This window comes from Streptomyces qinglanensis, assembly GCF_900111245.1.
In the GTDB taxonomy this organism is placed as follows: domain Bacteria; phylum Actinomycetota; class Actinomycetes; order Streptomycetales; family Streptomycetaceae; genus Streptomyces; species Streptomyces qinglanensis.
Genome location: NZ_FOGO01000020.1, coordinates 1 through 115,343, shown reverse-complemented (window position 1 = coordinate 115,343; position 115,343 = coordinate 1). Strand labels below are relative to the sequence as shown.

Here is a 115,343-nt window from a genome sequence, read left to right as displayed (position 1 = left end):
CTGCCCAGCCGCGCGTTCATCCTGAGCAGTGCCGGTATCAGGGCGTAAGCGGAGACCGGCACGACGATCAGCGTGAGGATCAGCGTCCGCACCGGGAGCGGCAGGTTCGCGGTGGGCGGGCCGAGCACCCCGAGGGCGACGGTGATGGTCGGGTAGACGGCGAGCCAGGTGATCAGTGCGCGGCGGTGCGCGGACGGAGCGGATGCGGGCGGGGGAGTGGTGGACATGCTTCCTCCGGGACGCGAGGGATGGCTGGAGCAGAACGACGGGAGCCGGGTGGACCCGAAAACTCCAACTGCTTGGTTGGAGTTTGGCATCCCGGGTCCCCGGTGTCCAACCATTTGGTTGGAATTCTCGGTTAAGCTGGCCCCATGGCCTGGGACACCGCACGCACCAAGCAACGCCTCCTCGACGCGGCCGTGGAGGAATTCGCCGCATGCGGCCCCGAAGGCGCCCGCATCGCCCGGGTCGCGGCCCGGGCCGAGGTCAACAAGGAGCGCATCTACCAGTACTTCGGCAGCAAGGAGAAGCTGTTCGTCGCCGTGCTGCGGAGCGAGCTGGAGCGGGTGGCGGCCGCCGTGCCGCTCGACCGCGACCAGGCCGCCGACCTGGGCGACTACGCGGGCCGGCTCTTCGACTACCACCGCGCCCACCCGCATCTGGCCCGGCTGCTGGCCTGGGAGGGGCTCCAGTACCAGGACCGGGTGGTCTCCGAGGCCGAACGCACCGGGCGCTACCGGGAGAAGGCCGCAGCACTCGCCGAGGCCCAGCGCGCGGGCGCGCTGACCACCGCCGCCGCCCCGGGCGCCCTGACTCACGCCGTCATCGCGCTGACGGCGTCCTTCTTCACCCTTCCGCAGGTGGCCCGCATGCTCGTCCCCGCGGACGGCGGTGCGGAGGGAGCCGACGGCGTGGCGGGAGACGCCGCCGCCGACACCGCTGCCGTGGCCGCCGACGACGCCGAAGCCGATGCTCCCGACGCCGACGCCGACGCCGACGCCGACGCCGACGCCGACCCCGGCGCCGCGCAGCGCGCCGCGCTGGTCGCGGTGGTGCGGTTGATGGCGGGGCAGGGCTGAACGAGGCCGCGGAGAGCCCGACCGGCCGTCAGGCCCCGGACGGGTAGCGGGCCGCGAGCGCCTGGACGGCGTCGACCATGGCGGCGCGCAGCGCGGGCGGCCCCACCACCTCCGCCTCGGCGCCCAGTCCGAGCAGATCGGAGACGGCGACCGGCTGCGACTCCACAGCCAGCTCGACCTCCGTCCATCCGTCCGCGTCGGGTGGCCCCGCCTGTTCCCGCGCACGCTCACCGGGTGCGCCGAACTTCGCGGGGAGCAGCCGCAGACCGGCGGGGGAGAGCCGGACCCGGGCGGTTTCCCGGCGGAGCAGTTCCTCCAGCCGCCGCGCCGACGCCTCCCAGACGGCGGCCAGGTCGAAGCCCGCGGGCCGCTCGAAGACCTCGTCGCCGAGAGCGGCCTCCAGCAGCCGGGAGATCCGGTAGGTGCGCACCTCCCCTGCGGGCGTACCGCCGCGGGGAGGTGAGTCGGGACGAGTCGGAGCCGTGCGTACGTCTCCCGCGGGCGTACCGCCGCCGTCCGCGGTGCCCCCGGCCGGGCTGCGGCTGCCCGCGGGTTCCGCCCCTGTGGCTGCCTCCGTGCCCGCGGTGGCCGCGTCCCCGCGCTCCCCGTCCGATGCGGCGGTCACCGCCACCGCGTACCAGATGCCGCCCTTGAGGACGATGCCCAGCGGGCGCAGCGCTCGCCGCGCCTCGCCGCGCCAGCGCCGGTAGCGCACCCGCAGCACCCGCTGCTCCCACACCGCGCGGGCGACCGTCGGCAGGAACGGCACCGGGTCCGGGTCCCGGAACCAGGCCGGGGCGTCCAGGTGGAACCGGTCCTGGACCAGCCGGCTGTGCTCGGCGAGCGGTGCGGGGAGCGCCGCGCGCACCTTGAGCTGTGCGGTCGCCAGCACGGCGCCGAGCCCCAGTTCCCGTACCGGGCCCGGCAGTCCGGACAGGAAGAGGGAGTCCGCCTCGGAGCCGGTCAGTCCGGTGAGCCGGGTGCGGTACCCGGCCATGAGGCGGAAGCCGCCCGCCGGGCCGCGGTCGGCGTGCACGGGCACGCCCGAGCCGCTGAGCGCCTCGATGTCCCGGTAGACGGTGCGGACGGAGACGTCCAGTTCGGTGGCGAGTTCGGGCGCCGTCATCCGGCCGCGGTTCTGCAGCAGGAGGAGCAGCGAGAGGAGCCGGTCGGCGCGCATGCGGCACATTCTCCCGCCGTCGCTTCCCGTACCTGACACAAGGTGTCAGGTACGGCCGCCAGGATGACCGGACACCGAGCACCACCGTCCACCGAAAGGCCCCCTCATGGCCGAGCGCACCACCACCGCCGTCTTCACCGGCTCCTCCTGGGACGAGAAGGACGTCACCGACGCCGACCGCAGCCCCCGCCTCACGTACGCCGCTGTCGTCAACGACTACAGCGGGGGCATCCAGGCAGTGGGCACCACGTGCCAGTACGTGCTCACCTACACGGCCGGGGGCCACGGCTCCTTCTGCGGTACGGAGTTGCTGACCGGCACGGTCGACGGGCAGGAGGGCTCCTTCGCCGTCCAGCAGCGCGGCACCTTCGACCGCGAGGGCGTCATCCGCTGCACCTTCGAGGTCGTCCCGGGCTCGGGTACCGAGGCGCTGACCGGCCTGACCGGCACCGGCGACTACGAGGTCCGCGAGGGCGAGAAGGCGGTGGAGGTGGCTTTCAGATACCGGCTCTCCGGGGACTGAACGCGGCCGGCCGCCGCCGCTGACCCTCGTCGGAGAGGGGCAGCGGCGGCGGCCGCAGCGGAGGATCCGTGGTCTGCCGTCCGGGCGGCGGACCCTAGGCGGGGGTGGGGGCCGAGCTCTTGTCCGGAGCGGCGGTGGGAGCCGGGGCCCCCGGGCCGCTCTGCTCCTCCGGCATCTTCAGGAAGAAGGTCAGCACCATGGCGACCAGGTAGAGGGCGAGGAAGACGATCGTCACGCCCCCGGCGCCGACGAGCGGCAGGAACAGCGAGGCGACGGCCGGGCCCACGAAGGCGGCGCCGCCCGCACCGAGGTTGAGGAGCGCCATGGCGCCGCCCTTGTTGTCGGGGGCCATGTTGGGGATCAGCGCCGAGATGGGGACGAAGCCCGCCAGCGTGGCGCCGTAGAACATCCCGGCGAGCACGGCGACCCAGTAGTAGTCGGGGCCGAGCCAGGTCGGCACGAAGTACAGCACCGTCACGCTGATCGCGCAGCCCAGGGCGCCGAAGGTGGCGATGGTCGTGCGCCAGCCGATCTTGTCCGAGACGGCGCCGAAGATCAGGTTGAAGAAGATGTTGGTGCCGTAGATGATCGCCAGCAGTTGGAGCCACTTGTCGGTGCCGAAGCCGACGTCGTCGGAGAAGATCCGCGGCAGGTAGACGAGCATGCCGAACTCGGGCGCGGTGTTGATGATCCGCACCAGGCAGCCGACCAGCACGCGCGGGTGGGTCCAGATGATCGAGACGCTGTTGAACAGGGACTCGCCCGTGGTGACGCCGGGGTCGGCCAGCCGGTCGCCGCCCTCCCGCCGTTTGGCGCCGACCAGGGCGATGGCGCCGCCGAGCAGGATGAGGCCGAGCGCGGTCCACAGGGTGCCCAGCTCGCCGACGGCGGGGATGGTGAAGCTGGACCAGAGGGAGCCGAGGGTGGGCAGGCCGCCGGTGAAGGCGAAGTAGAACCAGCCCACGGCGGTGCCCAGCCGGGCCTTGGGGGCGCTGCCGGTGATCCAGACCAGGAAGCCGAAGGCGAAGAGCGGATAGCCGAAGCCCCGGATGCCGTAGAGGACCAGCATCATCGGGTAGTTCTCGGTGCCGAGCGCGAAGAGCAGGTAGAGCGCGTCGAAGACGGCCCAGATGCCCAGGCCCGCCCACATCACCTTGCGCGGGCCCCACACCTGGGAGAGCGCGCCGGAGAACCAGGAGGCCAGCATCACGGCGACGCCGTACGCGGTGATGACGTAGCCGGCCTTCACGTCGGTGCCCGCGCCGTGGTCGGCCATGTAGGGCGCGATGAAGCCGCTCTCGACGCCGTCGCCGATCATGAACAGCAGTACGCCGACATAGCCGAGGACCAGGGGTTTCGGCAGCCCTATGCGATCGAGTAGCCCTCTCTCGGCGGCTCGGTTCGCTGGATCCGTCATCGGGGGGCCTCCGCTCTGAGGTATCCGGTTGGTGCACCGCAGATCCTCAGCCCGGCTCCGAGAAATATCAAGAGCTATGTTAAAAGTAACGGTCAAGTTCGTTACCCCGTAACAGCGCGGCTCGGCTGCGTAGCCGCGCCCGGGGCCCGAGGCGCCCCCGCCCCTTCCGTCCCCCTTCCGTCCCCTTGCCATCTCCCCCCTCCCGTCGCGCCCGTTACGTCGGCACCACCCGCACGTCCGTCAGCTTGCGCAGCTCCGCCACCAGGTCGTCCTCCACCGGCCCGGAGAGCACCACATGGTCGAACGCCTGCACGGGGTCCAGCCGGTGCAGGGCGCTGCGGCCGACCTTGCTGTGGTCCATCAGCAGCATGCTGACCGAGCCGGACTCCCGCATCGCGCGCTTGAGCGCGACGATCTCCTGTTCCTGGTGGTAGGTCATGGTGCCGGTGATCGCTGAGGTGGAGACGACGGTCAGGTCCACCGAGAAGCTCTTGATCATCTCCAGTGCGGAGAGCCCGATCCAGGAGTCGTGGGTGCGCGAGTACTCGCCGCCGATCGCGATCAGCCGCACGTCCTCCACGTGCCGCAGCTCCTCGGTGATCAGCCGGTAGTTCGTCACCACGGTCAGCGGCCCCACCTGCGGCAGCAGCTTCGCGAAGGCGAGCGCGGTGGTCGAGTCGTCCAGCATCAGCGACATCCCCGGCGCCACGAACTCCAGCGCGGTCCTGGCCAGCGCTTCCTTCTCGCCCGTGTGCGCGTGCAGCCGGAAGTCCGAGCTGGACTCGAAGACGGTGGAGGGCTGGGCCGAGACCCCGCCGTGGTACTTGCGCAGGATGCCGCGGTCGGCCAGTTCGGCGATGTCCCGGTGCACGGTCATCACGCTGACGCCGGTCAGCTCCGTCAGCTCCGCCACCGAGGCGTCGCCCTTGGCCAGCACGTGGTCGACGATCTGCTGCTGACGCTTCTGGCGCGCCGCGCGCGCCGCTGAGTGGGCGGTCATGGGGACCATCCTGCACCCCGTACGGTGCGTTCCGGTCCGCGGACCGCAGGCAGCCTCACACTGCTCCCGGTGCCCGTACCAGTGAGCGAGTGACAGATAACAGAACCAGTGTTAATTTTCTGGGAGCCGAAGGTGAGGAGTTCCGGCCGTGGCCGATGCAGTGGTGTTTGACATGGACGGAGTGCTCGTCGAGAGCGAGCATCTCTGGGAGCGGCTGTGGACCGCGTTCGCCGCCGAGCGCGGCAAGCAGTGGGGACCCGAGCAGACCAAGAGCTGCCAGGGGATGAGCGCCCCGGAGTGGGCCGCCTTCCTCACCGAGTTCGCCGGTGCGGGCGACAGCGCCCCCGACACCGAGCGCACCGTCGTGGACGGCATGATCCAGGCGCTCGAGGACGGCGAGATCGAACTGCTGACCGGCGCCCGCGCGATGATCGCCGACACCGCGGCGCGCGGCCCGATCGCACTCGCCTCGTCCGCGCCGCGCCGCGTGATCGACGCCGTCCTCGCGCACCATGGAGTCGACCACCACTTCAAGGCCACCGTCTCCAGCGCCGAGGTCCCGCGCGGCAAGCCCAGCCCGGACGTCTACCTCGCGGCCGCCGGCAAGCTCGGCGTCCCCGCGGCGGACTGCCTGGCGGTCGAGGACTCCAGCAACGGGCTGCGGGCCGCGGCGGCCGCCGGGATGACGGTCGTCGCCATCCCCAACCCCGGCTACCCGCCGGCCGAGGACGCCCTGGCCGGGGCCGTCCACGCCTCGTCCGACCACGACGACGTACGCCGCTTCCTGCTCTCCCGGCTCCCGGAGGGCTCCCCGCTCCAGGAAGGAGACCCGGCATGACGGACCCGACAGCCGAGCCGACCCGAGTGCTGGCCTCCGGCGACCACTTCATCGCCCCCGGGCTCTTCGTCGACGCGCTGGAGGCAGCGCTGCGGGAGACGGCGCCCGGCGTCCGGCTGGAGTTCCGCACCCAGACCACCCCGTGGCCGCACACTCCCTTCGGCCCGGTCGGCAATGTCAAGGAGGCCAGCGGCACCGAGGACGAGCTGCTCGAAGCGCTCGGCGACGCCCGGGTCGCGCTCGTCCAGATGGCACCGTTCACCGAGCGGGTGATCCGCGAGGCACCGAACCTGGAGCTGATCTCGGTGGCCCGCGGCGGCCCGGTCAACGTCGACGTGGCGGCGGCCACCCGGGCGGGCATCCCGGTCACCTTCGCCCCCGGCCGCAACGCCGCGGCCGCCGCCGAGTTCGCGCTCGGGCTGATGCTCGCCGCGCTGCGCCGCATCCCCGCCTCCGACGCGGAGCTGAAGAAGGGCACCTGGCGCGGCGACTACTACGCCGTCGAGAACGCGGGCATCGAGCTGGACGGCACCACCGTCGGACTCGTCGGCTACGGCGCCATCGGCGCGATCGTCGCCCGCGTGCTGCGCGCCTTCGGCTCCACGGTGCTGGTCGCCGACCCCTACGCCGACCCGGCGAAGGCGCAGGCGGACGGCGTCGAACCGGTGGCGCTGGAGGAACTGCTGCGCCGCAGCTCCGTGGTCAGCCTGCACGCCCGGGTCACCCCCGAGACCCGGCACCTGCTCAACGCCGACAACCTCGAGCTGTTGCCCGAGGGCGCCGTCCTGGTCAACTCGGCGCGCGGCGAACTCATGGACTACGCGCCGCTGCCCGCGCTGCTGGAATCCGGCCGGCTGGGCGCGCTGGCGCTGGACGTGTACGACGTCGAGCCGCCGCCCGCCGACTGGCCGCTGCACCGCGCGCCGAACGTCATCACCACCCCGCACCTGGCGGGCGCCACCCGGCAGACCGCCGACCGCGCCGCGGCCGTCACCGCGGCCCAGGCGGCGGCGTACCTGCGCGGGGAGCGCCCCGAGTTCGTCGTGAACCCGGAGGTGTTCGAGACCACCGGGGCCGCAGGGCGAGGACCGCGGTCATGATCGTCGGGGTCGACGTCGGGACCTCGGTCACCAAGGCGCAGCTCATCGCCCGCGACGGGCGCACCGGCCCCGCGCACGAGGCCCGCAGCACGCTGTACACGCTGCCGGGCAACCGCGTCGAGCAGGACATGGACGAGGTCATCGGCACCGTCGTCACCGTCGTACGGGCGGCCGTGGCCGACGCCGCGCAGTTCTCCCCCGACGAGCCCGTCGAAGCCCTCGCGCTCACCGGCCAGGGGGACGGGCTGTGGCTGCGGGACGCCGACGGCCGCCCCGTGGGCCGCGCGCTGTCCTGGATGGACGGCCGCGCCGCCGACGTGCTGGACGCCTGGGCGGCCGACGGCACAGCCCGCGAGGTCCACCGGCGCACCGGGGCCGGGATGTTCCCCGGCGCCGCCGGTCCGCTCCTCGCGCATCTCGCCGAGCACGAGCCCGAGCGGCTGGCCGCGGCCGACGTGGCCGGGTACTGCGTCGACGCCATCGCGCAGCGCTTCACCGGCGCCCGCACCGTCGACGCCTCCGACGCCTCGGTCCCGTTCCTGGACGCGGCCCGCCGCACCTACGACGACGAGGCCCTGGAACTGTGCGGGCTGAGCCGCTGGCGCGGGCTGCTCGCCGAACCGGCACCGCCCGGCGCGCTGTTCGGGCTGCTGCCCAAGGTCGCCGCGGAGCTCGGACTGCCCTCCGGACTCCCGGTCAGCGCCGGTCCCTTCGACATCCCCGCCTGCGGATTCGGCTCCGGTCTGGAGCAGGTCGGCCAGGGCAATCTCATCATCGGGACCACCCTCGCCTGCCAGGTCCTCAGCTCCGACCCCGCGCCCGGCGCCGGGGACGAGGCCGCGGGCATGGTGCTGGCCACCCCGTACGAGGACCGCTATCTGCGGGTCATGCCCGCCATGATCGGCACCGCGGGGCTGGACTGGCTGCTGGGCATGCTCGGGGTGCGGATCGAGGAACTCGACGCGCTGCTCGCCCGGTCCCCCTACGGCGCGGCCGGGGTCACGGCGCTGCCGTTCCTGTCCACCAGTGGCGAGCGGGCCCCCTTCGTGGACGCCCGCGCCCGCGGCCGGCTCGACGGGCTCTCCCCGCTGACCAGCCGCGCCGATCTGGTACGGGCGCTGTGCGAAGCCGTGGCCTACTCGGCCCGGCACTGCCTGGAGACCCTCGGCGTGGACGGTGCGATCACCGCCTGCGGCGGCGGCGCCCGCTCCGGCGAGTGGGGCCGCATCTTCGCCGGTGTCCTCGGCCGGGACGTGCATGTACGCGAGGACGCCGTGGGCATCCGCGGCGCCGCGCGGGTGGCTTGGCGCGCCCTCGGCGCGGACGCTGCTGCCGGGTCCGGCGGCGATGGTGGCGGGGTCGCCGGGCCGGGCGGGGACGGTTCCCGGGTCGCCCGGGCCGACGCGGAGGCCGTCGCCTTCTACGAGGACGGCTACCGCCGCTACCTCGACACCCTGGAAACCGCCCGCCGGTCCTGGTGAGCCCGGCCCCGCCGGCCCGGCCCGCGGCCCGCGCCTCCCGGCGCCCGCGCCGCCCGGGCCGCCGCGGGGCCACCCCAACCTGCTGGAGTCCCCCATGACACGCGTATTCAACGACCCGGCCCGCTTCGCCGAGGACATGGTCCACGGCTTCACCGCGGCCCACCCCGACCACGTCCGCGCGGTGCCCGGCGGCGTGGTGCGGGCACACCGCCCCGGCACCGCCAAGGTCGCGGTGCTGACCGGCGGCGGCTCCGGCCACTACCCGGCCTTCTGCGGCGTGGTCGGCCCGGGGTTCGCCGACGGCTCCGTGATCGGCAACGTCTTCACCTCACCGTCCGCCGCGCAGGCGTACTCCGTGGCGGCGGAGGCCGAGACCGGCGCGGGTGTGCTGTTCATGTTCGGCAACTACGCGGGCGACGTCATGAACTTCGGCCAGGCGGCCGAGCGGCTGACCGGCGAGGGCATACCGGCCCGCTGCTTCGCCGTCACCGACGACGTCGCCAGCGCCCCCGCCGCCGAGACGGAGCGGCGCCGCGGCATCGCCGGGGGGTTCACCGTCTACAAGACGGCCTCCGCAGCGGCCGAGGAGGGCGCGAGCCTGGAGGAGGTGGTCCGGGTGGCGGAGCGCACCAACGACCGCACCCGCTCGCTCGGCGTCGCCTTCGCCGGGTGCACGCTGCCCGGACAGCGCGAGCCGCTGTTCACCGTCCCGGACGGCCGGCTGGGCCTCGGTCTGGGCATCCACGGCGAGCCCGGGGTGCGCGAGAGCGACCTGACGACGGCCGCCGACCTGGCCCGCACTCTGGTGGAGGGGCTGCTGGCCGAGCGGCCCGCCGCCGCGGGCGACAGCAACCGGGTGGCGGTCCTGCTCAACGGCCTGGGCGCCACCAAGTACGAGGAGCTGTACGTCCTGTGGGCGTCGGTGGTCGAACTGCTGACCGAGGCCGGGCTGGAGCCGGTACGTGCCGAGGTGGGCGAGCTGGTCACCTCGCTGGACATGGCGGGCTGCTCGCTGACCCTCACCTGGCTGGACGACGAGCTGGAGCGGCTGTGGCTCGCACCCGCCGACACCCCCGCCTACCGCCGGGGCCGTCTCGACGCGGCGGCCCCGTCCCGGACCGGCGAGGCGGCGGCCCCGCGCCGGGCCGCGGCCGCCCGCGCGCACGACGAGCCCGCCACCGCGACCGGGGAGGCGGTCGCCGCCGCGACCGCCGCGGTGCAGGCCCTCCGGGCGGCCCGCACCCTGCTGCACGACGAGGAGGAGGCCCTCGGCCGGCTCGACGCCGTCGCCGGGGACGGCGACCACGGGCGCGGCATGAGCAAGGGCGTGGACGCGGCGCTCGCCGCCGCCGAGCAGGCGCGGGACGCGAACGCGGCACCGGCCGCGCTGCTCGGTGCCGCCGGGGACGCCTGGGCCGCGGACGCGGGCGGCACCTCCGGAGCGCTGTGGGGCGCGGGGCTGCGCGCGTTCGGCTCCGCGCTGCCCGCCGACCGCGCCCCCGAGGCCGGAGAGCTCGCGGCGGGCGCGCGCGCCGCGCTGGCGGCCGTCACCTCGCTCGGCAAGGCGGAGCCCGGCGACAAGACGCTGGTCGACGCGCTCGACCCGTTCGTGACGGCCTTCGAGGAGCGGCTGGCGGCGGGCGGCTCCCCCGCCGAGGCGTTCGCCGCCGCCGCGGAGACGGCCCGCGCCGCCGCCGAGGCCACCGCCGGACTGCGCCCGAAGCGGGGCCGCGCCCGGCCGCTGGCCGAGCGCAGCGTCGGCACCCCGGACCCCGGCGCCACCTCGCTGGCGCTGGTCCTGGGCGCGGTCGCCGCCACCGCCGGACCCGCCGCAGAACCCGCCCGCTGAGCGGCGCCGCGCCCGCGGACCGCCCACTCCCGTCAGGAGGAACCACCATGAGCAGCACCCCCGCAGCGCCCCGGCCTCTCCGTGTCGTCGTGGGCTGCGACGACGCGGGCCTCGACTACAAGGAAGCCCTCAAGAAGGACCTGCTGGGCGACGCCCGGGTGGCCGAGGTCACCGACGTCGGGGTCGGCGGCGGCGGTACGGACCGCGGCCGGGCCTATCCGCACGTCGCCGTGGAGGCCGCCCGCCGGGTGGCCGAGGGCGAGGCCGACCGGGCGCTGCTGGTCTGCGGCACCGGGCTGGGCGTCGCCATCAGCGCCAACAAGGTGCCCGGCATCCGGGCCGTCACCGCGCACGACAGCTACTCCGTGCAGCGTTCCGTCCTGAGCAACAATGCGCAGGTGCTCTGCTTCGGCCAGCGGGTCATCGGCCTGGAACTGGCCCGCACCCTGGCCGACGAATGGCTGGACCAGCACTTCGACGAGGGGTCGGCCTCGGCGGCGAAGGTCGCCGCGATAGCCGAGTACGAACAGGGCTGCTGACCGCATCCGGGGGCGCCGCATCCCGCGGGGGGAGGTGCGGCGCCGCCGGGTGCCGCTACCGGAGGCGGGCCGGTATCCGGCCGGCCTCCGGGACGAGACCCCGCGAACGGAGAGACCGGAGCCCGGAGAGTCCGGAGCCCGGAGAGGCCAGGCCCGAGGCCGGAGCCTGGAGAGGCCGGGGCCCGGAGAGTGCGGCGGAGCGGCTGCGATGCGGAGCGGCGCCGGTGCACGGCCGCACGGGGCCGGATGCACGGGGCCGGGCGCGGGGGCCGGCCCCGCGGCGGTCCCGGTTCCGGCCGCACTGGGCCGCATCGTTCCGGAAAGGCACCGGAAAAGGCAGGAGCCCCCGCCGGGGCGGGGGCTCCTTGGATACTGCAGAGTCAGGGACTACTGCGCAGTGACGTTCTCCGCCTGCGGGCCCTTGGGGCCCTGCGTGACATCGAACGAGACCATCTGGTTCTCCTCGAGGGAGCGGAAACCGGATGCGTTGATCGCGGAGTAGTGGACGAAGACATCGGGACCGCCGCCGTCCTGGGCGATGAAACCGAAGCCCTTTTCGGCGTTGAACCACTTAACGGTTCCGGTAGCCATAAGCCCTCCTTGGGCCTATAAGGGTGTCCCTGCTCCCAGAACCCACAAAGAAGCCTGAAAACGACGAGAGCCCGCGGTCACATGCTCCGCAGGCTCTGTACTGCAAGGGAAACCAAACTGCAACTTGGCTCTGAGCCTAGCACGGTGGGGCCCGCGGTGGAAGGGCTGCGGATCATGCGCCACGCCCGCGGAAAATCCCGTACAGCCCGGCGGAGGAATCCGTCCCGCCCCGCCGCGGGACCCCGCGCGAAGGGGTGCGGACCGGGGCGTACTCTCCGGAGAGTGACTGCGAAACCGAGGCATGTGCGCACCCGCCCCCGCGTCGCGCACATCCAGTTCCTCAATTGTCTTCCGCTGTACTGGGGCCTGGTCCACACCCACACGCTGCTGGACCTGGACCTCACCCGGGACACCCCCGAGAAGCTCAGCGAGATGATCATCGACGGCCGGCTCGACATGGGGCCCGTCACCCTCGTGGAGTTCCTGCGCAACGCCGACGACCTGGTCGCCCTCCCAGACATCGCCGTCGGCTGCGACGGCGACGTGATGTCCTGCGAGATCGTCTCGCGGGTCCCGCTCGACCAGTTGGACGGCGCCCGGGTCGCGCTCGGCTCCACGTCGCGCACCTCGGTACGGCTCGCCCAGTTGCTGCTCGCCGAGCGCTACGGCGTCCGGCCCGAGTACTACACGTGCCCGCCCGACCTGGAGCGGATGATGAAGGAGGCGGACGCCGCCGTCGTCATCGGCGACGTGGGCCTGCGCGCGTATCTGCGGCAGCTTCCCGAGCAGGACCTCCAGGTGCACGACCTGGGGCGGCTGTGGAAGGAGTGGACGGGACTGCCGTTCGTCTTCGCGGTCTGGGCCGTGCGCCGCGACTTCCTGGAGCGGGCCCCGGAGACCGTGCGCGAGACGCACCGGGCCTTCCTGGCCTCCCGCGACCTGGCCATGGAGCAGGTCGACCAGGTCGCCGAGCACGCGGCCCGCTACGAGATCTTCGAGCCTGCCACGCTGGAGCGCTACTTCACCACGCTCGACTTCCGGTTCGGCGAGCGCCAGCTCGAAGGCGTCGTCGAGTTCGCCCGCCGCACCGGTGCGACCACCGGGTTTTCGCCCGACGTCCGGGTGGAGACGCTGCGCTCCTGAGCCCTGCCCGGCCACCCGCGGGCTGCTGCTGCGGCAGCAGCCGCGCGGCGAGGGAGGGTCCGGAAGCGGTTCCGACAGCGACGGCTCCGGGGCGCCGGAGGACTGCGTCGGCACCTGGCGGGGCTTCCTCGCCTTCCCGGAAGAGGGTTCCGCCGGGCGCCCGGGGTGGCCGACGCCCGGGGCGCAGCGCCCAGCGCGGAGCTGTGCGCGCGGGGACGACCGGCTGCGCTGCGCGTCGCACGAGGAGAGCAGCCGATACGCGACGGGGACACTCCGGAAAATCGGCTGAGCACCCCTGGCGTAGGCTGGTCCGGCGCCGCTGTGCTGTGGTAAGCGGCGAGATGTGTCGATTGCGCGACCTTTGGAGGGACGCCACGGTGACAGCGCACGTGTCGGAAGCCGACCTGCTCTCCGCCCTCGACCGCGCCGCCACCGGCGGGCGCGTCACCCCCGAGGAGGCACTCGACCTCTACCGCTACGCGCCCCTGCACGCGCTGGGCGCCGCCGCCGACACGGCGCGCCGCCGCCGGTACGCCGGGAGCGAGCACATCGCGACGTACATCATCGAGCGGAACATCAACTACACCAACTCGTGCGTGACGGCCTGCAAGTTCTGCGCCTTCTACGCCTCGCCCAAGAGCGACAAGGTGTGGATCCGCGACCTGGACGACATCCTGCGCCGCTGCGCGGAGACGGTGGAGCTGGGCGGCACCCAGATCATGTTCCAGGGCGGCCACCACCCGGACTTCGGCGTGGAGTACTACGAGGAGCACTTCGCCGCGATCAAGAAGGCGTTCCCGGAGCTGGTCATCCACTCGCTCGGGGCCAGCGAGGTCGAGCACATGGCGCGGATCTCCGGTGTGACGCCGAGGGAGGCGATCGAGCGCATCCACGCTGCGGGCCTCGACTCCTTCGCGGGCGCCGGTGCCGAACTGCTGCCCGCGCGGCCCCGGAAGGCCATCGCCCCGCTCAAGGAGTCGGGCGAGCGCTGGCTGGAGATCATGGAGATCGCCCACGACCTCGGTGTCGAGTCCACCTCCACCATGCTGATGGGCACCGGCGAGACCAACGCCGAGCGGATCGAGCACCTGCGGATGATCCGCGACGTGCAGGACCGCAGCGGCGGCTTCCGGGCCTTCATCCCGTACACCTACCAGCCGGAGAACAACCATCTGAAGGGGCAGACGCAGGCGACCGTCTTCGAGTACCTGCGGATGATCGCCATCGCGCGGATCTTCCTGGACAACGTCGCCCACATCCAGGGCTCCTGGCTGACCACCGGCAAGGACATCGGGCAGCTCTCGCTGCACTACGGCGCCGACGACCTCGGCTCGGTGATGCTGGAGGAGAACGTCGTCTCCTCGGCGGGCGCCAAGCACCGCTCCAACCGGATGGAACTGATCGACCTGATCCGCAAGGCGGGCCGGGTCCCGGCGCAGCGCGCCACCACCTACGAGCACCTGGTGGTGCACGACGACCCGGCGAACGACCCGGTGGACGACCGGGCCGTCTCGCACCTGTCCTCCACGGCCATCGACGGGGGTACGGCCCACCCCGAGCTCGCGCTCATCGACGCGAACTGACCCAGCGGGCCGGGCATGCCGACGGGCGGCGAACGAGTGGACGAGCGGACGGACGAGAAGTGACGCGGGCATCCCTGGAGAAGAAGCCGCACGAGGTCGCGGCCATGTTCGACGACGTGGCGGCCAGGTACGACCTCACCAACGACGTGCTCTCGCTCGGCCAGACCCGGCTGTGGCGGCGGGCGGTCGCCGACGCCGTGGACGCCCGCCCGGGTGAGCGGGTGCTGGACCTGGCGGCCGGCACCGGCACCTCGTCGCTGCCGTTCGTGGAGGCCGGCGCGTTCACCGTGCCGTGCGACTTCTCGCTGGGCATGCTGCGCGAGGGGAAGCGGCGCCACCCCTGGATGCCGTTCACCGCGGGGGACGCGACCCGCCTCCCGTTCGCCGACGCCGTGTTCGACGCCGTGACGATCTCCTTCGGGCTGCGCAACGTCAGCGCGGTGGACACGGCCCTCGCCGAGCTGCTGCGGGTCACCAAGCCCGGCGGCCGGGTGCTGATCTGCGAGTTCAGCCACCCCACCTGGGCGCCGTTCCGCACCGTCTACACCGAGTACCTGATGCGTGCGCTGCCGCCCCTCGCGCGGCGCGTCAGCAGCAGCCCGGACGCGTACGTCTATCTCGCGGAGTCGATCCGCGCGTGGCCCGACCAGCCCGCGCTCGCGGCGCGGCTGCAGGACGCGGGCTGGGGCCGGGTGGCCTGGCGCAACCTGAGCGGCGGCATCGTCGCGCTGCACCGCGGATTCCGCCCCGCCACCTGACACGGCGCGCGGCGCACAGGCGAAGGCGCGCGGCGGGAAGCGTGCGGCGCGCTCGGCGGCTGCCGCGCTCCCCGCAGCCGGTCCCGGGTTGCGCTTGGATAAATCTGCTTCCGTCGACTGGAGTTCGGCGGAACGATGGAGACGCCCCCCGTATCCGTCCGCGCACGCGCGGTGCCCACGGGTGCCGTTTCGTCCCGCCGAACCCACCGGAGCGCGCCAATGCCGTCCCCTCCGCCGTCCCCGCAGCGCTGTCCGCAGTGCGGCACGGCCTCTCCCGCCGAGGCCCGCTTCTGCATGTCGTGCGGCGCCCCCACGGCACCCGCCACCCCGCCCGAGGCCCCGACGGTTCCGCGGGAGGCGGGCCCGCCCGAGGCCGCACCGGGTTCCGGAGGGCAGGGAACACCCGGCGGCGCGACGACTGCTGACGTGCCATCTGCTGATGCGACGACTGCTGACGTGCCGTCTGCCCCCGGCGCGGCGTCGGCAGCCGCGGCCCCGTCTGCCTCCGGCGCTCCGCCGGCCCCTGCGGCTCCGCCTGCGCCGGGCGCTCCGCCGGCTCCCGCAGCTCTGGCTGCGTCCGGCGCTCCGCCCACCCCACCCGACCCGTCGGCCTACGTTCCGACCCGGACCTCCCTGCCGGCCCAGCCCGCGCCCCCCGGCACACCGCCGACCGCCCCACAGGCCGCGCTGCCGACGGCGCCGCCCGGCACGCCGCCCGGCGCGGCGGCCTGGGCGCCGCAGCTCCCACAGCCCCCGCAGCCGCCGACCCCGCCGGGCGCTCCCGCCGGGCCTACGCCGCTCGGGCTGTTCCTGGCGCGGACCGTGAAGGGCGACTGGGCCGCGGCCCTGCGGGTCGCCGCCTGGCCGCTGGGCCTGCTCCTGGCGGCCGCCTGCGCGCTCGGTCTCTGGTCCGACGACGATCTCGACGACCTCGACATCGGCTGGGGCACCCGGATGCGGGTCGCGCTGGCCGCACTGCTGCGGGGCATCGGCGGCGGGTTCGGGGTCTCTTCCGACGGCAGCGCCGACGTCGGGGGCGAACGTGTGGTCGGCAAGGCCGAGGTCACCGGACTGCCGCTGCTGGCCACCGTGCTGTGGATCGGAGCGCTCGCCGTCGCGGCCCGCGTCGCGAGCCGCCGGACCGCTGCGGCCGGGCCGTCGGCCGGGCTGGAGGCGGCGCTGCGGATCGGCGTGCTGTGCGGACTCGGCGGGCTGCTCCTGGGGCTGTACGCGGCGCCGTCGTACGAGGGTCTCGAACTGGACTCCGCGCCGGGGCTCACCCTGTTGTGGGCGTTCCTGCTCTCCACCGTGGTGGCGGCGCTCGTGCTGACCCGCGGCGGATCCGGTGCCGTGGCGGCCGCGAGCCCCGGAGTGCGCGCCGCGGTGGGCGCGTTGCGCACGGCGGGGCTCGCGCTGGTGTGTGTGCTCGCGCTGGCCTCCCTCGTCATGCTCGTCGTCCTGCTCGTCTCCGCGGACGAGATCACCGCGGACGACGTGTGGGGGCTGCTGGCCATGCTGCCCAACGTCGGTGCGCTCGGCCTCGCGCTGGCCTGGGGCGCGCCGCTCGACGTGCGGTGGGACTTCGACCGCTGGAACACCGGCCGGGAGTCGCTCGGATACGGCGAGCTGAGCGACCTCGCCGACGGCTGGGCCGTGGTGGGCGCCCTGGCCGGCGGGCTGGCCTGCGCGCTGCTGCTGGGCACCCTGGTCGCCCGGCGCAGCGCCGAACGCCGCGAACAACTCCTGTCCGCCGGGTTTTTCGTGCTGGGCCTGCTGCTGGTCGTCGCGGTGGCCGGGATGGGCTTCGAGGCCCGCTTCCACCAGGCGTCCGGCACCGCGGGCGGCGGTGGTCTCGGCGACGGCGGCCTCGGTGGCGGCGGCCTCGGCGACGGCTACGGCAGCGACTCCGGCGGCCTCGGCAGCGACTTCGGCACCGGGGAGTCCGTCGCCTCCAGCGCCGAGGTCGGCGCAGGCATCGCCGAACTGCTGCTGTTCGCCCTGCTGTGGTCCTACGGCGGCGCGCTGCTGGTCCCGTTCCTGCACGCCCGCTTCGGCCGCGCGGGCGGCCGGGGCGGCCCGCCGCGGGCGGACGGCTCCGGTCCGGGCGCCTACCCCGCTCCATACCCCGCTCCATACTCCGCTCCGTACGGCGCCCCGGCCGGAGCGCCGGTGCCGCCTCCGTACGCCGCCCCGCAGCAGGGCGCGCCGGGCGGCGGGTACCCCGCGGGCGACACCCTCGCCGGCCCCGTCCCGGGCGGCGGCGGTCCGGTCCCGCCGCCGCAGCGCCGCCGCGGTCTCACCTGGGCGGGCCTGGTCCTGGCGGCGTTCCTCGTCGTGGGCGCCGCGACCGGCGGCATCCTCCATCTGGCGGGCGGCGACGGGAAGGACGGCGACGGCACGGCGGCTGCCGAGAAGTCGGCAGCCGGGGAGAAGGTTTCCCCGTCCACCTCGCCGCGGCCCGACGACGCCGGCAGCCCGGCGCCCGAACCCACCCCCTCGGCAAGCGCGTCCGGCGCCGATGCCGAGGAAGGCGGAGAGGGCGGGGAGGGCGGAACCCCCGGTTCCCCGCAGAGCACCTCGCTGCCCGAGGGGTTCACCAGGGCCGACGATCCGGAGGGGTTCTCCGTCGGGGTGCGGGAGGGCTGGCAGCGTGCGGTGAAGGGCACCCAGGTCGACTACGAGGCACCGGGCAGCGAGGACTACCTGCGCATCGGCGTCATCCGCAACACGGGCCAGACCTCGTACGAGAACTTCCGCACCCTGGAGAAGGGCGCCGCCAAGCGCGACGGCTACCGGCGGCTGGAGCTGACCGCGAACACCTTCCGGGGACGGCCCGGCGCCCGCTGGGAGTTCGTCTACACCTCCGACGACACGGGCCGCACCGTCCACGCCGTCGACCAGGCGTACGTGGCCGAGGACGGCACCGAGTACAGCATCTACGCCGAGAGCGGCTACGACACCTGGGACCCGGGCCGCGAGCAGGTCTTCAGCACCGCGCTGCGCACCTGGGACGAGAACGGCGCCTGAGGTGCGGGCGGGACCGCGCCGAGGTGGTCCCGCCCGCGCCGCATAGACTGGCGCTGTCAGTCAACCAGCCAGCATGCGGGAGTCCTCGTGGCCGACCCCCAACCCCAGGCGCACTCCGAGTCCAAGGCGCGGTCCCGGCCGGAGGCGGCCGCCTCCGAGCGGTCCGCCGATGTGATCGTCGTCGGCGCCGGGCCCGCGGGCGCCACGACCGCCTACCACCTCGCCCGCAGCGGACTGGACGTGCTGCTGCTGGAGAAGACGGCGTTCCCCCGCGAGAAGGTGTGCGGCGACGGGCTCACCCCGCGTGCCACCAAGCAGCTCGTGGCGATGGGCATCGACATCTCCGAGGAGGCGGGCTGGCTGCGCAACAAGGGGCTCCGCATCATCGGCGGCGGCCACCGGTTGCAGCTTCCCTGGCCCGAGCTGGCCAGCTACCCGGACTACGGGCTGGTCCGCAGGCGGGACGACTTCGACGAGCAGCTCGCGCGCCAGGCGGAGAAGGCGGGCGCACGCCTGCACGAGCGCTGCAACGTCACCGAGCCCATCGTGGACGAGCGCACCGGGCACCTCACCGGTGTGCACGCGAAGCTGGGCGAGGAGAAGACGCCCGTCACCTTCCACGCGCCGATCGTGGTGGCGGCGGACGGCAACTCCACCCGGCTGTCGCTGAAGATGGGGCTGCACCGCCGCGAGGACCGGCCCATGGGGGTCGCCGTGCGGACCTACTTCACCTCGCCCCGGCACGACGACGACTATCTGGAGTCCTGGCTGGAGCTGTGGGACCGGCGGGGCGCCGAGGACCGGCTGCTGCCCGGCTACGGCTGGATCTTCGGCATGGGCGACGGCACCTCCAACGTCGGGCTCGGGGTGCTGAACACCTCCGCCGCGTTCAAGGAGCTGGACTGGCGCGAGGTCCTCAAGGCGTGGTGCGCCTCGATGCCCGAGGAGTGGGGCTACACCCCGGAGAACATGACGGGCCCGATCCGCGGCGCCGCGCTTCCCATGGCCTTCAACCGCCAGCCGCACTACACCCGCGGCCTGCTGCTGGTCGGGGACGCCGGCGGGCTGGTGAACCCGTTCAACGGGGAGGGCATCGCCTACGCCATGGAGTCCGGCGCGATCGCCGCCGAGACCATCGTCCAGGCCCACGCGCGGGCGACCCGGGCCCAGCGCGAGCTGGCTCTGCGGCGCTACCCGAAGGTCCTCAAGGACACCTACGGCGGTTATTACACGATGGGCCGCGCCTTCGTGAAGCTCATCGGCAACCCGAAGGTGATGAAGCTGGCCACCGAGCGCGGCCTCTCGCACCCCGTGCTGATGCGCTTCACCCTCAAGATGCTCGCCAACCTCACCGATCCCACCGGTGGCGACGCCATGGACCGCATCATCAACGGCCTGGCGAAGGTGACCCCGCGCGCCTGACCGGACTTTCGACCCCTGCCCGCCCCTCCCGCACCGGGCGCGCCCCGACGAGGACCGCCCGGTGCGGGTGCGTGTGTCGTACCTGAGGCGGAGGCGGCGATATCCGTACCCGGGCGGACGTGCGGATGGGGTCCCGCGCCGTACGGTCCCCGGTGTGACTGAGACGAGGCATAAGACGTTCCAGGGCGGCCTGTACGCCCTGCATCAGGAACTGTTCGCCGGAGCTCTCGCGGCGCGGAGGCTGCCCCCGCTTCCCGTCTCCGGACCCGTCGCGGGCATGCTGTCCGGACGGGTGCGGAGCATGGTGAGCCGGCTGCCGCATCTGGCGATCGGTGCTTCCGCGGCTGTACTGGTCTGGTTGAGCTGGTCACTGTGCTGGGACCCGTACGACTACGCCTACCGGGACACGCTGCGCGGTGTACTGCTGGGTCTGGCGACAGCCGGACCCCTGGTGCTGGCCCTGTTCCGGCCGATCGCGGCCTGGTGGCTGTCGCTCGGGGGAATCGTCGTGGTGACGGTCCCCCGACTGGTCACCGACCCGCTGCCGTTTCCGGAGCCGGTGTTCATCTCGCATCTGACCGTGATGGTGCTGGTCGCCCTGCGCAGCCATCCGGCGGTCGCGGCCGTGCTGTGGCTGTGCACCGTCGTCGTGGGAGCGGCATCGGCGGCGCCTGCCCACGACCTTGAGCGGAGCAACCTCGCCGCGTTCTCGCTCTGGGCGGCTCTCGCGCTGATCGGCGCGGTCTTCGCACGAGCCTGGTACGACCTGCGCGTCCGGGCCGCGGCCAGTCATGACGCCTCCCTCGCCGAGAGATCGAAGCGCACCGTGCTGGAGGAGCGCACCACCATCGCCCGGGAGCTGCACGACGTGGTCGCCCACCACATGTCCGTCGTCGCCATCCAGGCGGAGGCGGCGCCCTACCGTGTGGAGAGCATCCCGCCCGAGCTGGCCGCCTCCCTCGCCACCATCCGCGAGAACGCGGTCGCGGCACTCGCCGAGCTGCGCCGGGTGCTCGGGGTCATCCGTGCGTCGGACTACGGGGCCCCCGGCGCGCCGGAAGCCCCCCAGCCCACCCTGGGGGAGCTCGACGGCCTGCTGGCCAACGTCCGCGACGCCGGGGTGCCGGTCGAGACCGCGGTCACCGGCGCGCGGCGGGAACTGCCGCAGGGGGTCGAACTGTCGGCCTACCGCATCATCCAGGAGGCGCTCAGCAACGTTCTGCGGCATGCGCCGGGAGCCGACACCCGGGTCGAACTCTCCTACGTCCTGGGGGGCCTCGGGGTGCGCATCGTCAATCTGTCGGCCGGGGACACCGTGTCGCCGGCCGCCGCCTCCGGGTCGATCGGGAGTGGCTCCAGACACGGGATTCCCGGCATGCGCGAGCGTGCGGCGATGCTGGGCGGAGAGATGACGGCCGGTCCCACGCCGGACGACGGGTATGAAGTCGTCGCCTTCCTGCCCGTGTCCGCCCCCGCAGGGCGTCCGGTCCCGGCGGAGGCGGCATCGTGACCATCGGGGTACTCGTCGTCGACGATCAGGCCATGGTCCGCGAGGGCTTCTCGGTCCTGCTCGGCGCCCAGTCGGACATCGAGATCGTCGGCGAGGCGGCCGACGGGCGACAGGCCCTCGCACTGGTGGCGGAACGGCGGCCGGACGTCGTGCTGATGGACATCAGGATGCCGGTACTCGACGGGCTGGCGGCCACCCGTCGCATCGTCGCCGCCGACGCGCACGCCAGGGTCCTGATACTGACCACCTTCGACCAGGACGAATATGTCTACCGGGCGCTGCGTGCCGGTGCCAGCGGCTTCCTGCTCAAGGACGCCCCTGCCCGGCAACTCGCCGACGGCATCCGGATCGTCGCCGCCGGCGAGGCCCTGCTCGCCCCCACCGTCACCAAGCGCCTGATCAGGACCTTCACCCGGCCGGCCGGCCACGGCGCCGACGGAGCACTGCCGCCGGTCGCCAGGCTCGGTGAGCTCACCGAGCGCGAGACCGAGGTGCTCGTGCTCATCGCCCGCGGCCTGTCCAACGTCGAGATCGCCGCGAAGCTGGTCGTCGCCGAGTCGACCATCAAGACGCATGTCGGCCGCGTCCTGGAGAAGCTCGGCCTCCGGGATCGCACCCAGGCGGCTGTGTACGCCTACGAGACCCGGCTGGTGACGCCGACGGGCTGATTCCCGCGCCTCGGTCCCGAAGTGCTGGCAGAGCACTCCTCGGGGGGGCGTCCTACACTCCCGACCCCGACCCGGCGGAAGAGCTGGTAACTGCTGCCGCGCAGTTGGCTGTCCAATGTTGCCTTCGAACATCGGAACAGCACATCGAGCCCATTCGCCGCAGCTCACCCGAGACTCAGTAGCGCCGAGAGCGTCGTCGTAGGCGCCCTGCGCCGGCGTACGACCGAGGGCCCCACCGAAACGGTGGGGCCCTCGGTCCGGCGGCTTCGGCGCACCGGGCCGCGCCTGGTGTTACAGCACGCGGACGGCGCCGGTGGGCTGGTCGTAGCTCAGGGGGCGCTCCACGATGCCGGTGGAGGAGTTCTGGGCGCCGATGAACTTGCCGCCGCCCACGTAGACGGCCACGTGGTAGGCGCTGCCGGCGCCGCCCCAGTAGAGCAGGTCGCCCGGCTGGAGGTTGTCCAGGGAGACGGGGGTGCCCGCGGTGGACTGCGGCTGCGAGGTACGCGGCAGGTTGACGCCGACCTGCTTGTAGGCCGCCTGGGTCAGGCCCGAGCAGTCGTACGCGGAGGGGCCGGTGGCGCCCATGACGTAGGACTTGCCGACCTGGGCGCGCAGGAAGCTGAGGAGGGTGGCCACGTTGCCGCCCTGCGGCGCGGCGGCGTTGGTGGTGGTGAGGGAGGAGCGCTCCGTGGAGCGGGAGGCGCGCTCCTTGGCCTCGGCCGCCGCCTTGCGGGCGGCTTCGGCCTTCTTCTTGGCCTCGGCCTTGCGCTTCGCCTCGGCCTCGGCCTTCTTCTTGGTCTCCTTGGCCTCCTGCTTGGCCTCGGCGGCCGCGTCCTGCTGGGCCTGCTGGAGGCTGTACTGCTGTGCGGAGTGGTGGAGGGACTCCGCCGCGAGGGTGTTGGAGTCGGCCGTGGAGAGGGTGGGCATCTCCACCGTGTCGGCCGGTGCGTTCTTGTCGGCCGCCAGGGCCGGTGCCGCCGCCGCGGTCAGGGCGATGGTGCCCATGACGCCACCCGTCATACCCGCACGCAGCGCCGTGTTCATCTTGCTGGAGCGGGGCTTCCGGTGGCTGGGAATCTGAGCTTTCGGGGACATGAGGGAATGCCTAGCAGGCCGCAAACCCTCCCCTCAACAATCGTGCGATGCGCCACAGTCGCCGCTCGAGCGGCGACTTGAGCCCTGCGGACGCCTCCCGGAGGGGATTCCCGGACGTGATCATTGCCCAACTACGGGGCCGTGACCACGTTGTTGTCCGCATTGCCGGAATTCCCGCGGGGTGTACCACGGTGAAAAGGCCCGCGCAAAGAAGTCAGCGGCTGACGGGAGCGCGAGTGGCGCAGTTCACATGCGCCGCCGGAGCGTGAAACCAACTCTTGGTGCAAATGGGATGTTGGGTGCTTATCGCCCATCCCCTTCGGTCACGGGCAGGACTCGGCCGGATCGCGCGCGGGTCTCGCCGCTTGTGCCGGGTTTCACGAGTGCACGATCCCCAGTGGTTCGCGCATAGCAGGTGAAACCGTCCAGCGCGAATTTGCCCGTGCAGTCGAGTGCTTGGTACAGCGATCCGCTTCTGACGGCTCTGAGCACGCTCGAATGTCACCTCAGGTGATCATCCATGGGCTTTGCGTATGAAGATTGACGCCGATCCGATCGGATGATCGGGCGTCAGGTGGTGGAGATCACAAACCAGTTGGCGGCACCCGTGTCGCAGATCACAGAGGGGCGGGCTTAAGATGCCTGCGAACAGGGCTTGTGAACTGCCTCACATAGGAGCGATCTTCGTGGGGGTGCGCAGCGGCCCAGCGGTCTGCCGGCAGTCAGAGTCGACGCCTGGAAGGAGACGGGAGCGGTGAACGTCTACACACCAATCCTCGTACTGGGAGCGATCGCGGCCGCGTTCACGGTGTTCTCCGTGGTCGCGGCCTCGATCGTCGGCCCCAAGCGCTACAACCGGGCAAAGCTGGAGGCGTACGAGTGCGGCATCGAGCCGACGCCGCAGCCGGCCGGAGGCGGCCGCTTCCCGGTGAAGTACTACCTGACGGCGATGCTCTTCATCATCTTCGACATCGAAATCGTCTTCCTCTACCCGTGGGCCGTGCATTTCGACTCACTCGGGATGTTCGGGCTCGTCGAAATGCTGGTCTTCGTCGCCCTCATCGGTATCGCGTACGCCTACGACTGGCGGCGCGGCGGCCTGGAATGGGATTAGGGGCAGGATAGCAATGGGACTTGAAGAGAAACTGCCGAGCGGTTTTCTGCTCACCACGGTCGAGAAGATGGCCGGGGCGGCACGTAAATCATCCATGTTCCCGGCGACGTTCGGGCTCGCCTGCTGCGCCATCGAGATGATGACGACCGGCGCCGGGCGCTACGACCTCGCCCGGTTCGGCATGGAGGTCTTCCGCGGCTCGCCGCGCCAGGCCGACCTGATGATCGTGGCGGGCCGGGTCAGCCAGAAGATGGCTCCGGTGCTGCGCCAGGTCTACGACCAGATGCCGAACCCCAAATGGGTCATCTCCATGGGGGTGTGCGCCTCGTCCGGCGGCATGTTCAACAACTACGCCATCGTCCAGGGCGTCGACCACATCGTGCCCGTCGACATTTATCTTCCCGGATGCCCGCCGCGCCCCGAAATGCTGCTCGATTCCATTCTCAAGCTGCACGAGAAGATCCTGCACTCGAAACTCGGCGTCAACCAGCAGGAAGCGGCCCGCGAGGCCGAGGAAGCGGCGCTGAAGGCGGTACCGACGATCGAGATGAAGGGGCTGCTCCGGTGAGCGACGCACAGGCGGCTGCCGGGCCGCAGGCGGAGACGAGGCGGGACGTGTGCCGCCGGGGCGGAGAAGCGAGCGGGGTGGTGGCGTGAGCGACGCACAGGCGGCTGCCGGGCCGCAGGCGGAGACGAGGCGGGACGTGTGCCGCCGGGGCGGAGAAGCGAGCGGGGTGCGGGGATGAGTGACGAGAAGCGTCCCAAGGCGCCCTTCGAGAACGATCCGGCCCAGCGCGCGGAGGAGTCGCTGCCCGTGCCGCCGGGGGACACCGGCGAGGTCATCGCGGTGCGCCGCGGGATGTTCGGCGCCCGCAACGGCGGGGACACCTCCGGCTACGGCGGACTGGTGCGGACCGTGCGGCTGCCCGGCGGCAGCTCCCGGCCCTACGGCGGCTGGTTCGACGAGGTCGCCGACGAGCTGGAGGGTGCCCTGGAGGAGCAGGGGCTGGACCCCGAGCAGGTCATCGAGCGGACGGTGGTGGACCGCGGCGAGCTGACCTTCCACGTCGCCCGCGGCCACCTGTCGCGTACGGCCCGCATCCTGCGGGACGACCCGGCGCTCCGCTTCGAGCTGTGCACCGGGGTCAGCGGCGTCCACTACCCGGAGGACGCGGGGCGCGAGCTGCACGCCGTCTACCACCTGCGCTCGATCACCCACAACCGGCTGATCCGCATGGAGGTCAGCGCGCCGGACGCGGATCCGCACGTCCCCTCGACCGTCGACATCTATCCGACGAACGACTGGCACGAGCGCGAGACCTACGACTTCTTCGGTCTGATCTTCGACGGCCATCCGGCGCTGACCCGGATCCTGATGCCGGACGACTGGCAGGGCTTCCCGCAGCGCAAGGACTATCCGCTCGGCGGTATCCCCGTCGAGTACAAGGGCGCCCAGATTCCCGCTCCTGACCAGCGGAGGTCGTACAGCTAAATGTCCTCTACAACCCACGCACCCGCAGGCATTCGGGAGACCACCGAAGGCACCGTCTACGACGTCACCGGAGGGGACTGGGACGAGCTGGCCGCGCACGCCGCCAAGAGCGACGACGAGCGCATCATCGTCAACATGGGTCCCCAGCACCCGTCCACGCACGGAGTGCTCCGGCTGATCCTGGAGATCGACGGCGAGACGGTCACCGAGGCCCGCTGCGGCATCGGCTACCTGCACACCGGCATCGAGAAGAACCTCGAGTACCGGACCTGGACCCAGGGCACCACGTTCGTCACGCGCATGGACTATCTGACGCCGTTCTTCAACGAGACGGCGTACTGCCTGGGCGTGGAACGGCTGCTGGGCATCGAGGACGAGGTGCCCGACCGCGCCAACGTCATCCGGGTGCTGCTGATGGAGCTCAACCGGCTCTCCTCGCACCTGGTCGCCATCGCCACCGGCGGCATGGAGCTGGGCGCGACCACGGTCATGATCTTCGGGTTCCGGGACCGGGAGCTGGTCCTGGACCTCTACGAACTGATCACCGGGCTGCGGATGAACCACGCCTACATCCGCCCCGGCGGACTCTCCCAGGACATTCCGCCCGGGACCGTGGACGCGCTGCGCGAGTTCCTCAAGAAGATGCGCAAGAACCTGCCGGAGTACGACGCGCTCGCCACCGGCAACCCGGTCTTCAAGGCCCGGCTGAAGGACATCGGCTACCTCGACCTGGCCGGCTGCATGGCGCTGGGCGCCACCGGCCCGATCCTGCGCTCCGCCGGACTGCCGCACGACCTGCGCAAGGCCCAGCCGTACTGCGGCTACGAGACCTACGACTTCGAGGTCCCGACGGTCGACACCTGCGACTCCTACGGGCGGTTCCTGCTGCGGCTGGAGGAGATGCGCCAGTCGCTGCGGATCATCGAGCAGTGCGTGGACCGGCTGGAGCCGGGCCCGGTGATGGTCGCCGACAAGAAGATCGCCTGGCCCGCGCAGCTCGCCCTCGGCCCCGACGGGCTGGGCAACTCGCTCGACCACATCAAGAACATCATGGGCACCTCGATGGAGGCGCTGATCCACCACTTCAAGCTGGTGACCGAGGGCTTCCGGGTGCCGCCGGGCGAGGTGTACGCGGCCGTCGAGTCGCCCAAGGGCGAGCTGGGCGTGCACGTCGTCAGCGACGGCGGCACCCGCCCCTACCGGGTGCACTTCCGCGACCCCTCCTTCACCAATCTGCAGTCCATGGCGGCGATGTGCGAGGGCGGCCAGGTGGCCGACGTCATCGTCGCCGTCGCGTCCCTCGACCCCGTGATGGGAGGCGTCGACCGGTGACCAGCATCGAGATCGGCATCCCCGAGATGCCCGCGCCCGACTACCCCGCCGAGGTACGCGAGCGGCTGGAGGCGGACGCGCGCGAGATCGTCGCCCGCTACCCGGACAGCCGCTCCGCGCTGCTGCCGCTGCTGCATCTGGTGCAGTCCGAGGAGGGGCATGTCACCCGCACCGGACAGCGCTTCTGCGCCGAGGTGCTGGAGCTGACCACGGCCGAGGTCAACGCGGTCGCCACCTTCTACTCCATGTACCGGCGCAAGGCGTCCGGCGACTACCAGGTCGGGGTGTGCACCAACACGCTGTGCGCGGTCATGGGCGGCGACGCCATCCACGCCGCGCTGCGCGAACACCTGGGAGTGGGCGAGGGGGAGACCACCGAGGACGGCAAGGTCACGCTCGAGCACATCGAGTGCAACGCCGCCTGCGACTTCGCACCGGTCGTGATGGTCAACTGGGAGTTCTTCGACAACCAGACCCCCGACAGCGCCCGCGCCCTCGTCGACGACCTGCGCGCGGGCCGCGAGGTCACCCCCACCCGCGGTGCGCCGCTGTGCACCTTCAAGCAGACCGCGCGGGTGCTGGCCGGCTTCTCCGACGAGCGGCCCGGCGCGGTGGAGGCGTCCGGCAGCGCGGGCCCCGCCTCGCTGGCCGGGCTGCGGCTGGCCAAGGGCGAGAGCACCCCGGGCGTCGTCGCCCCGCGCGAGGCGGCATCCGACGAGGAGGGGAAGTGACGGCAGTGACTCACGACGGCGGACAGGACGGTGCCTCCCCGCAGCCGGCCGGCGGCGCGGCCGATCCGCAGAAGCTGCTCACCCCGGTGCTGTCCGCGCACTGGGACGAGTCGGACTCCTACACGCTGGCCGGCTACCGGCGGCACGGCGGCTACCAGGCGCTGCCCAAGGCGCTGGCCATGGACCCCGACGACCTGATCGCCTACGTCAAGGAAGCGGGCCTGCGCGGCCGCGGCGGCGCCGGCTTCCCGACCGGGATGAAGTGGCAGTTCATCCCGCAGGGCGACGGCAAGCCGCACTACCTCGTCGTCAACGCCGACGAGTCCGAACCGGGCACCTGCAAGGACATCCCGCTGCTGTTCGCCAACCCGCACTCGCTGATCGAGGGCATCGTGATCGCCTGCCACGCGATCCGCTCCCACCACGCCTTCATCTATCTGCGCGGCGAGGTCGTCCCCGTGCTGCGCCGGCTGCACCTGGCCGTGCGGGAGGCGCGCGAGGCGGGCTATCTCGGCCCGGACGCGCTGGGCCCGGGCAAGGACCTGGAACTCACCGTGCACGCGGGAGCCGGCGCCTACATCTGCGGTGAGGAGACCGCGCTCCTCGACTCGCTCGAAGGCCGCCGCGGCCAGCCCCGGCTGCGTCCCCCCTTCCCGGCCGTCGCCGGGCTGTACGCCTGCCCCACCGTGGTGAACAACGTCGAGTCCATCGCCTCGGTTCCCGCCCTCGTGGACCGGGGCAAGGACTGGTTCCGCTCGCTGGGCAGCGAGAAGTCCCCCGGCTTCACCCTCTACTCGCTCAGCGGGCACGTCGCCCGCCCCGGCCAGTACGAGGCGCCGCTGGGCATCACCCTGCGCCAGCTCCTGGACATGAGCGGCGGCATGCGGCCCGGGCACCGGCTGAAGTTCTGGACCCCCGGCGGCTCCTCCACCCCGATGCTCACCGACGAGCACCTGGACGTGCCCCTCGACTACGAGGGCGTCGGCGGCGCCGGTTCCATGCTCGGCACCAAGGCGCTCCAGTGCTTCGACGAGACCACCTGCGTGGTGCGGGCCGTCACTCGCTGGACCGAGTTCTACGCGCACGAGTCCTGCGGCAAGTGCACCCCCTGCCGGGAGGGCACCTACTGGCTCGTCCAACTGCTCCGGGACATCGAGGCGGGCAAGGCGGGCCGGGCCGACCTGGACAAGATCGCCGACATCGCCGACAACATCAACGGCAAGTCCTTCTGCGCCCTGGGCGACGGAGCGGCGTCGCCGATCTTCTCCTCGCTGCAGTACTTCCGCGACGAGTACGAAGCCCACCTCGCGGGCCGCGGCTGCCCCTTCGACCCCGAGAAGTCCACCGTGTGGGGCGACGACCCCAGCTCCGCTCACCTGGAGGTGAACGCGTGACCGTCACCACTCCTGCTGCCTCCGGAGGGGGAGGGGAGGTCGCCCCGCCGCCCGAAGACCTCGTGTCGCTGACCATCGACGGCGCCCAGATCTCCGTCCCCAAGGGCACCTTGGTGATCCGCGCCGCCGAGCAGCTCGGCATCGAGATCCCCCGCTTCTGCGACCACCCGCTGCTCGACCCCGCGGGGGCCTGCCGGCAGTGCATCGTGGAGGTGGAGGGCCAGCGCAAGCCGATGGCCTCCTGCACCATCCAGTGCACCGACGGCATGGTCGTCAGGACGCACCTCACCTCCGAGGTGGCGAGCAAGGCCCAGCACGGGGTGATGGAGCTGCTGCTCATCAACCACCCGCTGGACTGCCCGGTCTGCGACAAGGGCGGCGAGTGCCCGCTGCAGAACCAGGCGATGTCACACGGCCAGGCCGACTCCCGGTTCGAGGGCCGCAAGCGCACCTTCGCCAAGCCCGTCGCCGTCTCCACCCAGGTGCTGCTGGACCGCGAGCGCTGCGTGCTGTGCGCGCGCTGCACCCGCTTCTCCAACCAGGTCGCGGGCGACCCGATGATCGAGCTGCTGGAGCGCGGCGCCCTGCAGCAGGTCGGCACCGGCGAGGACGAGCCCTTCCAGTCGTACTTCTCCGGGAACACCATCCAGATCTGCCCGGTCGGCGCGCTCACCTCGGCCGCCTACCGGTTCCGCTCCCGCCCCTTCGACCTGGTCTCCTCGCCCGGTGTCTGCGAGCACTGCGCGGGGGGCTGCGCCGTCCGGCACGACCACCGGCGCGGCAAGGTCATGCGGCGGCTGGCCGAGAACGACCCGGAGGTCAACGAGGAGTGGCTGTGCGACAAGGGCCGCTTCGGGTTCCGCTACGCGCAGCGCCCCGACCGGCTGCACACCCCGCTGGTCCGCGGCAGCGACGGGGAACTGGCCCCCGCGAGCTGGCCGGAGGCGCTGGAGGCCGCGGCGCTCGGGCTGGCCGGGGCCCGGGGCCGGGCCGGAGTGCTGACCGGCGGCCGGGTCACCGTCGAGGACGCCTACGCGTACGCGAAGTTCGCCCGGGTGGCGCTGCGCACCAACGACATCGACTTCCGCGCCCGGCCGCACTCGGCCGAGGAAGCCGCCTTCCTCGCCGCCCAGGTGGCGGGCCGCGGCCGGGACCTGGACGGCACCGGGGTCAGCTACACGGCGCTGGAGGCCGCGCCCGCGGTCCTGCTGGCCGGACTCGAGGCGGAGGAGGAGGCGCCCGGCGTCTTCCTGCGGCTGCGCAAAGCCTGGCGCAAGCACGGGCAGCGCACCTTCGCGCTGGCGAGCCACGCCACCCGCGGGCTGGAGAAGGCGGGCGGTACCCTGCTGCCCGCCGCACCCGGCACCGAGACCGAGTGGCTGGACGCGCTCGCGGGCGGCGTCGGGCTGGAGGAGCAGGGCGCCGCGGCGGCCGAGGCGCTGCGCGGCGAGGGTTCGCTGATCCTGGTCGGGGAGCGGCTGGCCACCGTGCCGGGCGCTCTCACCGCCGCCGTCCGCACCGCGGCCGCCACCAACGCCACGCTGGTGTGGGTGCCGCGCCGGGCGGGTGAGCGGGGCGCGGTCGAGGCGGGCTGCCTGCCGGGGCTGCTGCCCGGGGCCCGGCCGGTCGCGAGCGAGGAGGCGCGTGCGGAGGTCGCCCGCGCCTGGGGGGTCGCCGAACTGCCCGCGCAGCCGGGCCGCGACACCGGGCAGATCGTCGAGGCCGCCGCCGAGGGCGAGCTGTCCGCGCTGGTCGTCGGCGGGGTCGGGGTCGAGGACCTGCCCGACCCGGTCCGGGCCCGGCAGGCGCTGGAGGCCGTGGACTTCCTGGTCAGCCTGGAGCTGCGGCCCGGCGCCGTGACCGAGCTGGCCGATGTGGTGCTGCCGGTGTCGGCGGCGGCGGAGAAGTCCGGCACCTTCCTCAACTGGGAGGGACGGCTGCGGCTGTTCGACGCCGCGCTCAAGCCCGACCAGATGACCCGCCGGCACGCGCAGCCCGACGCCCGGGTGCTGCACATGCTCGCGGACGCACTCGATGTGCACCTCGGACTGCCGGACGTGCGCACGGTGCGCGGCGAACTCGACCGGCTGGGACACCGCTCCGGCGGTGCGGGCACCGCCGCAGCGGCCCCCGCGACGCGCAGCGTGCCGCAGCCGCGCACCGGCGAGGCGGTGCTCTCCGGGCACCGGCTGCTGCTCGACCAGGGCCGGCTGCAGGAGGGCGACGAGGCGCTGGCCGGTACCCGGCACGCGGCGCTCGCCCGGGTGTCCGCGGCGACCGCCGAGGAGGTCGGCGTCCGGGACGGCGACCTGCTGTCGGTCAGCGGTCCGCGCGGTGCGGTGCGGCTGCCGGTCCAGGTGACCGGGATGCCCGACCGGGTCGTGTGGCTGCCGCTCAACTCGGTCGGCTCCGGTGTCCCGGCCGACACCGGGGCGCTCCCCGGTGACGTGGTGCGGATCGCTCCGGCGGACGCCGCCGAGCGGGAGAACACGCAGGAGGTGGGCGCATGAGCGCCGCGACGCTGAGTCCGCAGGATCCGTTCGCCGGAATGCCGCGGCTGGCCGCCGAGGACCTGTCGATGTTCGGCACGGACCCGTTCTGGCTGGTCGCCCTGAAGGCCGTCTTCTGCTTCGCGTTCCTGATGCTGACGGTGCTGATCTCCATCGTCTTCGAGCGGAAGATCGTCGGCTGGATGCAGCTGCGCGTCGGCCCCAACCGGCACGGCCCCTGGGGCATGCTCCAGTCGCTCGCCGACGGCGTGAAGCTGATGCTCAAGGAAGACATCATCGTCAAGGGCAGCGACAAGCTGGTCTATCTGCTGGCACCGGTGATCGGCGCCGTGCCGGCCTTCATGGCGATCGCGGTCATCCCGTTCGGGCCCGCGGACAACGAGATCTCGATCTTCGGCCACCGTACGCCGATGCAGCTCACCGACATGCCGGTGGCCGTCCTCTTCATCCTGGCCACAGCGTCCATCGCCTCCTACGGCGTGGTGCTGGCCGGCTGGTCGTCCGGTTCGACGTATCCGCTGCTGGGCGGGGTCCGGGCCACGGCCCAGATCATCAGCTACGAGATCGCGATGGGGCTCAGCTTCGCCGCGGTCTTCCTCTACTCCGGTTCGATGTCCACCTCGACGATCGTCGGCGAGCAGGCGGACGGCTGGTTCGCCTATCTGCTGCCGGTCTCCTTCCTGATCTACCTGGTCTCGATGGTGGGCGAAGCGCACCGGGCGCCCTTCGACATGCCGGAGTCCGAGGGCGACCTGGTCGCGGGCTTCCAGACCGAGTACAGCTCGATCAAGTTCGCGATGTTCATGCTGACCGAGTACATCCACGTGGTGACGGTCTCCGCGCTCGCGGTCACCCTCTTCCTGGGCGGCTGGCGCGCCCCGGCGCCGATCTCCACCTGGTGGGCGGGCGCCAACCACGGCTGGTGGCCGATCCTGTGGTTCACCGCCAAGCTCGTCGTGCTGATCTTCGTCTTCATCTGGATCCGCGGCACGCTGCCCCGGGTGCGCTACGACCAGTTCATGAAGCTCGGCTGGAAGGTGCTGATCCCGGTCGCGCTGGTGTGGCTGATGCTCGTGGCCACCGTCCGCGCCATGCGCAACGAGGGCTGGGACTACAGCGAGGTCGTCTACTGGGTCGCGGGGACCGCCCTGGCGCTGCTGCTGATCACCTTCGTCGTGGACTTCTTCCGCGGCGGTGCCGACGAGGAGCAGGACGAGGCGGCCGCCCCCGACAAGCCGTTCGACCCGATGGCGGGCGGCTATCCCGTACCACCGCTGCCGGGGCAGACGCTGCCGCCGGTGCCGCGGCGCCCCTCGCGTGCCGAGCGCGGCCGGGAGCCGGAGCCGGTCGGAGCCCAGGCAGGCGGGACGACCACCGCTACTGACGCAACCACCGAGAGCAAGGGGGCTGACGGTGCCTGAGAACCCCGTGGCCGGCTTCGGCGTGACCTTCACGGACATGTTCAAGAAGCGGCTGACCGAGCAGTACCCCGAGTACAAGAAGCCCACGGCGCCCCGCTTCCACGGCCGCCACCAGCTCAACCGGCATCCGGACGGGCTGGAGAAGTGCGTCGGCTGCGAACTGTGCGCCTGGGCCTGTCCCGCCGACGCGATCTACGTCGAGGGGGCCGACAACACCGACGAGGAGCGCTACTCGCCCGGTGAGCGCTACGGCCGCGTCTACCAGATCAACTATCTGCGCTGCATCCTGTGCGGCCTGTGCGTCGAGGCGTGCCCCACCCGGGCGCTGACCATGACGAACGAGTACGAACTGGCCGACGACAGCCGCGAGTCCCTCATCTACACCAAGGAGGAGCTGCTCGCCGGTCTGGAGGACGGCATGGTCGACTCGCCGCACGCCATCCACCCCGGCACGACGGAGAAGGACTACTACCGCGGACTGGTCACCGAGGCGGCGCCCGGGACCGTGCGGCAGACCGTCACCGACACCGGGGTGCCGCAGGAGTCCGCCGACACCTTCGGGGCCGACGAACCGGCCGCCGCCGGGGACGCCACCTTCGACGCGGCGCCGCTCGGCGAGCAGACCGGCGGCACCGTGACCGCCAGCGGGGAGGGCGAACGATGACCGCGCTCGCCGCCACCGCCGCCACCTCCACCGGCGAGGCCGTCCAGTTCTGGGTGCTGGGCACGGTCGCCGTGCTGGGGGGACTCGGCACCGTGCTGCTGCGCCGGGCCGTGCACAGTGCGCTCTGCCTGGCCGGCACCATGATCATTCTGGCGCTGTTCTACCTCGCCAACGGCGCCTATTTCCTGGGTGTCGTGCAGATCGTCGTCTACACCGGCGCGGTCATGATGCTGTTCCTGTTCGTCCTGATGCTCGTCGGCGTCAGCGCCGCCGACTCCCTCAAGGAGACGCTCAAGGGCCAGCGCTGGATGGCGGCCCTCTGCGGACTGGGGCTCGGCACGCTGCTGATCGTCGGGATCGGGCAGGTCTCGGTCGGCGGCTTCAACGGCCTGGCGGCGGCGAACGCGCAGGGCAACGTCCCGGCGCTGGCCTCGCTGCTGTTCACCAAGTACGTGGTCGCCTTCGAGGTCGTCGGGGCGCTGCTGACCGTCGCCGCGGTCGGTGCCACGCTGCTCACCCACCGGGAGCGCGTGGAGAAGAACAAGTCCCAGCGCGAGCAGGCCATCGAGCGGGTGCGCGGCGGCACCCAACTGCCGCCGCTGCCCGCGCCCGGTGTGTACGCCCGGCACAACGCGGTCGACCGCCCCGCGCTGCTGCCCGACGGCTCGCCCGCCGAGCTCAGCGTCAGCCCCACCCTGCGCAGCCGCGGTCAGATCCGCGAGGTCAGCTCCGAGCAGTTGGCCCGGCTCGCCGCCATCGAGCAGCGCACCGCCGAGTACCAGGGCCGCCCCACCTACCCCGGCCCCAAGGACCCGGGCGAGCGCGCCCTGGAACGGGAGACGGCGGGCGAGGAGGAAGCCGCCCGGAACGGGCAGCCGTCCGAGCCCGAGGACGCGGCCGGGACCGAGCGCGAGGAGGCCGCCAAGTGAGCCCGATCAACTACGTCTATCTCGCGGCGCTGCTGTTCACCATCGGCGCCGCCGGAGTCCTCATCCGGCGCAACGCCATCGTGGTGTTCATGTGCATCGAACTGATGCTGAACGCCGCCAACCTCACGCTGGTCGCCTTCTCCCGGATGCACGGCAACCTCGACGGCCAGATCATGGCGTTCTTCGTCATGGTCGTCGCCGCCGCCGAGGTCGTGGTCGGCCTGGCGATCATCGTCATGCTCTACCGCGCCCGCCACTCGGCCTCGGTCGACGACGCCAGCCTCATGAAGCTGTAAGGGGTACGAACCAGTGGAGTCAATGATCGGACTGCTCGTCGGGGTGCCCCTGCTCGGCGCCGCCGTGCTGCTGTGCGGCGGGCGGCGCCTGGACCGCGGAGGGCACTGGCTGGGCACACTGCTGTCCGCCGCCTCCTTCGCGATCGGCGCGGCGCTGTTCCTCTCCATGCTGGGGAAGGACGCCGAGGACCGGGCCATGCACAGCAAGCTGTTCTCCTGGGTGCCGGTGGAGGGCTTCCAGGCCGATGTGGCCTTCCAGCTCGACCAGTTGTCGATGACGTTCGTCCTGCTGATCACCGGCGTGGGCACGCTCATCCACATCTACTCGGTCGGCTACATGGAGCACGACCCGGGGCGGCGGCGCTTCTTCGGCTACCTCAACCTGTTCCTGGCGGCGATGCTGCTGCTCGTGCTGGCCGACAACTTCCTGCTGCTGTACGTCGGCTGGGAGGGTGTGGGGCTCGCCTCGTATCTGCTGATCGGGTTCTGGCAGCACAAGCCGAGCGCGGCCACCGCGGCGAAGAAGGCGTTCCTGGTCAACCGGGTCGGTGACGCCGGGCTGGCCGTCGCGATCTTCCTGATGTTCACCACCTTCGGCAGCTTCGCCTTCGCGCCGGTCCTCTCCTCCACCGGGGAGGCGGGCGAGGGCACGCTCACCGCGATCGGGCTGATGCTGCTGCTGGCGGCCTGCGGCAAGTCCGCGCAGGTGCCGCTCCAGTCCTGGCTGGGCGACGCGATGGAGGGCCCGACCCCGGTCTCGGCGCTCATCCACGCGGCGACGATGGTGACCGCCGGCGTCTACCTGATCACCCGGTCCGGCGCGATCTTCAACGGCGCCCCGGACGCGCAACTCGTGGTGGTCGTCGTCGGCGGCGTCACGCTGCTCTTCGGTGCGATCGTCGGTTGCGCGAAGGACGACATCAAGAAGGCGCTGGCCGGCTCGACCATGTCGCAGATCGGCTACATGATCCTGGCCGCCGGGCTGGGGCCGATCGGCTACGCGTTCGCCATCATGCACCTGGTCACCCACGGCTTCTTCAAGGCCGGGCTGTTCCTCGGGGCCGGTTCGGTGATGCACGGCATGAACGACGAGGTCGACATGCGGCGCTACGGCGGACTGCGCACGCACATGCCGGTCACCTTCGTGACGTTCGGGCTGGGCTATCTGGCCATCATCGGCTTCCCGGGCCTGTCCGGGTTCTTCTCCAAGGACCAGATCATCGAGGCCGCGTTCGGCAAGGGCGGCACCGAGGGCTGGATCCTGGGCGCGGTCACCCTGCTGGGCGCGGCGCTCACCGCGTACTACATGACGCGCGTGATGCTGATGACCTTCTTCGGCGAGAAGCGCTGGCAGCCGGACGCCGAGGGCCGCGAGCCGCACCCGCACGAGTCCCCGAAGATCATGACGATCCCGATGATCGTGCTGGCCTTCGGCTCCGTCTTCGCGGGCGGTCTCTTCAAGGCGGGCGACACGTTCGTGGACTGGCTGGAGCCGGTGACGGCGTTCGAGCACGGGCACTCCCCGGTCTCGGCCACCGCGGTGACGGCCTCGACGATCGTCTCGCTCGTCCTGGGCGTGGGCGTGGCCTGGTTCCAGTACGGGCGCAAGCCGGTCCCCGCGGTCGCCCCGCGCGGCAGCCTGCTCACCCGTGCGGCCCGCCGGGACCTGCTGCAGGACGACTTCAACCACGTGGTGCTGGTCAGCGGCGGTACGCATCTGACCCGCAGCCTGGTCTACGTCGACAACAAGGTCGTCGACGGCGCCGTCAACGGCACGGCCGCCGGCTTCGGCGGTCTCTCCGGACGGCTGCGGCGGCTCCAGAACGGGTTCGCCCGCTCCTACGCGGTCTCGATGTTCGGCGGCGCGGCTGTGCTGATCGCCGCGACCCTGCTGATGAGGGCGGTCTGAGTTATGTCATTTCCCCTGCTGACGGTCACGGCAGCGCTGCCCGCCGTCGGGGCCGTCGCCACGGCGGCCGTTCCGGCGGCCCGGCGCACCGCCGCCAAGTGGCTGGCGCTGGCCGTCTCGCTGGCCACGCTGGTGCTCTCGGGCGTGGTGCTGGCCCGCTTCGACCCGGGCGGCGCCCGCTACCAACTGACCGAGTCGCACGCCTGGATCTCCGACTTCGGGGTCCGCTACGAACTGGGCGTCGACGGGATCGGCGCCGCGCTGATGGCGCTGACGGCGCTGCTGGTCCCGTTCGTCATCGGCGCCGGCTGGCACGACGCCGACCAGGTCGAGGAGCGGGAGAACAGCCGCTGGCGGCCCACTCAGGGCTTCTTCGCGCTGATCCTCGCCGTCGAGGCGATGGTGCTGGTCTCGTTCGCGGCCACCGACGTCTTCCTCTTCTACATCTTCTTCGAAGCGATGCTCATCCCGATGTACTTCCTCATCGGCGGCTTCGGGGACCGGGCACACGCGGCCGGTGAGGAGGAGGGCGCCAAGCAGCGCTCGTACGCGGCGGTGAAGTTCCTGCTCTACAACCTGGCGGGCGGGCTGGTGATGCTGGCCGCCGTCATCGGGCTGTTCGTCGTCAGCGCGGACAGCCTGGGCGAGGGCACCTTCTCGCTGCCGGAACTGCTGAAGGCGCGGGCCAGCGGCGATCTGACGATCTCGACGACGACCGAGCGGCTGCTGTTCCTCGGCTTCTTCGCGGCGTTCGCCATCAAGGCCCCGCTGTGGCCGCTGCACACCTGGCTGCCGAACGCGATGGGCGAGGCCACGGCCCCGGTCGCGGTGCTCATCACCGCCGTCGTCGACAAGGTCGGCACCTTCGCGATGCTCCGTTTCTGCCTGGGCCTGTTCCCGAACGCCAGCGAGTGGGCCACCCCGGTGGTGCTCGGCCTGGCGCTGGTGAGTGTGCTGTACGGGGCGCTGCTGGCGGTCGGACAGCGGGACATGAAGCGGCTGATCGCCTACGCCTCCATCTCGCACTTCGGCTTCATCATTCTGGGCGTCTTCGCGATGACCAGCCAGGGCCAGGGCGGCGCCACGCTCTACATGGTCTTCCACGGCATCTCGACGGCCGCGCTGATGCTGGTCGCCGGGTTCCTCATCTCGCGCCGCGGCTCGCGCCTGATCGCGGACTACGGCGGAGTGCAGAAGGTCGCTCCGGTGCTGGCCGGCACCTTCCTGGTGGGCGGGCTGGCGACGCTCTCGCTGCCCGGTCTGGCGCCGTTCGTCAGCGAGTTCCTGGTCCTGGTGGGCACCTTCAGCCGCTACCCGGTGGCGGGGATCGTCGCCACCGCGGGCATCGTCCTGGCCGCGCTGTACGTGCTGGTGCTCTACCAGCGCACCATGACCGGCCCGGTGCGCAAACCCGAGATCGAGAAGATGCCGGACCTGAAGGTGCGGGAGCTGGCCGTGGTGGCGCCGCTGGTCGCGCTGCTGCTCTTCCTCGGTGTCTTCCCCAAACCGCTCACCGAGATCGTCAACCCCGCGGTGGAGCACACCCTCTCGGATGTACAGAAGAAGGACCCCGAGCCGCAGCATCCCGTGGCCGACCACACTGATCCCTCGGCGTGGTTCGACTACAAGCCGGCCGGACACGGCGGAGGTGACCACGAGTGATCGGTATGACAGACGCGGCGTCGGCGGGCGGTGCGTCCGCGGCGTCCGGTGTCCCCAGCCTGTGGACGGTCGCGGCGGGCGCGGGCGACACGCTGCAGGCCCCGAGCATCGAGTACGGCAAGCTCTCCCCGGTGCTGATCGTCCTGGGCGCGGCCGCCCTCGGCGTCCTGATCGACGCGTTCGCGCCGCGCCGGGCCCGCTACAGCGCCCAGTTGTTCGTCGCGCTGGCCGGACTGGCCGCCGCGTTCGCCGCCGTCATCGGGCTGGCGGCGAGCGGTGCGGCCACCACGAAGGCGCAGATCGCCGGGATGGGCGCGCTGGCCGTCGACGGCCCTGCGCTCTTCCTGCAGGGCACGCTGCTCCTGGTCGGGATCGTGGGTGTCTTCACCTTCGCCGAGCGCAGGCTGGAGCCGGCCGCGCACGGCAGCCGGGTGGACTCCTTCGCGGCGCAGCCCGCCTCGGTGCCCGGCGGTGAGGGGGAGCAGCAGGCGGTCAAGGCGGGCTGGACGACCACCGAGGTCTTCCCGCTGCTGATGTTCGCGGTCGGCGGCATGCTGCTGTTCCCGGCGGCGAACGATCTGCTGACCCTCTTCATCGCGCTGGAGGTCTTCTCCCTCCCGCTGTACCTGCTGTGCGCGCTGGCCCGCCGCAGGCGGCTGCTGTCCCAGGAGGCGGCGGTCAAGTACTTCCTGCTGGGTGCGTTCTCCTCGGCGTTCCTGCTGTTCGGCACCGCGCTGCTGTACGGGTACGCGGGCACCGTCAACTACTCCTCCATCGCCCGCGTGGTGGCCGGGACCGACGCGGTCACCGACCCGGTGCTGGCCGACACCACGGGCAACGACGCGCTGCTGCTGATCGGCAGTGCGCTGGTGGTGATGGGCCTGCTGTTCAAGGTCGGTGCCGTTCCCTTCCACATGTGGACCCCGGACGTGTACCAGGGCGCGCCGACGCCGGTGACCGGTTTCATGGCGGCGGCCACCAAGGTGGCGGCGTTCGGCGCGCTGCTGCGGCTGCTGTACGTGGTGCTGCCGGGGCTGCGCTGGGACTGGCGGCCGGTGATGTGGGGCGTGGCGATCCTGACCATGCTCGGCGGTGCCGTGGTCGCCATCACCCAGACGGACATCAAGCGGCTGCTGGCCTACTCCTCGATCGCGCACGCGGGCTTCCTGCTGGCCGGCGTCATCGCCACCTCGGAGGACGGCATCTCCTCGGTGCTGTTCTACCTGGCCGCCTACTCCTTCGTGACGCTGGGCGCCTTCGCGGTGGTCACGCTGGTGCGGGACGCGGGTGGCGAGGCGACGCACCTGTCCAAGTGGGCGGGGCTGGGGCGGCGCTCCCCGCTGCTGGCCGCGGTCTTCGCGGTCTTCCTGCTGGCGTTCGCGGGCATTCCGCTCACCTCCGGGTTCGCGGGGAAGTTCGCGGTGTTCAAGGCGGCGGCCGAGGGGGGCGCGGGTGCGCTGGTCGTGGTCGGTGTGATCGCCTCGGCCATCGCGGCCTTCTTCTATCTGCGGGTCATCGTGCTGATGTTCTTCAGCGAGCCGCGGGCCGACGGGCCGAGTGTGGCGGTGCCGAGTGCCATGACGACCTCGGCGATCGCACTCGGTGTCGTGGTCACGGTGGTGCTGGGCGTGGCGCCGCAGTACTTCCTGGATCTGGCGGGGCAGGCGGGGGTGTTCGTGCGGTGACGCGGGGAGCGACCGCGCGGCGGCCCCGTACGGCCCGCTGTTCCACGACGTAGCCGCCGGTCCTAGGAGCCGACCGGGGAGATGCCGCCAGAGACCCGCGACCGGGCCTCTGGCGGCTTCTTGTGGGGTTGTCGGTGACAACAAGCGCGCTGAAACGGTAGGAATTCCAGTCATGGGTTGTGTGATTCTCCGCCGGGAGAACGGCGGTTACGAGGGGAAGCAGGGCGGCGTCTTCACCGAGGGGGTGTCGGCCGAATCGGTGGGGGCCAAGGGACTGTGTCTGCACGTCCTGCACATCCCGGCCAACTCCCGCGGGGAGCCCCATCTGCACGCCGGTCACGAGTCGGCCATATACGTCGTCAGCGGTGCGCACGAGATCTGGCACGGGGAGGACCTCTCGCACCGCGACACCCTCCATCCGGGTGACATGGTCTACGTGCCCGCCAACATGCCGCACATGCCGGTCACGGGCGAGGAGCCGGTGACCGTGGTGGTGGCCCGTACCGATCCCCGCGAGCAGGAGTCGGTGCATCTGCTCTCGCCGCGCGATCCCTGAGGAGACGGTCCCTCGGGGGTGCTCCGCGCGGTCCGGGGCCGCCGGAGCACGGGCGCGGCGCCCGGAGCGCCCGGTGTCCGGGGCGGAGCCGTCGACCTTTTTGCGTGAGCACGACAATCACGCGCAGGGGCTCTCTCCCGGAGTCGGCACCGGATGTCAGCCGTCCGGCTTATCGTGGCGGGCATGCTTCAGGAGAGTGCCGAGAGGCCGGGTGGGACGTCCGAGACGGCAGCGCTGCGGGTGCTGCGCAAGGTCTTCGGCTACGACGCCTTCCGCGGACAGCAGGAAGCCGTCATCGACCACGTCGTCGCGGGTGGCGACGCGGTGGTGCTGATGCCGACCGGCGGCGGCAAGTCCCTGTGCTACCAGATCCCGGCCCTGGTCAGACGGGGTACGGGTGTGGTGATCTCGCCGCTCATCGCCCTGATGCAGGACCAGGTGGACGCGCTGAAGGCGCTGGGCGTCCGCGCCGGGTTCCTCAACTCCACGCTCGACCTCGACCAGCGCCGGGTGGTGGAGGCCGAGTTTCTGGCAGGTGAGCTCGACCTGCTCTACATCGCCCCCGAGCGGCTGCGGCTGGAGACCACGACGGCGCTGCTGGAGCGCGCCGAGGTGTCGGTCTTCGCGATCGACGAAGCGCACTGCGTCGCCCAATGGGGTCACGACTTCCGGCCCGACTATCTGAATCTGTCGATGCTCGGTGAGCGCTGGCCCGACGTGCCGCGCATCGCGCTGACCGCCACCGCCACCCGCGCCACCCACCAGGAGATCGTCCAGCGGCTCGGGCTTCCCGCGGCGCGCGACTTCGTCGCCAGCTTCGACCGGCCCAACATCCAGTACCGCATCGTTCCCAAGCGCGACCCCAGGAAGCAGCTCCTGCGCTTCCTCAAGGAGGAGCACGAAGGCGACGCGGGCATCGTCTACTGCCTGTCGCGGAACGCGGTCGAGCGCACTGCCGAGTTCCTGTGCGCGAACGGCGTCGAGGCGGTTCCCTACCACGCCGGGCTGGACGCGGGCACCCGCGCCGCGCACCAGGCCCGCTTCCTGCGGGAGGACGGACTGGTCGTGGTGGCCACGATCGCCTTCGGCATGGGGATCGACAAGCCCGACGTGCGGTTCGTCGCGCACCTTGATCTGCCCAAGTCGGTCGAGGGCTACTACCAGGAGACGGGCCGGGCCGGGCGCGACGGTCAGCCCTCGCACGCCTGGCTCGCCTACGGCCTCCAGGACGTCGTCCAGCAGCGCAAGCTGATCGAGAGCGGCGAGGGTGATCCGGCCTTCCAGCGCCGGGCGCGGTCGCATCTGGACGCGATGCTCTCGCTGTGCGAGACGGTCCGCTGCCGGCGCGGTCAGCTCCTCGCCTACTTCGGCCAGGAGCCGGCCGAGGGCGCCGCCGAGCTCTCCTGCGGCAACTGCGACACCTGCCTGTCCCCGCCCGAGTCGTGGGACGGCACGGTACCCGCGCAGAAGGTGCTCTCCACCGTCGTCCGGCTCAAGCGGGAGCGCGGCCAGAAGTTCGGCTCCGGCCAGCTCGTGGACATCCTGCTGGGCCGCAGGACGGCCAAGGTCATCCAGTTCGACCACGACGGGCTGTCGGTCTTCGGCATCGGGACCGAACTGGCCGAGGGCGAGTGGCGCAGCGTCATCCGGCAGTTGATCGCCCAGGGCCTGCTGGAGATCGAGGGCGAGCACGGCACGCTGGTGCTCACCGACGCGAGCGCCACCGTGCTGCGCGCCGAGCGGGAGGTGCGGATGCGCAAGGACCCGGCTCCGGCCCGGTCCCGCGCGGCCGGGTCCGCCGGGAGCCGGTCGGGCGGCGGCTCCTCCGGCAGGGCGGCGGTGGCCGCCGAGCTGCCCGAGGAGGCCGTACCGCTGTTCGAGACCCTCCGCGGCTGGCGGGCCGAGCAGGCGCGGGAGCAGGGCGTTCCCGCCTACGTGGTCTTCCACGACGCGACCCTGCGCGAGATCGCGGTGCGGCGTCCCGGAACCCTGGGCGAACTCGGCGAGATCACCGGTGTCGGGGAGAAGAAGCTGGCGACGTACGGGGAAGGGGTGCTGGCGGCACTGGCGGGTGGACCCCCGGAGTGAGGGCCCGGGCGGCCGCCCGCCGCGTCCGGCACGGGTGCCGGACGCGGGTGCCGGGCGCCTCAGGCGGCGCCGGCGGCGGGCTCCACCCGCCCGCGGACCTCGCCCAGGCCGACGCGGGTGCCCTCCGGGCCGGGGGCCCAGGCGGTGAGCACCACCTCGTCGCCGTCCTCCAGGAAGGCCCGCTTCCCGTCGGGCAGCTCCAGCGGCTCGCGCCCGCCCCAGGTGAGCTCCAGCAGGGAGCCGCGCTGCGCGGGCTCCGGGCCGCTCACGGTGCCGGAAGCGTACAGATCGCCGGTCCGCAGCGAGGCCCCGTTCACCGTCATGTGTGCGAGCTGCTGCGCCGCGGTCCAGTACATGGTGGAGAACGGCGGCTCGGCGATCACGTGGCCGTTGAGCCGCACGGTGATCCGCAGATCGAACCCGCCCGGCTCGATGCCGTCGGCCCCGTCGGCCCCGTCGTCAAGGTATGGCAGCAGCGGGGCGTCGCGCCGCGGGGGTGCCACCCGTGCGGCGTCCAGCGCGTCCAGCGGGGTGATCCACGGCGAGACGGAGGTGGCGAACGACTTGCCCAGGAAGGGGCCCAGCGGTACGTACTCCCACGCCTGCAGGTCACGTGCGGACCAGTCGTTCAGCAGCGTCACACCGAACACGTGGTCGCGGAACCCCGCCATCCCCACCGGGGCGCCCAGCGGGCTCGGGGCGCCGACGACGAAGCCGACCTCCGCCTCGATGTCCAGCCGCCGCGAGGGGCCGAAGACGGGCAGCGGCTCGTTCGGGGGCTTGCGCTGGCCCTGCGGGCGCACCACCGGTGTGCCGGAGACGACGACCGTCCCGGCGCGCCCGTGGTAACCGATGGGCAGATGCTTCCAGTTGGGGGTGAGGGCGTCGCCGTCGGGGCGGAAGATCCGGCCGACGTTGGTGGCGTGGTGTTCGCTGGCGTAGAAGTCGACGTAGTCGGCGACCTCGAACGGCAGGTGGAGCCGCACCTCCGCGAGCGGCAGCAGATGGCGGGCCGCGGTCTCGCGGTGCGCGTCGTCGGTCAGCCATGCGCGCAGCCGCGACCGCACCTCCTGCCACCCGGGCCGGCCCAGCGCCAGCAGGGGGTTGAGCGAGGGCGCTCGCAGCACGTCGGCGTGGGGGGAGCCGAACGCGGCGGCCGCGGCGCCCAGGTCGAGCACGTCGTCGCCGAACCGGACGCCGATCCGGCGGTGGCCGGGCCGGTCCGGGGTGCTGAAGAGGCCGTACGGAAGGTTGTCCGGGCCGAAAAGGGCACTGTCACTCATGGGGGTCAGGCTATGTGTCGGGTGCCTGCCCTGGCCCTACCCGTTTCCGCGAAAGACCGGCCCGATCGCGCCGGGGCGTCCCGCGCGGAACGCGCCTGATGCGGGCCGTGCCCCTGATCCGGTATATACCGGCATGGCGCGTCAGGCGTGTTCCGCGGGGCAGGCGCCGACCGTGATCGTTATGTGACCGGCTACGCTGCCACGGGAGGGTCCCCCTGGCCGACAGGGGTATCCGGCCGAGAAGACCTGAAGAACACCGCACACCAGGAAGACCGCAGCACCGGGAACGCCGGGCGGGTGCAGCCACCTGCCGGAGACGGCGCCGACCGGTGCCGCACGATCCGGACCCGTTCGTTCCGCGTACGCAGACAGGAGTACCCCTCGTGACCGTCGTCGGGCCCTTCGGGCTGAGCGTGCGGGACCAGGCTGTCGAAGCAGACGTCCTGGCCGGGTTGGCGGCCGTCGATGAGGGCCTCATGGAGGCCACCAAGAGCGACGTCCCCTTCATAACGGAAGCGGCGCAGCACCTTGTGCGGGCCGGTGGCAAGCGCTTCCGGCCACTGCTGGTCATGCTGGGGGCCCAGTTCGGCGATCCGCATGCGCCCGGGGTGGTGCCCGCCGCCGTCGTCGTCGAGCTGACCCACCTCGCCACGCTCTACCACGACGACGTGATGGACGAGGCCGACGTGCGGCGCGGGGTGCCCAGTGCCAACGCCAACTGGGACAACTCCGTCGCCGTCCTGACCGGTGACTTCCTCTTCTCCCGCGCCTCGCACATACTGGCCGACCTCGGCCCCGAGGCCGTCCGGGTCCAGGCCCAGGCGTTCGAACGGCTCGTCACCGGCCAGATCATGGAGACCGCGGGGCCCGCCGACGGCCACGACGCCATCGACCACTACCTCGAGGTGATCGCGGGCAAGACCGGTTCGCTGATCGCCGTCGCCGGGCGCTTCGGCGCCATGATGTCCGGTGCCGACGAGCGGACCGTCTCGGTGCTCACCCAGTACGGGGAGCGGGTCGGCGTCGCCTTCCAGCTCGCCGACGACGTCCTCGACATCGCCAGCGACGAGCACGAGTCCGGCAAGACCCCCGGCACCGATCTGCGGGAGGGCATCCCCACCCTGCCGGTGCTGTACCTGCGCGCGCGTGCGGCGAGCCCGGACGGGACCCGCGAGGACCGCGAACTGTGCTCGCTGCTCGACGGCGACCTCGGTGACGACGGGCGCCTCGCCGAGGCACTGGCCGCGCTGCGCGTCCACCCCGCGCTGGAGCAGGCCCGCCGGGCGACCGTCCGGTACGCCGACGAGGCCCGCGAGATGCTCGCCCCGCTGCCCGACAACGCCGCCAAGGCCGCCCTGTCCGGGCTGTGCACGGCGGTGGTGGACCGAGCGGGCTGACCTTGCGCGCCGGGCGGCCCGCCCGGGTCACCGGTCTGCTCGGCACCGGAGGACCCCGGTTCGCGGGCCCGTGACCGCGGGATTCCGGGCATCGGCCCGCACGCGACCCCGAGTCGGTCCCGTGCGGTACCAACCCGGAGGCGGAGCACGGTCATCCCGGGGGAGTAGTGGAATGTGCCTCCGACGGCTGACGCGGCAGAGCGCAGGATTTGGTGCCATGGAAGCACCACCCCGCACCGATTCGGGTGAGAATGGCGGCAAGGGGTGGACGAGTGCGACCTACGGAGCCGCCGCCGACACGGAGGTAGGACAGACAGATGGCACAGATCCAACCGAGGAAGCCCCGGCGCAGGGCGGCGCGGTACGCCGTACCGGTCGCCGTCGCCGGGGTCGCCGCCGCGACCGTCGGCCTGGTACCTGCGCTCGCCAGCTCCGGCGATCCCGATCTGCCGGAGATCACGGCGGAGGAACTGGTCGCCAAGGTGGCCGCGTCCGATGTCGACCAGCTCTCCGGCACCGTCCGGGTGAAGACCGATCTCGGCCTGCCCTCGCTGCCCGGTGGCAGCGGCGGCGGGAACGGCGGCTTCGGCGGCGGTGCCGGCGAGGGCGGGGACGGCGTGGAGGGCAAGGCCGCGCAGCCGGACGCCTCACCCGGGAAGAAGCTGTCCGAGCTGGCCTCGGGGGAGCATCTCCTGCGCTTCGCCGCCGACGGCCCCGACAAGCAGCGCGTCTCGATCATGGAGGACGCCGCCGAGTACAGCCTCGTCCACAGCGGACGCGACCTGTGGGCCTACGACAGCGGCAGCAACGCGGCCTGGCACGCCGAGGCACCCGAGGGCGCCGGGCATGCGGGGAAGCACGACGGGCCGGCAGGCCCGGACGCGGTAACCCCGCAGAAGGCCGCGAAGCAGCTCTTGAAGGACCTCGACTCGTCCACGTCCGTGGCCGTCGACGGGACGGCGAAGGTCGCCGGGCGGGACGCCTACCAACTGGTCGTCAAACCCAAGGGAGCGAACGACTCCACGATCGAGTCGGTCCGCATAGCGGTGGACGCGGACAAGGGGCTGCCGCTCAGGTTCACCGTCGACCCGAAGAAGGGCGGCGATCCGGCGATCGACGTGGCCTACACCAAGGTGGACTTCGGGAAGCCGGACGCGAGCAGTTTCACGTTCCGGCCGCCCAAGGACGCCAAGGTCACCGAGGCGAAGCCGGACGGCGACCGGCGGGCCCCCAAGGGCCCCGGCGGACTCTCCGGTCTGGAGCTCCTGGGCGGGTCGGCGGGCGACTGGAGCACGGTCGCCACGTTCGACAGCGGGATGCCCGGTGGGCCGGGTGGCGGGAAGTCGGGCGGTGACAAGCGCGCCGACGAGCTGCTGGACAACTTCACCGACAAGGTGAAGGGCGACTTCGGTACCGGACGGGTCTTCAGCACCCGGCTGGTGAACGCCCTGATGACCGAGGACGGCCAGGTCTACGTCGGTGCCGTCACCAAGGAAGGTCTGGTCAAGGCCGCCGACGAGCACGTGGGCGCCGAGTAGCGGCTCCGAGGTGCCGGTCGCACCGGTGAACCACCGGTGCGACCGGCACCCGCTGAACCACCGGCGGCACGACGAGGAAGGGCAGGGCACGGATGGCCGAGCGGACCGCCGTGGCGGGGGACACCGGTGCGGTGATTGCTACCCAGGGACTCACCAAGCGCTACCGGGGTGGTCAGCTCGCCGTCGACGCGCTCGACCTGTCCGTCCCGCGCGGCAGCGTCTTCGGCTTCCTCGGCCCCAACGGCTCGGGCAAGACCACCACCATCCGGATGCTGCTCGGCCTCATCCAGCCCACCGGCGGTGCCGCGCACCTGCTCGGCGAACCGATGCCCGGCTCCGGACGCCGGGTGCTGCCCCGGGTGGGCGCCCTCATCGAGGGGCCCGCGCTCTACGGCTTCCTCTCCGGACGGGCGAACCTGCTGCGGTACGACGCCGCCGACCCCACCGCCGACCCGCGCACTCGCGCGGCCAGGGTGGACCGGGCCCTGGAACGGGTGGGCCTCTCGGGGGCCGCCGCCAAGAAGGCGCGGGCCTACTCACTGGGCATGAAGCAGCGCCTGGGCCTGGCCGCCGCCCTGCTGCAGCCGCGCGAGCTGCTCGTCCTGGACGAGCCGACCAACGGCCTCGACCCGCAGGGCATGCGGGAGATCCGCTCGCTGGTCCGGGAGTTGGCGGAGGACGGCAGCACGGTCTTCCTCTCCTCCCACCTGCTGGACGAGATCGAACAGGTCTGCACCCACACGGCCGTCATGCACCACGGCCGACTGGTCACCCAGGGGACCGTCGCGGAGATGTCGGCAGGCGCCCGCGGCCGGCTGACCGTCACCACCCCGGACCCGGGTGAGGCCGCCCGGGTGCTGAAGGAGCACGGGGTGTCCGACCTGAGCACCGCGGGCGAGGAGCTGAGCGGCGATCCGCCGCCGGGCGACCCCGCGGAGCTGAACACCGCCCTCGTCCGGGCCGGAGTACGGGTCCGGGCCTTCGGGGTACGGCAGGCGTCGCTGGAGGACGTGTTCGTCTCACTCACCGGGGAGGGCTTCGATGTCGCGGGCTGAACCGGTGTACGACGCACGGTCCGCTCCGCGGGTGTCGCCGCTGTGGCTGCTGGGCCTGTTCCGCAGCGAACTGCTGGTCACCTTCCGGCGCTGGCGCACCCTGGCGCTGCTGGGCGTGCTGGCGGCCGTTCCGGTGCTGGTCGGGGTCGCGGTGAAGGTCGAGACCAGCGACGGCGGCTCGATCGGGTCCGGCGGCGGGGAGGGCCCTGCCTTCATCTCCCAGGTGACCAACAACGGGCTGTTCCTGGTCTTCACCTCGCTCGCCGCCACGCTGCCGTTCTTCCTGCCGATGGCGGTCGGTGTGGTCGCCGGGGACGCGGTGGCCGGAGAGGCGGGCGCGGGCACCTTGCGCTACCTGCTGGTCGCCCCGGCGGGCCGCACCCGGCTGCTGCTGGCGAAGCTGACCACCGTGGTGGCCTTCTGCCTCGCGGCGACACTGACGGTGGCGGTCGCCGCATTGCTGACCGGGGCGCTGCTCTTCCCCACCGGAGAGGTCACCCTGCTGTCCGGTACCGCGGTCTCCTTCGGGGAGGGACTGCTGCGTGCGGGGGCCATCGCCGTGCTGGTCGCCGCCGGCCTGCTCGGCCTGGCGGCCCTCGGCCTGTTCGTGTCGTCCCTCACCAACAGCGGCATCGCCGCGATGGCCACCACGGTCGGGCTGCTGATCACGGTGCAGATCCTCAACGCCATCCCGCAACTGGACGCGTTCCACCCGTATCTGTTCCCGCACTACTGGCTCAGCTTCGCCGATCTGCTGCGGGACCCCGTCTACTGGGACGACATCCTGAAGAACCTGGGCCTCCAGGCCCTCTACACGGCGGTCTTCGGCTCGGCGGCGTGGGCCGCCTTCACCAGCCGCGACGTAACAGCCTGACGGCCCGCTGCGACTCCCTTCGCGGGGGGCGTCTTCGCGGGGTCCGTTCCCCTCCGCGGGGTGCGGTGCTTGTGGGGGGCACGCCCCCTGGCCCCTTCGGCTATCCCCTTCGCGGGTGGCCCGGCTCCGTGGGGGCACGCCCCCGTTGTCCTTCGGCTGCCGCCGAGCGGTCGTGTCGGGGGGCGCTGCCCCCCAACGGCCCCCCGCTAAGGGGGCTCCGCCCCCTTAGAAACCCCCAGGCACCAACACTTCTCCCTCCCCCTCCCGTATCCGGCAACCGCCGGGGGCCTTTCGGCTGCGGGAGCGTTCTTGTGCTGTGAGGGACGGCATCAGGACTTTTCCCGCACCGGACGGACCGAAGGAAAGGTCCGGAGCAAGGTCCGTAAGGGTTTGCGTGGGTGCGGCTGGGGGTCCTAGGGGGCGGAGCCCACTAGCGGGGGGCTGTTGGGGGGCGGAGCCGCCCCAACGCCCGTCCGGCGAGGACAACGGGGGTTCGGGGGCGAAGCCCCCGACAACGGCGCCGCACCGAGGCGAACAACGGACGGGGGCACCCAGCGAAGGGGGGAGGAGGCGGCGCCCCCGCAAGGGGGCGCCGGGCCAGGAGGGGCGAGCGACCGCGGGGTCAGCGCTCGGCAGCCCCCGCGACGGGCGTACCGGCGCCGCTCGGACCGGCGGCAGCCGCCGCCGCAGCGGCGGCGGTCTCCTCACGGGCCCGCAGCGCAGCAGCCCGCAGCTCGGCGCGCCCCCGCCGGGCGTTGCGCAGCGCGTCCCAGGTGAGGATGGTCAGCGCCACCCACACCAGGCCGAAGCCGGCCCACCGCTCGGGGGGCATCTCCTCGCCGAAGACGGTGAGGCCCAGCAGGAACATGAAGGCGGGGGCCAGATACTGCAGCAGCCCGATCGTCGAGAGCGGCAGCCGCACCGCCGCGCTGCCGAAGAAGATCAGCGGCAGCGCGGTCGCCACCCCGGCGAAGGCCAGCAGCACCGTGGTGCCGAGTCCGCCGGTGGCGAAGGACGATTCTCCGCGCGAGCCGAGGTAGAGCAGGAAGCCCAGCGCCGGCAGGAACTGCACGGCGGTCTCCGCGCTGAAGCCGGCCACTCCGTCGAGCTTGACGTGCTTCTTGATCAGCCCGTAGGTGGCGAAGCTGAACGCCAGGCAGAGGGAGAGCCAGGGCAGCTTGCCGTAGGCGACGGTCATCACGACGACGGCCGCGGCACCGACGGCGACGGCGGCCCATTGGGCGAGGCGCAGCCGCTCCCGCAGCAGCAGGACGCCGAAGGCTATGGAGACCAGCGGGTTGATGAAGTAGCCGAGGGAGGATTCGAGCACCTTGTCGGTGCTGACCGCCCAGATGAACAGTCCCCAGTTGAGCGAGATCACCGCGGAGGCCAGCACCACCAGTCCCAGCTTCTTGGGCTGGCGCACCAGCGCGGTCACCCAGGACCAGCGGCGCAGCAGGGCCAGGATCAACAGTGCTGTCGGCAGCGACCAGACCATGCGGTGGGCGAGGACTTCTCCCGCACCGATGTCGGAGAGTGCGTGCCAGTACAGGGGCAGCAGGCCCCACATCCCGTACGCCGCGAAGCCGAACAGCAGCCCCGTGCGCTGTGTACTCGGTGTCTGCATGACCCTCCCTGCCTTCTGCCCGGATGTGTTGTGCAAGCTCTCCGCAAGGTAACGGGAGCCGACCGTCTTGTCATTCCCGTTCCGCGCTTTGGTCCTGTCGCTGGACTCCGCGGAGCCGGCGCCGCGATACGGGCCCGGCGGAAGGGCCGCCGTCCGAACAGTCGGCACGCCACGCAGCGGAAGGCGCGCAGCGAACGCCACGCAGCGAACGCCACGCAGCGAAAGACGCACAGCGGCCCGGCACCCAGGGAGGGTGCCGGGCCGCCGGGGCGCTCGGGGGTCAGCCCACGACCGTCCAGGTGTCGTTGCCGTGCAGCAGCGCGGACAGGTCGCCCTTGCCGTCCTGTTCGACGGCGCGTTCGAGCTGGTCGGCCATCTCCGTGTCGTACACCGGGCGCCGCACGTCGCGCAGCACCCCGATGGGGGTGTGGTGCAGCGTGTCCGGGTCGGCGAGCCGGGAGAGCGCGAACGCCGAGGTCGGCGAGGCGGCGTGGGCGTCGTGCACCAGCACCTCCGCGGTGCCCTCGTCGCGGACGTCCACGATCCGCAGATCGCCGGTCGTCCGGTCGCGGACCACGCCCTGGGAGCCGAGGCCGTCCTCGGCGGGGGCGCCGAAGCGGATCGGCTCGCCGTGTTCCAGCCGGATCACGGCCTCCCTCGCCTGTTCCTGGTCCTTCAGGACCTCGAAGGCGCCGTCGTTGAAGATGTTGCAGTTCTGGTAGATCTCCACCAGTGCCGACCCCGGGTGGTCGGCGGCGGCTCGCAGCACACCGGTGAGGTGCTTGCGGTCCGAGTCGACCGTACGGGCCACGAAGGACGCCTCGGCGCCCAGCGCCAGCGAGACCGGGTTGAACGGAGCGTCCAGCGACCCCATGGGCGTGGACTTGGTGATCTTCCCGGCCTCCGACGTCGGGCTGTACTGCCCCTTCGTCAGTCCGTAGATCCGGTTGTTGAACAGCAGGATCTTCAGGTTCACGTTGCGCCGCAGCGCGTGGATCAGGTGGTTGCCGCCGATGGAGAGCGCGTCCCCGTCACCGGTCACCACCCAGACGCTCAGGTCGCGCCGCGAGGCCGCCAGCCCGGTGGCGATGGCCGGGGCGCGGCCGTGGATGGAGTGCATCCCGTAGGTGTTCATGTAGTACGGGAAGCGGGAGGAGCAGCCGATGCCCGAGACGAAGACGATGTTCTCCTTCGCCACGCCCAGCTCCGGCATGAACCCCTGGACGGCCGCGAGCACCGCGTAGTCGCCGCAGCCGGGGCACCAGCGGACCTCCTGGTCGGACTTGAAGTCCTTCATCGACTGCTTGCCGACCGCCCGCGGTACCAGCGACAGTGCCTCGGACACGGCCGCGGGGGCGCCGTTCTGCTGGGTCCGGGCGGTCTCCGGAGCGGGACCGGGGGACGTCTCAGCCATGTGCGATGGCCTCCTTGAGTGCGGTCGCGAGCTGCTCGGCCTTGAACGGCAGGCCGCGGACCTGCGTGTACGACTGCGCGTCGACCAGGTAGCGGGCGCGGAGCAGGGTGGCGAGCTGGCCCAGGTTCATCTCCGGTACGACGACCTTCTCGTAGCGCCGCAGCACCTCGCCGAGGTTCTCCGGGAACGGGTTGAGGTGGCGCAGATGGGCCTGTGCGATCTCGTCACCGGCGTTGCGGACGCGGCGTACGGCGGCCGTGATCGGGCCGTAGGTCGAGCCCCAGCCCAGCACCAGCAGCGAGGCGTTCCCGCCCGGGTCGCTGACCTCCAGGTCCGGCACCTCGACGCCGTCCACCTTGGCCTGCCGGGTGCGGACCATGAAGTCGTGGTTGGCCGGGTCGTAGGAGATGTTCCCGGTGCCGTCCTGCTTCTCGATGCCGCCGATGCGGTGCTCCAGTCCCGGCGTGCCGGGGACCGCCCACGGGCGGGCGAGGGTGTGCGGGTCGCGCTTGTAGGGCCAGAAGACCTCGGTGCCGTCGTCGAGCTCGTGGTTGGGCCCGGTGGCGAACAGGGTGCGCAGGTCGGGCAGCTCGTCCACCTCGGGGATCCGCCACGGCTCGGAGCCGTTGGCCAGGTAGCCGTCCGAGAGGAGGAACACCGGAGTCCGGTAGGTGAGCGCGATCCGCGCCGCGTCCAGGGCCGCGGTGAAGCAGTCGGCCGGGGTGGCCGGGGCCACGATCGGCACCGGCGCCTCGCCGTTGCGCCCGTACATGGCCTGCAGCAGGTCGGCCTGCTCGGTCTTGGTCGGCAGGCCGGTGGAGGGGCCGCCGCGCTGGATGTCGACGACCAGCAGCGGCAGCTCCAGCGAGACGGCCAGGCCGATGGTCTCCGACTTCAGCGCCACGCCGGGCCCCGAGGTGGTGGTGACGGCCAGCGATCCGCCGAAGGCGGCGCCGAGCGCGGCGCCGATCCCGGCGATCTCGTCCTCGGCCTGGAAGGAGCGCACGCCGAAGTTCTTGTGCTTGCTCAGATCGTGCAGCACGTCGGAGGCCGGGGTGATCGGGTACGAGCCGAGGAAGAGCGGCAGGTCCGCCTGCTGGGACGCGGCGATCAGTCCGTAGGACAGCGCCAGATTGCCGGAGATGTTCCGGTATGTCCCGGCGGGGAAGGCGCCGGAGGCGGGAGCGACCTCGTAGGAGACGGCGAAGTCCTCGGTCGTCTCGCCGAAGTTCCACCCGGACCGGAACGCCGCGATGTTCGCCTCGGCGACCGTCGGCTTCTTGGCGAACTTCGTCCGCAGGAACGCCTCGGTCTGCTCGGTCGGCCGGTTGTACATCCACGACAGCAGGCCCAGCGCGAACATGTTCTTGGACCGCCCGGCCTCCTTGCGGCCCAGCTCGTAGTCCTTGAGCGCCTCGACCGTCAGCGTCGTCAGCGGTACGGGGTGGACGCTGTAGCCGTCCAGCGAGCCGTCCTCCAGCGGGCTGGCGTCGTAGCCGACCTTGGCCATCGCGCGCTTGGTGAACTCGTCCGTGTTCACGATGATCTCGGCGCCGCGGGGCACATCGGCGATGTTCGCCTTCAGCGCCGCCGGGTTCATCGCCACCAGCACGTCCGGGGCGTCGCCCGGCGTCAGGATGTCGTGGTCGGCGAAGTGCAACTGGAAGCTGGAGACGCCCGGCAGGGTGCCCGCGGGGGCGCGGATCTCGGCCGGGAAGTTCGGCAGCGTCGACAGGTCGTTGCCGAACGAGGCCGTCTCGGATGTGAAGCGGTCTCCGGTGAGCTGCATACCGTCGCCGGAGTCTCCCGCGAACCGGATGATCACCCGGTCCAGGCGCCGGACCTCTTTGTCCCGTCCGCTGTCCTGGCCCCCCTCGGGGCCGGACTGTGGCCCGGCTGGGCTGCTGACCTGACTGGTCACGGTGGATCGGACCTCCCTCAAGGCGGCGGCTCGCCTGCCATCGTACGTTGCTAAGGGTTGCCTTCCCGTGGCTGTTCCCATCGTGGACAGATTTTTGAGACATCTGGCGTGCGCTGCTGCCGCCACGGAGTACGCCGTGCCGCCAGACTCCGCCTCCTTGCTGGAGGGCTCCTCGAACGGGCGGCGGGCCGGACCCCGCCCCGGGGTGACGCGGATCACCATCGGAAAGACCGAACGCCTGCGGCGCGGCGCCGGGGGCCGGGCCGGGGACGCCGCCGGACGCGGATGCCGGAGGCGGCGCCGGAGCAACACCGGAGGCGGCGGTTCCGGATCTGGGCCTGCGGGGTCGGGCGGCGTCGGCCGCGGCCCCGCGGGAGAGGCCCGCGAGTGTGACGCGGCCGTCCTCGGCGACCCCCGGAGGGCCTACACTCCGTGCGTACAGATCCTCGAACGTACACACCGACACTCAGGACGGGGCAGGCGTGCCGGACTACTTCCACGGCTACACGGTCGTCGGGCTGGTAGCCGTCGTCGGTGTGCTCTTCGTCTGCGCGGCCTTCGCCGCCGGTCGGCTGCTGCGGCCCGTGGTCCCGACCCCCGAGAAGATGCTGACCTACGAGTGCGGTGTCGACCCCGTCGGCGAGGGCTGGGCGCACACCCAGGTCCGCTACTACGTCTACGCCTTCCTCTACGTCGTCTTCGCCGTCGACTCGGTCTTCCTGTTCCCCTGGTCGACGGTGTTCGCCGCGCCCGGCTACGGCGCCACCACGCTCGCGGAGATGTTCGTCTTCCTCGGCTTCCTGGCCGTCGGCCTGCTCTACGCGTACAAGAAGGGCGTCCTGGAATGGACGTAACGAACACCCCGACCTCCGCCGCGGCACCGGCTCCCGCCGCGGTGCCGCGCGCCGAGGGGCGGTCCCAGCTCGGGCTGCTCTCCCGGCTGGCACCCGAACCGATGAAGGTGGTCCTCAACTGGGGCCGCCGCTACAGCCTCTGGGTCTTCAACTTCGGGCTGGCCTGTTGCGCCATCGAGTTCATCGCCGCCTCCATGGCACGGCACGACTTCATCCGGCTCGGTGTCATCCCCTTCGCTCCCGGCCCCCGGCAGGCCGACCTGATGGTCGTCTCCGGCACGGTCACCGACAAGATGGCACCCGCCGTCAAACGTCTCTACGAGCAGATGCCCGAGCCCAAGTACGTCATCTCCTTCGGCGCCTGCTCCAACTGCGGCGGCCCCTACTGGGACTCCTACGCGGTCACCAAGGGCGTCGACCAGATCATCCCCGTCGACGTCTACGTGCCCGGCTGCCCGCCGCGGCCCGAGGCGCTGCTCCAGGGCGTGCTCAAGCTCCAGGAGAAGATCGCCGCCGAGTCCACCGCCGACCGCTACGCGGGACGCGACGCGCCCGCGCCCTCCGCAGGCGCCCTCACCAGCGGCCTGGTCGCCCCGCCCGCGGCGTCGCCGGAGCCGGACGGTTCAGCGGATCGGTCTGCGCCGTCTGCGTCCGCCGCGCCGCAGTCGGAACCGGACGGCGACACGGAAGGGGACGGACGGTGACCGAGCCGCCCCAGCACCCCGGCTGGCTGCCGCGCTCGGCCGAGGAGCTCTTCGGCGCGGGCGCGACGGCCGAGGACGCCTACGGGCTGCTCACCGCCGACGTACCGGCCGACGCCTGGATCCCCGCGCTGACCGCGGCCCGCGACGAACTCGGCTGCACCTACTTCGACTGGCTCAGCGCCGTCGACGAGCCCGGCACCGGCATCCGGGTGTGCGCGCATCTGGCGGCGCTGCCGGCGGCGGGCCGGGGCGTGCGCCGCCTGGTCCTGCGTACGACGCTGCCCCACCAGGCGCCGGCGCTGCCCACCGCCACCGGGGTCTACGCCGGTGCCGCGTGGCACGAGCGGGAGACCCACGAGATGTTCGGCATCGACTTCCCCGGCCATCCGCACCTCGTCCCGCTGCTGCTGCCCGACTCCTTCGAGGGGCACCCGCTGCGCAAGGACTTCGTCCTCGCGGCCCGCGTCGCCAAGGCGTGGCCCGGCGCGAAGGAGCCCGGCGAGTCCGGGCACGGCGGACCCAAGCGCCGCCAGATGCTCCCGCCGGGCGTCCCGGACCCCAACGAGTGGGGCCCTCTCAAGGGCCAGCTCCCGCCGGCTCCCGCCCGCGAACGCACCCGCCGCACCGCGGGCGACACCCCGCGCCGTACCCGCAGCGCACGCGCCGGCTCGGCCTCCCAGCCGGACGCGGAGGCGGCCCCGGCTCCCTCACGCGGCCCGCGGCGCACCCGCAGCGCGAGTGCCGGCTCGGCGTCGCAGCGCGCGGCGGGACCGGGAAAGTCCGCGCCGGAGGAACCGGGGAAGCCCGCACCGGAGCAGCCGGACCAGTCCGCGGCGGAGCAGTCCGCGGCGAAGCGGGAGCACCCGGCGGAGCGTCCCGGAGCTGCCGACCGCACCGAGAGCACTCCCGCCCCACCGCGCTCCACCGACGCTCCCTGGCACCAGCCCGCCCCGTCCGGCGGCGAGGAGGCGGCGCCCTCCGACGCCCCGGACGCTGCCGCCCGTACCGGCGACGGCGGCGCCCCGTCCGCGGACGGCCGTGCCCGAGGCGCGGACGGTCGTGACCAGTCCGCGGACAGTCGTGACCAGGACAGTCGTGACCAGGACGGCCGTGATCCGGGCGGCCATGACCGGGGCGGGGACGGGCGCTCGGACGCCGATGCCTCGGCGCCGGACACCGCCCAGGACCCGGCGCAGGGCTCCGACCGGGACGGCCGGGAGCGGGATCCCGAGCGGGACCGCCAAGAGGGGGACGGAGCCTGATGGACGCCGTCGACGTCGCGGTGCGGCTGCTGGCCGTGCTGCTCTCCTTCCTCGTGCTGCCGCTGCTGGTCGGGCAGACCGAACACAAGGTCATGGCCCATATGCAGGGGCGGGTCGGCCCGATGCACGCGGGCGGCTTCCACGGCTGGGCCCAGTTGGTCGCCGACGGGGTGAAGTTCGCGCAGAAGGAGGACATCGTCCCCGAGGGCGCCGACCGGCGGGTCTTCCAGCTCGCTCCCGCCCTCGCCCTGATCCCGTATCTGCTCGTCCTGGTCGCGATCCCGGTGGCACCGGGCGGCGGCGTCGTACAGGTGCTGGACGCCGGGATCTTCTTCGTACTGGCCGTGATGGGCGTCGGCATCCTCGGCTCGCTGATGGGCGGCTGGGCGTCGGCCAACAAGTTCTCCCTGCTGGGCGGGTTGCGGACCGCGGCCCAACTGCTGGCCTACGAGCTGCCGATGCTGCTGGCCGCCGCGTCCGTCACCATGGCGGCCGGCACCCTCTCGCTGCCCGGAATCCTCGGGGTGTGGGAGTGGTGGTGGCTGCCGTGGCAGGCGGTGGGGGCGGTGGTCTTCTTCACCGCGGGCCTCGCCGAGCTCCAGCGCCCGCCGTTCGACGCGCCGGTCGCCGACTCGGAGATCATCTTCGGTGCGTACACCGAGTACACCGGGCTGCGGTTCGCGCTCTTCCTGCTCGCCGAGTACGCGGGCATCGTCGTCCTCTCCGCGCTGACCGCCGTGCTCTTCCTCGGCGGCTGGCACGGTCCCTTCGCGGACGGCCTGGGCTGGCTGTGGATGCTGCTCAAGACCGGCGTCCTCGCCTTCGGGGTGATCTGGCTGCGGGTCAGCTACCCCCGGCTGCGCGAGGACCAGATCCAGCGGCTGGCCTGGACGGCCCTCGTCCCGCTCGCCCTCTTCCAGATCGCCCTCACGGGTGTCGTCAAGGTGGTGATGTAGCCGTGTCCCACGCCTCTTCCGCGGGCACGCCCGCCGAGCGGCCCGGCGCGCGGCGCGGAGTGTTCGGCTCCGGGCTGGCCAAGGGCCTGGCCGTCACGCTCCGGACCATGACCCGGCGCTCGGTCACCGAGCACTACCCGGACACGCAGCCCGAGCTGCCGCCCCGCAGCCGCGGGGTCATCGGCCTGTTCGAGGAGAACTGCACCGTCTGCATGCTCTGCGCCCGCGAATGCCCGGACTGGTGCATCTACATCGACTCGCACAAGGAGACGGTGCCCCCCGCCGCGCCGGGCGGGCGCGAGCGCAGCCGCAACGTCCTCGACCGGTTCGCCATCGACTTCGCCCTGTGCATGTACTGCGGTATCTGCATCGAGGTGTGCCCCTTCGACGCGCTGTTCTGGTCGCCGGAGTTCGAGTACGCGGAGACCGACATCCGCGAGCTGACCCACGAACGGGACACCCTCCGTGAGTGGATGTGGACCGTGCCCGAGCCGCCGCCGCTGGACGAGGGCGCGGAGGAGGCCAAGGAGGTGGCCGCCGCCCGCAAGGCCGCCGACAAGGCCGCCCAGGTGGCGGAGGCCGACATGCTCGCCGCGCACCGCGAGCACCCCGCCGAGGAGACCGCCGCACCCGCCGGGCAGCCGCAGCGGAACCCGGACCCGGAGGCGACGGACCAGGGCGCGCGGAGCCCCGGCGACCGCAACGCGCCGCGCCGTCCCGACCGGGACGAGGCGCCGCGGGCGCCGGACCAGGACACGCGGGGCGGTGCCGAATGAACGCTCTCGCGCACAGCGCCGCCACCCACGCGGCCGCCGACCACCACGGCTTTCTGTCCCCCTCCGGGGTGGAGATCGTCTTCGTGCTCGTCGGACTCGTCACCCTCGGCGCCGCCCTGGCCACCGTGACCACCAAGCAGCTCGTGCACGCCGCGCTGTGGCTGGTGGTCGCGCTCGGCGGGGTCGCCGTCGAATACCTTCTGCTGACCGCCGAGTTCATCGCCTGGGTGCAGGTGCTGATCTACGTCGGCTCCGTCGTCGTCCTCATCCTCTTCGGGCTCATGCTGACCAGGGCCCCCATCGGGCGCTCACCCGACGCGGACTCCGGCAACCGCTGGGCGGCGCTCGCCGTCTCCGTCGCGGCGGCGGCCACCCTGGTGACCGTCGTCGTCGACGCCTTCCGCGCCACCTGGATCGACCTGGCGGACCCCGCAGGACCCGGCAGCGGCTCCTCCGAGGTCACCGGTACGGCCCTCTTCCGGCACTGGGTGCTGCCCTTCGAGGCGCTCTCGGTGCTCCTGCTCGCCGCGCTCGTCGGCGCCATCGTCCTCTCCCGCCGCGACGGCGACCGCGACCTCCCTCCCGCGCGCACCAGGGCCGGTGAGCGCTGATGCACCTCGCCTACCCCGCCGTACTCGCCGTCCTGCTCTTCTGCGTCGGCCTCTACGGCGTCCTCGCACGCCGGAACGCCATCCTCGTCCTGATGGCCGTCGAGCTGATGCTCAACGCCGTCAACATCAACCTCGTCGCCTTCGACGTCTGGCTCCGTGACACCCTGCACGCGGGTCAGGCGCTCACCCTCTTCACCATCGCGATCGCCGCGGCCGAGATCGGCATCGGTCTGGCGATCGTCCTGCTCGTCCACCGCAACCGCGGCAGCTCCGACATCGACAGACTCCGGGACCTCCGCGAGAGCGACAGCCCGTCAGGGGGCGACTCCGGCGGCGGTTCACGCGCGGAGAAGAGTCCGGCATCCGCCACCGACAACGACGCCGAGAGCGGCTCCGACCAGCAGGTCCAGGGCCCCGCCGCAGGGAGGCGGCACGCGTGAGCACCACGACACTCGCAGCGCTGGTCCCCGTCCTCCCCGCGCTCGGTGCGCTCACCGGGCTGCTCCTCGGCCGCCGCGCACCCGGCTTCGTCCGCCCGCTCGCGGTCCTGCCCACCCTCGCGGCGGCGGTCCTCGCCGTCGTCGTGGCGGCCCGCCAGGGGGGCGGTCCGGCGCTGCGTGCGGCCACCGAACTCGCACCCACGGGCAACGACGCGCTCCCCCTTCAGCTCGCCCTCAACCTCGACGGCTTCGCGGTCCTGGTCGCCGTCCTCGTCGGAGTCGTCGCCACCTGCGTGCAGGTCTACTCCACCGGCTATCTGCGCGACGACCCGCGCTACGCCTCGTACGCCGCGCTGGTCTCGCTCTTCACGGCCGCGATGTTCCTCGTGGTCTACAGCGACGACCTGATCGTGCTGCTCGTCGGCTGGGAGGTCATGGGCATCTGCTCCTACTTCCTGGTCGGCCACTACTGGGAGACCCCGGCGGCGCGTGCCGCCTCCCTCAAGGCGTTCCTGGTCACCAAGCTGGGCGACGTGCCCTTCCTGATCGGCATCCTGGCGCTGGCCTCGGAGGCCGGCAGCTTCCGCATCAGCACCGTCGTCACCCGCCTGACCTCCAGCCTCTCCGGGCACGAGCTGACCCACCCCACGGTGATCGCGCTGCTGCTGCTCGCCGGGGTCGCGGGGAAGTCGGCGCTGCTGCCGCTGCACTCCTGGCTGCCGGACGCGATGGCCGGCCCCACCCCGGTCTCCGCGCTGATCCACGCCGCCACCATGGTCGCGGCCGGCGTCTACTTCGTGGCCCGGCTGCTGCCCGTCTTCACCGCCTCCGCCGCCGCACTCGTCGTCCTCGCGGTGCTGGCGGCGCTCACCATGACCGGCTCGGCCCTCGCCGCGCTCGCGCAGGACGACATCAAGCGCGTCCTCGCCTACTCGACCATCAGCCAGCTCGCCTACATGGCCGCCGCGCTGGCCGTCGCCGACCGCGGCGCGGCCGTCTTCCACCTGCTGGTGCACGGCGCGTTCAAGGCGCTGCTGTTCCTGGCGGCCGGGGTCGTCATCCACGCGGCCGGCACCAACTCGCTGACGGTGATGGCCCGCACCGGCGGGATCGCCCGGCGCGTCCCCGACGCCTACTGGACGATGACCATCGCCCTGCTGGCCCTCGCCGCGATCCCGCCGTTCTCCGGGTTCTTCTCCAAGGAGGCCGTGCTGGCCGCGGCCGAGCACGCCGCCTTCGGCGACGCGCATCCCCCGTTCGCCGGGGCGCACGCGGTGCCCGCGGGCGCCGGCTGGATCGTGCTGGTCGCCGGGCTGGTCACCGCGCTGCTGACCGCCGCCTACGCGGCCCGGCTGTGGCTGCTCGCCTTCCGGGGCGGCCCCGCCGTCGCGCCGCTCGCCGTCACCGGCGAGAAGGCCGCCGAACACGTCCCCGAACAGGTGCCGCAGCAGGCGCCCGAGACGGAACTCGCCACCCCGGGCCCCGTGCACCGGCACGCCGGCCACGACGAGCACCGCCCCGCCCCGGCCGTCATGAACCTCGTCCTGTGGACGCTCGCACTGCCCTCCCTCGCCCTGGGCATCGCCTTCCCGGTACTGCCCCACTGGTTCGACGGCGCGTCCCTCACCCCCACGCCGGCCACCTCCGTGCTCGCCACCGGCGTCGCCCTGGTCGGCGGCCTGCTCACCTACGCCACCTGGCGGCACAGCAGCGCCCTCGCCGCCCTCCACCCCGAACACGACGCCGACCCCGGTGTGCTGCTGCTCGGGCCGCTGCACCGGCACGCGGCAGCCGGATTCCATCTGGACGCGCTCTACCGCGCCGTGGTCGTACGCCCCGTCCAGGGCGCGGCCGGACTGGTGCGCTTCCTGGACAGCGCGGTCGTCGACACCTACGTGGCAGCCGCCGGCCGCGCCCCGCGCCTGCTGGGCGCCGCAGTGCGGCGCGCCCAGACGGGCAACGTGCAGACCTACCTCGGCGCGCTGCTGACGGGCTCCCTGGCGCTCGCCGTCATCGCCGTGGTGGCCATGACCGGAAACGGAGGGGCGTGACGTGATCCCGCTCGACGACACTGTCCTGCAGGCGCTCCTGATCGCCGTCGTCGCCCTGCCGCTGCTCGGAGCGGCCGCCGCGCTGCTGCCCGCACCGCCCGGCCTGCGCGGCCGCAGCCCCGAGCAGGCCGTGCTGCGGCACGGAGTGACCGTCACCGGCGCCGTGCTCGCCCTCGCGGTCCTGCTGGCCCTCGGCTTCGACCACGACCGCCCCGGCACCATGCAGGCCGAGACGAACGTCGACTGGATCCCCGCACTGGGTGTCCGGCTGCACCTGGGGACCGACGGCGTCTCGCTGCCGCTGCTCGTCCTCACCGCGCTGCTGTCCTTCCTGTGCGCGCTCTACAGCTATGCGAAGCCGCCGCCGGGCCCCGGCCCCAAGGGCCTGGTCGCGCTGCTCCTCCTGCTGGAGTGCGGCACCCTCGCCACCTTCGCGGTGCTCGACCTGGTGCTGTTCTTCCTGGCCTTCGAGACGGTGCTCGTCCCGATGTACTTCCTCATCGCCCGGTGGGGCGGCGCCGGCCGGGGCCCGGCTGCGTGGAAGTTCGTGCTCTACACGCTGCTCGGCTCCGTCGTGCTGCTGCTCGGGCTGCTGGTGCTCGGACTGAACGCCGGAACGTTCGACATGGTGCGGCTCGCCCAGGCGCACGGCTCCGGCCTCGGCCACACCACCCAGGTGATCGCGGCCCTGGCCATCGGCATCGGACTGGCCGTCAAGGCGCCCATGTGGCCGCTGCACAGCTGGCTCCCGGACGCCCACACCGCGGCACCCACGGTGGGCTCCGTACTGCTGGCCGGCGTGTTGCTGAAGATGGGCACCTACGGGTTCGTGCGGATCCTGCTGCCCGGCGTCCCCGACGGCGCGCACACCTTCGCGCCCTACCTGGCCGCGTTCGCCGTCGCGGGCATCCTCTACGGCTCGCTCGCCTGCCTCGCCCTCGCACGCCGGGGCGCCAAGGGCGACCTCAAGCGGCTGATCGCCTACTCCTCGGTGGGCCACATGGGCTTCGTCCTGCTGGGCATCGCCACGCTCACCCGCACCGGCGTCAACGGCGCGCTGTACGCGAACCTCGCCCACGGCCTGATCACCGGGCTGCTGTTCTTCCTCGTCGGCGCGGTCAAGGACCGCACCGGCACCGGCGACCTCGACGCCCTGGCCGGAACCACCGGTGGCGCCCTCTACGGCCGGGCGCCACGGCTCGGCGGACTGCTCGCCTTCGGCGCGGTGGCCTCCCTGGGACTGCCCGGACTGGCCGGATTCTGGGGAGAGCTGCTGGCCCTGCTGGGCGCCTACCATCCGGCGCCCGGACTGAGCCGGCCCGCCTTCCTGGTCTTCCTCGCCCTCGGCGCCCTGGGCACCCTGCTGACCGCCGCGTACCTGCTCCAGGTCGTCCGCCGGGTCTGCATGGGCGACCCGGCCGAGGTCCGGCCCGCAGCGCTCGCCACGGTGCCGGACGTCCGCGCCCACGAGTTCGCCGCCTGGACCCCGCTGGTCGTCCTGACCCTCGTCGCCGGACTGTGGCCCGGAGCCCTCCTGGGCCTGATGGAGCCGGCCGTCCAGAACCTCCTGCCAGGAGTGGCCCGATGACCGCGCTCCCGATGCCAGTGCTCACCGCCGAGCAGGCCGCGCACGGCCTCACCCGGTCGGCGCCGCGCGCCGACCTCGCCCAGGGGGCCGACCTCGTGCAGAGCATCGACTGGGCCGCCGTCGCGCCGCCCGCCGTCGTCGCGGTGGCCGCGCTGTTCGTGCTCGTGGCCGAGCTCTTCCTGGCCGAACGGCACAAGGGGCTGCTCGGTGTGTGCTCCGCCGCCGCGCTCGCCCTCGCCGGGCTGACCCTCGTCCCGCTCGTCGGCGAGGACCGCGCCACCTTCTGCCTCACCTCCGGCACACACGCCTGCAGCTACGTCGCCGACACCTTCACCCTCACCGTGCAGCTCCTCGTCCTGGGCGGCGCCTTCGTCACCGCGCTGCTGTCCATGACCGTCGTCCGCCGGGACCGGCTGCCCGCGGGAGAGTTCTGGTTCCTGCTGCTCTCCTCGGCCGCCGGTGCGGCCCTGCTGCCCGCCGCGCGCGACCTGGCGACGCTCGTCGTCGCCCTGGAGGTCGCCTCGCTCCCGGCCTTCGCGCTGGTCGGCCTGCGGCGCGGCGAGCGGCTCTCGTCCGAGGCGGCGCTGAAGTTCTTCCTCTCGTCCGTGGTCGCCACCGCCGTGATGCTGCTGGGCGTCAGCTTCGTCTACGCCGCCACCGGCAGCATGCATCTGAGCACCGTCGCCGAGGCGCTGCCCGGGACCGACAGCCGGCTGAGCACCCTCGCGGCCACCGGCGTGGCGCTGACCATGGTCGGCTTCGCCTTCAAGACCGCCGCGGCACCCTTCCACTTCTGGGTCCCCGACACCTATGTGGGCGCCCCGGTGCCGGTGGCCGCCTACCTGTCGGTCATCGGCAAGGCCGCGGGCTTCTCCGGGCTGATCCTGGTCGCCGTGCGGGCCTTCCCGTCGTACGCGGACGCCTGGGGACCCGCACTCGCCGTCCTCGCCGCGCTGACCATGAGCGTCGGCAACCTGGGCGCCCTGCGACAGCGCACCGACCGGGCGCACGGAGCCGTCCGGCTGCTCGCCTGGTCCTCGGTCGGACAGGCGGGCTATCTGCTGGTCCCCCTCGCCGCCGCCGGGTACGCGGACGAGCCGGACCGGGCGGTCGGCACCACGCTGGCCTACGCCCTGATGTACGCCGTCGTGAACCTGGGCGCCTTCGCCGTCGTCGCCGCGGTCCGGCCCTCCGGTGCGGACGGCCGCCTCGACGACTTCCGCGGCCTGGCCCGCACCCGCCCGGTCGCCGCCGCGGCCCTCGCGTTCTTCCTGCTGTGCCTGGCCGGACTGCCGCCGGGCGTCGTCGGCCTGTTCGCCAAGGTCGCCGTCTTCCAGTCCGCCGTGGACGCGGGGCTGGGCTGGCTCGCCGTCGTCATGGCGCTCAACGTCGTGGTCGCGCTCGTCTACTACCTGACCTGGACCGCGCTGCTCTTCCGCCCCGCCGCGGACCAGGGGCGGACGGCTGAGCCTCTCCCGGCCCGCCCGCGGCTCTCCGCCCCGCTCACCGCGACCCTCGCGCTGACCGGCGCGCTCGCGCTCGCCACCTCGGGCGCGCCGCAGCTCGTGCTCCGGTTCACCACCGCCGCGCTCTTCTGACCGCGCGCGGCGTGGGGGCGCCGAGACGCCCCGGCCGACGGAACGCCCGGGCGGAACGACGGCAGGCAGACCCGGGGGAACTGAGAACGCCCGCTCTCCGTTGACGCAAAAGGGAGGGTCCACTGGACGGGGTTGCTGAGGGCGGAAGGTCTGCCCGGGTCAGGGCTCCGCAGCACCATCTGGAGGGCGTACCGTGCACCGCCGGCACAACGGGCTGAGGACAGCCCTGCTCCTGGGAGGGCTGTCCGCTCTCATCGTCGTCATCGGGAGCTTCTTCGGCACCACGGGCCTGGTCGTCGCACTGCTGGTGGCGCTGGGCACCAACGCCTACGCGTACTGGAACAGCGACAAGCTCGCGCTCCGCGCCATGCGCGCCCGCCCCGTCAGCGAGTTCGAGGCGCCGCAGCTCTACCGCATGGTCCGGGAGCTGTCCACGGCCGCCCGCCAGCCCATGCCGCGGCTCTACCTCTCACCCACCCAGGCGCCCAACGCCTTCGCCACCGGACGCAACCCGCGCAACGCCGCGGTGTGCTGCACCGACGGCATCCTGCGGCTGCTCGACGAGCGCGAGCTGCGCGGCGTCCTGGGCCACGAGCTGAGCCACGTCCACAACCGGGACATCCTCATCTCCTCCGTCGCGGGCGCCCTCGCCTCGGTGGTGCTCTTCCTCGTCAACTTCGCCTGGCTGATCCCGGTGGGCCGCGCCGACGACGACGAGGGCCCCGGCCTGGTCGGAATGCTGCTGATCATGCTGCTGGGCCCGCTCGCCGCCTCCCTCATCCAACTCGCGGTCTCCCGCTCCCGCGAGTACGAGGCGGACGCCTCCGGGGCGCAGCTCACCGGGGACCCCCTGGCGCTCGCCTCGGCCCTGCGCAAGCTGGAGGCCGGTACGGCCCAGCTCCCGCTGCCGCCCGAGCCGCGGCTGGAGACGGCGAGTCACCTGATGATCGCCAACCCGTTCCGCCGCGGCGAGGGCGGCATGACGAAACTTTTCTCCACCCATCCTCCGATGGCGGAACGTGTCGCCCGGCTGGAGAAGATGGCAGGCTGGCCCGAGTGAAGACCCTCCTCAATCTCATCTGGCTGATCTTCTCCGGCTTGTGGATGGCCCTGGGCTATGTCCTGGCCGGAGTCATCTGCTGCGTGCTCATCATCACGGTCCCCTGGGGGCTGGCCTGCTTCCGCATCGCTGCCTACGCCCTGTGGCCGTTCGGCAGAACGGTCGTACAGCGCCCCGGAGCGGGCGCCGCGTCCGGCGCCGGCAACATCGTCTGGCTCGTCTTCGCGGGCATCTGGCTCACCCTCGGCCACATCACCCTCGGAGTGGGCCTGTGCGCCACCATCATCGGCATCCCCTTCGGGCTGGCGCACTTCAAGATGGTCCCGATCTCGCTGATGCCGCTGGGCCGCGAGATCGTCTCCACCAGCGCCCCGGCGGCCTACCCGGGATACCGCTGGTGAACGCCGTCCCGCCCGCGCCGCGGGCGGGCCCGGCCCCTTCGACACGGCGGCGCCGAGTCCCCGGACTCCGCGGCGGGGACAGCGCTGTTCCGCCGGGAGCCCGAAGGAGCCGGTCCCGGAACACGCGCCGGCCCGCTCGGTCCCGCCGCATGGCGGGACCGAGCGGGCCGGAACGGCACGCCGACGTCAGCGGAAGTTGACGTACTGCAGGGCGAAATCGAAGTCCTTGCCCTTCAGCAGGCCGATGACCTCCTGCAGACTGTCCCGGCTCTTCGAGGTCACCCGCAGCTCGTCGCCCTGCACTTGGGCCTTGACGCCCTTGGGGCCCTCGTCCCGGATCACCTTCGCGACCTTCTTCGCGTTGTCCTGCGAGATGCCTTCCTCGAGCGACGCGGAGATGCGGTACTCCTTGCCCGACGCCTGCGGCTCCCCGGCGTCCAGCGCCTTCAGCGAGATACCGCGCTTGACCAGCTTGGACTGGAAGATGTCGAGCACGGCCTTGACCCGCTCCTCCGAGTTCGCCCGCATCTCGATCCGCTCGCCCGACCACGCGAGGGAGGCATCCACACCCTTGAAGTCGTAGCGCTGGGAGATCTCCTTCGCGGCCTGGTTCAGCGCGTTGTCGACCTCCTGCCGCTCGACCTTCGAGACGATGTCGAAACTGGAGTCGGCCATGGTGAGTTGGCTCCTCGTACATAGATCCGGCAGAGAACGGCCCCGGAGGGCCGTGCGCAAAGCCTAGCCACCCGCGACCGTGCTCCGGCCCCTGCGGCGAGGGGCGTCGCGGCGGAGCACCCGGACCGCCCCGCGCCCCCGCCCGGTGACCCGCCCGACGGCCCCGCGCCGCTGATCAACCGGGTGGCGAACCACCCCGGTACATCGGGTATGGTTTACACCGTTGCCACGGCGCACCGCCTCAGGCGGAGTGCCCGGCAGCAATCCCTGGCGGTGTGCCCGAGCGGCCAAAGGGAGCAGACTGTAAATCTGCCGGCTCAGCCTTCCTAGGTTCGAATCCTAGCGCCGCCACAGGACATAGAAACGGGCCCCTGACCAGCCATTAGGCCAGGTCACGGGCCCGTTTCATGTTTCCTCGCCGAGCTGGACCCGCTGTCTCACACTGTCTCGCTGCGAATCGCTGTTTCTCGGTGCGTGTGGACCAGTCGTGGACCGGGTTTAGCGGGCTTCGGCACGTCAGCCCGGGGGCCTTGAAGAGGTGCTGAGATCTTTGCGTTGGCGGCCTCGTCACCGTCTGTGAAGAGACTCGCGTTACCCAGGCTAGACACGTCCCCTCATACCGTGTGTCTGCGACATCAACTGAGTCTCGCCTGGCCCAGTACCTCGCTCCCCGTGTGGAAGGTCACACTGATGCGTTGGCGCGGGTCTTGGGGCGTCATGCCCGAAGGCGTCGGCGGCCCTGGAGCTTCGAGGGGACGACCACGCCCATTGCCTAGCTGTCTTCGGCTGACTCATTCCGGTCGTCTGCTGCACGTCGGAGGGTTCCCGAGCGTCGCCGGAGAACGCCCTCTTGGCTGAGGAGGCGATACACAAAGCCATACGAGCGACCAGTGGCGTCGGCTAGCGATCGGATCGACTCGCCCGCGTTGTAGCGGCGCATCAGCTCGGCAGAAAGCTTTGCGCGAGCAGCTGAAACCACCTCTGAACGCCGCTTCACCTTGGTAGTGCTGCCGGTTTGAGCTGTTCGTTTCATGATCCGACTAGACGTCGGCGACTTACCATGGAGTTGCGCCCGCAAGGCCGCATTGAACTTCACAGTGTCCCGTAGCGTGGGCTCTCGCTCCAGCCCGGTGTTGACCACGGAGGCGGCCGCACGCGTGATGGCACCAGCTGAGGCATCAGGGCAGGCTGTAGCGATCATCTCGCGGATGACCTGCTCTGCCGCTGCCTTCTCAGTCATCTCTTTACCGTAGCGCGTAGGCGCAAGCCCAGCACCGGCCCACAGTCGCCAGATTGGAACACAGACTGCGAGCGAGGTTCTCCGCAGTTCGAGCCGCTTCCGCAACCGGCATGGCTTCCAGCTCCTTCACGTTGTTAGCGACGTGCTCGACAGTGCGCGTCCAGTGGTCTTTGGCTGTGCCCCAGTCCCCACCGTGCAGCGGAGTCACGAACATATTCGCGAAAATTCTGGCCTCGCCGCCTTCAGCGTGGAGCTCACTCAACGTTCTCACTCAGCCCCTCCAGATGGGGGCGGGCCAACTTGATCAATGATGCGCTGGAAAAACTCTTCCTGGGATTCCCGTTGTCGGCGATCCACTTGTTGACTGACCAGATAGCCGGATACTGCGCCGATGAACGCTGGCACGAACAGCCAGCCCACCATCGACAGCGCCCAGGCTGCAGGAGGGGCCGACATCTTGGCAGGGGAAGTGATCCCAATCATCACTTCGTAGGCGCACGTCCAACCGATCAGTGCTCCGCTGAGGAGATACAGCCCGGTGAAAGCGGCGGCGCACCATGCTCCACGAGTAACCCACCAGTACGACAGGTTGTTGAGGCTCGCAAGCGACCTCTTCCAGTCCCGCAACCGTTCTCGGAACGTGTCGGGCGACGGCGGCGGCGGTTCTTGTGAAGGCGAGTCAGGCGAGGCCATCCCTTGAAAATATCGAAATTGTCGAGTCTCAGGTGATGTTTGACGGGTTGGCGTCGGGTGATGCTTGACGCTTTCCCTAGAGGATCTTCCGGCGGTTGTGTTCGCCGGAGGTGCGGACCACCACCTCCTTCCTGGTGATACGCGGGAGGGTGGTGATCAGCTCGCGGCTGTGGAATACCCGGATCGATGTCTCGTCCAGGTGGGCGGTGACGACTTGGTGGGCATAGCTGCGGCCGAACTGGACGCGCTGTCCGGCGATCATGAAGCCGCCGACGCTGCTGACCGTCCGTTCGGTGATCTGCTCGGCTGGCGGAGGCAGCAGCGGTGACGGCCCGGCCGGACGAGCACCTTGCAGGCGCCCGCATGCAGAGGGCGGCAGAGGGCTGGGCAGGGTGGCCTGCAGGACACGCTGCTCGTTGAGGACCTGAAGGACTTTCCCGTCGAGCCGGAGGGTGACCCGCTGTCCGGCGAACGGCCAGCCGGTCAGGACCTTGTCACCGCCCAGGCCGACGTAGCCGACCGCGTTCACGGTCCGGTCCACCTCCACCGCCCCCTTCGTGTCCTGCGCTGGTCCGGGATCGTCCGCCCAGGGCCCGGCGGGCCGGGCGCCCCCGCCTGCCAGCAGGGCTTTGAGGTCGCGGCCGGACAGCTTCGAGGGCAGCGTCTTGTGCCGACCGCCGCCGATCAACACGTGCAGCCGGTTCACGTCGATGCGCAAGGTCACCGTGATGCCGGCCAGTGCCGGACCGAACCAGACCTGCTGACCGCGCAGGCTCAGGTTCCCCGACGCAGGCACCACTCGCTCCAGCTCGATCGCACCGACCTCTCCCTCCGCCATCGGCCAGGCCGCCGCGACCGGCTCGGGTGGAGGCACTGGGACATCAGGTTGGGGGACGGGGTCGAGGCGGGCGGGCAGCACCACCGGCAGCGCATCCTGCTCGGACCGCGGCCGGGAAACGAACCGGCTGGCCGGGACGGCCATGTCCAGTCCCTGGTGCGGCCGCATCCGGTTGTAGTCCTCCAGCCAGGCATCCACCGCCGCCTGCGCAGCCGCCAGGTCGACGAACGGATCACGCCGGTCGAGGAGTTCGCGCCGCAGAGTCTGGTGGAAGCGTTCGATCTTCCCCGTGGTCGTCGGGGACTGCGGCTTCGTCAGCCGGTGAGCGATGCCGTTCTCCCGGCAGATCCGGTCGAACATCGTCTCTCTGGGCTTGCCGGGACTGAAGCGGGCGGTGAACTGCTTGCCGTTGTCCGTCAGCACCTCGCCGGGCACTCCGAACCGCACCAGTGCCTCGCCGAAGGCCAGACACACCGCTCGGGCCGTGGCCCGCTGCACCACTTTCGCGATCACCATGAACCGGGAGTGGTCATCGATCCCGGTGACCATCTTGCACTCGCTGCCGTCCGCCAGCAGGATGCCGCCGACGATGTCCATCTGCCACAGTTCCATCGACGCCGACCGCTCCCACCTGCGGTAATCCGACCGGCGACGCTTACGCACCCCGGGCTCAACAAGTCCGTTGCGGACCAGGACTCGATAGACCGTCGCCCGGGACGGCACCGGCGTGATGCCCCTGCGTTCCAGCTCGTGCACCAGCCGACGCGGGCCCCAGCCGCGATGCCGGCGCCGCAGTTCACACACCACCGCCTCCACCTCCGCCGCTATCCGGTGCGGGCACGAGTCCGGCCGGTGCGACCGGTCCGCCAGCCCCGGCAGACCCCACTGCTCGTACTTGCGCACCCACGAGTGCACTGACTGCCTCGACACCCCATACCGGGCGGCGACTTGGGTGACCGGAACCCCCGCGGCGACCTCCATCACCGCGTGATACCGCTGCTCGACCACGCTCAGCTCCACCAGCACGGCCCCGGCCCTCCCTGCACGCGGGTACGACGCGCACAGCAAAGCCGAGGCAAGCGGTGTCAAGCATCAGGTGAAGCCACAACGTCAAGCATCAACCGAGACAAGACACATCCAACGGCGCACACCTGTGGAACAACTATCTCTACGACTTCAAGGCCCGCGCACGGCGCGGGCTCGTGCCGCCTCGTCGGCGGATCGCTACGTGCTGCGGGCAAGGTGAGGGAGTCACCCGCAGGACAAAGACATGCCTCCGGCGGGGGCGCTCAGGCTCCGAGGTAACGGGGGCGCTGTTCGCGGGTACCGGCCTAGCATTGCGTGCGGGGAGTAGCTCCCATCCCATAGACACTGACAACACCGCTTACCGCTTTACCCGCCCCCGAATCGCGAGCGCTGCAAGACCGAGCAGTACCGGCTCCGAGAAGCGGGATGCCATCTCGATGTATCCGCCAGCCGTCGTCAAGTCTTGGTCGCTGGAGCGGAAAACAACTGAGTTGAGTGTGACGGTCAGCGCTTTATCGAAGCGCTTGACAGTAAAGCGGTCATGCGTAGCATTTTTCGGATCATCCTTGTCTATCTCGAAGGTGACCTTCCCTCCGCTGGGTGGCACCGTGCCGGTGACCTGCTGCTTCGGAGAATCCTGCGGCAGGCCGATGCCCATCATCAGTATGATCGTCGCCATCATGGCGAAGGTGAGCCAGCCAAGCGCCCGCGAAGCGCGCAGGCCGTAGCCAGACAAGAGCCAGTAGAGCTGGAGTAGCCAGCGCTCCGCTTCGTTCCACTTCTGTCCGTGGCGGCGCATCTCCATCTCACCGTAGTAGAAGTCGGCAGCGCCGGGTTCGTCTTTCGCGTCTTCGCGAGCCTTGCGAAGCTGGCGGTAGATAGCTGTCAACGTGGCTAGTCCCGGCACATCATGCATATCTCCAGGAGGTCCACCCCATCGTGCGCGAAGAAATGCAGGGTGAGTCGGCAACGCACGCCATCGCCGCTCTTCTTCAATTACTTGACGCTGAGCCCAACGTAGCGGGAATAGTTTGTGGACTCGACCCTCCGGAGGGGCTTGTAGAGTCCAACGCCCCTCAAGGTGCAGCTGGTCAAGATGTAGCGCACCCGCAAATCGGCAGATGCGGAGATCAACATCTGAGAAGGAAAGCATTGAGCAGTCGACTCCTCGAAGGGAGCATATGCTTGAAGTACCTTGCCGCCAGGTGGTCGAAGACTCGTCGAGAACAAAATCGTGTTCCCTGGCCAGCGGATACCTCCTTTGGTAGCGAAAAGGTACCGGAGAAGAAGATATCGAGAAAGGTTGCGTGAATACGGCGTCGGTGAGATCGAGTCGGGCGCGGCGAAATCGGAATGTTCCGGTTGCCTGCCATTCCGTGCGCTTGCATGCGATCTCCATAGCAACTGCTTCGATAGTGGCGGGACCGCTGAACAGCGCCATGGATAGATCCAATTTATCTCGACAGATAAGCGGACCGATTGACTGGGTGCCATGGAATCGTGCACCGTCGAATCGGGCACCGCTATTGAAGGACACTCCAGCAAAACGAGCGGGCCCTTCGAAGGTTGCACCACTGAAATGCGCATAATTCGCAAAGACCGCCCTGTCGAAGTAGGCTTCTCCTCCGAATTTTACGTCGGTGAATTCTGCCATTTTTGAGAACTTGCTTTCATGGAAGGCTACCTCATCACTAAATGTTACCTGGCTGAACGAGGTGTATCCTGAAAATGTTGCGCGCCCGAAGCTGGCGCGCTCAGTGCAGATTGCCCCGTCAAAATCAGCCGCCGCTGAGAAAGTTGCCCCGAAGAACCAGGCATCCTGGATTGTGACGTCATGAAAATTCACGTCTTGAGAGAATGTGGTGTCGGCGAAACGGGTCAGGTTAAACTTTGCTTCGCTGAAATCTGCGGTTCCATGGAAAGTTGCAGATTGGAAAAGCATTTCACCATTCGATACGACCCGTGCGAAACTCGCATCCTCGATGAAGTGGGCTTTGCGGAATGAAGCCTCTCCTGTAAATGATGCTCCCGTGAAATCGGCTTGTCCGAATTTTGGAGCATCGATCCCCGGGTCATGCAGGGAGGTTAGTAGATCTTGCGCGAGAGAAGCGGTGAACACCGTCCCTCGGTGGTTAATGTCGTCACCTGCTCGGAGGCTGCTGAGGTATGCAGTTCGAGATGAAGTGTCTAGATGCGACAAACACCGCGTGTAGCCAGGTACGTGGATGCCACGACAGCCCACCGGATCAGTATCTGGGTCGGCTCCATGGCCGCAATGGGGCCAGTCCGGTGGTTCTGAGATCAGCGTTTGACCAGTCATCCGACAGAGATACCGCATCTGTCCAGCTTGGGGGCGGAGTTTACGCAGATGCGGAGTGCCCGACAGCAGCCTGATCGCTTACGCCGTCGCCGCCTTAGGACGTCGATGTCTTCCCGCCGAACTTAGAAGGCACAGGGCCCACAGTCCAGGGCGGCCATCGACGAGTAGCCGAACGTGATCGTGGTAGCAGAGCCCTCTGGGCCGTCCGAGGCCGACCAACGCTCACAGTCGCACACAGGTGACCACCCCCACCCCGCTCTGGCCTGGGCGCCCGGAGGCGATCTGCCACACTGGTACAGCCATGCCTAAGCCCGGAGTTCTGACATCAACGACGCCGAACAAGGTTGTACGTGAACATCCGTGAGCAGCCGAGGTGGCGGCGCGCGGCGCGGTCGCACCCCGGAGCTGATCGAACTCCTGAAGCGGGTGTAGGCGCGACCCTGGGGATCCCCCGCCGACGCGGCATCTGTTCTTCTATGTGTCCGAGCTGAGCCTGGTGGCTGGCGCACGGAGCATACGCGTCTGATCGTTCGACTGTCCCACCGTCGTGGCGGGCTTTCTCCGGCTGAGGTCACCGCAGGGAGGCCGTTGCGGTACAGCAGCGAAGTACAGCAACTCCCATGACTGCAGATGGCCCGCACTGGCTGAAGATCCCCGCCACAAGCCCCAGCCGACCGGCCCGTCCGTAGTTTCGCGAGGTGATCAGTCGGCGTGCCACAGTCGTGCCAGGACGAGCGGCGGCTCACGGGCAACGCAGGTGTCTGACAGGCGCTGGCTGGGTCCTTCCGCTCGCATTGCCCGAATTGGCAGGGGGTGCCGGGCTCCACACTTTGTGCAAGGCCGGAAGGGCCGTGGCGCTCAGCGCCACATCTCGGGCAGGCTTTGACTGCCAGGCTCTTTCCCGATGCGCCCCTCAGTCTCCGGGGCTTATCTCCAGCTCGTAGACGATCTCTGCGCGTGCGGCCGGTACGACGATGTCGGCGGTCTCCACCGGCCGTCCGTCATCGGCGTAGTACGTCCGTGCAATGCGCGTGACGAGAGAGCCGCGCGGGATGCCGAGCATCTGTGCTTCCCGGGCTGTCGCTTCCCCGGGCTCCGGTTGCTCAACGGCGCGGCTCACCCGGACACCGATCACGTCCATGCGCTCAACCACACCACGGCCGGCGTGCGGACCGCCTTCCGGCAGGACGATGATCGTGCCACCCGTGATGCTCAGCGGTTCCCAGCTGGTCGAGAGCTGTACCGGCTTGCCCTCGGCCAGGAACTCGTAATCCGTACGGACGCAGAGGTCACCCTCCGTCAACCGGAGACGAGCCGCGATGCCGGGTGGTGCTGGCACCTTGGCCTCGCTCTGAGCCTCCCAGGTTCCTGTCTTGCCGAGGTCGGCCATGTCCGCCCGGAAAGGAGAGCCATCACGTCGCGTGCGCCGGAGCGAGCGGACCATGCGCAGGCGCTCGCGGGGTTCGGCGACGTAGGTGCCCGAGCCTGCGCGGCCTTCCAAGAGGCCCTGAGAGATCAGTAGTTCTTGAGCGCGGCGAACGACAGCGTCGCCGACGCCGTAGTCAGCAGCGAGACGCGCCCGGGACGGCAGCCGCTCGCCCGGCGACCACTCGCCGTCCGAGATGCGGCGCCGGAGCAGGTCAGCGATGTGGAGATAGGGCGGCTGCTCAGGCATGTGGAAAATCTAGCTCACCAGCTTTAATCTAGATATCTAGCTTCACTCAACGTGAGCCCTGGCTGGCAGAGGATCACCATGCCCCAACCAGAGGCCGTGGCCCACTCGATCGCTTCAGCGATCACCGTGGCTGGGCTCACCCCACACATCAAACGCCAAACCGGTTCCATCCGTATCGAGGTGGTCACCCCCGAAGCCATGCCGGCCAAGACGTGGAACGCACTCTTAGCTGCGCTGGGCAGAGGTGATCGCTTCGGGATGGAAGTCAGTGCTCAGGGCTCGGTGGCGTGGGCCGCCGTCCTCACCGGCGCGCCTCCGGACGAACCCGCTGCCACTCCACCGGGAACCGGGCCTCTGGCGTAGGGAGCCGCATGTCATGACCCGATACCTCGTTCGAGCACTGGAACCGACAGCCCGCTGGCTCTTCCCTGCCACCGGGCGCCACCGGCCGGTTCCGCCTCCAGTGGCCAGTGGGCACCTCGATGCCTCCCCAAGGCTCTACAGGCCACCGACATTCACGGAAGAGCAGCCCAGCGCGCTCGTTCGCCCGTACTTCCTGGCGCACGAAGCATGTACGCGGCACAACGACACACCTCGTCGAGCGCTCCTCATCTGGGCTCGCTCCGTCGCGGCATATCCGGGCGGTGGCCAGGCATGAGCTACCGATCCCCTGTCTGTCACGTCGGGGGCAACACCAGAAATGCCGCCACGCCGACCACGTGCAACGGCCGAAGGCGGCGGCGGGCGTCTTCTACGAACCCTGCGACTGCCCGTGTCACCGTGCCAGCGCCGAGAGGCCGACTCCCGACGAGAGGCCCAAGCATGGCGCGAAGTGAGAAGCAGGTCGCCATCGAGGTCGACGCGGCTTCGGTCCTCCTCGGCGACGAGATCCAGATAGGCGGTCGAGCCTTGAGTGTGCTGGACCTCGTCCACCTCTCTGGCGGCTGCAAACGGGTCACGTTCACCAGCGGCGAGACCTTGATCATCACCCCCAGGACCACACTCGCCGTTCTTCGTACAGTCAAGGGATGGGATGGACCATGCTGACCGCGATCACCGGACTTCGCATCAGGGGGCGAGAGCGTTGAGCTACGACCGAGACAACGTCTCCCCGCCGCGCCCGGGGCTTCGCCTGCTGCCCTGGGTGACCGAATCGGGGAATCCCTGCTTTCTCAGCGCGGACGACGGCACGGGAGTGCTCGCGCAGCTCGCCGACGTAGTCCAAGACGAGCAATTGTGTGACGCTGACGCGGTCCGCAAGGACGGCCAGGAAGTGCTGGGCGACAGCGCGGCAGATGCTGCCGCACTCCGCCAGGCGCTTGAAGCTTCCAACCGCGCTTTGACTGACGCGCTGCGCGTCGCTGATAGCAGGGGCGACCGCCTAGCGGACCGTGAGACCACTGAGAGTGTCTGCGACGACAAGGACTGGGCGAGCAAGAGCGTTGCGGACCCCGTTTCGCTGAGGAAGCGCTCGGCCGACGGCCCCTGCACAACGCCGGGCTGAGCCCGCGAAATTCTGGCAACCAACGACCCCAACAGCACAGAGAGTTGTGAAAGTGTGCCGAGGGCGGCAGTGGAGTGGTCCTCTGCCATACGCAAGGGGGGAGGCCCTGGAGTGACGAGCCGTCCGGTTCTGGGCCCCACGCCTGTGGCGGCGGCATGGGACAAGGCTGCACAGTCGCGTTGCCGCTGATCCTGGCCCAGTGGCAGGGTGCTGGTCTAGGGTCTATCGGTCACGCCCGTCGGTGGCCTGGCGGTTGAGAGCCTTGGCCTCTCCTCTTCTTCCCGCCTTCTCCAGCAAGAGACCAAGATTCAACCGGGCTCCTTCGTACCCGGCCTCAATCGCCTGTTTGTAGGCGGCTTCGGCTTCGTCGATGCGCCCCGTCTTCTCCTGCAGGAGGCCGAGGTTGTGCAGGGCCTTGGTGTCTCCGCTGTCGACCGCTTGCTTGTAGGTGGCTTCGGCCTCGTCGGTGCGTCCTGCCTCCCATAGGAGGACGCCGAGGTTATTCAGGGCTCGGGGGTCACCGCTCTCGACCGCTCGTCTGTATAAGGCTTCTGCCTCATCGATGCGCCCCGTCGCCTCTAGCAGGAGACCGAGACTGAACACGGCATCCGTTTCACCGGCGCCGATGGCTTGTTTGTAGGTGCCTTCGGCTTCGTCGATGCGCCCCGTCTTCTTGTGCAGGAGGCCGAGGTTGTGCAGGGCCTTGGTGTCTCCGCTGTCGACCGCTTGCTTGTAGGTGGCTTCGGCCTCGTCGGTGCGTCCTGCTTCCCATAGGAGGACGCCGAGGTTGGTCAGAGCTAGGGTATCTCCGGCTTCGGCAGCTTGCCGGTAGAACGCCTCGGCCTCCTTCATGTGCCCGGCTCTCTTGAGGAGTAGGCCGAGGTTGGTTAGGGCCCTTGTGTCTCCGCTCTCGACCGCCTGTCGATAGGCGGTTTCGGCTTCGTCTCTCCTTCCCGCCTCCGCCAGCAAGAGACCGAGGTCGAACCATGCTCTTGCAAACCCGGCCTCTGCCGCTTGTCGATGAGCGGCCTCGGCCTCCTCGATGCGTCCCGCCACCTGTAGCAAGAGACCGAGATTGAATCGGGCTCCTGCGTACCCGGCGTTGGCAGCCTGTTGGTAGATCGTTTCGGCCTCGTCGATGCGTCCAGCTTCCTGCAGCAGGAGGCCGAGGTTGTTCATGGCTCCGCCGTGCCCAGCCTCGACCGCCTGTCGATAGGCGGCTTCGGCCTCTTCCCCACGGCCCATTTCCGCCAACAAAAGACCGAGGCCGTTTAGGGCGTCAGTTTCACCGGCGTTGGCAGCCTGTTGGTAGATCGTTTCGGCCTCGTCGATGCGCCCGGTTTCCTGCAGCAGGAGACCTAGGTTATGCAGGGCTTTACTCTCTCCGGCGTCGGCGGCCTGGCGGAAGGCAGTTTCAGCCTCTTCTTTCCTCCCCGTCATCACCAGCAGGTGACCGAGGTTGTTGAGGGCTCCTGTGTACCCAGCGTCGGCGGCTTGGCGGAAGGTGCTTTCAGCTTCGTCGATACGCTCCGCCTCCCGCAGGAGGATGCCGAGGTTATTCAGGGCTCCCGTGTCTCCGGCGTTGGCGGCTTGTTGGTAGATCGTTTCGGCCTCATCGGCCCGTCCCGCTTCCCACAGCAAAAGGCCGAGGCCGAGCATGGCATCGGTGTCTCCGGCATCGACGGCTTGGCGGAAAGCGGTTTCCGCAATCGCTGAGGCCGCTTGATAGGCGCGGAAACCGATGTTGTAGGAGTCTGTAGCGTCTACGGCATGCTGCAGGGCAGTTCGCCAGGTGACGTCAGGGATGGGGGTGTCGCTGTAGTCGGCGAGGTAGTCGAAGATCTCCCAGGCGCAGGGGTCCTCGGTTGGTATAAGCATGCTGGTCACGCTGTGACGGCGACGGGTGGCCCATTCAAGTGCTGCGTCGAGAGGTTCGGGGCGCAGGAGGGGCCCACCTGCGGCGGTTAGGTAGTGGTGGTGAGCTTCGACGAGAAGGTCGAGGTGGTAGGGAGGGCGTAGGCCGCAGCGAGCTAGGTTGACGGCTGCGGATACGAGGGCGGCCGCGCGGGGGTGCCCGCCGGGCCTGCCAGCGCGGTGCCACTCTTGGTACAGGGCGGGGCCTGCGGCGAGGTATTCGGCGAGACCATAGGGGCCATGGTGCGTAAGGGCGTCGGCGATACGGTCATCGTCGGCTTCGCCCGCCCGTTGCAATTCATTCCCGCTCCAAACCCGATTGAGTTCCACGGGTTCGACTTGTTTGAGGATTCTCGCACCTACGTCCACAACCTCGGCGTACTGCTTGTTAGCGCTATCGAGAGGGCCCATGCTGAAACCCATGAAGGCGTCGTAGTGCTGGTAACGCATCGTGGCTAGAACAGGGATGCGCAACCGAACCAGTTGGGCGAGCAGCCCTGGTTCTAATCCTTCGGGGCCGAGGAAGTTCTCCAAGTCATCTAGCCACGCAACGCAACGCGCTGAGCTGTGCTCGACTACCTCCACCCCAATTGGCAGATCGCGGCCCGTGGCTGGCGCCAGGACACGATAGTTGGGCAGTTCGGCCCGCAGAGCTTCGTGGGCTGCGCGAGTCTTCCCCGCAGTGGACTGGCCGACTACTAGCACGAGCCCTCCAGTTTGTGCTGCGGCGGCTAGGCGCCCACGCAACTGCCCGTCCACATCTCGCGGAATGTAGGGCGGGACGGGGCTGCCGCTGTCATCGGGCCGGGCCCGATGAGCTCCCGCCTCTATTGCCCCCCATTCCTCGGCCAGCGGCCAGCGGCCAGGGTCTCGCAAATAGCCGCGGCCTTGCCCACTGGCCGTAGTGATGGTGACAGGGCCCAGGAAGTCCCGTCCCATGAGGACGTGCTGCTGGCTCCCGCCGGCGACATGGTTGTGGGTGCTCTCCGGCTCCCTCTTCACACTTGCCCCCAGGCCATCGGACCGACACCTCGGCGTCCTCGCAGGCGCCACGCGCCTCGGCGTTCAAGGCGAAGGGCGAGGAAGCCTAAGTCCTGCTGACAACAGCAGCGTACTTTGTCACTTGTACCAGCGGATGTGGAGTCACAACCCACACCATGTCGAAGTACTGCTCTCCGTCTACTCCACCGGAGGCTGATAGCGCGGAGACCGACGGTTGGCAATGGAGGACCGAGTTGGTCGAACGAACAGTTCCCGAGATCGGTCCTACAAGGAGTACGGCTTCAGGGCACCATCGAGCTTCAGCTGACCGTGTGTGGCATATGAGGACCTGTTAGCCGCAGGTGCAGAATTTCCACTCAGCGCTTCTCTGGCCTGAGCTCTAGATGGCCGTAGTAACCGAGGGTGATGAAGTCTAGGGATGATGTAACCAGAGGTGGCGCCATGGCCATCGCCTCTTGTCGGGGGACCGTGAAGAGGTCTCGCGAGCTCGCCTGGCGCGGACCAGGAGTCATCAGAGGCTGTGCGTAAACCAAGCGTGGACCCAGAGGCACAGACGCCGACCTAAGAAGGACAAAGACGCTGGTCATGCTTCGGTTCCCAACCGGCGCGTCTGGGGTCTGTAAATCTGCCGGCTCAGCCTTCCTAGGTTCGAATCCTAGCGCCGCCACAGCCTCGAAAGGGCCCGCGACCAGCGAAAACGCTGGGGCGGGCCCTTTCTGCTGCGTGGGGCGGCCGTGGGCCTGTTGCGTGGGGCATCCGTGGGGCGGGCGGCGCACCTGGCGCTGCTCGAACGTCCTCGCTATGCCGCCGAGTCCCGCCGCGACGCCTGCCGCCGGCGCCCCCGGCGCCCCCGGCGCCCCCGACGCAGCCGGTGCGGACACCGCGAGGCCCACGTGTACGGACCGTCCTCCTGTGCGCGGGGAGACTTCGCCGTAGCCGTTCCTTGCCGAGATCCCGCCGTGTGCTCGTCAGCGAGCCCCGCGCAGCCGCAGACGGGGGAGACGCACGTCACATTCGGCCGTGTCACATCGGGCAGGGGGCCATCCGTCGGAACGGGTGCAGTCATCGACAACGGCAAGCAGGGAGTGCACCGTGGAAGCTCGTCTGAACCTTTTCGAGAGCCCGCTGCTGAGCAGGTTCCTGAAGCACGTCGTCGCGGCCGGCAAGGTGGTGGAGGACTCGGCGCTGCCGTCCGCGACACAGGAACTGGTGAAGATCCGCGCCAGCCAGATCAACGGCTGCGGGTTCTGCACCGACATGCACACCAAAGAAGCCGCGCACGCGGGCGAGACCTCGACCCGGCTCCATCTGGTCGCGGTCTGGCGGGAGGCCACCGTGTTCACGGCGGCCGAGCGGGCGGCGCTGGAGCTGGCGGAGCAGGGGACCCGCATCGCGGACACGGCGGGCGGGGTCACCGACGAGGCGTGGGCGGCCGCCGCCGAGCACTATGACGAGGAGCAGCTCGCGGCCCTGGTGTCGCTCATCGCCCTGATCAACGCCTTCAACCGCGCGAACGTCCTTGTCCAGCAGCCCGCCGGGGCCTACCGGCCCGGCCAGCTCGGGTGACGAACAGGTAGGGGTGGGCGGGGGTGCGGGCGGCGCTGGTCCCGCCGCGGGGACGCGCGCTGCCCCCTCGGTGCCGTTCCGCGGAGGGCGACTTGCCGGTGCCGGTGCCGGTGCCGGTGCCGGTGCCGACGCCGGCCCGCACCGGCACCCGCCCCCGCACCGGCACCGCGCCCGCGCTCGTGCCACCGACCGGGGAGCGGCGGACTCCCGCCGTCAGGCTCCTTCCACCCCGGCGACCTCGTCGATCGCCTCGGGGATCGGCATCCGGCCGCCGATGAGTTCGAGAGTCAGTCCGGCGGTGCGGGGTTCGTCGAGCAGGGCCAGGAGGACGGCTGCCACGTCGTCCCGTGTCACTTCGCCGCGGCCGGTCTCGGGGGCCAGGTGGACGCGGCCGGTGCCGGTCTCGTCGGTGAGCCGGCCGGGGCGCAGTACCGTCCAGTCCAGGTCGGTCCGGGCCCGGAGGTCGTCGTCGGCGGCGCCCTTGGCCCGCAGGTAGTCCGCGAAGACGGGGTCCATGCCGTCGGGGGTCCCGTCGAGGAGCGCATCGGCACGCATTGCGGAGACCATCACGTAGCGTCGCACGCCCGCTGCTTGTGCCGCGTCCGCGAACAGGACGGCCGCGCGATGGTCCACCGACTGCTTGCGGGCGCTGCCGCTGCCCGGTCCGGCCCCGGCGGCGAAGACGGCCGCGTCGGCGCCCTCCAGATGCCGTGTCACCTCCTCGACACCGGCCGTCTCCAGGTCGCACACGACGGGTTCGGCTCCCGCGGCCAGGAGGCCGCTCGCCTGTCCGGGGCGGCGGACGATCCCCGCCACCGCGTCCCCGCGCCCGGCGAGCAGCCGCTCCAGCCGCAACGCGATCTGACCGTGTCCACCAGCGATAATTGTGCGCATCCCCCGACCGTACGCCCACCGCGGCAGCCGACGGCGCACCCCCGGCCCGCCGGACCCGGTGCGCACCCGTCCGCCCGCTTCCTCACCCCTGCGACTGGCGCGGCAGGCCCAACTCGCGTGCTCCGACCAGGTCGCAGTACTCCCGTACGGCACTGGTGCGCGCCACCACGCGCCCCCGGTGGACGACGATCCGGCTGTAGGCGAGGGAGAGCGCCGCGGCCAGTTCGGTACCGCGGACCGCGAGCAACTCCGCGGGGAAACCGGCCTCGACGCGCACCTCGGGCAGCCCCATCGCGGCGCGGGCGCGGGTGCTGATCGCCTCGTAGGCGCTGTACGGGCGGGCCTCTCCGTGCGAGGCGAGGAGATACGCGGCTTCCAGCGGGTCGCCGCGGCCCACCTGGTTGGCGGCGTCCCGCAGCGCCCCGCTGCCCGCGGCGACCGCGACCCCCGCCGTCCTCAGCATCCGGACGGGCGCCGTCCGGGACGGCGCGGTGGGGGTGGAGCGTTCGAGCACCCCGCAGTTGCCCTGGGGCAGGCACACCACTGTCACCCCGGCAGCGGCCAGTTGGCCGGCGGCGCGCTGCGCGATCTGGAGCGGCTGCCGGGCGAGGCCGCCGCACGGGCCGATGGCGACGCCGGGCCGCAGCCCGCCGACCGCGGCCGCGAGGCGCGCGAGCCGCGCCGGGTCGCTGCCGTCGGTGTGCAGGTCGACCTGGCAGCCGTGTTCGGCCGCGACGTCCAGGACCGCCTCCACGTAGCCGCCCGGGTCGGGGTCCAGGTCGGGGCAGCCGCCGACGGCCGCCGCGCCCATCTTCACCGCGTCCCGCAGCATCGACAGTCCCTCGGCACCCGCGGCCCCGGTCAGCAGCCGGGGCACCGCGACGGCGCTGAGGTCCACCAGACCGCGCAGCGACCTGCGGGCCTGCAGCACCGCCGCCAGAGAGCGCAGTCCTGCCACGTCGCCGATGTGCACGTGGGTGCGCAGCGCGGTCGCGCCCTGGCTGAGCTGGAGGAGAGCCGCTTCGGTGGTGCGCCGCTGCACGTCGTCCGCGGCGGGGTCGGCGCTGTCGCCGTGCCGGCCGAGGTCGGGGCGGCCGGGCGGGTCGGCGGTCAGCGCGGTGTCGTAGTGCGCGTGGGGTTCCGCGGGGGCGGGGAGCAGCAGATAGCCGGACAGGTCGATCCGGGTGGCGCTGTCCTGCGCCGTGCCGAGGCTGCCTGCGGTGCCGACGGCTTCGATGCGCTCGCCGACGAGGCGTACGTCGACCGTGCGGCCGTCGGCCAGTCGCGCGCCGCACAGCACGAGGGAGCGTGCCGGGCGGGCGGACTGCCGGGCGGCGTCGCGGAAATCCCGTCCCGCCTTTCCCGGTTCCTGTGGCTCGCTGTCGGTCATCTGACTCCCACGTCGTATGTGGGACGAGAGTAGGACGCGCAGTGAGCGCCGACGGGGAGGAGACGAATAGTCGTACCGGTGTGGTGTGCCGGGTCCCGTTCCGGGGCGGTGTGCCGGGGCCGGACGGGGCCGCTCGTGTCCCGGTGGGGCCCTACCGGCCGGTGCAGCCGGTGTGGCCGGTGCGGCTGAGGGGCTGGGGGCCGGTGCGGCCAGTGGGACTGGTGGGGCCGGTGCAGCTGTGCGGTCTGTGCGTCGCCGGGGGCGAACGGGAGGCGGCACGAGGGCGGCACCAGGGCGATCCAAGAAGGACAGGGGATCGTCCCCGAGGTCGCGCGGGCGGCGATCGGGGGCAGATCAGGGGCAGATCGGGGGCAGCTCGTGGGCGGATCAGCGGCGATCCGGAGGCCGGTCGGGGGGGACGTCGGCGGGGCGAATACCGATTTCACGTTTGGCGGCGGGGCGTGTAATGTCTTCATCGCTCGCCCCAATAGCTCAGTCGGCAGAGCGTCTCCATGGTAAGGAGAAGGTCAACGGTTCGATTCCGTTTTGGGGCTCTGATGTGAGAGATCTTCCGTCGGGAGGTCGCCGCATCGTGGCGGTGTAGCTCAGTCGGTAGAGCAAGCGGCTCATAATCGCTGTGTCACCGGTTCAAGTCCGGTCACCGCTACTTCACCGACAGTAGCCGGTTGTGGGGTCGGTCCTCCGATCGGCTACTCTTTCTGCGTTAAAACCCGTCCGTTCGTCAAGGAGCACTCACGTGGCTGCCACAGACGTCCGCCCGAAGATCACGCTGGCCTGCGTGGAGTGCAAGGAGCGGAACTACATCACGAAGAAGAACCGGCGCAACAACCCGGACAGGCTTGAGATGAAGAAGTTCTGCCCGCGTGACAACCGGCACACCGTGCACCGCGAGACACGCTGAATCGTCTCGCGCCCCGAGGCCGTCCCCGTCGACCGGGGTCGGCCTCGTGCTGTGTCCGGTGTCCGGCGCTCCGGAACCGGACCTCCCGCGCAGCCGTACTCGTCGTGAATCCGCCGCACTGCCGCAGGAGGCGCCGCAGATGGCACTCGACCAGTCCTTCGTCGGACGGACGTACCCGCCCAGCAGGCCCTACGAGGTCGGCAGGGAGAAGATCCGCGAGTTCGCCGAGGCCATCGGGGACGACAATCCCGTCTACACGGACGCCGAGGCGGCCCGGGCGCTCGGTCACCCCGAGGTGATCGCGCCGCCCACCTTCGTCTTCTCCGTCACGTTCCGGGAAGCCTTCACCGTGGTGCAGGACCCGGAACTGGGGCTGGACTACGCGCGGGTGGTGCACGGGGGCCAGCGCTTCGTCCACCACCGCCCGGTCCGCGCCGGGGATCTGCTCTCGACCACCTCGACGATCGAGTCCATCAAGTCCCTGGCGGGCAACGAGGTCCTCGACGTCCGCGGCGAGGTGCGGGACGCGGCGGGAGAGCCGGTGGTGACCGTGCACACCAAGCTGGTGGCGCGTGCGGTGGAAGCGGCCGAAGGGGAGTGACGGACATGACAGCGCAGATCGCCTACGCCGACGTGGAGGTGGGCACGGAACTGCCCGCCCGCACCTTCCCCGTGGATCGCGAGCGGCTGATCCGGTACGCGGGCGCCTCCGGGGACTTCAACCCCATTCACTGGAACGAGCGGTTCGCCAAGGACGTCGGGCTGCCGGACGTGATCGCGCACGGCATGTTCACCATGGCCGAGGCCGCTCGGGTGATCACCGACTGGACGGGCGACCCCGGCGCGCTGGTCGAGTACGGAGTGCGCTTCACCAAGCCGGTCGTGGTCCCGGACGACGACCAGGGCGCTGCCATCGAGGTGGCGGCGAAGGTCGCCAAGAAGCTGGACGACGAGGCCCGCACGGTCCAGGTGGACCTGACGGTCAGCAGCGCCGGCGCCAAGGTCCTGGGGATGTCCCGCGCCGTCGTCCGGCTCGCCTGACGGACCGGCCTCCGCATTCCGCACCCGGCGGACCCGGCACTCGGCGACTCCGGACCCGGCGGACCCCGGACCCGGGGCCCTGAACATCCGGCTCGTCGGCACCCTGGCTCCCCGGCTCCCGCGGACCGGAGCCGGCCGGCTCCCGCGGACCGGAGCCGGGCGGGCCGACGCGGCGGGCCGACCCGGCGGTCCAGCGCGGCCTCCGGTCGAGCAGCGTCCGCGCCCCCGTACTCTGGAGCGCGTGCAGGAACTCTACGTTGACCCCGGTGTCCCTCTGGTCTCGCTCGCCCCGCTGACGACGCTGCGCCTCGGCGGCCCGGCCCAGCGGCTGGTCACGGCGACCACTGACGACGAGGTGATCGCGGCGGTCCGCGAGGCCGACGACAGCGGTACGCCGCTGCTGATCATCGCGGGCGGCAGCAACCTCGTGATCTCCGACGACGGTTTCGCGGGAACCGTCCTGCACATCGCCACCAGCGGTTCCTCGCTCGCCGGTACCCGGCTGGAGCTGGCGGCGGGCGAGAACTGGTCGGACGCCGTCGCACGCACCGTCGAGGCCGGGCTGGCGGGCATCGAGTGTCTGGCCGGCATCCCCGGCTCCGCGGGCGCCACGCCGATCCAGAACGTCGGCGCGTACGGCCAGGAGGTCTCCAGCACGCTCACCGAGGTCGTCGCCTACGACCGGCGGACCCGCGAGACGGTCACCCTCTCGAACGCCGAGTGCGACTTCTCCTACCGGCACAGCCGCTTCAAGGCCGACCCCGCGCGCCACGTCGTGCTGCGGGTCCGCTTCGAGCTGGAGGACGCGGAGGGCAGGTCGGCGCCGATCAAGTACGGGGAGACGGCGCGCCTCCTCGGGGTCGGGACGGGGGACCGGGTACCGGTCGCCGAGGCCCGCGAGACCGTGCTGCGGCTGCGCGCCGGCAAGGGCATGGTGCTCGACCCCGACGACCACGACACCTGGTCGGCCGGGTCCTTCTTCACCAACCCGGTCCTGGACGAGGCGGAGTACGCGGCCTTCGCCGACCGGGTGCGGGAGCGGCTCGGTCCGGACGTGGCGCCCCCGGCCTTCCCCGCGGGGGAGGGCCGGACCAAGACGTCCGCGGCCTGGCTCATCGACGGGGCGGGCTTCACCAAGGGGTACGGCCAGGGCCCGGCCCGGATCTCCACCAAGCACACCCTGGCGCTCACCAACCGCGGCTCGGCCACCACGGCGGACCTGCTCGCGCTGGCCCGGGAGGTGCGCGAGGGGGTACGGGACGCCTTCGGCGTCGGCCTCACCAACGAACCGGTGATGGTCGGCTGCGCACTGTAGCCGCAGCGCACGGACGGGCGCCCGGCGCCCGCGCCCGGCCTCGCGCCGGGAGCACCTCGGCCATCCCGGTAGCCGCGCCACCCGGTAGCGGCTCGGCCCCGGCGGCCGTGCCCGGCATCCCGAGGGCCGGCCCGGCCGTCCCTGGATGAGCGGGTCCGCCGGCCAGGGGCAGCGGCCCGGCCTTCCGCGGGCCGGCCGCCCCGGCGTCCCCGCGGGTCAGCCCGGTTCGGCCGCCAGCCAGGCGTCGATGTCGGCCAGGATCTCGTCCCGGACGCCCTGCGGCATCGAGGCGCCCCGCACGGACTGCCGGGCCAGCTCTGCCAGCTCCGCGTCCGAGAACCCGTGCTCCCGGCGCACCAGCTCGTACTGCGCCGCCAGCCGGGAGCCGAACAGCAGCGGGTCGTCGGCACCGAGCGCCACCGGTACCCCGGCGTCCCACAGCGCCCGCAGCGGGACGTCCGCCGCCTTGTCGTAGACACCGAGCGCGACGTTGGAGGCGGGGCAGACCTCGCAGGTCACCTGCCGTTCGGCCAGCCGGGCCAGCAGCCAGGGGTCCTCCGCCGCGCGCACCCCGTGGCCGATCCGGCCGGCGCGCAGATCGTCCAGGCAGTCCCGTACGCTGCTCGGCCCCGAGAGCTCGCCCCCGTGCGGGGCCGCGAGCAGCCCGCCCTCCCGCGCGATGGTGAAGGCGCGGTCGAAATCCCGTGCGAAGCCGCGTCGTTCGTCGTTGGAGAGGCCGAACCCCACGATGCCGCGGTCCCGGTAGCGCACCGCGAGCCGGGCGAGGGTGCGGGCGTCCAGCGGGTGCTTCATCCGGTTGGCCGCCACCAGCAGCCGGATGCCGAGTCCGGTGTCCCGGGACGTGGTCGCCACCGCGTCCAGGATGATCTCCAGCGCGGGTGTGAGTCCGCCCAGCCGCGGCGCGTAGGAGGTGGGGTCGACCTGGATCTCCAGCCAGCGCGAGCCGTCCCGCAGGTCCTCCTGGGCCGCCTCGCGCACCAGCCGCTGGATGTCCTCCGGCTCCCGCAGGCAGGACCGCGCGATGTCGTACAGCCGCTGGAACCGGAACCAGCCGCGCTCGTCGGTCGCCCGCAGCTTCGGCGGCTCGGCACCGCTCAGCGCGTCCGGCAGGTGCACGCCGTACTTGTCCGCCAGTTCGAGCAGTGTGGAGGGGCGCATCGACCCGGTGAAGTGCAGATGCAGATGGGCCTTCGGCAGCGTACGCGGGTCCCGCTCCCCGGAAGAGTGCAACATTCCCAGATCCTGCCGCATCAGGGCCCCGGAGAGACAGCCGGTTCCCGGAAGGGGATGTTCCGAAAATGCGAGCGGGCCCGGAGGCAGCGCCTCCGGGCCCGCTTCGCTCCCCATCGGGGCCGGCCGCTCAGTCGCGGGCCTCCGCGAGCAGCTTCTGGATCCGCGAGACGCCCTCCGCCAGGTCCTCGTCGCCCAGCGCGTAGGACAGCCGCAGATAGCCGGGGGTGCCGAACGCCTCACCCGGGACGACCGCGACCTCGACCTCCTCCAGGATCAGCGCGGCCAGTTCGACCGAGGTGGCGGGCCGCTTGCCGCGGATCTCCTTGCCCAGCAGCGCCTTCACCGACGGGTACGCGTAGAACGCGCCCTCCGGCTCGGGGCAGAGCACGCCGTCGATCTCGTTGAGCATCCGCACGATGGTGCGGCGGCGCCGGTCGAACGCCGCGCGCATCTCGGCCACGGCGTCCAGGTCCCCGGAGACGGCGGCCAGCGCGGCGACCTGCGAGACATTGCTGACGTTCGAGGTGGCGTGCGACTGCAGGTTCGTCGCGCCCTTGATCACGTCCTGCGGGCCGATCAGCCACCCCACGCGCCAGCCCGTCATGGCGTACGTCTTGGCCACGCCGTTGACGACCACGCACTTGTCGCGCAGCTCCGGGACGACCGCCGGGAGCGAGGTGAACTCCGCGTCGCCGTAGACCAGGTGCTCGTAGATCTCGTCGGTGAGCACCCACAGTCCGTGCTCCACCGCCCAGCGGCCGATCTCCTCGACCTGCTCGCGCGGGTAGACGGCGCCGGTCGGGTTCGACGGGGAGACGAACAGCAGCACCTTCGTCTTCTCGGTGCGCGCGGCCTCCAACTGCTCGACGGAGACCCGGTATCCGGTGGTCTCGTCCGCGACGACCTCCACCGGCACGCCGCCCGCCAGCCGGATGGACTCGGGGTAGGTGGTCCAGTAGGGCGCGGGCACGATGACCTCGTCGCCCGGGTCGAGCAGCGCGGCGAACGCCTCGTAGATCGCCTGCTTGCCGCCGTTGGTGACGAGCACCTGCGAGACGTCGACCTGGTAGCCGGAGTCGCGGAGTGTCTTGTCGACGAGGGCGGACTTCAGTTCGGGGAGTCCGCCCGCGGGGGAGTAGCGGTGGTTCTTCGGGTCGCGGGCCGCGTTCACGGCCGCCTCGACGATGTAGTCGGGCGTCGGGAAGTCCGGCTCGCCGGCGCCGAAGCCGATCACGGGGCGTCCGGCGGCCTTCAGCGCCTTGGCCTTGGCGTCCACGGCCAGCGTGGCGGACTCGGAGATCGCGCTGATGCGGGCCGACAGGCGCCGCTCGGACGAGGGCTGTGCAGGGGGAGTCGCTGCGGTCATAGAGGCATGTTCCCAGACCCGGCAGCCCGGGGGCACCGGGGTTCCGCGGCTACCGCGTCACATCCGGCGCGGGCGGTGCACCCCCTCCGGCGGGCGGCGGAAGGGCCTCGGGCGGGCGGCGGTGCGGCCACCGGCGGGGCGGTGCGATCGCCTCCGGCGGGGCCGCGGTGCCGGCTTCGCCGGGACCTGTGGTGGGCACGGTGCGGTGGATCCTGTTCGACGCCCGGCTCCTGAGCACGTACACTCCCATGTCGTTGGCCTTCAGCCGTCACTCGCAGCCCGCTCGCGATGCACACTCCGTGCGAGGGCATGGATGCGGTAGGTTGAGGGAACACAAAGGGTCGTAGCTCAATTGGAAGAGCACTGGTCTCCAAAACCAGCGGTTGGGGGTTCGAGTCCCTCCGGCCCTGCTACACACACGTCGCCAAGGTGTGTGCGTGCGTACCATGCGTGAATTGCACTGAATTGCACCGCCGTGCGGCCGGGCCGGACGCCGCAGGGCAACGACCCGGATCAGGTGAGGACGAGTGACGGAGATCACGGATACCACCGAGGTCCCCGAGCCCGGAGGGTCGTCCGAGGGCAAGAAGCCGCGCAAGGGCGGAAAGCGGGCGAAGAAGGGGCCTCTGGCTCGACTCGGCCTTTTCTACCGCCAGATCGTCGCGGAGCTCCGGAAGGTCGTCTGGCCGACGCGGCAGCAGCTCTCCACGTACACGAGCGTGGTGATCGTCTTCGTGGTCATCATCATCGCCTTGGTGTTCGTGATTGACTATGGGCTGACCGAAGTCATGAAACACGTCTTCGGCTGACCCTCCGCGCAGAGCCCCCTTCGCGGGGCTTTCCGCATGTTCGACCCCTTGAAGCCAGGAAGAAGCAGCCACCGTGTCTGAGCCGAACATGAACGATGCCGTCGAGCCCGCCCAGGGTGATGACACGGCGCGCGACATCGTCGAGGCCGCGGACAGCAGCGTCGACCGGGCGGAAGCCGCCGAGGCCGCTGCCGGTGAGCCCGCCGAGGAGGCCGCCGTCCGCGAGGAGGCCGAGGCCGTGACCGCGGTCGAGACTCCTGAGGACGCTGCCGCCGCGCCCGAGGAGACCGCCGGAGCCGAGGCCGAGGAGATCGCCGGAGCCGAGGCGGAAGAGGCCGAGGAGGAGCAGGCCGAGGAGGAGCAGGTCGACCCCGTCGCCCAGCTCCGCGACGAACTGCGCTTCCTGCCCGGCGAGTGGTATGTGATCCACACCTACGCGGGCTACGAGAACCGGGTGAAGACCAACCTGGAGCAGCGCGCCGTCTCGCTCAACGTCGAGGACTTCATCTTCCAGGCCGAGGTGCCGCAGGAGGAGGTCGTCCAGATCAAGAACGGCGACCGCCGCACCGTGCGCCAGAACAAGCTCCCCGGCTACGTGCTGGTCCGGATGGACCTCACCAACGAGTCGTGGGGCGTCGTCCGCAACACGCCCGGTGTCACCGGCTTCGTCGGCAACGCCTACGACCCGTACCCGCTGACGCTGGACGAGATCGTCAAGATGCTCGCCCCCGAGGCCGAGGAGAAGGCCGCCAAGGCCGCCGCCGCCGACGAGGAGGGGAAGCCCGCGGGCACCCCCGGCCGCAAGGTGGAGGTCCAGGTCCTCGACTTCGAGGTCGGCGACTCGGTCACCGTCACCGACGGCCCGTTCGCCACCCTCCAGGCGACCATCAACGAGATCAACGCCGACTCCAAGAAGGTCAAGGGCCTCGTCGAGATCTTCGGCCGCGAGACCCCGGTCGAGCTCAGCTTCGACCAGATCCAGAAGAACTGACCCTCCCCACCCGGGCTCCGGCCGGGCGGCACCCCGGTGCCGGCTCCCGGCCGCGGCTACTGCCCGGGGGGCGGGCGAAACCAGCTTCCGGACAGGTCAGGAAGGGCCCTCGCGCCCTTCCTGACCTGCTCGGTTTCAAGCCGCGTGACGGTACGGGCTATCGTTGTGCGGTATGCCTCCGCCCGGGTGACGGGCGGCGGACGAATCACCTCTCACCAGGACCCGGAGAGAACATGCCTCCCAAGAAGAAGAAGGTCGCGGGGCTGATCAAGCTCCAGATCCAGGCCGGTGCGGCCAACCCGGCTCCGCCGGTCGGCCCGGCGCTGGGTCAGCACGGCGTCAACATCATGGAGTTCTGCAAGGCTTACAACGCGGCGACCGAGTCGCAGCGTGGCTGGGTGATCCCGGTGGAGATCACGGTCTACGAGGACCGCTCCTTCACCTTCATCACCAAGACGCCGCCGGCCTCGAAGATGATCCTCAAGGCCGCGGGCGTCGAGAAGGGCTCGGGCACCCCGCACACCACCAAGGTCGCCAAGATCAGCCGCGACCAGGTGCGCGAGATCGCCACGACCAAGATGCCCGACCTCAACGCCAACGATCTGGACCAGGCGGAGAAGATCATCGCCGGTACCGCCCGTTCCATGGGTGTGACCGTCGAGGGCTGAGCCCCCGGCAACCGATCCCACCCCCGTGGCAGGGCCAGGCGCTGGTCCGCACCACGACTCCATACCGTCAGGAGCAGCAGTGAAGCGCAGCAAGACTCTCCGCGAAGCGGACGCGAAGATCGACAAGGCGCGGCTGTACGCGCCGCTGGAGGCCGTCCGCCTCGCCAAGGAGACCTCCACGAAGAAGTTCGACGCGACCGTCGAGGTCGCCATGCGCCTGGGTGTCGACCCGCGCAAGGCCGACCAGATGGTCCGTGGCACCGTCAACCTCCCGCACGGCACCGGTAAGACCGCCCGGGTCCTGGTCTTCGCGACCGGCGACCGTGCTGCGGCGGCGGAGGCCGCAGGGGCCGACATCGTCGGCTCCGACGAGCTCATCGAGGAGGTCGCCGGCGGCCGTCTCGACTTCGACGCCGTCGTCGCCACCCCGGACCTGATGGGCAAGGTCGGCCGCCTCGGCCGCGTGCTCGGTCCGCGTGGCCTGATGCCGAACCCGAAGACCGGCACCGTCACCCCCGACGTGACCAAGGCCGTGAACGACATCAAGGGCGGCAAGATCGAGTTCCGCGTCGACAAGCACGCCAACCTGCACTTCATCATCGGCAAGGCGTCCTTCGGCGAGCAGCAGCTCGTCGAGAACTACGCCGCTGCCCTTGAGGAGATCACCAGGCTGAAGCCCGCGGCGGCGAAGGGCCGGTACATCAAGAAGGCATCCTTCACCACCACGATGGGCCCGGGTGTGCCGGTCGACCCGAACCGCACCCGCAACCTCCTCGTCGAGGAGGACCCGGCCGCCGCGGCCTGATCCGCGACCGGCCGGCAGCTTTACGGCGCACCGAGGCCGGTGCCCGCTCCCCTGGGGCGGGCACCGGCCTCGCGTCGTTCCCGGAGCCGGGAGCCGGGAGCCGGGAGCCGGGAGCCGCGCTCTCCGGGCCTTTCCGGCGCTCCTCCGGGCCGGTGGCGCCGGGTCCCGGGAATCCTGGAACCCGAACCGGTGTGTGCCGCGTCTCCTGTGTTGCATAAGGTGCGGGTAAGAACGGGGCCCCGTGGGGTCCGTACAGCAACAGGGGGGCTGAGTCCCATGCGGAAGACGAGGGTGGCTGCTGCAGCCGCGGGTATCGCGCTGATAGCCGGGCTGACGGCGTGCGGCAGCGAGAAGGCGGACGGAAGCGGCGGGAGCGGTGCGGACAAGGCCGGCGGGTCGGCCCTCCAGGGCGCGCTGGCGGCGCTGAAGAAGGCGTCGAAGGCCACCGACAACCAGAACTCCGCCAAGGTCGAGGGCGTCAACAACCAGACGGTCCAGGGCAAGTCGATGAAGACCGAGATGGAGGGTTCCTTCGACTGGTCCGGCGGCGGCATGAAGGGCGAGGCCGACCTGACCATGGGCGGTGCCGGCAACCAGTCGGCGGAGGCGCGCTACCTGCCCGACGCGATGTACGTCCACCCCGCGTCCGGTGCGCCCGGCGGCAAGACGTGGATGAAGTACGACTACGACGTGCTGGCCGAGAAGGGCGGCGCTTCGGGCGCCATGCTCAAGGACCAGATGCAGAACAACAACCCGGCCCGCTCGGTCCAGCTCGTGCTGGCCTCGGGCAAGGTCAAGGCGCTCGGTACCGAGACGGTGCGCGGCAAGAAGGCGACGCACTACTCGGGCACGATCTCCGTCAACGAGCTGACCCGGATGCAGTCCAAGGACCTCTCCGAGGAGGACCTCGACGCCCTGGAGAAGCAGTTCAAGCAGCAGGGCCTGGAGAAGGAGAAGATCGATCTGTGGATCGATGAGGACGACCTGCTGGTCAAGAAGCACGAGACGGCCAAGAGCGAGGACGGCTCGACCGGCATCGACGCCACGAACTACTACTCGGACTACGGCACCCCGGTGAACGTGACCGCCCCGCCCGCCTCCGAGACCACGGACGCCTCGGCGATGATGAGCGGCGGCACCCGCCAGAGCTGACCGGCACCTGCCGGAGCTGACCGGCGCCCGCCGGGGCCGACCGGGCGCTCACCGGTCTCCGGCGGAGGGTCCGGCGCAGTACCGGGCTGTCCGCCGCGGCGGCCCGGGGTGCCGGACAGCCGCGGGCCCTGCGTGCCCGGGACCGGATTTGGCGGTCCCGGGCACGTTCGCGTATTCTCCCTGTGAAGCCAAAGACCGCTGGTCGTCGTCGTGCGCACTCAGAGCGCCGTCGGCCGAAGGATCCGCTCGCTGCGGACGACCCGCGCAGGTGATTGAGGAAGAACTCCCGGCGTGCCGTGTGCATTCCGGTCGAGGTGACGCCCCATGCGCCTGCGCTGGGGCGTTTGTCGTGTTCAGCCCCTTCCGAGCGGTCCTCATCACCCGGAAGGAGGCCGAGGCTCATGGCGAGGGAACAGGTCGCTCCCGACAAGATCGCAGCCGTCGACGAGATCACGAACAAGTTCCGTGACTCCAACGCCGCTGTGGTCACCGCGTACACCGGACTCTCCGTGGCGCAGCTCAGGGAGCTGCGCCGTGCACTCGGTGAGAACGCTCAGTACCGTGTGGTGAAGAACACGCTGACCAAGATCGCGGCCAACGAGGCCGGGATCAACGAGCTCGACGAGTTCCTGACGGGCTCCTCGGCTGTGGCCTTCGTGACCGGTGACCCGGTCACGGCGGCGAAGGGTCTTCGTGACTTCGCCAAGGACAACCCCGCCCTCGTGATCAAGGGCGGAATCGTCGACGGCTCGCTCTACGGCGCCGACGACCTCAAGAAGCTCGCGGACGTCGAGTCCCGCGAGGTGCTGCTCGCCAAGCTGGCCGGTGGCATGAAGGCGTCCATGGCCAAGGCCGCGGCGACCTTCCAGGCCCCGCTCTCGAAGTTCGTCCGCACCGCGGACGCGCTTCGCAGCAAGGTCGAAGAGCAGGGCGGTGCCGACACCACGGCTCCCGCCGAGACCGAGTCCGAGTAGTACCGGCGCCGGGTGCACCCGGTGGTCCGCTCCGGCGGAGCACCGCGCACCGCTCGCCTCAGCTCACTCACCGTATTCGGTCACAGCGGGCCGTAAGCCCGCCGACATATTGATCCGGCACCAGCCGACTGAAGTGGAAGGACCACAACCATGGCGAAGCTCAGCCAGGACGAACTGCTTGCCCAGTTCGAGGAGATGACCCTCATCGAGCTGTCGGACTTCGTGAAGAAGTTCGAGGAGAAGTTCGACGTCGAGGCCGCCGCCCCGGCCGCCGCCGTCGTCGCGGCCCCGGGCGCCCCGGTTGCCGAGGCCGAGCCCGAGCAGGACGAGTTCGACGTCATCCTGACCGGCGCCGGCGACAAGAAGATCCAGGTCATCAAGGTCGTGCGGGAGCTGACCTCGCTGGGTCTGAAGGAGGCCAAGGAGCTCGTGGACGGCACCCCGAAGCCGGTCCTCGAGAAGGTCGCCAAGGACGCCGCCGACAAGGCCAAGGAGTCCCTCGAGGGCGCCGGCGCGTCGGTCGAGGTCAAGTGACCCGTACTCGCTGAGCCACCGGCTCACCGAGTCATCGCGGCAGACCGCGGGCTACTCCGTGCGGGGTAGCCGTGCAGCGAAGGGCGATCACCCAGACGGGTGGTCGCCCTTCGCCTTTGCCGGACGGTCGCACCCTGCGCGGGCCTCGGCGGGTATGGTGATCTTCGTTGTCCCTGAGGCCCTTGACGAACGGCACGCAGCGCGCAATTCTCGGGGCGCGTCGTCACATCGATCCGAACTCCGAGGCATGGATCGGCGGCGAAGCGGGAAGTGTTGCGGCAGGCACGACGAGCCGCGGCAGGCGCGTCCACCCTGGCGAATCGAGGCCGCCGGGGACCGGGCGGGACGGAGCAGAACAATCGCAGGAGGTGGAGACCGGGGCGTGAGCCGGTTTCCCGTCATCCTTACTGGACATCAGTGGGCCATGTGGCTACACTGACCCTTTGCGCTGCCTATTAGCTGCCCCCTGCCCGTCACCAGGGGCACCGGTATGCGTGTAGAGAGTCCGAGCCCTCGGAAGGACCCCCTCTTGGCCGCCTCGCGCACTGCCTCGACTGCCAATTCGAACAACGGCGCCAGCACTGCCCCGCTGCGTATCTCTTTTGCGAAGATCAAGGAGCCCCTCGAGGTTCCGAACCTTCTCGCGCTCCAGACCGAGAGCTTTGACTGGCTGCTCGGCAACGAAGCCTGGAAGGCTCGCGTCGAGGCCGCGCTGGACAGCGGACAGAACGTTCCCACCAAGTCCGGTCTGGAGGAGATCTTCGAGGAGATCTCGCCGATCGAGGACTTCTCCGGGTCGATGTCGCTGACATTCCGCGACCACCGCTTCGAGCCCCCCAAGAACTCGATCGACGAGTGCAAGGAGCGCGACTTCACGTACGCGGCTCCGCTGTTCGTCACCGCCGAGTTCACGAACAACGAGACCGGCGAGATCAAGTCGCAGACGGTCTTCATGGGCGACTTCCCGCTCATGACCAACAAGGGCACCTTCGTGATCAACGGCACCGAGCGTGTCGTCGTCACCCAGCTCGTCCGGTCCCCGGGCGTCTACTTCGATTCCTCGATCGACAAGACCTCCGACAAGGACATCTACTCCGCCAAGGTCATCCCCTCCCGCGGTGCCTGGCTGGAGATGGAGGTCGACAAGCGCGACATGGTCGGTGTCCGCATCGACCGCAAGCGCAAGCAGTCGGTCACCGTCCTGCTCAAGGCGCTCGGCTGGACCACCGAGCAGATCCTCGAGGAGTTCGGCCAGTACGAGTCCATGCGCGCCACCCTGGAGAAGGACCACACCCAGGGCCAGGACGACGCGCTGCTCGACATCTACCGCAAGCTGCGCCCGGGTGAGCCGCCGACCCGCGAGGCCGCGCAGACGCTGCTGGAGAACCTCTACTTCAACCCGAAGCGCTACGACCTGGCCAAGGTCGGCCGGTACAAGATCAACAAGAAGCTCGGCGGCGACGAGCCGCTGGACTCCGGCGTGCTGACCACCGCCGACATCATCGCCACGATCAAGTACCTGGTGAAGCTGCACGCGGGCGAGGCCGAGTCGCAGTCCGCCGAGGGCGACACGATCGTCATCGAGACCGACGACATCGACCACTTCGGCAACCGCCGGCTGCGCAACGTCGGTGAGCTGATCCAGAACCAGGTCCGCACGGGTCTCGCCCGTATGGAGCGCGTGGTGCGCGAGCGGATGACCACGCAGGACGTCGAGGCGATCACGCCGCAGACCCTGATCAACATCCGGCCGGTCGTCGCCTCCATCAAGGAGTTCTTCGGCACCAGCCAGCTCTCCCAGTTCATGGACCAGACGAACCCGATCTCCGGGCTCACCCACAAGCGGCGCCTCAACTCGCTGGGCCCGGGTGGTCTCAGCCGGGAGCGGGCCGGCTTCGAGGTCCGTGACGTGCACCCCTCGCACTACGGCCGGATGTGCCCGATCGAGACGCCGGAAGGCCCGAACATCGGTCTGATCGGCTCGCTCGCCTCCTACGGCCGGCTGAACCCCTTCGGTTTCGTCGAGACCCCGTACCGCCAGGTGATCGACGGTGTCGTCAGCGACGAGGTGCACTACCTCACCGCCGACGAGGAGGACCGCTTCGTGATCGCCCAGGCGAACGCGCCCCTCACCGAGGAGATGCGGTTCGCCGAGGACCGGGTGCTGGTCCGCCGCCGCGGCGGCGAGGTCGACCTGATCCCGGGCGACGACGTGGACTACATGGACGTCTCGCCGCGCCAGATGGTGTCGGTCGCGACCGCCATGATCCCGTTCCTGGAGCACGACGACGCCAACCGCGCCCTGATGGGGTCGAACATGATGCGGCAGGCCGTGCCGCTCATCAAGGCCGAGTCCCCGCTGGTCGGCACCGGTATGGAGTACCGCTGCGCGGTCGACGCCGGCGACGTCATCAAGGCCGAGAAGGACGGTGTCGTCCAGGAGGTCTCCGCCGACTACGTCACGGTGGCCAACGACGACGGCACGTACACCACCTACCGCGTCGCCAAGTTCACCCGCTCCAACCAGGGCACCTCCTTCAACCAGAAGGTGCTCGTGGACGAGGGCGCCCGCGTCATCGAGGGCCAGGTGCTGGCCGACGGCCCGTCCACCGACGAGGGTGAGATGGCGCTCGGCAAGAACCTGCTCGTGGCCTTCATGCCGTGGGAGGGCTACAACTACGAGGACGCGATCATCCTCAGCCAGCGGCTGGTGCAGGACGATGTCCTCTCCTCGATCCACATCGAGGAGCACGAGGTCGACGCCCGCGACACCAAGCTCGGCCCCGAGGAGATCACCCGGGACATCCCGAACGTCTCCGAGGAGGTCCTGGCCGACCTCGACGAGCGCGGCATCATCCGCATCGGCGCCGAGGTCGAGGCGGGCGACATCCTCGTCGGCAAGGTCACCCCCAAGGGTGAGACCGAGCTGACCCCCGAGGAGCGGCTGCTGCGCGCGATCTTCGGTGAGAAGGCGCGCGAGGTCCGCGACACCTCGCTGAAGGTGCCGCACGGCGAGACCGGCAAGGTCATCGGCGTCCGGGTCTTCGACCGCGAGGAGGGCGACGAGCTGCCGCCCGGCGTCAACCAGCTCGTGCGGGTCTACGTCGCCCAGAAGCGCAAGATCACCGACGGTGACAAGCTCGCCGGCCGGCACGGCAACAAGGGCGTCATCTCGAAGATCCTGCCGGTCGAGGACATGCCGTTCCTGGAGGACGGCACCCCGGTCGACGTGATCCTCAACCCGCTGGGTGTCCCCTCCCGGATGAACCCGGGCCAGGTCCTGGAGATCCACCTGGGCTGGCTGGCCTCCCAGGGCTGGAAGGTCGAGGGCTCCGAGGAGTGGATGCAGCGCCTGCAGTCCATCGGTGCCGACGAGGTGGACCCGAAGACCAACGTGGCGACGCCGGTCTTCGACGGCGCCCGCGAGGACGAGATCGCCGGTCTGTTCCAGGCCACGCTGCCCAACCGGGACGGCGACCGGATGGTCCAGCCCTCCGGCAAGGCGCAGCTCTTCGACGGCCGCTCCGGCGAGCCGTTCCCGGACCCGATCTCGGTCGGGTACATGTACATCCTCAAGCTGCACCACCTGGTCGACGACAAGCTGCACGCCCGTTCGACCGGTCCGTACTCCATGATCACCCAGCAGCCGCTGGGTGGTAAGGCCCAGTTCGGTGGCCAGCGCTTCGGTGAGATGGAGGTGTGGGCCCTGGAGGCGTACGGCGCCGCGTACGCGCTGCAGGAGCTGCTGACCATCAAGTCCGACGACGTCACCGGCCGCGTGAAGGTCTACGAGGCCATCGTCAAGGGCGAGAACATCCCCGAGCCGGGCATCCCCGAGTCCTTCAAGGTGCTCATCAAGGAGATGCAGTCGCTCTGCCTCAACGTCGAGGTGCTGTCCTCGGACGGCATGTCGATCGAGATGCGCGACACCGACGAGGACGTCTTCCGCGCGGCGGAGGAGCTCGGAATCGACCTGTCCCGGCGCGAGCCGAGCAGCGTCGAAGAGGTCTGACGGAGTCGGCCGGGGCACGCCCCGCGTGTCCCGGCCCTCCCCGCGACCCCGTTCAGACCATTGACACACGACCCTGAGAGGGATTGACGAGAGTGCTCGACGTCAACTTCTTCGACGAACTGCGAATCGGCCTGGCCACCGCTGACGACATCCGTCAGTGGTCGCACGGCGAGGTCAAGAAGCCGGAGACCATCAACTACCGCACCCTCAAGCCCGAGAAGGACGGACTCTTCTGTGAGAAGATCTTCGGTCCGACCCGGGACTGGGAGTGCTACTGCGGCAAGTACAAGCGCGTCCGCTTCAAGGGCATCATCTGCGAGCGCTGCGGCGTCGAGGTGACCCGCGCCAAGGTGCGCCGTGAGCGGATGGGCCACATCGAGCTCGCCGCGCCCGTCACCCACATCTGGTACTTCAAGGGCGTTCCCTCGCGGCTGGGCTACCTGCTCGACCTGGCCCCGAAGGACCTGGAGAAGGTCATCTACTTCGCGGCGTACATGATCACGTACGTCGACGAGGAGCGCCGCACCCGCGACCTGCCCTCCCTGGAGGCGCACGTCGGTGTGGAGCGCCAGCACATCGAGCAGCGCCGGGACTCCGACCTGGAGGCCCGCGCCAAGAAGCAGGAAGGCGACCTGGCCGAGCTGGAGGCCGAGGGCGCCAAGGCCGACGTGCGCCGCAAGGTGCGCGAGGGCGCCGAGCGCGAGATGAAGCAGATCCGCGACCGCGCCCAGCGCGAGCTGGACCGGCTGGACGAGGTCTGGAACCGCTTCAAGAACCTCAAGGTGCAGGACCTGGAGGGCGACGAGCTGCTCTACCGCGAGCTGCGCGACCGCTTCGGGACCTACTTCGACGGCTCCATGGGCGCTGCCGCACTGCAGAAGCGCCTGGAGACCTTCGACCTGGACGAGGAGGCGGAGAGGCTTCGCGAGATCATCCGCACCGGCAAGGGGCAGAAGAAGACCCGCGCGCTCAAGCGGCTCAAGGTCGTCTCCGCGTTCCTGCAGACCAGCAACAGCCCCAAGGGCATGGTGCTGGACTGCGTGCCGGTCATCCCGCCGGACCTGCGTCCGATGGTGCAGCTCGACGGTGGCCGGTTCGCCACCTCCGACCTGAACGACCTGTACCGCCGGGTGATCAACCGGAACAACCGGCTGAAGCGGCTTCTCGACCTCGGTGCGCCCGAGATCATCGTCAACAACGAGAAGCGGATGCTCCAGGAGGCCGTCGACGCGCTGTTCGACAACGGCCGCCGCGGCCGTCCGGTCACCGGTCCGGGCAACCGCCCGCTCAAGTCGCTGTCCGACATGCTCAAGGGCAAGCAGGGCCGCTTCCGGCAGAACCTGCTGGGCAAGCGCGTCGACTACTCGGCCCGTTCGGTCATCGTCGTCGGCCCGCAGCTCAAGCTGCACCAGTGCGGGCTGCCCAAGGCGATGGCGCTGGAGCTGTTCAAGCCGTTCGTGATGAAGCGGCTGGTGGACCTCAACCACGCGCAGAACATCAAGAGCGCCAAGCGCATGGTCGAGCGCGGCCGCACGGTCGTCTACGACGTGCTGGAAGAGGTCATCGCGGAGCACCCGGTGCTGCTCAACCGTGCGCCGACCCTGCACCGCCTCGGCATCCAGGCGTTCGAGCCGCAGCTCGTCGAGGGCAAGGCCATTCAGATTCACCCGCTCGTGTGCACCGCGTTCAACGCGGACTTCGACGGTGACCAGATGGCCGTGCACCTGCCGCTGTCCGCGGAGGCGCAGGCCGAGGCCCGCATCCTGATGCTGTCCTCGAACAACATCCTCAAGCCGGCCGACGGCCGGCCGGTGACGATGCCGACGCAGGACATGGTCCTGGGCCTGTTCTTCCTCACCACGGACGAGGAGCAGCGCGTCACCAAGGGCGACGGCCGCTCGTTCAACTCCACCGCGGAAGCGATCATGGCGTTCGACGCCGGGGAGCTGTCGCTCCAGGCGAAGATCGACATCCGGTTCCCGGTCGGCACCACTCCGCCGCTGGGCTGGACCCCGCCGGCGCCGGAGGAGGGCGAGCAGGAATGGCAGCCCGGTGACCCGTTCCGGCTGCACACCTCGCTGGGCCGGGCGCTCTTCAACGAGCTGCTGCCCGAGGAGTACCCGTTCGTCGACTACACCGTGGGCAAGAAGCAGCTCTCCCAGATCGTCAACGACCTGGCCGAGCGCTACCCCAAGGTCGTCGTCGCCGCGGCGCTGGACAACCTGAAGTCGGCCGGTTACTTCTGGGCGACCCGCTCGGGTGTCACCATCGCGATCACGGACGTCGTCGTCCCGGACGCCAAGCCGGAGATCATCGCCGGTTACGAGGCGCAGGACGAGAAGGTCCAGAAGCAGTACGAGCGCGGTCTGATCACCAAGGACGAGCGCACGCAGGAGCTCATCGCCATCTGGACCAAGGCGACCAACGAGGTCTCCGAGGCGATGAACGAGAACTTCCCGAAGACGAACCCGATCTTCATGATGGTGGACTCGGGCGCCCGAGGGAACATGATGCAGATGCGTCAGATCGCGGGTATGCGCGGTCTGGTGTCCAACGCCAAGAACGAGACCATCCCGCGTCCCATCAAGGCGTCCTTCCGCGAGGGCCTCTCCGTGCTGGAGTACTTCATCTCCACGCACGGTGCCCGTAAGGGTCTCGCCGACACGGCGCTGCGTACGGCGGACTCGGGTTACCTCACCCGGCGTCTGGTGGACGTCTCGCAGGACGTGATCATCCGCGAGGAGGACTGCGGGACCGACCGCGGCCTCAAGCTGTCCATCGCCTCCAAGGGCGAGGACGGTGTGCTGCGCAAGGCGGAGGACGTCGAGACCAGCGTGTACGCGCGCTGCCTCGCCGAGGACATCGTCGTCGACGGCATGGTGCTGGCCCCGGCCGGTACCGACCTGGGCGACGTGCTCATCGACGAGCTGGTCCGGCACGGCATCGAGACCGTCAAGACGCGCTCGATCCTCACCTGCGAGTCGCACGTGGGCACCTGCGCCATGTGCTACGGCCGCTCGCTGGCCACCGGCAAGCTGGTCGACATCGGCGAGGCCGTCGGCATCATCGCGGCCCAGTCGATCGGTGAGCCCGGCACCCAGCTCACGATGCGTACCTTCCACACCGGTGGTGTGGCCGGTGACGACATCACCCAGGGTCTGCCGCGTGTCGTCGAGCTGTTCGAGGCCCGGACGCCCAAGGGTGTCGCGCCGATCTCCGAGTCGGCCGGCCGGGCGCGGATCGAGGAGACGGAGAAGACCAAGAAGGTCATCGTCACCCCGGACGACGGCTCGGACGAGACCTCCTACGCGGTCTCCAAGCGGGCCCGCCTCCTGGTGGGCGAGGGCGACCACGTCTCCGTCGGCCAGCGGCTGACCGTCGGTACGGAGAACCCGCACGACGTGCTCCGTATCCTCGGCCAGCGCGCGGTCCAGGTGCACCTGGTGGGCGAGGTCCAGAAGGTCTACAACTCGCAGGGTGTGTCGATCCACGACAAGCACATCGAGATCATCATCCGGCAGATGCTGCGCCGGGTGACGATCATCGAGTCCGGCGACGCCGAGCTGCTGCCCGGCGAGCTGGTGGAGCGCACCAAGTTCGAGGGCGAGAACCGGCGCGTGGTGCAGGAGGGCGGCCACCCGGCCTCCGGCCGTCCGCAGCTCATGGGTATCACCAAGGCGTCGCTGGCCACCGAGTCGTGGCTGTCGGCGGCGTCCTTCCAGGAGACGACCAGGGTCCTGACCGACGCGGCGATCAACGCCAAGTCGGACTCCCTGATCGGCCTCAAGGAGAACGTCATCATCGGTAAGCTCATCCCGGCCGGTACGGGCCTGTCCCGCTACCGCAACATCCGGGTCGAACCCACCGAGGAGGCGAAGGCCGCGATGTACTCGGCCGTCGGTTACGACGACATCGACTACTCGCCCTTCGGCACCGGCTCCGGCCAGGCGGTCCCGCTGGAGGACTACGACTACGGGCCGTACAACGCCTGAGTCGCCTGCGCCCGAGTCTCCGCCGGATACGGCGGATGACGGAGGTATCCGCCGCGGGGCGGTCACCCGAGAGGGGTGGCCGCCCCGCGGTCGTTCTCCGGCCCGCGGTATCGGCACCGGCCGAACCGTCCGCGGACCGCGCGCGTCATGGATGATGGAGGGGACGGTAAGCGAGCTGGGAGGTGGGGGCCGGTGGCGTACGGACCGTGGAATGCCCGGGGTGTTCCGGGCCAGGGGCAGCAGCCCGGTCTTGTCCCGAGTCAGGGCCACAGTCCGGGGGCTTATCCGGCCCAGGGCCAGCAGGTGGGCCAGATGCGCGCCGCGCACACGGACCGGGAGCGGGCGATCGATGTGCTCAAGGCCGGCTTCACCGAGGGCCGGCTGGGGCAGGACGAGTACGAGCAGCGGCTGGCCCGCGCCTCGCACGCGCAGACGTACGGGGAGCTGAACATGCTCATCGCGGATCTGCCGCAGGGGCCGGTCCCGATGCCGTCGCAGCAGCCCGTCTATCCGGCGGTGCCGCGTACCTTCCTGCCGCCGCCTCCGCCGAGCACCAACGGTTCGGCGATCGGCGCACTGGTCTGCGGGGTGCTGACGCCGATGTACGGGCTGACGGCGATCCCCGCGGTGATCCTCGGGCACAAGGCGCGGGCCGAGATCCGCAGGACGGGGGAGCAGGGCGCGGGCCTGGCGATGGCGGGTCTGGTGCTCGGCTGGGTGGCCATCGGGGTGTTCCTGGCCATCGTCTTCGGGGTGATCCTGGCGACAGCCTGACGAGGTCCGGGGCTGCCGGCGGGGCCGGCGGGGGCGCAGCGGTACGGCGCGTCGGCTCCCTGGGCGGCTCGGTGCCCTTCTTCTCGCAGGTCGGGGGCGCTATCGTGGCCGCCCCATTTGTTTTGACCCCAGCCCATGAGGTAGGTACCCTCAATTCCTGTGCCTGGGGTGTCCCCTGCGCTGTTGTCCCCCGCGATCGCGGTGACGGTGCGCGCAGCAGGTGATACCGGGATCTGCATGCTTCTCACCATGGAGAAGTCTTCCGCCCTCAGCGGGGATCTGCAGTCTTCGACACACCCGACCTCGTGGGTCGGGTATGGCCCAGGTTAGCTTTACCGAGACTGGCACACAGAAACCGGAGAAACGGTGCCTACGATCCAGCAGCTGGTCCGCAAGGGCCGGCAGGACAAGGTCGAGAAGAACAAGACGCCCGCACTGGAGGGTTCGCCCCAGCGCCGCGGCGTCTGCACGCGTGTTTTCACGACCACCCCGAAGAAGCCGAACTCGGCCCTGCGCAAGGTCGCCCGTGTGCGCCTGACCAGCGGGATCGAGGTGACCGCCTACATTCCGGGTGAGGGTCACAACCTGCAGGAGCACTCCATCGTGCTCGTGCGTGGTGGCCGTGTGAAGGACCTGCCGGGTGTTCGCTACAAGATCATCCGCGGCTCCCTCGACACGCAGGGCGTCAAGAACCGCAAGCAGGCTCGCAGCCGCTACGGCGCCAAGAAGGAGAAGTAAGAATGCCTCGTAAGGGCCCCGCCCCGAAGCGCCCGGTCATCATCGACCCGGTCTACGGCTCTCCTCTGGTGACCTCCCTCATCAACAAGGTGCTGCTGAACGGCAAGCGCTCCACCGCCGAGCGCATCGTCTACGGCGCCATGGAAGGGCTGCGCGAGAAGACCGGCAACGACCCGGTCATCACGCTGAAGCGCGCGCTGGAGAACGTCAAGCCGACCCTCGAGGTCCGCTCCCGCCGTGTCGGTGGCGCCACCTACCAGGTTCCGGTCGAGGTCCGCCCCGGCCGTTCCTCCACGCTCGCGCTGCGCTGGATCGTGGGTTACTCCCGCGCCCGCCGCGAGAAGACCATGACCGAGCGCCTGATGAACGAGTTGCTCGACGCCTCCAACGGGCTCGGCGCCGCCGTGAAGAAGCGCGAGGACACGCACAAGATGGCCGAGTCCAACAAGGCCTTCGCGCACTACCGCTGGTAGTCGCTACCCCCATCGAGACCGAGAGAAGACTGAAGCCTTATGGCTACCACTTCACTTGACCTTGCCAAGGTCCGCAACATCGGGATCATGGCGCACATCGACGCGGGCAAGACGACGACCACCGAGCGGATCCTCTTCTACACCGGTCGCAGCTACAAGATCGGTGAGGTCCACGACGGCGCTGCCACGATGGACTGGATGGAGCAGGAGCAGGAGCGCGGCATCACGATCACGTCGGCCGCGACGACCACTCACTGGCCGCTCAACGGCGTCGACTACACCATCAACATCATCGACACCCCGGGCCACGTCGACTTCACCGTCGAGGTGGAGCGTGCGCTGCGCGTGCTCGACGGTGCCGTGACGGTGTTCGACGGTGTCGCCGGTGTGGAGCCGCAGTCCGAGACGGTCTGGCGGCAGGCCGACCGCTACGGCGTTCCGCGTATCTGCTTCGTCAACAAGCTCGACCGCACCGGCGCCGAGTTCCACCGCTGCGTGGACATGATCGTGGACCGCCTGGGTGCGGTGCCGCTGGTCATGCAGCTGCCGATCGGCACCGAGGCCGACTTCAAGGGCGTCGTCGACCTGGTGTCGATGAAGGCCCTCGTCTGGTCGCCCGAGGCCAAGATGGGCGAGATGTACGACACCGTCGACATCCCGGACACCCACACCGAGGCGGCCGAGGAGTGGCGCGGCAAGCTGCTCGAGGCCGTCGCGGAGAACGACGAGGAGATGATGGAGCTGTACCTGGAGGGCGAGGAGCCCACCCAGGACCAGCTCATGGCGGCGATCCGCCGCGTCACCCTCGCCTCCACCGGCGCCGAGGGCACCATCACCGTCACCCCGGTGTTCTGCGGTACCGCGTTCAAGAACAAGGGCGTGCAGCCCCTGCTCGACGCGATCGCCCGCTACCTGCCGGCCCCGATCGACGTCGAGGCCGTCGAGGGCCAGTCCCCGAAGAACGCCGACGAGGTCATCAAGCGTCGGCCCTCCGAGGAGGAGCCGATGTCGGCGCTGGCGTTCAAGATCGCCAGCGACCCGCACCTCGGCAAGCTGACCTTCCTGCGCGTCTACTCGGGCCGGCTGCACACCGGTACCCAGGTCCTGAACTCGGTGAAGGGCCGCAAGGAGCGCATCGGCAAGATCTACCGGATGCACGCGAACAAGCGTGAGGAGATCGAGTCGGTGGGTGCCGGCGACATCGTCGCCGTCATGGGTCTGAAGCAGACCACCACCGGTGAGACCCTCAGCGACGCGAGCAACCCGGTGATCCTGGAGTCGATGGACTTCCCGGCCCCGGTCATCGAGGTCGCCATCGAGCCCAAGTCGAAGGGCGACCAGGAGAAGCTGGGCGTCGCGATCCAGCGGCTGGCCGAGGAGGACCCGTCCTTCCAGGTCAAGACCAACGAGGACACCGGCCAGACGATCATCGCGGGTATGGGCGAACTGCACCTCGACGTGCTGGTCGACCGTATGAAGCGCGAGTTCAAGGTCGAGGCCAACGTCGGTAAGCCGCAGGTGGCCTACCGCGAGTCGCTCCGCAAGAAGGTCGAGAAGGTCGACTACACCCACAAGAAGCAGACCGGTGGTTCCGGTCAGTTCGCGAAGGTGCAGATCGCCGTCGAGCCGCTTGAGGGCGACGGGTACGAGTTCGTCAACCAGGTCACCGGTGGCCGTATCCCGCGGGAGTACATCCCGTCCGTGGACGCGGGCTGCCAGGAGGCCATGGAGTTCGGTGTGCTGGCGGGCTACCCGCTGACCGGTGTCCGCGTGACGCTGCTCGACGGTGCCTTCCACGACGTCGACTCCTCCGAGATGGCGTTCAAGATCGCCGGTTCCATGGCGTTCAAGGAAGCCGCCCGGAAGGCGAGCCCGGCCCTGCTGGAGCCGCTGATGAAGGTCGAGGTGACGACGCCCGAGGACTACATGGGCGACGTGATCGGTGACATCAACTCGCGGCGCGGCCAGGTCCAGTCGATGGAGGAGCGGGGCAACGCGAAGCTCGTCACCGGCCTGGTACCGCTGTCGGAGATGTTCGGCTACGTCGGAGACCTGCGCAGCAAGACCTCCGGCCGTGCGACCTACTCCATGCAGTTCGACTCCTACGGCGAGGTTCCCAAGAACGTCGCCGAGGAGATCATCGCGAAGGCCAAGGGCGAGTAACCCACTCGTCCAGGGGCGAGGAGGACACCCGTCCTCACCCCTTAGGCTGGAGCAAAGGCATTCGGGGCACTCCGGTACAGATCGCTCGGTCGCCGAAGCGGACTGTGCCGGGGCGCCCCGGCCGCCGGCCCACCCAAGCGAACAGGTCAAGGGCATCCCCCTCGGGGTCCTGACCGGTTCGGTACGACCACCTGAACCCCTCCGCAAAACGTGGAGGGTGTACAGCACCAGTCCACAGGAGGACCCCAGTGGCGAAGGCGAAGTTCGAGCGGACTAAGCCGCACGTCAACATCGGCACCATCGGTCACATCGACCACGGCAAGACCACTCTTACCGCGGCGATCACCAAGGTGCTGCACGACGCGTACCCGGAGCTGAACCAGGCTTCGGCCTTCGAGAACATCGACAAGGCGCCGGAAGAGCGCCAGCGCGGTATCACCATCTCCATCGCGCACGTCGAGTACCAGACGGAGAACCGTCACTACGCCCACGTCGACTGCCCGGGTCACGCGGACTACATCAAGAACATGATCACCGGTGCCGCCCAGATGGACGGCGCCATCCTCGTGGTCGCCGCCACCGACGGCCCGATGCCGCAGACCAAGGAGCACGTGCTCCTGGCCCGCCAGGTCGGCGTTCCGTACATCGTCGTCGCCCTGAACAAGGCCGACATGGTGGACGACGAGGAGATCATGGAGCTCGTCGAGCTCGAGGTCCGTGAGCTGCTCTCGGAGTACGAGTTCCCGGGCGACGAGGTTCCGGTCGTCAAGGTCTCCGCGCTCAAGGCGCTGGAGGGCGACAAGGAGTGGGGCGACTCCGTCGTCAAGCTCATGGCGGCTGTCGACGAGGCCATCCCGGCCCCGGAGCGCGACACCGACAAGCCGTTCCTGATGCCGATCGAGGACGTCTTCACCATCACCGGCCGCGGCACGGTCGTCACCGGCCGTATCGAGCGCGGTGTGCTGAAGGTGAACGAGAACGTCGACATCATCGGCATCAAGGACACCAAGACCTCGACCACGGTCACCGGCATCGAGATGTTCCGGAAGCTGCTGGACGAGGGCCAGGCCGGTGAGAACGTCGGTCTGCTGCTCCGCGGCATCAAGCGCGAGGACGTCGAGCGCGGCCAGGTCATCATCAAGCCGGGCTCGGTCACCCCGCACACGGAGTTCGAGGCGCAGGCGTACATCCTGTCGAAGGACGAGGGCGGTCGCCACACCCCGTTCTTCAACAACTACCGCCCGCAGTTCTACTTCCGCACCACCGACGTGACCGGCGTGGTGACCCTCCCCGAGGGCACCGAGATGGTCATGCCGGGCGACAACACCGAGATGAGCGTCCAGCTCATCCAGCCCGTCGCCATGGAAGAGGGCCTCAAGTTCGCCATCCGTGAGGGTGGCCGCACCGTGGGCGCCGGCCAGGTCACCAAGATCTCCAAGTGACCTCGCCGCGCCGGGTCCGCCCGGCGCATCCCGGCTTCGGCTGACAGCCGGCTCCGGCCGGCGTATCGGCTTCGGCTGATGAGAGGGCCCGTACGGCAGTACTGCCGTACGGGCCCTCTCGCATGCATGGACGCGGGACGGACGGTGCCTCGGAGAGCCCGCGCGCGGCCGGCGGGACGGTGTCCCGCCCGGATCAGGGGTAGGAGACCACCGTGGAGGGCGTGGTCGACGTCCCCGAGGTGGGCGAGCCGGTGTCGTTGATGACGCGCTCGTACTGGCCGTTGCCGCCCAGCGAGACCACCAGCACGTCGTGGAACGTCACCCCGGAGGTGTGCGGGGCGGCGAAGCCGTGGTGCTGGACGATCGTCGGGTCCACGTTGTAGTAGCAGTAGCTGCCCAGGCCCCACGCCTCGTGCGAGGTGACCGAGTCGGCGACCTTGTAGGCGGCGTAGCCCTTGATCGAACCGTTCTGGATGGCGGCCTGGTCCGGCGCGTCGTACGCCTTCTCGTTCTGGAAGAAGATCGTGCGGCCGCGCTCGCCGTTCCACTGCACGTCGTACTTGTTGAAGTGCTCCACGAACAGCCCGGTCGCCAGCACGTCGTCGCCGTTGACGACGACGCCGTAGTCGGCCCGGTTCGTCTCCCAGCCGACGCCGGTGCCGTGGTCGGCCCGCCACACCCAGGTGTGGTCCACGAGGGTGTGCCGGCTGTTGACGACGATGCTGGTGGTGGCCTTGCCCGCGCCGCTGCCGCCGATGCGGACGAACACGTCCTGCACCGTGATCGGGTTCGCGGAGTGGTCCGCGGAGGCGCCCTGCGGCCCGATCTCCACCAACGTCTCGGAGTTGGTGGGCCCGGCGTCGACCAGGAACCCGGCCAGCCGCACCCCGTCCACGTCGGCGACGCGCACCGCGGTGGTGCCCCCGTCGGGCACCAGGGTCGCGTAGCCCAGGCCCAGCACGACCGTCCCGGCCCGCTCGACCTTCAGCGGCTGGTCGAGATGGTAGACACCCGGCGTCAGCAGCAGGTGCAGCCCTTGGCCGAGCGCCTGGTCGAGGATGGCCGCCGAGTCGCCGGGCCGTGCGACGTAGAACTGGGACAGCGGCAGCGAGGTGCCGCGCGGAGTGCCGCTGCCCCAGGTGACACCGCGTGCCGCGGTCCGCTTCTCCGGCAGGAAGACCCGGTAGTCGGCGCCGTCGAGGTAGAGGAACGGCTTCTCGCGCGAGATCGGCGTCGTGTCCAGCGTGGTGTAGGGCGGGTCGGGGAAGCTCTGCCCCGGAGCGCCCTCGACGCCGGAGAAGACCATGTTCCAGACGCCGTTGAGCCAGCCGCCCACCGCGCTGTCCCGGGTGTACCACTGCTGCTGGGAGTACGGTCCGACCTGGCCGTCGATCCGGCTGTCGGCGATGTAGCCGCCGCTGGCCCAGCCGTAGCCGTCCGGGGAGAGGTTGAGACCGCCGCGGACATGCATCCGACGGAACGGCGCGGCCTGCGCGACGGCCCACCGGTTGGTGCCGCTGACCGGGACGAGCGCGAGATTCTCCGCCGAGCGCCAGAAGTTCTGGGTGGCGTTCCCGTCGAACCACCCGGCGTCCACGGTCACATCGCCGTTGATGGTGGTGTCGTCGGGGGACAGCCCCAGTCCGGCGATCGAGGTGTAGAAGCCGAGCTGCGCGTTGAGTCCGTGGTAGGTGCCGGGCTTGAACAGCAGCGCGTAGCGGCCGCTGCCGAACTGCGCGGACTCCTGTTGCCGGAAGATCTCGTCCAGCTTCGCCTGGATGCCGGGCGTCGAGGGGTCGAACACGATGACGTTGGGGCCGAGGTCGCCGCCGCCGGGCAGGTCCTGGGCGCGGTGGGCGTGCGTCGGCCGCGGCCGCTGTGCCGGGGCGGCCGAGGCGGGTGCGGACATGCCGACGAGCGCCGTGGGGACGGCGGCCGCGGCGGCCCCGAGGACGGTACGGCGGCCGGGCACGGGGCCGGTGGAAGACGTGTCGGAGGAACGGGCGGCGGAACTGTCGGAGGAACTGTCGGAGGAAGGGGGCATGGGCGCTTCTCCTTGTTCATCAGATGAACGATGGGGGGTGAGGGAGCGCTCTCTCGCCGCTGAATGGTTCATCCGTGTGTACAGGACGTCAAGAGTTGTGACGGAATGCTGGCGCCTTCCGGCCGGTGCCGTTCGTCGCCCATGTCGGCCCTGTGGGCCCGGAGTTCGCGGCTGACCTGTAGCGACGTGCGGGAAGGGCTTGGAAGGGCTGCTGCGGCGAAGTGCGCGGAGCGGGCAGGCTGCTGATCCTTTGGTTCACTTCCTTGACACCTCTGCCGCGTGCCTCAACACTCCGGACCGGGAGAGCGCTTTCCGATCCATCGGCGCGACGGCCCGCTCGCCGCGCCGCCCCCCCACCCCTCACCTTCAGGAGGGCTCCATGGCACGGAGATCGACGTACCGCTCGGGAACGCTGCTCGTGGTCGCGTCACTGCTGGCGGCACTCGGCGCGTCCGCGTCCGCGACCGCGTCCGAAGCCGGAACCGGCACCGGGGCCGGGACCGCCGCGGCGCAGCCGCCGCACCGCTACTTCCACGAGTTCCAGGCCAACTGCGCGGTCAGCCACACCGGTCCGGACGATCCGATCGTCTTCCCCGGGCAGCCCGGCGCGTCCCACAACCACACCTTCATGGGCAACACCACGACCGACGCCGACAGCACCCCCGCCTCGCTCGACGCGGGCAGCACCACCTGCAAGGCGCCCGGCGACAAGTCGGCCTACTGGATGCCCACCCTCTTCGACGGCGACCGGCCGATCCTGCCGGTCGGCCCGCAGACGATCTACTACAAGGCCGGTGTCACCGACTACACCAGCGTCCGCCCGTTCCCCGAGGGGCTGCGGTTCGTCGTGGGCAGCCCGGCGCAGAGCCCGCAGGACTTCCGCGACCACCCCGGATACGTCGAGGGCTGGGAGTGCGGGGACAGCTACTTCAACACCGAGTTCCCCACCGACTGCCCCGACCGCGCCGACGTGCAGCTCAACATCCGCCTCCAGGCCCCGAGCTGCTGGGACGGCTCCTCCCTCGACTCCGCCGACCACCGCAGCCACATGGCCTACCCGGTGGTCAAGGAGGGCACGAACGACAACGTCTGCCCCGCCGGCCATCCGGTCGCGCTGCCGATGATCGAGTTCAAGATGGCCTTCCCCGTCAACGGAGACCTCTCCGCCGCGCGGCTGGCCAGCGGCCCGAGCTACTCGTTCCACTACGACTTCTTCAACGCCTGGGACGACGCCACCCTCGCCGCCCTGGTCGACCACTGCATCGTCGGCGGCCTCCAGTGCGACGCACGCGGCTACGACCAGACACATCCCGAGGAAGGCGCGGCCCTGAACGAGGACTACGAACTGCCCGCGGGGGTGGCCGCACCATGACCGGACCCCGCACCCGCACCCGCCGCCGGGCGGCACCTCTCGTCCGCCGTCTCCACCCGGCGCCCCTCGTCCGCCGTCTCGTCCCGGCGCCCCTCGCTCGCCGTCTCGCGGCACCCCTCGTCGCCGGGGCGCTGGCCGCCGGAGCGCTCGCGCTGCCCGCGCAGCCGGCGCAGGCCGCGGGCAGCGTCGTCGAGGTGACCGGCAGCCAGGGCGACTGGCAGTTGACCGTGGACGGCAGCCCCTACCAGGTCAAGGGCCTCACCTGGGGGCCAGCCGCCTCCGACGCCGGGAAGTATCTGCCCGACCTGCGCTCCATGGGCGTCAACACGATCCGCACCTGGGGCACCGACGCCACCAGCAAGCCGCTGCTGGACGCGGCGGCGGCCAACGACATCAGAGTGATCGCCGGATTCTGGCTCCAGCCCGGCGGCGGCCCCGGCAGCGGCGGCTGCGTGGACTACGTGACCGACGACGGCTACAAGAGCAGCATGCTGGAGGAGTTCACCCGCTGGGTCGACGCGTACAAGGACCACCCCGGCGTGCTCATGTGGAACGTCGGCAACGAGTCCGTGCTCGGGCTGCAGAACTGCTACAGCGGCGACGCGCTCGAAGCGCAGCGCGCCGCCTACACCTCCTTCGTCAACGAGGTCGCCGTGCGGATCCACGCCGTCGACCCGGACCACCCGGTCACCTCCACCGACGCGTGGACCGGCGCCTGGCCGTACTACAAGGAGAACGCACCCGATCTGGACCTGTACGCGGTCAACGCCTACCAGGACGTGTGCGGCATCCGGTCCACCTGGGCACAGGGCGGCTACACCAAGCCCTACATCGTCACCGAGACCGGCCCGCCCGGCGAGTGGGAGGTCCCCGACGATGCCAACGGCATCCCCGAGGAACCCACCGACCAGGCCAAGGCGGAGGGCTACACCGCGGCGTGGGACTGCGTGACCGGACACCGGGGCGTGGCGCTGGGCGCGACGATGTTCCACTACGGCACCGAGTACGACTTCGGCGGCATCTGGTTCAACCTGCTGCCCGCCGGTCAGAAGCGGCTCTCCTACTACGCCGTCAAACGGGCCTACGGCGCCGCCACCGAGGCCGACAACACCCCGCCGGTCCTCTCCGCGATGTCCGTCGAGGGCGACCCCTCCCGGGTGCTGGCGGGCGGCGAACTGACCCTGTCGGTGCGGGCGACCGACCCGGACGGCGATCCGCTCTCCTACGAGGTGCTCAGCAACAGCAAGTATCTCGACGAGAGCAACGAGCTGACTCCGCTGCCCGCCACCGGCCTCGGCGGCGGCCGGCTCCGGGTCACCGCACCCGACCGCCCCGGCGTGTGGAAGATGTACGTCAAGGCCACGGACGGCAAGGGCAACGTCGGTGTGGAGTCCCGCTCCGTGCGCGTCGTCCCGCCGGACGTCGACGGCACCAACGCCGCCCTCGGCGCTCCCGCGACGGCCTCCTCGGAGCAGCAGGGCGGCGGCGACTGCCCCTGCACCGCCGCCGACGCCGTGGACGGCGACCTCACCACCCGCTGGGCGAGCGACTGGAGCGACCCGCAGTGGCTGAGCGTCGACCTCGGCGCCCGCACCGCGTTCCGGCACGTGCAACTCGTCTGGGAGACCTCCTACGCGACGGAGTACACCGTCCAGACCTCCGACGACGGCCGGAACTGGCGCACCGTACGCGAGGTCACCGGAGGCGACGGCGGAGTCGACGACCTCGACGTCTCCGGCACCGGCCGCTACGTCCGCGTCCACGGGACGCAGCGCGGCACCGGCTGGGGCTACTCGCTCTACGAGTTCGGCGTCTACACCTGAGCCGGGGCGGCAGCAGCGCCCGTGCGGGCCGGTGCGTGCCGCGGGTACGGCTCCGCAGCGGCTCCGCAGCCGCGGACCGTACCGGGCCCGGCCGGCGACATCTGGAGAGCGCTCTATACGGCAGCCGCCTCCGCCGCTAGGGTGCCGGGCATGAGCAGCCGGGCTCCGACCCTGGAGGACGTCGCACGGGAGGCGGGAGTCTCCCGTGCGACGGTCTCCCGCGTCGTCAACGGCGTCCGCAACGTGGATCCGGCCATCCAGGACCTGGTCCGGCGGGCCGTCGCACGCACCGGATACGCGCCCAACCGGGCCGCCCGCTCCCTGGTGACCCGGCGCACCGAAACGGTCGCCCTCGTGGTCTCCGGCGCCGGGGACCTCTCCGACGAGGCACAGGACGCCTTCGCCTCCCGGGTGTTCTCCGACCCGTTCTTCGGCCGCGTGGTGGCGGGCGTCACCGGCTATCTGCGCCCGCGCTCGATGTACCCGGTCCTGATGTTCGCGGAGACCCCGGAGGCCCGCCGGGACGTCGTGGCCTACCTGCGCCAGGGCCGCGCGGACGGCGCGCTGGTGGTCTCCACCCACGCCGAGGACGCGCTGCCGCCGCTGCTCGCCGAGGCGGAGCTGCCCGCTGTCCTCTTCGCCCGCCCGGCCCGGCCGCTCCCGCTCAGTTGCGTCGACCTCGCCCACCGGGACGGCGGACACCTGGCCGCCGAGCGGCTGCTGGCCCGCGGCTGCCGCCGCAGCGTCACGATCGCCGGGCCGCTGGCCGTCGCCGCGAGCCAGGAGCGGCTCGCCGGTTTCCGCCGCACGATGGCCCGCCGCGGGCACCCCAGCGTCCCGGTGGCCGAGGGCGCCTTCACGCTCGACAGCGGCAGAACGGCCATGGCGGCCCTGCTGGACGAGCACCCGGACCTGGACGGAGTGTTCGCCGCGAACGACCTGATGGCGCAGGGCGCCTGCGAGGTGCTGCGGGAGCGGGACCGGCGTATCCCGCAGGACGTCGCGGTCGTCGGCCTCGACGACTCCAGCGCCGCCGTCACCTGCCGCCCCCCGCTGACCACCGTGCGCCAACCCGTCGAGCAGATGGCCGCGGCGATGGCACGCCTGCTGGACGAGCACATCCGCGGCGACCGCACCGAGCCGGCCTCCGAAATCTTCGCCCCGGAGCTGGTGGTCCGGGACTCGGCGTAGCCGCGGCCCGGCCCTGGCGCCGGGCGCTGTGCGGCCTGATGTTGTCGCTGCCGGGCGCTCGGCAGCCGGGCGCTCTGCCCTTACCGCGTAGTACCCTGAACCCGACTCGACCACGGAACGCCCTTGACCTGCGGTGCTGCGGGCAGGGAGCACACATCCTGGAGTGACGCCATGCTGCGCACCATGTTCAAGTCCAAGATCCACCGCGCCACCGTGACCCAGGCCGACCTGCACTACGTCGGCTCGGTCACGATCGACGCGGAGTTGATGTCCGCCGCCGACCTGCTCCCCGGGGAACTGGTCCACATCGTCGACATCACCAACGGCGCCCGGCTGGAGACCTATGTCATCGAGGGCGAACCGGGCTCGGGCGTCATCGGCATCAACGGTGCCGCCGCCCACCTGGTGCACCCCGGCGACCTGGTCATCCTGATCAGTTACGCGCAGGTCGACGACGCCGAGGCCCGCACCCTGCAGCCGCGTGTGGTGCACGTGGACGCGGACAACCGCATCGTGGCGCTGGGGGCCGATGCCGGTGAGCCGTCCCCGGGCTCCTCCGCGGAGCGTGCTCCGCACGCGGTGGCCCGGAGCTGATCCCCGCCGCCGACTCTCCGCGGGGCGACTCCCCGGTGCCGTGGTGGGGGTTCGTTCCCTGGGCGGGATTGTTGTGCTCCGGTTCCCGCTGGTGAAGTCGGTGGGTGGGGTGCGGGGTGCGCTGCTACCGTCAGGTGCACGACAGTTACCTGATGCTA

93 protein-coding genes and 4 tRNA genes (1 of these 97 running past the window's edge) are annotated in these 115,343 nt (G+C 70.7%); 74 read left to right on the top strand and 23 right to left on the bottom strand.

The window, feature by feature from the left end; genetic code table 11:
• Nucleotides 1–227, bottom strand: partial view of a putative antibiotic biosynthesis monooxygenase gene (locus BMX65_RS30010; protein WP_075003506.1) — the 5' portion only. It extends 34 nt beyond the left edge of the window; 227 of the gene's 261 nt are visible here — the first part of the coding sequence; its start codon is at nt 225–227; its stop codon lies beyond the left edge, outside the window.
• 144 nt (nt 228–371) lie between these two features.
• Here BMX65_RS30010 and BMX65_RS30005 point away from each other — a divergent pair, with 144 nt between their 5' ends.
• Entirely contained in the window at nt 372–1,079 is a 708-nt protein-coding gene (locus BMX65_RS30005) for a TetR family transcriptional regulator (protein WP_075003505.1), read from the top strand.
• Between the two features lie 28 nt (nt 1,080–1,107).
• Here the strand turns inward: BMX65_RS30005 and BMX65_RS30000 are convergent, their stop codons facing one another.
• Nucleotides 1,108–2,259, bottom strand: a complete 1,152-nt coding sequence (locus BMX65_RS30000; protein ID WP_075003504.1) for a helix-turn-helix transcriptional regulator — start codon at nt 2,257–2,259, stop codon at nt 1,108–1,110.
• A gap of 106 nt (nt 2,260–2,365) precedes the next feature.
• Between BMX65_RS30000 and BMX65_RS29995 the strand changes: the two genes are divergently transcribed.
• The gene (locus tag BMX65_RS29995; protein ID WP_075003503.1) at nt 2,366–2,782 is read left to right on the top strand and encodes a DUF3224 domain-containing protein; all 417 of its coding nucleotides are present in this window, start codon (nt 2,366–2,368) and stop codon (nt 2,780–2,782) included.
• Nucleotides 2,783–2,876: 94 nt separating this feature from the next.
• On the opposite strand, the gene BMX65_RS29990 is transcribed toward BMX65_RS29995, so the two are convergent.
• The gene (locus BMX65_RS29990) at nt 2,877–4,199 is read right to left on the bottom strand and encodes an MFS transporter (RefSeq protein ID WP_075003502.1); all 1,323 of its coding nucleotides are present in this window, start codon (nt 4,197–4,199) and stop codon (nt 2,877–2,879) included.
• A 214-nt stretch (nt 4,200–4,413) separates the two neighbouring features.
• The gene (locus tag BMX65_RS29985) at nt 4,414–5,199 is read right to left on the bottom strand and encodes a DeoR/GlpR family DNA-binding transcription regulator (protein WP_075003501.1); all 786 of its coding nucleotides are present in this window, start codon (nt 5,197–5,199) and stop codon (nt 4,414–4,416) included.
• A 148-nt stretch (nt 5,200–5,347) separates the two neighbouring features.
• Between BMX65_RS29985 and BMX65_RS29980 the strand changes: the two genes are divergently transcribed.
• The 5 genes from BMX65_RS29980 to BMX65_RS29960 all read left to right on the top strand — a co-directional run bounded on the left by BMX65_RS29980 (nt 5,348) and on the right by BMX65_RS29960 (nt 11,006).
• Nucleotides 5,348–6,037: an HAD family hydrolase gene (locus tag BMX65_RS29980; protein WP_075003500.1), complete on the top strand. Its 690-nt coding sequence runs from the start codon at nt 5,348–5,350 to the stop codon at nt 6,035–6,037.
• Nucleotides 6,034–7,137: a 2-hydroxyacid dehydrogenase gene (locus BMX65_RS29975; protein ID WP_075003499.1), complete on the top strand. Its 1,104-nt coding sequence runs from the start codon at nt 6,034–6,036 to the stop codon at nt 7,135–7,137. The genes BMX65_RS29980 and BMX65_RS29975 overlap by 4 nt, the downstream gene beginning before the upstream one ends.
• Nucleotides 7,134–8,618, top strand: coding sequence for an FGGY-family carbohydrate kinase (locus BMX65_RS29970; RefSeq protein ID WP_075003498.1), 1,485 nt, complete (start codon nt 7,134–7,136; stop codon nt 8,616–8,618). The genes BMX65_RS29975 and BMX65_RS29970 overlap by 4 nt, the downstream gene beginning before the upstream one ends.
• A gap of 94 nt (nt 8,619–8,712) precedes the next feature.
• Nucleotides 8,713–10,467, top strand: coding sequence for a dihydroxyacetone kinase family protein (locus BMX65_RS29965; protein WP_075003497.1), 1,755 nt, complete (start codon nt 8,713–8,715; stop codon nt 10,465–10,467).
• 47 nt (nt 10,468–10,514) lie between these two features.
• Nucleotides 10,515–11,006: a ribose-5-phosphate isomerase gene (locus BMX65_RS29960; RefSeq protein ID WP_075003496.1), complete on the top strand. Its 492-nt coding sequence runs from the start codon at nt 10,515–10,517 to the stop codon at nt 11,004–11,006.
• A 387-nt stretch (nt 11,007–11,393) separates the two neighbouring features.
• Here the strand turns inward: BMX65_RS29960 and BMX65_RS29955 are convergent, their stop codons facing one another.
• Complete coding sequence (locus BMX65_RS29955; RefSeq protein WP_019354156.1) at nt 11,394–11,597, bottom strand: cold-shock protein; 204 nt, start codon at nt 11,595–11,597, stop codon at nt 11,394–11,396.
• Between the two features lie 303 nt (nt 11,598–11,900).
• On the opposite strand from BMX65_RS29955, the gene BMX65_RS29950 reads away from it, so the two are divergent.
• The 7 genes from BMX65_RS29950 to BMX65_RS29920 all read left to right on the top strand — a co-directional run bounded on the left by BMX65_RS29950 (nt 11,901) and on the right by BMX65_RS29920 (nt 21,708).
• On the top strand, nt 11,901–12,740 hold the full coding sequence (locus tag BMX65_RS29950; RefSeq protein WP_075003495.1) for a menaquinone biosynthetic enzyme MqnA/MqnD family protein: 840 nt from the start codon (nt 11,901–11,903) through the stop codon (nt 12,738–12,740).
• A 377-nt stretch (nt 12,741–13,117) separates the two neighbouring features.
• Nucleotides 13,118–14,323, top strand: a complete 1,206-nt coding sequence (gene mqnC, locus BMX65_RS29945; protein ID WP_239502196.1) for a cyclic dehypoxanthinyl futalosine synthase — start codon at nt 13,118–13,120, stop codon at nt 14,321–14,323.
• A 59-nt stretch (nt 14,324–14,382) separates the two neighbouring features.
• Nucleotides 14,383–15,081 (top strand): demethylmenaquinone methyltransferase, encoded by a 699-nt coding sequence (locus BMX65_RS29940; RefSeq protein WP_075003493.1) that lies wholly within the window; start codon nt 14,383–14,385, stop codon nt 15,079–15,081.
• Between the two features lie 822 nt (nt 15,082–15,903).
• A complete protein-coding gene (locus tag BMX65_RS29935) occupies nt 15,904–18,108 on the top strand; it encodes a hypothetical protein (protein WP_075003492.1) in 2,205 nt (734 codons plus the stop codon).
• Between the two features lie 171 nt (nt 18,109–18,279).
• Complete coding sequence (locus BMX65_RS29930) at nt 18,280–19,530, top strand: geranylgeranyl reductase family protein (protein ID WP_051271847.1); 1,251 nt, start codon at nt 18,280–18,282, stop codon at nt 19,528–19,530.
• A gap of 154 nt (nt 19,531–19,684) precedes the next feature.
• Nucleotides 19,685–21,040 (top strand): sensor histidine kinase, encoded by a 1,356-nt coding sequence (locus tag BMX65_RS29925; RefSeq protein WP_239502195.1) that lies wholly within the window; start codon nt 19,685–19,687, stop codon nt 21,038–21,040.
• Nucleotides 21,037–21,708, top strand: a complete 672-nt coding sequence (locus tag BMX65_RS29920) for a response regulator (protein WP_075003491.1) — start codon at nt 21,037–21,039, stop codon at nt 21,706–21,708. The genes BMX65_RS29925 and BMX65_RS29920 overlap by 4 nt, the downstream gene beginning before the upstream one ends.
• 291 nt (nt 21,709–21,999) lie before the next feature.
• Here the strand turns inward: BMX65_RS29920 and BMX65_RS29915 are convergent, their stop codons facing one another.
• Nucleotides 22,000–22,806, bottom strand: coding sequence for a C40 family peptidase (locus BMX65_RS29915; protein WP_075003490.1), 807 nt, complete (start codon nt 22,804–22,806; stop codon nt 22,000–22,002).
• A 754-nt stretch (nt 22,807–23,560) separates the two neighbouring features.
• On the opposite strand from BMX65_RS29915, the gene BMX65_RS29910 reads away from it, so the two are divergent.
• The 16 genes from BMX65_RS29910 (at nt 23,561) to recQ (ending at nt 42,589) form a co-directional block, all read left to right on the top strand.
• Complete coding sequence (locus BMX65_RS29910; RefSeq protein WP_075003489.1) at nt 23,561–23,920, top strand: NADH-quinone oxidoreductase subunit A; 360 nt, start codon at nt 23,561–23,563, stop codon at nt 23,918–23,920.
• Nucleotides 23,921–23,933: 13 nt separating this feature from the next.
• Nucleotides 23,934–24,488 carry a NuoB/complex I 20 kDa subunit family protein gene (locus BMX65_RS29905; RefSeq protein WP_026004232.1) on the top strand — a complete coding sequence of 185 codons (555 nt, stop codon included), beginning with the start codon at nt 23,934–23,936 and terminating at the stop codon, nt 24,486–24,488.
• A gap of 174 nt (nt 24,489–24,662) precedes the next feature.
• Nucleotides 24,663–25,412: an NADH-quinone oxidoreductase subunit C gene (locus BMX65_RS29900; protein ID WP_075003488.1), complete on the top strand. Its 750-nt coding sequence runs from the start codon at nt 24,663–24,665 to the stop codon at nt 25,410–25,412.
• Nucleotides 25,413–26,744 (top strand): NADH-quinone oxidoreductase subunit D, encoded by a 1,332-nt coding sequence (locus BMX65_RS29895; RefSeq protein ID WP_075003487.1) that lies wholly within the window; start codon nt 25,413–25,415, stop codon nt 26,742–26,744.
• Nucleotides 26,745–26,770: 26 nt separating this feature from the next.
• Complete coding sequence (gene nuoE / locus BMX65_RS29890; RefSeq protein WP_420856835.1) at nt 26,771–27,475, top strand: NADH-quinone oxidoreductase subunit NuoE; 705 nt, start codon at nt 26,771–26,773, stop codon at nt 27,473–27,475.
• 5 nt (nt 27,476–27,480) lie between these two features.
• Complete coding sequence (gene nuoF / locus BMX65_RS29885) at nt 27,481–28,869, top strand: NADH-quinone oxidoreductase subunit NuoF (protein WP_107437622.1); 1,389 nt, start codon at nt 27,481–27,483, stop codon at nt 28,867–28,869.
• Nucleotides 28,866–31,379: an NADH-quinone oxidoreductase subunit G gene (locus BMX65_RS29880; protein ID WP_075003484.1), complete on the top strand. Its 2,514-nt coding sequence runs from the start codon at nt 28,866–28,868 to the stop codon at nt 31,377–31,379. The genes nuoF and BMX65_RS29880 overlap by 4 nt, the downstream gene beginning before the upstream one ends.
• Nucleotides 31,376–32,800: an NADH-quinone oxidoreductase subunit NuoH gene (gene nuoH, locus BMX65_RS29875; protein WP_075003483.1), complete on the top strand. Its 1,425-nt coding sequence runs from the start codon at nt 31,376–31,378 to the stop codon at nt 32,798–32,800. The genes BMX65_RS29880 and nuoH overlap by 4 nt, the downstream gene beginning before the upstream one ends.
• Nucleotides 32,801–32,837: 37 nt before the next feature.
• Nucleotides 32,838–33,464, top strand: a complete 627-nt coding sequence (gene nuoI, locus BMX65_RS29870) for an NADH-quinone oxidoreductase subunit NuoI (RefSeq protein ID WP_239502202.1) — start codon at nt 32,838–32,840, stop codon at nt 33,462–33,464.
• The gene (locus BMX65_RS29865) at nt 33,461–34,393 is read left to right on the top strand and encodes an NADH-quinone oxidoreductase subunit J (protein ID WP_075003481.1); all 933 of its coding nucleotides are present in this window, start codon (nt 33,461–33,463) and stop codon (nt 34,391–34,393) included. The genes nuoI and BMX65_RS29865 overlap by 4 nt, the downstream gene beginning before the upstream one ends.
• Nucleotides 34,390–34,689, top strand: a complete 300-nt coding sequence (gene nuoK, locus BMX65_RS29860; protein WP_019354175.1) for an NADH-quinone oxidoreductase subunit NuoK — start codon at nt 34,390–34,392, stop codon at nt 34,687–34,689. The genes BMX65_RS29865 and nuoK (BMX65_RS29860) overlap by 4 nt, the downstream gene beginning before the upstream one ends.
• A gap of 13 nt (nt 34,690–34,702) precedes the next feature.
• Nucleotides 34,703–36,598 (top strand): NADH-quinone oxidoreductase subunit L, encoded by a 1,896-nt coding sequence (nuoL, locus tag BMX65_RS29855; protein ID WP_075003480.1) that lies wholly within the window; start codon nt 34,703–34,705, stop codon nt 36,596–36,598.
• Between the two features lie 3 nt (nt 36,599–36,601).
• Nucleotides 36,602–38,260, top strand: coding sequence for an NADH-quinone oxidoreductase subunit M (locus BMX65_RS29850; RefSeq protein WP_075003479.1), 1,659 nt, complete (start codon nt 36,602–36,604; stop codon nt 38,258–38,260).
• Between the two features lie 5 nt (nt 38,261–38,265).
• The gene (gene nuoN / locus BMX65_RS29845) at nt 38,266–39,945 is read left to right on the top strand and encodes an NADH-quinone oxidoreductase subunit NuoN (RefSeq protein ID WP_075003538.1); all 1,680 of its coding nucleotides are present in this window, start codon (nt 38,266–38,268) and stop codon (nt 39,943–39,945) included.
• Between the two features lie 172 nt (nt 39,946–40,117).
• Nucleotides 40,118–40,501, top strand: coding sequence for a cupin domain-containing protein (locus BMX65_RS29840; protein WP_026004235.1), 384 nt, complete (start codon nt 40,118–40,120; stop codon nt 40,499–40,501).
• Between the two features lie 183 nt (nt 40,502–40,684).
• A complete protein-coding gene (gene recQ / locus BMX65_RS29835) occupies nt 40,685–42,589 on the top strand; it encodes a DNA helicase RecQ (protein WP_075003537.1) in 1,905 nt (634 codons plus the stop codon).
• 59 nt (nt 42,590–42,648) lie between these two features.
• Here the strand turns inward: recQ and fahA are convergent, their stop codons facing one another.
• Nucleotides 42,649–43,872: a fumarylacetoacetase gene (fahA, locus tag BMX65_RS29830; RefSeq protein ID WP_075003478.1), complete on the bottom strand. Its 1,224-nt coding sequence runs from the start codon at nt 43,870–43,872 to the stop codon at nt 42,649–42,651.
• Nucleotides 43,873–44,255: 383 nt separating this feature from the next.
• Here fahA and BMX65_RS29825 point away from each other — a divergent pair, with 383 nt between their 5' ends.
• The 4 genes from BMX65_RS29825 (at nt 44,256) to BMX65_RS29810 (ending at nt 48,736) form a co-directional block, all read left to right on the top strand.
• The gene (locus BMX65_RS29825; RefSeq protein WP_075003477.1) at nt 44,256–45,269 is read left to right on the top strand and encodes a polyprenyl synthetase family protein; all 1,014 of its coding nucleotides are present in this window, start codon (nt 44,256–44,258) and stop codon (nt 45,267–45,269) included.
• A gap of 317 nt (nt 45,270–45,586) precedes the next feature.
• Nucleotides 45,587–46,807, top strand: a complete 1,221-nt coding sequence (locus BMX65_RS29820) for a LolA family protein (RefSeq protein WP_075003476.1) — start codon at nt 45,587–45,589, stop codon at nt 46,805–46,807.
• Nucleotides 46,808–46,899: 92 nt separating this feature from the next.
• Nucleotides 46,900–47,862 (top strand): ABC transporter ATP-binding protein, encoded by a 963-nt coding sequence (locus BMX65_RS29815; RefSeq protein WP_075003475.1) that lies wholly within the window; start codon nt 46,900–46,902, stop codon nt 47,860–47,862.
• A complete protein-coding gene (locus tag BMX65_RS29810; protein ID WP_075003474.1) occupies nt 47,849–48,736 on the top strand; it encodes an ABC transporter permease in 888 nt (295 codons plus the stop codon). The genes BMX65_RS29815 and BMX65_RS29810 overlap by 14 nt, the downstream gene beginning before the upstream one ends.
• Before the next feature lie 622 nt (nt 48,737–49,358).
• Here BMX65_RS29810 and rarD read toward each other — a convergent pair.
• The 3 genes from rarD to BMX65_RS29795 all read right to left on the bottom strand — a co-directional run bounded on the left by rarD (nt 49,359) and on the right by BMX65_RS29795 (nt 53,698).
• Entirely contained in the window at nt 49,359–50,363 is a 1,005-nt protein-coding gene (gene rarD / locus BMX65_RS29805) for an EamA family transporter RarD (protein ID WP_075003473.1), read from the bottom strand.
• 280 nt (nt 50,364–50,643) lie between these two features.
• Nucleotides 50,644–51,777 carry a 2-oxoacid:ferredoxin oxidoreductase subunit beta gene (locus BMX65_RS29800; protein WP_239502193.1) on the bottom strand — a complete coding sequence of 378 codons (1,134 nt, stop codon included), beginning with the start codon at nt 51,775–51,777 and terminating at the stop codon, nt 50,644–50,646.
• On the bottom strand, nt 51,770–53,698 hold the full coding sequence (locus BMX65_RS29795; RefSeq protein WP_075003472.1) for a 2-oxoacid:acceptor oxidoreductase subunit alpha: 1,929 nt from the start codon (nt 53,696–53,698) through the stop codon (nt 51,770–51,772). The genes BMX65_RS29800 and BMX65_RS29795 overlap by 8 nt, the downstream gene beginning before the upstream one ends.
• Before the next feature lie 482 nt (nt 53,699–54,180).
• Between BMX65_RS29795 and BMX65_RS29790 the strand changes: the two genes are divergently transcribed.
• The 12 genes from BMX65_RS29790 (at nt 54,181) to BMX65_RS29735 (ending at nt 65,999) form a co-directional block, all read left to right on the top strand.
• A complete protein-coding gene (locus BMX65_RS29790) occupies nt 54,181–54,552 on the top strand; it encodes an NADH-quinone oxidoreductase subunit A (protein ID WP_075003471.1) in 372 nt (123 codons plus the stop codon).
• Nucleotides 54,543–55,256 (top strand): NADH-quinone oxidoreductase subunit B, encoded by a 714-nt coding sequence (locus tag BMX65_RS29785; RefSeq protein WP_075003470.1) that lies wholly within the window; start codon nt 54,543–54,545, stop codon nt 55,254–55,256. The genes BMX65_RS29790 and BMX65_RS29785 overlap by 10 nt, the downstream gene beginning before the upstream one ends.
• Complete coding sequence (locus tag BMX65_RS29780; protein ID WP_075003469.1) at nt 55,253–56,518, top strand: NADH-quinone oxidoreductase subunit C; 1,266 nt, start codon at nt 55,253–55,255, stop codon at nt 56,516–56,518. The genes BMX65_RS29785 and BMX65_RS29780 overlap by 4 nt, the downstream gene beginning before the upstream one ends.
• Entirely contained in the window at nt 56,518–57,474 is a 957-nt protein-coding gene (locus BMX65_RS29775) for a complex I subunit 1/NuoH family protein (RefSeq protein ID WP_388579209.1), read from the top strand. Before BMX65_RS29780 ends, BMX65_RS29775 begins: the two co-directional genes overlap by 1 nt.
• A 107-nt stretch (nt 57,475–57,581) precedes the next feature.
• Nucleotides 57,582–58,250, top strand: coding sequence for a 4Fe-4S binding protein (locus tag BMX65_RS34045; protein ID WP_275435225.1), 669 nt, complete (start codon nt 57,582–57,584; stop codon nt 58,248–58,250).
• Nucleotides 58,247–58,861, top strand: coding sequence for an NADH-quinone oxidoreductase subunit J family protein (locus BMX65_RS29765; RefSeq protein ID WP_075003467.1), 615 nt, complete (start codon nt 58,247–58,249; stop codon nt 58,859–58,861). The genes BMX65_RS34045 and BMX65_RS29765 overlap by 4 nt, the downstream gene beginning before the upstream one ends.
• A complete protein-coding gene (nuoK, locus tag BMX65_RS29760; protein ID WP_075003466.1) occupies nt 58,861–59,301 on the top strand; it encodes an NADH-quinone oxidoreductase subunit NuoK in 441 nt (146 codons plus the stop codon). Before BMX65_RS29765 ends, nuoK (BMX65_RS29760) begins: the two co-directional genes overlap by 1 nt.
• On the top strand, nt 59,298–61,352 hold the full coding sequence (locus tag BMX65_RS29755) for an NADH-quinone oxidoreductase subunit 5 family protein (RefSeq protein ID WP_075003465.1): 2,055 nt from the start codon (nt 59,298–59,300) through the stop codon (nt 61,350–61,352). The genes nuoK (BMX65_RS29760) and BMX65_RS29755 overlap by 4 nt, the downstream gene beginning before the upstream one ends.
• Before the next feature lies 1 nt (nt 61,353).
• Nucleotides 61,354–62,940, top strand: coding sequence for a complex I subunit 4 family protein (locus BMX65_RS29750; RefSeq protein WP_075003464.1), 1,587 nt, complete (start codon nt 61,354–61,356; stop codon nt 62,938–62,940).
• Nucleotides 62,937–64,538 (top strand): NADH-quinone oxidoreductase subunit N, encoded by a 1,602-nt coding sequence (locus tag BMX65_RS29745; protein ID WP_398762895.1) that lies wholly within the window; start codon nt 62,937–62,939, stop codon nt 64,536–64,538. Before BMX65_RS29750 ends, BMX65_RS29745 begins: the two co-directional genes overlap by 4 nt.
• A 193-nt stretch (nt 64,539–64,731) precedes the next feature.
• Complete coding sequence (htpX, locus tag BMX65_RS29740) at nt 64,732–65,598, top strand: zinc metalloprotease HtpX (RefSeq protein ID WP_075003463.1); 867 nt, start codon at nt 64,732–64,734, stop codon at nt 65,596–65,598.
• The gene (locus BMX65_RS29735; protein ID WP_075003462.1) at nt 65,595–65,999 is read left to right on the top strand and encodes a YccF domain-containing protein; all 405 of its coding nucleotides are present in this window, start codon (nt 65,595–65,597) and stop codon (nt 65,997–65,999) included. The genes htpX and BMX65_RS29735 overlap by 4 nt, the downstream gene beginning before the upstream one ends.
• A gap of 186 nt (nt 66,000–66,185) precedes the next feature.
• Here BMX65_RS29735 and BMX65_RS29730 read toward each other — a convergent pair whose 3' ends face one another.
• Nucleotides 66,186–66,674 (bottom strand): YajQ family cyclic di-GMP-binding protein, encoded by a 489-nt coding sequence (locus BMX65_RS29730; protein ID WP_075003461.1) that lies wholly within the window; start codon nt 66,672–66,674, stop codon nt 66,186–66,188.
• A gap of 269 nt (nt 66,675–66,943) precedes the next feature.
• Between BMX65_RS29730 and BMX65_RS29725 the strand changes: the two genes are divergently transcribed.
• Nucleotides 66,944–67,025 (top strand) — tRNA-Tyr (locus BMX65_RS29725).
• A 421-nt stretch (nt 67,026–67,446) separates the two neighbouring features.
• On the opposite strand, the gene BMX65_RS29720 is transcribed toward BMX65_RS29725, so the two are convergent.
• The 6 genes from BMX65_RS29720 to BMX65_RS29705 all read right to left on the bottom strand — a co-directional run bounded on the left by BMX65_RS29720 (nt 67,447) and on the right by BMX65_RS29705 (nt 74,466).
• On the bottom strand, nt 67,447–67,707 hold the full coding sequence (locus BMX65_RS29720) for a helix-turn-helix domain-containing protein (protein WP_075003534.1): 261 nt from the start codon (nt 67,705–67,707) through the stop codon (nt 67,447–67,449).
• Nucleotides 67,708–67,918: 211 nt separating this feature from the next.
• Nucleotides 67,919–68,185, bottom strand: a complete 267-nt coding sequence (locus BMX65_RS34385) for a DUF6313 family protein (RefSeq protein WP_420856834.1) — start codon at nt 68,183–68,185, stop codon at nt 67,919–67,921.
• Complete coding sequence (locus BMX65_RS34040; protein WP_143081899.1) at nt 68,182–68,607, bottom strand: DUF6313 family protein; 426 nt, start codon at nt 68,605–68,607, stop codon at nt 68,182–68,184. The genes BMX65_RS34385 and BMX65_RS34040 overlap by 4 nt, the downstream gene beginning before the upstream one ends.
• A gap of 76 nt (nt 68,608–68,683) precedes the next feature.
• Entirely contained in the window at nt 68,684–70,459 is a 1,776-nt protein-coding gene (locus tag BMX65_RS29715; RefSeq protein ID WP_079172148.1) for an IS481 family transposase, read from the bottom strand.
• A 370-nt stretch (nt 70,460–70,829) separates the two neighbouring features.
• Nucleotides 70,830–72,590: a pentapeptide repeat-containing protein gene (locus BMX65_RS29710; protein ID WP_239502190.1), complete on the bottom strand. Its 1,761-nt coding sequence runs from the start codon at nt 72,588–72,590 to the stop codon at nt 70,830–70,832.
• A 1,114-nt stretch (nt 72,591–73,704) separates the two neighbouring features.
• Nucleotides 73,705–74,466: a GntR family transcriptional regulator gene (locus tag BMX65_RS29705; RefSeq protein WP_075003459.1), complete on the bottom strand. Its 762-nt coding sequence runs from the start codon at nt 74,464–74,466 to the stop codon at nt 73,705–73,707.
• 1,033 nt (nt 74,467–75,499) lie between these two features.
• Between BMX65_RS29705 and BMX65_RS33115 the strand changes: the two genes are divergently transcribed.
• Nucleotides 75,500–75,970 carry a hypothetical protein gene (locus tag BMX65_RS33115; RefSeq protein WP_177214380.1) on the top strand — a complete coding sequence of 157 codons (471 nt, stop codon included), beginning with the start codon at nt 75,500–75,502 and terminating at the stop codon, nt 75,968–75,970.
• Between the two features lie 222 nt (nt 75,971–76,192).
• On the opposite strand, the gene BMX65_RS31785 is transcribed toward BMX65_RS33115, so the two are convergent.
• On the bottom strand, nt 76,193–78,418 hold the full coding sequence (locus BMX65_RS31785; protein ID WP_162637689.1) for a tetratricopeptide repeat protein: 2,226 nt from the start codon (nt 78,416–78,418) through the stop codon (nt 76,193–76,195).
• A gap of 1,560 nt (nt 78,419–79,978) precedes the next feature.
• Here BMX65_RS31785 and BMX65_RS29680 point away from each other — a divergent pair.
• Nucleotides 79,979–80,452: a carboxymuconolactone decarboxylase family protein gene (locus tag BMX65_RS29680; protein ID WP_075003454.1), complete on the top strand. Its 474-nt coding sequence runs from the start codon at nt 79,979–79,981 to the stop codon at nt 80,450–80,452.
• Between the two features lie 213 nt (nt 80,453–80,665).
• Here BMX65_RS29680 and BMX65_RS29675 read toward each other — a convergent pair whose 3' ends face one another.
• Complete coding sequence (locus tag BMX65_RS29675) at nt 80,666–81,346, bottom strand: NAD(P)H-binding protein (RefSeq protein ID WP_075003453.1); 681 nt, start codon at nt 81,344–81,346, stop codon at nt 80,666–80,668.
• Nucleotides 81,347–81,428: 82 nt separating this feature from the next.
• Nucleotides 81,429–82,736, bottom strand: a complete 1,308-nt coding sequence (locus BMX65_RS29670; RefSeq protein ID WP_075003452.1) for an amidohydrolase family protein — start codon at nt 82,734–82,736, stop codon at nt 81,429–81,431.
• Between the two features lie 481 nt (nt 82,737–83,217).
• Here BMX65_RS29670 and BMX65_RS29665 point away from each other — a divergent pair.
• From BMX65_RS29665 to BMX65_RS29640, 6 genes are all read left to right on the top strand, one after another.
• Nucleotides 83,218–83,290: transfer RNA gene (locus BMX65_RS29665), tRNA-Thr, on the top strand.
• A 40-nt stretch (nt 83,291–83,330) separates the two neighbouring features.
• A tRNA-Met gene (locus tag BMX65_RS29660) sits at nt 83,331–83,403 on the top strand.
• 90 nt (nt 83,404–83,493) lie between these two features.
• The gene (gene rpmG / locus BMX65_RS29655; protein WP_019354206.1) at nt 83,494–83,658 is read left to right on the top strand and encodes a 50S ribosomal protein L33; all 165 of its coding nucleotides are present in this window, start codon (nt 83,494–83,496) and stop codon (nt 83,656–83,658) included.
• Between the two features lie 139 nt (nt 83,659–83,797).
• Complete coding sequence (locus BMX65_RS29650) at nt 83,798–84,259, top strand: MaoC family dehydratase N-terminal domain-containing protein (RefSeq protein WP_075003451.1); 462 nt, start codon at nt 83,798–83,800, stop codon at nt 84,257–84,259.
• Between the two features lie 5 nt (nt 84,260–84,264).
• Nucleotides 84,265–84,699 (top strand): MaoC family dehydratase, encoded by a 435-nt coding sequence (locus BMX65_RS29645; protein WP_075003450.1) that lies wholly within the window; start codon nt 84,265–84,267, stop codon nt 84,697–84,699.
• 241 nt (nt 84,700–84,940) lie between these two features.
• A complete protein-coding gene (locus tag BMX65_RS29640; protein WP_075003449.1) occupies nt 84,941–86,014 on the top strand; it encodes a UDP-N-acetylmuramate dehydrogenase in 1,074 nt (357 codons plus the stop codon).
• A 216-nt stretch (nt 86,015–86,230) separates the two neighbouring features.
• Here the strand turns inward: BMX65_RS29640 and BMX65_RS29635 are convergent, their stop codons facing one another.
• Together BMX65_RS29635 and BMX65_RS29630 are read right to left on the bottom strand one after the other, a co-directional pair.
• Nucleotides 86,231–87,286 carry an adenosine deaminase gene (locus tag BMX65_RS29635; protein ID WP_075003448.1) on the bottom strand — a complete coding sequence of 352 codons (1,056 nt, stop codon included), beginning with the start codon at nt 87,284–87,286 and terminating at the stop codon, nt 86,231–86,233.
• 109 nt (nt 87,287–87,395) lie between these two features.
• Entirely contained in the window at nt 87,396–88,634 is a 1,239-nt protein-coding gene (locus BMX65_RS29630) for a pyridoxal phosphate-dependent aminotransferase (protein ID WP_075003447.1), read from the bottom strand.
• A 337-nt stretch (nt 88,635–88,971) separates the two neighbouring features.
• Between BMX65_RS29630 and BMX65_RS29625 the strand changes: the two genes are divergently transcribed.
• The 15 genes from BMX65_RS29625 to tuf all read left to right on the top strand — a co-directional run bounded on the left by BMX65_RS29625 (nt 88,972) and on the right by tuf (nt 108,161).
• Nucleotides 88,972–89,044 (top strand) — tRNA-Trp (locus tag BMX65_RS29625).
• Between the two features lie 117 nt (nt 89,045–89,161).
• Nucleotides 89,162–89,443 (top strand): preprotein translocase subunit SecE, encoded by a 282-nt coding sequence (secE, locus tag BMX65_RS29620; RefSeq protein ID WP_075003446.1) that lies wholly within the window; start codon nt 89,162–89,164, stop codon nt 89,441–89,443.
• 73 nt (nt 89,444–89,516) lie between these two features.
• Nucleotides 89,517–90,434: a transcription termination/antitermination protein NusG gene (nusG, locus tag BMX65_RS29615; RefSeq protein ID WP_075003445.1), complete on the top strand. Its 918-nt coding sequence runs from the start codon at nt 89,517–89,519 to the stop codon at nt 90,432–90,434.
• Between the two features lie 233 nt (nt 90,435–90,667).
• Entirely contained in the window at nt 90,668–91,102 is a 435-nt protein-coding gene (gene rplK / locus BMX65_RS29610; protein ID WP_075003444.1) for a 50S ribosomal protein L11, read from the top strand.
• A 79-nt stretch (nt 91,103–91,181) separates the two neighbouring features.
• On the top strand, nt 91,182–91,907 hold the full coding sequence (gene rplA / locus BMX65_RS29605; protein WP_075003443.1) for a 50S ribosomal protein L1: 726 nt from the start codon (nt 91,182–91,184) through the stop codon (nt 91,905–91,907).
• Between the two features lie 276 nt (nt 91,908–92,183).
• Nucleotides 92,184–93,059, top strand: coding sequence for an SCO4651 family lipoprotein (locus BMX65_RS29600; RefSeq protein WP_075003442.1), 876 nt, complete (start codon nt 92,184–92,186; stop codon nt 93,057–93,059).
• Between the two features lie 401 nt (nt 93,060–93,460).
• Nucleotides 93,461–94,033 (top strand): 50S ribosomal protein L10, encoded by a 573-nt coding sequence (gene rplJ / locus BMX65_RS29595; protein ID WP_075003441.1) that lies wholly within the window; start codon nt 93,461–93,463, stop codon nt 94,031–94,033.
• 150 nt (nt 94,034–94,183) lie between these two features.
• Nucleotides 94,184–94,567 (top strand): 50S ribosomal protein L7/L12, encoded by a 384-nt coding sequence (gene rplL / locus BMX65_RS29590; RefSeq protein WP_075003440.1) that lies wholly within the window; start codon nt 94,184–94,186, stop codon nt 94,565–94,567.
• A gap of 529 nt (nt 94,568–95,096) precedes the next feature.
• Entirely contained in the window at nt 95,097–98,579 is a 3,483-nt protein-coding gene (gene rpoB, locus BMX65_RS29585) for a DNA-directed RNA polymerase subunit beta (protein WP_075003439.1), read from the top strand.
• 92 nt (nt 98,580–98,671) lie between these two features.
• Nucleotides 98,672–102,571: a DNA-directed RNA polymerase subunit beta' gene (locus BMX65_RS29580; protein WP_075003438.1), complete on the top strand. Its 3,900-nt coding sequence runs from the start codon at nt 98,672–98,674 to the stop codon at nt 102,569–102,571.
• 312 nt (nt 102,572–102,883) lie between these two features.
• Nucleotides 102,884–103,345 (top strand): DUF1707 and DUF4190 domain-containing protein, encoded by a 462-nt coding sequence (locus BMX65_RS29575; protein WP_075003437.1) that lies wholly within the window; start codon nt 102,884–102,886, stop codon nt 103,343–103,345.
• A gap of 366 nt (nt 103,346–103,711) precedes the next feature.
• The gene (gene rpsL, locus BMX65_RS29570) at nt 103,712–104,083 is read left to right on the top strand and encodes a 30S ribosomal protein S12 (protein WP_003948652.1); all 372 of its coding nucleotides are present in this window, start codon (nt 103,712–103,714) and stop codon (nt 104,081–104,083) included.
• A 2-nt stretch (nt 104,084–104,085) separates the two neighbouring features.
• On the top strand, nt 104,086–104,556 hold the full coding sequence (rpsG, locus tag BMX65_RS29565) for a 30S ribosomal protein S7 (protein ID WP_019354980.1): 471 nt from the start codon (nt 104,086–104,088) through the stop codon (nt 104,554–104,556).
• Nucleotides 104,557–104,595: 39 nt separating this feature from the next.
• Nucleotides 104,596–106,719 (top strand): elongation factor G, encoded by a 2,124-nt coding sequence (gene fusA / locus BMX65_RS29560; RefSeq protein WP_075003436.1) that lies wholly within the window; start codon nt 104,596–104,598, stop codon nt 106,717–106,719.
• A 248-nt stretch (nt 106,720–106,967) separates the two neighbouring features.
• Complete coding sequence (gene tuf / locus BMX65_RS29555) at nt 106,968–108,161, top strand: elongation factor Tu (RefSeq protein WP_075003435.1); 1,194 nt, start codon at nt 106,968–106,970, stop codon at nt 108,159–108,161.
• Nucleotides 108,162–108,354: 193 nt separating this feature from the next.
• Here tuf and BMX65_RS29550 read toward each other — a convergent pair whose 3' ends face one another.
• On the bottom strand, nt 108,355–110,205 hold the full coding sequence (locus tag BMX65_RS29550; RefSeq protein ID WP_107437619.1) for a coagulation factor 5/8 type domain-containing protein: 1,851 nt from the start codon (nt 110,203–110,205) through the stop codon (nt 108,355–108,357).
• 379 nt (nt 110,206–110,584) lie between these two features.
• On the opposite strand from BMX65_RS29550, the gene BMX65_RS29545 reads away from it, so the two are divergent.
• The 4 genes from BMX65_RS29545 (at nt 110,585) to panD (ending at nt 115,185) form a co-directional block, all read left to right on the top strand.
• Entirely contained in the window at nt 110,585–111,577 is a 993-nt protein-coding gene (locus tag BMX65_RS29545; protein WP_075003434.1) for a DUF1996 domain-containing protein, read from the top strand.
• The gene (locus BMX65_RS29540) at nt 111,574–113,400 is read left to right on the top strand and encodes a discoidin domain-containing protein (RefSeq protein WP_075003433.1); all 1,827 of its coding nucleotides are present in this window, start codon (nt 111,574–111,576) and stop codon (nt 113,398–113,400) included. Before BMX65_RS29545 ends, BMX65_RS29540 begins: the two co-directional genes overlap by 4 nt.
• Before the next feature lie 150 nt (nt 113,401–113,550).
• Nucleotides 113,551–114,591: a LacI family DNA-binding transcriptional regulator gene (locus tag BMX65_RS29535; RefSeq protein WP_075003432.1), complete on the top strand. Its 1,041-nt coding sequence runs from the start codon at nt 113,551–113,553 to the stop codon at nt 114,589–114,591.
• Between the two features lie 171 nt (nt 114,592–114,762).
• A complete protein-coding gene (panD, locus tag BMX65_RS29530; protein ID WP_019354973.1) occupies nt 114,763–115,185 on the top strand; it encodes an aspartate 1-decarboxylase in 423 nt (140 codons plus the stop codon).
• Nucleotides 115,186–115,343: the final 158 nt, after the last annotated feature.

What these genes read in the sequence shown, in the direction of transcription:
- BMX65_RS29635 (WP_075003448.1), bottom strand. Translation starts at nt 87,286, where the DNA reads ATGCGGCAGGATCTGGGAATGTTGCACTCTTCCGGGGAGCGGGACCCG.
- rarD (WP_075003473.1), bottom strand. Translation starts at nt 50,363, where the DNA reads ATGCAGACACCGAGTACACAGCGCACGGGGCTGCTGTTCGGCTTCGCG.
- BMX65_RS29895 (WP_075003487.1), top strand. Translation starts at nt 25,413, where the DNA reads ATGTCCTCTACAACCCACGCACCCGCAGGCATTCGGGAGACCACCGAA.
- BMX65_RS30005 (WP_075003505.1), top strand. Translation starts at nt 372, where the DNA reads ATGGCCTGGGACACCGCACGCACCAAGCAACGCCTCCTCGACGCGGCC.
- BMX65_RS29745 (WP_398762895.1), top strand. Translation starts at nt 62,937, where the DNA reads ATGACCGCGCTCCCGATGCCAGTGCTCACCGCCGAGCAGGCCGCGCAC.
- recQ (WP_075003537.1), top strand. Translation starts at nt 40,685, where the DNA reads ATGCTTCAGGAGAGTGCCGAGAGGCCGGGTGGGACGTCCGAGACGGCA.
- BMX65_RS29535 (WP_075003432.1), top strand. Translation starts at nt 113,551, where the DNA reads ATGAGCAGCCGGGCTCCGACCCTGGAGGACGTCGCACGGGAGGCGGGA.
- rpsG (WP_019354980.1), top strand. Translation starts at nt 104,086, where the DNA reads ATGCCTCGTAAGGGCCCCGCCCCGAAGCGCCCGGTCATCATCGACCCG.
- fusA (WP_075003436.1), top strand. Translation starts at nt 104,596, where the DNA reads ATGGCTACCACTTCACTTGACCTTGCCAAGGTCCGCAACATCGGGATC.
- fahA (WP_075003478.1), bottom strand. Translation starts at nt 43,872, where the DNA reads ATGAGTGACAGTGCCCTTTTCGGCCCGGACAACCTTCCGTACGGCCTC.
- BMX65_RS33115 (WP_177214380.1), top strand. Translation starts at nt 75,500, where the DNA reads ATGGACCATGCTGACCGCGATCACCGGACTTCGCATCAGGGGGCGAGA.
- nuoH (WP_075003483.1), top strand. Translation starts at nt 31,376, where the DNA reads ATGAGCGCCGCGACGCTGAGTCCGCAGGATCCGTTCGCCGGAATGCCG.
- BMX65_RS29965 (WP_075003497.1), top strand. Translation starts at nt 8,713, where the DNA reads ATGACACGCGTATTCAACGACCCGGCCCGCTTCGCCGAGGACATGGTC.
- rplJ (WP_075003441.1), top strand. Translation starts at nt 93,461, where the DNA reads ATGGCGAGGGAACAGGTCGCTCCCGACAAGATCGCAGCCGTCGACGAG.
- BMX65_RS29815 (WP_075003475.1), top strand. Translation starts at nt 46,900, where the DNA reads ATGGCCGAGCGGACCGCCGTGGCGGGGGACACCGGTGCGGTGATTGCT.
- BMX65_RS29985 (WP_075003501.1), bottom strand. Translation starts at nt 5,199, where the DNA reads ATGACCGCCCACTCAGCGGCGCGCGCGGCGCGCCAGAAGCGTCAGCAG.
- BMX65_RS29545 (WP_075003434.1), top strand. Translation starts at nt 110,585, where the DNA reads ATGGCACGGAGATCGACGTACCGCTCGGGAACGCTGCTCGTGGTCGCG.
- nuoN (WP_075003538.1), top strand. Translation starts at nt 38,266, where the DNA reads ATGACAGACGCGGCGTCGGCGGGCGGTGCGTCCGCGGCGTCCGGTGTC.
- nuoK (WP_075003466.1), top strand. Translation starts at nt 58,861, where the DNA reads ATGCACCTCGCCTACCCCGCCGTACTCGCCGTCCTGCTCTTCTGCGTC.
- BMX65_RS29865 (WP_075003481.1), top strand. Translation starts at nt 33,461, where the DNA reads ATGACCGCGCTCGCCGCCACCGCCGCCACCTCCACCGGCGAGGCCGTC.
- rplK (WP_075003444.1), top strand. Translation starts at nt 90,668, where the DNA reads ATGCCTCCCAAGAAGAAGAAGGTCGCGGGGCTGATCAAGCTCCAGATC.
- BMX65_RS29995 (WP_075003503.1), top strand. Translation starts at nt 2,366, where the DNA reads ATGGCCGAGCGCACCACCACCGCCGTCTTCACCGGCTCCTCCTGGGAC.
- BMX65_RS29675 (WP_075003453.1), bottom strand. Translation starts at nt 81,346, where the DNA reads ATGCGCACAATTATCGCTGGTGGACACGGTCAGATCGCGTTGCGGCTG.
- BMX65_RS29900 (WP_075003488.1), top strand. Translation starts at nt 24,663, where the DNA reads ATGAGTGACGAGAAGCGTCCCAAGGCGCCCTTCGAGAACGATCCGGCC.
- BMX65_RS29975 (WP_075003499.1), top strand. Translation starts at nt 6,034, where the DNA reads ATGACGGACCCGACAGCCGAGCCGACCCGAGTGCTGGCCTCCGGCGAC.
- BMX65_RS29600 (WP_075003442.1), top strand. Translation starts at nt 92,184, where the DNA reads ATGCGGAAGACGAGGGTGGCTGCTGCAGCCGCGGGTATCGCGCTGATA.
- BMX65_RS34040 (WP_143081899.1), bottom strand. Translation starts at nt 68,607, where the DNA reads ATGGCCTCGCCTGACTCGCCTTCACAAGAACCGCCGCCGCCGTCGCCC.
- nuoI (WP_239502202.1), top strand. Translation starts at nt 32,838, where the DNA reads ATGTTCAAGAAGCGGCTGACCGAGCAGTACCCCGAGTACAAGAAGCCC.
- BMX65_RS29630 (WP_075003447.1), bottom strand. Translation starts at nt 88,634, where the DNA reads ATGACCGCAGCGACTCCCCCTGCACAGCCCTCGTCCGAGCGGCGCCTG.
- BMX65_RS29990 (WP_075003502.1), bottom strand. Translation starts at nt 4,199, where the DNA reads ATGACGGATCCAGCGAACCGAGCCGCCGAGAGAGGGCTACTCGATCGC.
- BMX65_RS29800 (WP_239502193.1), bottom strand. Translation starts at nt 51,777, where the DNA reads ATGGCTGAGACGTCCCCCGGTCCCGCTCCGGAGACCGCCCGGACCCAG.
- BMX65_RS29550 (WP_107437619.1), bottom strand. Translation starts at nt 110,205, where the DNA reads ATGCCCCCTTCCTCCGACAGTTCCTCCGACAGTTCCGCCGCCCGTTCC.
- BMX65_RS29850 (WP_075003479.1), top strand. Translation starts at nt 36,602, where the DNA reads ATGTCATTTCCCCTGCTGACGGTCACGGCAGCGCTGCCCGCCGTCGGG.
- BMX65_RS29765 (WP_075003467.1), top strand. Translation starts at nt 58,247, where the DNA reads ATGAACGCTCTCGCGCACAGCGCCGCCACCCACGCGGCCGCCGACCAC.
- panD (WP_019354973.1), top strand. Translation starts at nt 114,763, where the DNA reads ATGCTGCGCACCATGTTCAAGTCCAAGATCCACCGCGCCACCGTGACC.
- BMX65_RS29970 (WP_075003498.1), top strand. Translation starts at nt 7,134, where the DNA reads ATGATCGTCGGGGTCGACGTCGGGACCTCGGTCACCAAGGCGCAGCTC.
- BMX65_RS29720 (WP_075003534.1), bottom strand. Translation starts at nt 67,707, where the DNA reads ATGAAACGAACAGCTCAAACCGGCAGCACTACCAAGGTGAAGCGGCGT.
- BMX65_RS29730 (WP_075003461.1), bottom strand. Translation starts at nt 66,674, where the DNA reads ATGGCCGACTCCAGTTTCGACATCGTCTCGAAGGTCGAGCGGCAGGAG.
- BMX65_RS29840 (WP_026004235.1), top strand. Translation starts at nt 40,118, where the DNA reads ATGGGTTGTGTGATTCTCCGCCGGGAGAACGGCGGTTACGAGGGGAAG.
- BMX65_RS29955 (WP_019354156.1), bottom strand. Translation starts at nt 11,597, where the DNA reads ATGGCTACCGGAACCGTTAAGTGGTTCAACGCCGAAAAGGGCTTCGGT.
- BMX65_RS29785 (WP_075003470.1), top strand. Translation starts at nt 54,543, where the DNA reads ATGGACGTAACGAACACCCCGACCTCCGCCGCGGCACCGGCTCCCGCC.
- BMX65_RS34045 (WP_275435225.1), top strand. Translation starts at nt 57,582, where the DNA reads ATGACCCGGCGCTCGGTCACCGAGCACTACCCGGACACGCAGCCCGAG.
- BMX65_RS30000 (WP_075003504.1), bottom strand. Translation starts at nt 2,259, where the DNA reads ATGCGCGCCGACCGGCTCCTCTCGCTGCTCCTCCTGCTGCAGAACCGC.
- BMX65_RS29705 (WP_075003459.1), bottom strand. Translation starts at nt 74,466, where the DNA reads ATGCCTGAGCAGCCGCCCTATCTCCACATCGCTGACCTGCTCCGGCGC.
- BMX65_RS29540 (WP_075003433.1), top strand. Translation starts at nt 111,574, where the DNA reads ATGACCGGACCCCGCACCCGCACCCGCCGCCGGGCGGCACCTCTCGTC.
- BMX65_RS29820 (WP_075003476.1), top strand. Translation starts at nt 45,587, where the DNA reads ATGGCACAGATCCAACCGAGGAAGCCCCGGCGCAGGGCGGCGCGGTAC.
- BMX65_RS29775 (WP_388579209.1), top strand. Translation starts at nt 56,518, where the DNA reads ATGGACGCCGTCGACGTCGCGGTGCGGCTGCTGGCCGTGCTGCTCTCC.
- BMX65_RS29905 (WP_026004232.1), top strand. Translation starts at nt 23,934, where the DNA reads ATGGGACTTGAAGAGAAACTGCCGAGCGGTTTTCTGCTCACCACGGTC.
- BMX65_RS29915 (WP_075003490.1), bottom strand. Translation starts at nt 22,806, where the DNA reads ATGTCCCCGAAAGCTCAGATTCCCAGCCACCGGAAGCCCCGCTCCAGC.
- rplL (WP_075003440.1), top strand. Translation starts at nt 94,184, where the DNA reads ATGGCGAAGCTCAGCCAGGACGAACTGCTTGCCCAGTTCGAGGAGATG.
- BMX65_RS29650 (WP_075003451.1), top strand. Translation starts at nt 83,798, where the DNA reads ATGGCACTCGACCAGTCCTTCGTCGGACGGACGTACCCGCCCAGCAGG.
- BMX65_RS29575 (WP_075003437.1), top strand. Translation starts at nt 102,884, where the DNA reads ATGCGCGCCGCGCACACGGACCGGGAGCGGGCGATCGATGTGCTCAAG.
- BMX65_RS29810 (WP_075003474.1), top strand. Translation starts at nt 47,849, where the DNA reads ATGTCGCGGGCTGAACCGGTGTACGACGCACGGTCCGCTCCGCGGGTG.
- BMX65_RS29670 (WP_075003452.1), bottom strand. Translation starts at nt 82,736, where the DNA reads ATGACCGACAGCGAGCCACAGGAACCGGGAAAGGCGGGACGGGATTTC.
- BMX65_RS29960 (WP_075003496.1), top strand. Translation starts at nt 10,515, where the DNA reads ATGAGCAGCACCCCCGCAGCGCCCCGGCCTCTCCGTGTCGTCGTGGGC.
- BMX65_RS29645 (WP_075003450.1), top strand. Translation starts at nt 84,265, where the DNA reads ATGACAGCGCAGATCGCCTACGCCGACGTGGAGGTGGGCACGGAACTG.
- nuoE (WP_420856835.1), top strand. Translation starts at nt 26,771, where the DNA reads ATGCCCGCGCCCGACTACCCCGCCGAGGTACGCGAGCGGCTGGAGGCG.